The organism is Psychrobacter sp. Arc29 (genome assembly GCF_041431175.1).
Lineage (GTDB): Bacteria > Pseudomonadota > Gammaproteobacteria > Pseudomonadales > Moraxellaceae > Psychrobacter.
In genome coordinates this window covers 1-115343 of sequence record NZ_JASMRR010000008.1, presented here as the reverse complement: position 1 = coordinate 115343, position 115343 = coordinate 1, and the positions used below count along the sequence as shown (strand labels likewise).

At 42.8% G+C, this 115343-nt stretch carries 94 protein-coding genes, 3 tRNA genes and 2 pseudogenes (1 of these 99 running past the window's edge); 51 read left to right on the top strand and 48 right to left on the bottom strand.

Features of this window, described 5'->3' with window-relative positions; all coding sequences use genetic code 11:
- The 4 genes from atpE to QO189_RS11510 form a co-directional block, all read right to left on the bottom strand.
- Positions 1 to 59: the beginning of a F0F1 ATP synthase subunit C gene (atpE, locus tag QO189_RS11525; protein ID WP_010197960.1), read on the bottom strand. The gene continues 190 nt to the left of window position 1, outside the view; only the first 59 of its 249 coding nucleotides appear in the window; its start codon is at positions 57 to 59; the stop codon falls past the left edge of the window.
- A 33-nt stretch (positions 60 to 92) separates the two neighbouring features.
- Positions 93 to 959, bottom strand: a complete 867-nt coding sequence (gene atpB / locus QO189_RS11520; RefSeq protein ID WP_371532820.1) for a F0F1 ATP synthase subunit A — start codon at positions 957 to 959, stop codon at positions 93 to 95.
- Positions 960 to 1640: 681 nt separating this feature from the next.
- Positions 1641 to 2039: an ATP synthase subunit I gene (locus tag QO189_RS11515; protein ID WP_238038626.1), complete on the bottom strand. Its 399-nt coding sequence runs from the start codon at positions 2037 to 2039 to the stop codon at positions 1641 to 1643.
- A 287-nt stretch (positions 2040 to 2326) separates the two neighbouring features.
- Positions 2327 to 3208: a metal ABC transporter solute-binding protein, Zn/Mn family gene (locus tag QO189_RS11510; RefSeq protein WP_371532819.1), complete on the bottom strand. Its 882-nt coding sequence runs from the start codon at positions 3206 to 3208 to the stop codon at positions 2327 to 2329.
- 199 nt (positions 3209 to 3407) lie between these two features.
- Between QO189_RS11510 and QO189_RS11505 the strand changes: the two genes are divergently transcribed.
- From QO189_RS11505 to gluQRS, 6 genes are all read left to right on the top strand, one after another.
- Positions 3408 to 3986 carry a Fur family transcriptional regulator gene (locus QO189_RS11505; RefSeq protein WP_371532818.1) on the top strand — a complete coding sequence of 193 codons (579 nt, stop codon included), beginning with the start codon at positions 3408 to 3410 and terminating at the stop codon, positions 3984 to 3986.
- A gap of 91 nt (positions 3987 to 4077) precedes the next feature.
- Positions 4078 to 4875, top strand: a complete 798-nt coding sequence (locus QO189_RS11500; protein WP_371532817.1) for a metal ABC transporter ATP-binding protein — start codon at positions 4078 to 4080, stop codon at positions 4873 to 4875.
- Positions 4876 to 5000: 125 nt separating this feature from the next.
- A complete protein-coding gene (locus QO189_RS11495) occupies positions 5001 to 5816 on the top strand; it encodes a metal ABC transporter permease (protein WP_371532816.1) in 816 nt (271 codons plus the stop codon).
- 248 nt (positions 5817 to 6064) lie between these two features.
- Positions 6065 to 6907: a metallophosphoesterase gene (locus QO189_RS11490; protein ID WP_371532815.1), complete on the top strand. Its 843-nt coding sequence runs from the start codon at positions 6065 to 6067 to the stop codon at positions 6905 to 6907.
- 472 nt (positions 6908 to 7379) lie between these two features.
- Complete coding sequence (dksA, locus tag QO189_RS11485; RefSeq protein WP_201601517.1) at positions 7380 to 7817, top strand: RNA polymerase-binding protein DksA; 438 nt, start codon at positions 7380 to 7382, stop codon at positions 7815 to 7817.
- A 247-nt stretch (positions 7818 to 8064) separates the two neighbouring features.
- Positions 8065 to 9045 carry a tRNA glutamyl-Q(34) synthetase GluQRS gene (gene gluQRS, locus QO189_RS11480; RefSeq protein WP_371532814.1) on the top strand — a complete coding sequence of 327 codons (981 nt, stop codon included), beginning with the start codon at positions 8065 to 8067 and terminating at the stop codon, positions 9043 to 9045.
- A gap of 106 nt (positions 9046 to 9151) precedes the next feature.
- Here gluQRS and QO189_RS11475 read toward each other — a convergent pair whose 3' ends face one another.
- Positions 9152 to 10348: an FtsW/RodA/SpoVE family cell cycle protein gene (locus QO189_RS11475; protein WP_201601515.1), complete on the bottom strand. Its 1197-nt coding sequence runs from the start codon at positions 10346 to 10348 to the stop codon at positions 9152 to 9154.
- A gap of 288 nt (positions 10349 to 10636) precedes the next feature.
- On the bottom strand, positions 10637 to 12073 hold the full coding sequence (gene murD, locus QO189_RS11470) for a UDP-N-acetylmuramoyl-L-alanine--D-glutamate ligase (RefSeq protein ID WP_371532813.1): 1437 nt from the start codon (positions 12071 to 12073) through the stop codon (positions 10637 to 10639).
- A 671-nt stretch (positions 12074 to 12744) separates the two neighbouring features.
- Here murD and QO189_RS11465 point away from each other — a divergent pair.
- From QO189_RS11465 to QO189_RS11450, 4 genes are all read left to right on the top strand, one after another.
- Entirely contained in the window at positions 12745 to 14244 is a 1500-nt protein-coding gene (locus QO189_RS11465) for a SulP family inorganic anion transporter (RefSeq protein WP_201601511.1), read from the top strand.
- 177 nt (positions 14245 to 14421) lie between these two features.
- Complete coding sequence (locus QO189_RS11460) at positions 14422 to 15276, top strand: universal stress protein (protein ID WP_371532812.1); 855 nt, start codon at positions 14422 to 14424, stop codon at positions 15274 to 15276.
- Positions 15277 to 15741: 465 nt separating this feature from the next.
- Positions 15742 to 16080, top strand: coding sequence for a P-II family nitrogen regulator (locus tag QO189_RS11455; RefSeq protein WP_010197981.1), 339 nt, complete (start codon positions 15742 to 15744; stop codon positions 16078 to 16080).
- Positions 16081 to 16186: 106 nt separating this feature from the next.
- Positions 16187 to 17449 (top strand): ammonium transporter, encoded by a 1263-nt coding sequence (locus QO189_RS11450; protein WP_238038616.1) that lies wholly within the window; start codon positions 16187 to 16189, stop codon positions 17447 to 17449.
- Between the two features lie 250 nt (positions 17450 to 17699).
- On the opposite strand, the gene QO189_RS11445 is transcribed toward QO189_RS11450, so the two are convergent.
- The 3 genes from QO189_RS11445 to QO189_RS11435 all read right to left on the bottom strand — a co-directional run bounded on the left by QO189_RS11445 (position 17700) and on the right by QO189_RS11435 (position 19496).
- Positions 17700 to 18083, bottom strand: a complete 384-nt coding sequence (locus QO189_RS11445; RefSeq protein WP_371532811.1) for a DUF2147 domain-containing protein — start codon at positions 18081 to 18083, stop codon at positions 17700 to 17702.
- Between the two features lie 260 nt (positions 18084 to 18343).
- The gene (locus tag QO189_RS11440; RefSeq protein WP_371532810.1) at positions 18344 to 18607 is read right to left on the bottom strand and encodes a hypothetical protein; all 264 of its coding nucleotides are present in this window, start codon (positions 18605 to 18607) and stop codon (positions 18344 to 18346) included.
- 52 nt (positions 18608 to 18659) lie between these two features.
- Positions 18660 to 19496, bottom strand: a complete 837-nt coding sequence (locus QO189_RS11435) for a DNA/RNA non-specific endonuclease (RefSeq protein ID WP_371532809.1) — start codon at positions 19494 to 19496, stop codon at positions 18660 to 18662.
- A 186-nt stretch (positions 19497 to 19682) separates the two neighbouring features.
- Between QO189_RS11435 and QO189_RS11430 the strand changes: the two genes are divergently transcribed.
- Positions 19683 to 19773 (top strand) — tRNA-Ser (locus QO189_RS11430).
- Between the two features lie 231 nt (positions 19774 to 20004).
- Here the strand turns inward: QO189_RS11430 and QO189_RS11425 are convergent.
- Entirely contained in the window at positions 20005 to 20523 is a 519-nt protein-coding gene (locus tag QO189_RS11425) for a PepSY domain-containing protein (protein WP_371532808.1), read from the bottom strand.
- A gap of 240 nt (positions 20524 to 20763) precedes the next feature.
- Here QO189_RS11425 and QO189_RS11420 point away from each other — a divergent pair.
- Positions 20764 to 20874, top strand: a pseudogene (locus QO189_RS11420) (ketoglutarate semialdehyde dehydrogenase); the annotation flags it as partial.
- Positions 20875 to 20988: 114 nt separating this feature from the next.
- Here the strand turns inward: QO189_RS11420 and QO189_RS11415 are convergent.
- Positions 20989 to 21249 carry a hypothetical protein gene (locus tag QO189_RS11415; protein WP_371532807.1) on the bottom strand — a complete coding sequence of 87 codons (261 nt, stop codon included), beginning with the start codon at positions 21247 to 21249 and terminating at the stop codon, positions 20989 to 20991.
- Between the two features lie 341 nt (positions 21250 to 21590).
- Here QO189_RS11415 and QO189_RS11410 point away from each other — a divergent pair, with 341 nt between their 5' ends.
- A complete protein-coding gene (locus QO189_RS11410; protein ID WP_371532806.1) occupies positions 21591 to 22373 on the top strand; it encodes a YdcF family protein in 783 nt (260 codons plus the stop codon).
- 24 nt (positions 22374 to 22397) lie between these two features.
- Here QO189_RS11410 and QO189_RS11405 read toward each other — a convergent pair whose 3' ends face one another.
- From QO189_RS11405 to rsmH, 7 genes are all read right to left on the bottom strand, one after another.
- Positions 22398 to 23360, bottom strand: coding sequence for a putative RNA methyltransferase (locus QO189_RS11405; protein WP_371532850.1), 963 nt, complete (start codon positions 23358 to 23360; stop codon positions 22398 to 22400).
- A gap of 128 nt (positions 23361 to 23488) precedes the next feature.
- Complete coding sequence (mraY, locus tag QO189_RS11400) at positions 23489 to 24607, bottom strand: phospho-N-acetylmuramoyl-pentapeptide-transferase (protein ID WP_075106486.1); 1119 nt, start codon at positions 24605 to 24607, stop codon at positions 23489 to 23491.
- A 3-nt stretch (positions 24608 to 24610) separates the two neighbouring features.
- Positions 24611 to 26059, bottom strand: a complete 1449-nt coding sequence (murF, locus tag QO189_RS11395) for a UDP-N-acetylmuramoyl-tripeptide--D-alanyl-D-alanine ligase (protein ID WP_371532805.1) — start codon at positions 26057 to 26059, stop codon at positions 24611 to 24613.
- A gap of 83 nt (positions 26060 to 26142) precedes the next feature.
- Entirely contained in the window at positions 26143 to 27897 is a 1755-nt protein-coding gene (locus QO189_RS11390; protein ID WP_371532804.1) for a UDP-N-acetylmuramoyl-L-alanyl-D-glutamate--2,6-diaminopimelate ligase, read from the bottom strand.
- Between the two features lie 67 nt (positions 27898 to 27964).
- Complete coding sequence (locus tag QO189_RS11385) at positions 27965 to 30049, bottom strand: peptidoglycan D,D-transpeptidase FtsI family protein (protein WP_371532803.1); 2085 nt, start codon at positions 30047 to 30049, stop codon at positions 27965 to 27967.
- Positions 30046 to 30531, bottom strand: coding sequence for a cell division protein FtsL (locus tag QO189_RS11380; protein ID WP_371532849.1), 486 nt, complete (start codon positions 30529 to 30531; stop codon positions 30046 to 30048). Before QO189_RS11380 ends, QO189_RS11385 begins: the two co-directional genes overlap by 4 nt.
- A 415-nt stretch (positions 30532 to 30946) precedes the next feature.
- The gene (gene rsmH / locus QO189_RS11375) at positions 30947 to 31978 is read right to left on the bottom strand and encodes a 16S rRNA (cytosine(1402)-N(4))-methyltransferase RsmH (RefSeq protein WP_371532848.1); all 1032 of its coding nucleotides are present in this window, start codon (positions 31976 to 31978) and stop codon (positions 30947 to 30949) included.
- Positions 31979 to 32348: 370 nt separating this feature from the next.
- Between rsmH and gltX the strand changes: the two genes are divergently transcribed.
- From gltX to QO189_RS11345, 6 genes are all read left to right on the top strand, one after another.
- A complete protein-coding gene (gene gltX / locus QO189_RS11370) occupies positions 32349 to 33875 on the top strand; it encodes a glutamate--tRNA ligase (protein ID WP_371532847.1) in 1527 nt (508 codons plus the stop codon).
- A gap of 159 nt (positions 33876 to 34034) precedes the next feature.
- Positions 34035 to 34400, top strand: a complete 366-nt coding sequence (locus tag QO189_RS11365) for a hypothetical protein (protein WP_371532802.1) — start codon at positions 34035 to 34037, stop codon at positions 34398 to 34400.
- A 122-nt stretch (positions 34401 to 34522) separates the two neighbouring features.
- Positions 34523 to 34598, top strand: a tRNA-Ala gene (locus QO189_RS11360).
- 148 nt (positions 34599 to 34746) lie between these two features.
- A tRNA-Glu gene (locus tag QO189_RS11355) sits at positions 34747 to 34822 on the top strand.
- Between the two features lie 273 nt (positions 34823 to 35095).
- A complete protein-coding gene (locus QO189_RS11350; RefSeq protein WP_371532801.1) occupies positions 35096 to 35230 on the top strand; it encodes a hypothetical protein in 135 nt (44 codons plus the stop codon).
- 21 nt (positions 35231 to 35251) lie between these two features.
- The gene (locus QO189_RS11345) at positions 35252 to 35749 is read left to right on the top strand and encodes a LysE family translocator (protein ID WP_371532800.1); all 498 of its coding nucleotides are present in this window, start codon (positions 35252 to 35254) and stop codon (positions 35747 to 35749) included.
- Positions 35750 to 35848: 99 nt separating this feature from the next.
- Here the strand turns inward: QO189_RS11345 and acnA are convergent, their stop codons facing one another.
- A complete protein-coding gene (acnA, locus tag QO189_RS11340; RefSeq protein ID WP_371532799.1) occupies positions 35849 to 38689 on the bottom strand; it encodes an aconitate hydratase AcnA in 2841 nt (946 codons plus the stop codon).
- A 296-nt stretch (positions 38690 to 38985) separates the two neighbouring features.
- Positions 38986 to 40026, bottom strand: coding sequence for a DUF3025 domain-containing protein (locus QO189_RS11335; RefSeq protein WP_371532798.1), 1041 nt, complete (start codon positions 40024 to 40026; stop codon positions 38986 to 38988).
- A 126-nt stretch (positions 40027 to 40152) separates the two neighbouring features.
- Here QO189_RS11335 and QO189_RS11330 point away from each other — a divergent pair, with 126 nt between their 5' ends.
- Positions 40153 to 40869 carry a metal-dependent hydrolase gene (locus QO189_RS11330; protein WP_238038599.1) on the top strand — a complete coding sequence of 239 codons (717 nt, stop codon included), beginning with the start codon at positions 40153 to 40155 and terminating at the stop codon, positions 40867 to 40869.
- A 59-nt stretch (positions 40870 to 40928) separates the two neighbouring features.
- A complete protein-coding gene (locus QO189_RS11325) occupies positions 40929 to 41468 on the top strand; it encodes a YchJ family protein (RefSeq protein ID WP_371532797.1) in 540 nt (179 codons plus the stop codon).
- A 24-nt stretch (positions 41469 to 41492) separates the two neighbouring features.
- Here the strand turns inward: QO189_RS11325 and QO189_RS11320 are convergent, their stop codons facing one another.
- From QO189_RS11320 to QO189_RS11310, 3 genes are all read right to left on the bottom strand, one after another.
- Positions 41493 to 42413: a class II glutamine amidotransferase gene (locus tag QO189_RS11320; protein WP_371532795.1), complete on the bottom strand. Its 921-nt coding sequence runs from the start codon at positions 42411 to 42413 to the stop codon at positions 41493 to 41495.
- Positions 42414 to 42743 carry a hypothetical protein gene (locus QO189_RS11315; RefSeq protein ID WP_371532794.1) on the bottom strand — a complete coding sequence of 110 codons (330 nt, stop codon included), beginning with the start codon at positions 42741 to 42743 and terminating at the stop codon, positions 42414 to 42416.
- 72 nt (positions 42744 to 42815) lie between these two features.
- Positions 42816 to 43985: a homoserine kinase gene (locus tag QO189_RS11310; RefSeq protein WP_371532793.1), complete on the bottom strand. Its 1170-nt coding sequence runs from the start codon at positions 43983 to 43985 to the stop codon at positions 42816 to 42818.
- A gap of 185 nt (positions 43986 to 44170) precedes the next feature.
- Here QO189_RS11310 and hisF point away from each other — a divergent pair, with 185 nt between their 5' ends.
- The 12 genes and pseudogenes from hisF (at position 44171) to QO189_RS11250 (ending at position 59806) form a co-directional block, all read left to right on the top strand.
- Positions 44171 to 44953, top strand: coding sequence for an imidazole glycerol phosphate synthase subunit HisF (gene hisF / locus QO189_RS11305; protein WP_371532792.1), 783 nt, complete (start codon positions 44171 to 44173; stop codon positions 44951 to 44953).
- Between the two features lie 185 nt (positions 44954 to 45138).
- A complete protein-coding gene (ribE, locus tag QO189_RS11300) occupies positions 45139 to 45660 on the top strand; it encodes a 6,7-dimethyl-8-ribityllumazine synthase (RefSeq protein ID WP_058023462.1) in 522 nt (173 codons plus the stop codon).
- Between the two features lie 216 nt (positions 45661 to 45876).
- Positions 45877 to 46707, top strand: a pseudogene (gene nusB, locus QO189_RS11295) (transcription antitermination factor NusB); the annotation flags it as partial.
- A gap of 29 nt (positions 46708 to 46736) precedes the next feature.
- On the top strand, positions 46737 to 47768 hold the full coding sequence (gene thiL / locus QO189_RS11290) for a thiamine-phosphate kinase (RefSeq protein WP_371532791.1): 1032 nt from the start codon (positions 46737 to 46739) through the stop codon (positions 47766 to 47768).
- A gap of 3 nt (positions 47769 to 47771) precedes the next feature.
- On the top strand, positions 47772 to 48377 hold the full coding sequence (locus QO189_RS11285) for a phosphatidylglycerophosphatase A (RefSeq protein ID WP_371532790.1): 606 nt from the start codon (positions 47772 to 47774) through the stop codon (positions 48375 to 48377).
- 167 nt (positions 48378 to 48544) lie between these two features.
- Positions 48545 to 49921: a bifunctional UDP-N-acetylglucosamine diphosphorylase/glucosamine-1-phosphate N-acetyltransferase GlmU gene (glmU, locus tag QO189_RS11280; protein ID WP_371532789.1), complete on the top strand. Its 1377-nt coding sequence runs from the start codon at positions 48545 to 48547 to the stop codon at positions 49919 to 49921.
- A gap of 183 nt (positions 49922 to 50104) precedes the next feature.
- The gene (gene glmS, locus QO189_RS11275; RefSeq protein WP_371532788.1) at positions 50105 to 51949 is read left to right on the top strand and encodes a glutamine--fructose-6-phosphate transaminase (isomerizing); all 1845 of its coding nucleotides are present in this window, start codon (positions 50105 to 50107) and stop codon (positions 51947 to 51949) included.
- Between the two features lie 148 nt (positions 51950 to 52097).
- Positions 52098 to 52913 carry a TnsA endonuclease N-terminal domain-containing protein gene (locus QO189_RS11270; RefSeq protein WP_290178495.1) on the top strand — a complete coding sequence of 272 codons (816 nt, stop codon included), beginning with the start codon at positions 52098 to 52100 and terminating at the stop codon, positions 52911 to 52913.
- Positions 52897 to 54996: a Mu transposase C-terminal domain-containing protein gene (locus tag QO189_RS11265; protein ID WP_290178494.1), complete on the top strand. Its 2100-nt coding sequence runs from the start codon at positions 52897 to 52899 to the stop codon at positions 54994 to 54996. The genes QO189_RS11270 and QO189_RS11265 overlap by 17 nt, the downstream gene beginning before the upstream one ends.
- 22 nt (positions 54997 to 55018) lie before the next feature.
- The gene (locus tag QO189_RS11260; protein WP_290178493.1) at positions 55019 to 56692 is read left to right on the top strand and encodes an AAA family ATPase; all 1674 of its coding nucleotides are present in this window, start codon (positions 55019 to 55021) and stop codon (positions 56690 to 56692) included.
- A 1-nt stretch (position 56693) separates the two neighbouring features.
- Entirely contained in the window at positions 56694 to 58241 is a 1548-nt protein-coding gene (locus QO189_RS11255; protein ID WP_290178492.1) for a TnsD family Tn7-like transposition protein, read from the top strand.
- The gene (locus QO189_RS11250; protein ID WP_290178491.1) at positions 58238 to 59806 is read left to right on the top strand and encodes a Tn7-like element transposition protein TnsE; all 1569 of its coding nucleotides are present in this window, start codon (positions 58238 to 58240) and stop codon (positions 59804 to 59806) included. The genes QO189_RS11255 and QO189_RS11250 overlap by 4 nt, the downstream gene beginning before the upstream one ends.
- Before the next feature lie 43 nt (positions 59807 to 59849).
- On the opposite strand, the gene QO189_RS11245 is transcribed toward QO189_RS11250, so the two are convergent.
- The 3 genes from QO189_RS11245 to QO189_RS11235 all read right to left on the bottom strand — a co-directional run bounded on the left by QO189_RS11245 (position 59850) and on the right by QO189_RS11235 (position 61828).
- Positions 59850 to 60470, bottom strand: a complete 621-nt coding sequence (locus QO189_RS11245) for an AbiV family abortive infection protein (protein WP_290178490.1) — start codon at positions 60468 to 60470, stop codon at positions 59850 to 59852.
- 136 nt (positions 60471 to 60606) lie between these two features.
- A complete protein-coding gene (locus tag QO189_RS11240; protein ID WP_290178489.1) occupies positions 60607 to 61542 on the bottom strand; it encodes a nucleotide-binding protein in 936 nt (311 codons plus the stop codon).
- On the bottom strand, positions 61526 to 61828 hold the full coding sequence (locus tag QO189_RS11235; RefSeq protein ID WP_290178488.1) for a hypothetical protein: 303 nt from the start codon (positions 61826 to 61828) through the stop codon (positions 61526 to 61528). Before QO189_RS11235 ends, QO189_RS11240 begins: the two co-directional genes overlap by 17 nt.
- Positions 61829 to 62030: 202 nt before the next feature.
- Here QO189_RS11235 and QO189_RS11230 point away from each other — a divergent pair, with 202 nt between their 5' ends.
- From QO189_RS11230 to QO189_RS11215, 4 genes are all read left to right on the top strand, one after another.
- A complete protein-coding gene (locus QO189_RS11230; protein ID WP_290178487.1) occupies positions 62031 to 64004 on the top strand; it encodes a site-specific DNA-methyltransferase in 1974 nt (657 codons plus the stop codon).
- Positions 64005 to 64051: 47 nt separating this feature from the next.
- Positions 64052 to 67012 carry a type III restriction-modification system endonuclease gene (locus QO189_RS11225; protein ID WP_290178485.1) on the top strand — a complete coding sequence of 987 codons (2961 nt, stop codon included), beginning with the start codon at positions 64052 to 64054 and terminating at the stop codon, positions 67010 to 67012.
- A gap of 115 nt (positions 67013 to 67127) precedes the next feature.
- Complete coding sequence (locus tag QO189_RS11220; RefSeq protein ID WP_290178484.1) at positions 67128 to 68534, top strand: SIR2 family protein; 1407 nt, start codon at positions 67128 to 67130, stop codon at positions 68532 to 68534.
- On the top strand, positions 68534 to 70663 hold the full coding sequence (locus QO189_RS11215; protein WP_290178482.1) for an ATP-binding protein: 2130 nt from the start codon (positions 68534 to 68536) through the stop codon (positions 70661 to 70663). The genes QO189_RS11220 and QO189_RS11215 overlap by 1 nt, the downstream gene beginning before the upstream one ends.
- Before the next feature lie 15 nt (positions 70664 to 70678).
- Here QO189_RS11215 and QO189_RS11210 read toward each other — a convergent pair whose 3' ends face one another.
- Positions 70679 to 70888 carry a helix-turn-helix domain-containing protein gene (locus tag QO189_RS11210; protein ID WP_290178481.1) on the bottom strand — a complete coding sequence of 70 codons (210 nt, stop codon included), beginning with the start codon at positions 70886 to 70888 and terminating at the stop codon, positions 70679 to 70681.
- Between the two features lie 84 nt (positions 70889 to 70972).
- Here QO189_RS11210 and QO189_RS11205 point away from each other — a divergent pair, with 84 nt between their 5' ends.
- The 8 genes from QO189_RS11205 to QO189_RS11170 all read left to right on the top strand — a co-directional run bounded on the left by QO189_RS11205 (position 70973) and on the right by QO189_RS11170 (position 82250).
- Positions 70973 to 72256 carry a hypothetical protein gene (locus tag QO189_RS11205; RefSeq protein WP_290178480.1) on the top strand — a complete coding sequence of 428 codons (1284 nt, stop codon included), beginning with the start codon at positions 70973 to 70975 and terminating at the stop codon, positions 72254 to 72256.
- A 280-nt stretch (positions 72257 to 72536) separates the two neighbouring features.
- Entirely contained in the window at positions 72537 to 76427 is a 3891-nt protein-coding gene (locus QO189_RS11200) for an ATP-binding protein (protein WP_371532787.1), read from the top strand.
- Positions 76427 to 77047 carry a hypothetical protein gene (locus QO189_RS11195; RefSeq protein ID WP_290178478.1) on the top strand — a complete coding sequence of 207 codons (621 nt, stop codon included), beginning with the start codon at positions 76427 to 76429 and terminating at the stop codon, positions 77045 to 77047. The genes QO189_RS11200 and QO189_RS11195 overlap by 1 nt, the downstream gene beginning before the upstream one ends.
- On the top strand, positions 77044 to 78351 hold the full coding sequence (locus QO189_RS11190; protein ID WP_290178477.1) for a hypothetical protein: 1308 nt from the start codon (positions 77044 to 77046) through the stop codon (positions 78349 to 78351). Before QO189_RS11195 ends, QO189_RS11190 begins: the two co-directional genes overlap by 4 nt.
- Positions 78342 to 79253, top strand: a complete 912-nt coding sequence (locus QO189_RS11185; protein ID WP_290178476.1) for a DUF2399 domain-containing protein — start codon at positions 78342 to 78344, stop codon at positions 79251 to 79253. The genes QO189_RS11190 and QO189_RS11185 overlap by 10 nt, the downstream gene beginning before the upstream one ends.
- A 106-nt stretch (positions 79254 to 79359) precedes the next feature.
- On the top strand, positions 79360 to 80058 hold the full coding sequence (locus QO189_RS11180; RefSeq protein ID WP_201608394.1) for a hypothetical protein: 699 nt from the start codon (positions 79360 to 79362) through the stop codon (positions 80056 to 80058).
- 418 nt (positions 80059 to 80476) lie between these two features.
- Positions 80477 to 81235, top strand: coding sequence for a tRNA pseudouridine(65) synthase TruC (truC, locus tag QO189_RS11175; RefSeq protein WP_371532786.1), 759 nt, complete (start codon positions 80477 to 80479; stop codon positions 81233 to 81235).
- 583 nt (positions 81236 to 81818) lie between these two features.
- Positions 81819 to 82250: an immunity protein YezG family protein gene (locus QO189_RS11170; RefSeq protein WP_371532785.1), complete on the top strand. Its 432-nt coding sequence runs from the start codon at positions 81819 to 81821 to the stop codon at positions 82248 to 82250.
- A gap of 219 nt (positions 82251 to 82469) precedes the next feature.
- Here QO189_RS11170 and QO189_RS11165 read toward each other — a convergent pair whose 3' ends face one another.
- From QO189_RS11165 to QO189_RS11140, 6 genes are all read right to left on the bottom strand, one after another.
- Positions 82470 to 83309 carry a sulfite exporter TauE/SafE family protein gene (locus QO189_RS11165; RefSeq protein ID WP_371532784.1) on the bottom strand — a complete coding sequence of 280 codons (840 nt, stop codon included), beginning with the start codon at positions 83307 to 83309 and terminating at the stop codon, positions 82470 to 82472.
- Between the two features lie 38 nt (positions 83310 to 83347).
- Positions 83348 to 83860 carry a flavin reductase gene (locus QO189_RS11160; RefSeq protein WP_371532783.1) on the bottom strand — a complete coding sequence of 171 codons (513 nt, stop codon included), beginning with the start codon at positions 83858 to 83860 and terminating at the stop codon, positions 83348 to 83350.
- A 39-nt stretch (positions 83861 to 83899) separates the two neighbouring features.
- A complete protein-coding gene (locus tag QO189_RS11155; RefSeq protein WP_371532782.1) occupies positions 83900 to 84928 on the bottom strand; it encodes a methionine synthase in 1029 nt (342 codons plus the stop codon).
- 73 nt (positions 84929 to 85001) lie between these two features.
- Positions 85002 to 85994: a DUF1852 domain-containing protein gene (locus tag QO189_RS11150; RefSeq protein WP_371532781.1), complete on the bottom strand. Its 993-nt coding sequence runs from the start codon at positions 85992 to 85994 to the stop codon at positions 85002 to 85004.
- Positions 85995 to 86387: 393 nt separating this feature from the next.
- The gene (locus QO189_RS11145) at positions 86388 to 86849 is read right to left on the bottom strand and encodes a DMT family transporter (protein WP_371532846.1); all 462 of its coding nucleotides are present in this window, start codon (positions 86847 to 86849) and stop codon (positions 86388 to 86390) included.
- Positions 86850 to 86857: 8 nt separating this feature from the next.
- The gene (locus QO189_RS11140; RefSeq protein ID WP_371532780.1) at positions 86858 to 87292 is read right to left on the bottom strand and encodes a DMT family transporter; all 435 of its coding nucleotides are present in this window, start codon (positions 87290 to 87292) and stop codon (positions 86858 to 86860) included.
- Positions 87293 to 87389: 97 nt separating this feature from the next.
- Between QO189_RS11140 and QO189_RS11135 the strand changes: the two genes are divergently transcribed.
- Entirely contained in the window at positions 87390 to 88325 is a 936-nt protein-coding gene (locus tag QO189_RS11135) for a LysR substrate-binding domain-containing protein (RefSeq protein WP_371532779.1), read from the top strand.
- Between the two features lie 185 nt (positions 88326 to 88510).
- On the opposite strand, the gene QO189_RS11130 is transcribed toward QO189_RS11135, so the two are convergent.
- The 7 genes from QO189_RS11130 to recG all read right to left on the bottom strand — a co-directional run bounded on the left by QO189_RS11130 (position 88511) and on the right by recG (position 99189).
- The gene (locus QO189_RS11130) at positions 88511 to 89512 is read right to left on the bottom strand and encodes an NAD(P)-dependent alcohol dehydrogenase (RefSeq protein ID WP_371532778.1); all 1002 of its coding nucleotides are present in this window, start codon (positions 89510 to 89512) and stop codon (positions 88511 to 88513) included.
- A 245-nt stretch (positions 89513 to 89757) separates the two neighbouring features.
- Positions 89758 to 90696 (bottom strand): DMT family transporter, encoded by a 939-nt coding sequence (locus tag QO189_RS11125; RefSeq protein ID WP_371532777.1) that lies wholly within the window; start codon positions 90694 to 90696, stop codon positions 89758 to 89760.
- Positions 90697 to 90785: 89 nt separating this feature from the next.
- Positions 90786 to 91496: a helix-turn-helix domain-containing protein gene (locus QO189_RS11120; protein ID WP_371532776.1), complete on the bottom strand. Its 711-nt coding sequence runs from the start codon at positions 91494 to 91496 to the stop codon at positions 90786 to 90788.
- Positions 91497 to 91548: 52 nt separating this feature from the next.
- Positions 91549 to 94641, bottom strand: coding sequence for an efflux RND transporter permease subunit (locus QO189_RS11115; RefSeq protein WP_371532775.1), 3093 nt, complete (start codon positions 94639 to 94641; stop codon positions 91549 to 91551).
- Positions 94638 to 95978 carry an efflux RND transporter periplasmic adaptor subunit gene (locus QO189_RS11110; protein WP_371532774.1) on the bottom strand — a complete coding sequence of 447 codons (1341 nt, stop codon included), beginning with the start codon at positions 95976 to 95978 and terminating at the stop codon, positions 94638 to 94640. The genes QO189_RS11115 and QO189_RS11110 overlap by 4 nt, the downstream gene beginning before the upstream one ends.
- Positions 95979 to 96080: 102 nt before the next feature.
- Positions 96081 to 96764 (bottom strand): TetR/AcrR family transcriptional regulator, encoded by a 684-nt coding sequence (locus QO189_RS11105; RefSeq protein WP_371532773.1) that lies wholly within the window; start codon positions 96762 to 96764, stop codon positions 96081 to 96083.
- Positions 96765 to 96837: 73 nt separating this feature from the next.
- On the bottom strand, positions 96838 to 99189 hold the full coding sequence (recG, locus tag QO189_RS11100; protein WP_371532772.1) for an ATP-dependent DNA helicase RecG: 2352 nt from the start codon (positions 99187 to 99189) through the stop codon (positions 96838 to 96840).
- A 301-nt stretch (positions 99190 to 99490) separates the two neighbouring features.
- On the opposite strand from recG, the gene QO189_RS11095 reads away from it, so the two are divergent.
- The gene (locus QO189_RS11095; RefSeq protein ID WP_371532771.1) at positions 99491 to 100477 is read left to right on the top strand and encodes a patatin-like phospholipase family protein; all 987 of its coding nucleotides are present in this window, start codon (positions 99491 to 99493) and stop codon (positions 100475 to 100477) included.
- A gap of 144 nt (positions 100478 to 100621) precedes the next feature.
- Here the strand turns inward: QO189_RS11095 and QO189_RS11090 are convergent, their stop codons facing one another.
- A complete protein-coding gene (locus QO189_RS11090) occupies positions 100622 to 101209 on the bottom strand; it encodes a hypothetical protein (RefSeq protein ID WP_371532770.1) in 588 nt (195 codons plus the stop codon).
- A gap of 341 nt (positions 101210 to 101550) precedes the next feature.
- Here QO189_RS11090 and argA point away from each other — a divergent pair, with 341 nt between their 5' ends.
- Positions 101551 to 102873: an amino-acid N-acetyltransferase gene (gene argA / locus QO189_RS11085; RefSeq protein WP_371532769.1), complete on the top strand. Its 1323-nt coding sequence runs from the start codon at positions 101551 to 101553 to the stop codon at positions 102871 to 102873.
- A gap of 94 nt (positions 102874 to 102967) precedes the next feature.
- Here argA and QO189_RS11080 read toward each other — a convergent pair whose 3' ends face one another.
- Positions 102968 to 103699 (bottom strand): FKBP-type peptidyl-prolyl cis-trans isomerase, encoded by a 732-nt coding sequence (locus QO189_RS11080; protein ID WP_058025059.1) that lies wholly within the window; start codon positions 103697 to 103699, stop codon positions 102968 to 102970.
- A 462-nt stretch (positions 103700 to 104161) separates the two neighbouring features.
- Between QO189_RS11080 and QO189_RS11075 the strand changes: the two genes are divergently transcribed.
- Positions 104162 to 105832, top strand: a complete 1671-nt coding sequence (locus QO189_RS11075; protein WP_371532768.1) for a mechanosensitive ion channel — start codon at positions 104162 to 104164, stop codon at positions 105830 to 105832.
- Positions 105833 to 105969: 137 nt separating this feature from the next.
- Here the strand turns inward: QO189_RS11075 and QO189_RS11070 are convergent, their stop codons facing one another.
- Positions 105970 to 107451 (bottom strand): hypothetical protein, encoded by a 1482-nt coding sequence (locus QO189_RS11070; protein ID WP_371532767.1) that lies wholly within the window; start codon positions 107449 to 107451, stop codon positions 105970 to 105972.
- Positions 107452 to 107745: 294 nt separating this feature from the next.
- Here QO189_RS11070 and QO189_RS11065 point away from each other — a divergent pair, with 294 nt between their 5' ends.
- A complete protein-coding gene (locus QO189_RS11065) occupies positions 107746 to 108528 on the top strand; it encodes an SDR family NAD(P)-dependent oxidoreductase (RefSeq protein ID WP_371532766.1) in 783 nt (260 codons plus the stop codon).
- Between the two features lie 144 nt (positions 108529 to 108672).
- On the opposite strand, the gene QO189_RS11060 is transcribed toward QO189_RS11065, so the two are convergent.
- The 3 genes from QO189_RS11060 to QO189_RS11050 form a co-directional block, all read right to left on the bottom strand.
- Positions 108673 to 109401 carry a lysophospholipid acyltransferase family protein gene (locus QO189_RS11060; RefSeq protein ID WP_371532765.1) on the bottom strand — a complete coding sequence of 243 codons (729 nt, stop codon included), beginning with the start codon at positions 109399 to 109401 and terminating at the stop codon, positions 108673 to 108675.
- Positions 109402 to 109532: 131 nt separating this feature from the next.
- Entirely contained in the window at positions 109533 to 111419 is a 1887-nt protein-coding gene (gene parE, locus QO189_RS11055; protein ID WP_371532764.1) for a DNA topoisomerase IV subunit B, read from the bottom strand.
- A 110-nt stretch (positions 111420 to 111529) separates the two neighbouring features.
- Positions 111530 to 112183 carry a YqiA/YcfP family alpha/beta fold hydrolase gene (locus QO189_RS11050; RefSeq protein ID WP_371532763.1) on the bottom strand — a complete coding sequence of 218 codons (654 nt, stop codon included), beginning with the start codon at positions 112181 to 112183 and terminating at the stop codon, positions 111530 to 111532.
- Positions 112184 to 112371: 188 nt separating this feature from the next.
- Between QO189_RS11050 and QO189_RS11045 the strand changes: the two genes are divergently transcribed.
- On the top strand, positions 112372 to 112632 hold the full coding sequence (locus QO189_RS11045) for a DUF1289 domain-containing protein (protein WP_371532762.1): 261 nt from the start codon (positions 112372 to 112374) through the stop codon (positions 112630 to 112632).
- A gap of 54 nt (positions 112633 to 112686) precedes the next feature.
- On the opposite strand, the gene QO189_RS11040 is transcribed toward QO189_RS11045, so the two are convergent.
- Positions 112687 to 113223 carry a hypothetical protein gene (locus QO189_RS11040; RefSeq protein ID WP_371532761.1) on the bottom strand — a complete coding sequence of 179 codons (537 nt, stop codon included), beginning with the start codon at positions 113221 to 113223 and terminating at the stop codon, positions 112687 to 112689.
- Positions 113224 to 113250: 27 nt separating this feature from the next.
- Positions 113251 to 114852 (bottom strand): DUF262 domain-containing protein, encoded by a 1602-nt coding sequence (locus QO189_RS11035; protein ID WP_371532760.1) that lies wholly within the window; start codon positions 114850 to 114852, stop codon positions 113251 to 113253.
- Between the last annotated feature and the right edge of the window lie 491 nt (positions 114853 to 115343).

Below are 115343 nucleotides of genomic sequence, written 5' to 3'. Positions count from 1 at the left end.
CCAAGACCGATAAGTAGTGCTACTGCGATAACTGTGTAACCACCTAATACTGGATCCATTGATGTATCCTCATTTACCTATTGAATGTCTAATTAATGTTCAGTTGATGATGCAAGCGACATATAAACTATCGTCAGCATCATGAATACGAACGCTTGAAGTGTAATAACTAAGATGTGGAAGATAGCCCACGGTACCGATAACGCCCATTGAATCCAAAACGGCATTAGAGCAATCAGTATGAAAATCAATTCCCCAGCATACATGTTACCGAATAGACGCAAACCAAGTGATACAGGTTTTGCTATTAAAGTAACTGCTTCTAGGATGAAGTTGATCGGGATCAAAATCGCTTGTACGATTGGGTTTTTGGCGCTAAATGGATGCAGTGTTAACTCACCGATAAAGCCGCCCAAACCTTTTTCTTTAATGCTATAAAAGATAATCAGTGCAAAGACAGAGAACGACATGCCAAGCGTGATGTTAGGATCAGTCGTTGGAACAATCTTAAAGAAAACATGATGTGGATCGTGACCCATGGCGGCGCCAACTTGACCTGCAATACCTGGAATAAAATCAACAGGTATCAAATCCATCAAGTTCATCAAGAAGATCCAAACAAAAATAGTCAACGCCAATGGCGCGATCAATTTTGATGTACCACTGTACGAATCACGAACGTTATTATCAACAAACTCAACGATCATCTCAACCGCTGCCTGAGTTTTGCTTGGTACGCCTGAGGTGACTTTTTTGGAAACCATCCAAAAGATGGTACAAAATAAAATACCTAGACCAACTGACCATAGCATAGAATCAAGATGGATAGCGTTAAAGCCCATTTGCCCTGCTTCTTCAGCATCATAGGCAACTTTCCAACCTTCGCCCGGCAGATAGCCGTACGTCCAATTCGTTAAGTGGTGAGAGATATATTCTGATGATGTTTGCTCGGATGCCATAATGTAAGCTTCTTATTAATCAACGATTTAATCAACTACCAAAAATATGGTTGTCATCTGATGGGGTTTGGTATTTCTATTTGCCTTGCAACTAAGCAAACAAATAAATCATACTAAAAGCACCCATGTAACCAACAACATCCAACCCATAGTTCTATTACTAATGCTATATTTGATAACTTGACATAAATTTTAGCTATCAAAAAAGGGCTTATGATAACTCAGTAATAGCCCTTGCATGTATACGCAAAATTATTATATATGTGCTTGTCTACTGGCCGTTTTTACGACCGGCGCTTAGTGTAGCGCTCATAAACAAAATATTTAGCTGCCTATATTAATGCAGCGTTGTATTCGTGTAAAGTCAATTATGATTTTATTATCCACTGTATGAATAAGTTAGCTGACAATAACGGCTAATAATATAGTTAGTCGTCCATAACTAAACTGTAAAAATTTAATCATCAGTGAGGTTAATAGCTGGACCAGCTCTACCCTATCACTGTGTCGTTGCATACTGCGCCTGACATAGAGGCTCATACTTCGATTTTTATAATCATTGGTGCTGTCGTGGGACAGTTTTGTACTTTGACTTTCTGAACTAGTCATAGAGAAGTTGGACGGCAGGGTGACTTGCCAGTACTATGAATAAATTATCTATGTAGTGATCATTTATTAGCGCTAGCGTATATGCCACAACATCCAACTGTGACTAATTTGCATTACCATAAAACCGATAAACAGCGCAGGCGCAGATAGGGGTTGTACGGTAATAAAAATTAGTGCGAAACCAAACACAGTCAACAGCCATTTAGCCATCTGACCTCGATATAGCTGGCTAACGATATGTTGGCGCGCGCGATATCCAGTGTACCAAAAGATAAAAAAAGCAAAAACGGCTTGAGTCGTAAAACTGAGCAGTGCACCAATGGCGGCGCTCTTTGCTACAGTAAGCTCACTACGTAACCAAATCGTATCTATCATCCAAGCAATAATGATAAGGATAAACAATATCCATGCTTGCCGTTTGATATAGATGCCTATTTTATCTTTTTGCGTGCGTTTGGCAGGCTTGGTCATCGATATTCCTATAGCCTTTCAGCATTGGGATAATATAGCATACTTGCGACACTTTTATCCGTAAATGACTTACTCTACAGGCATTACCTTTAAACCAAAATAAAACGCCACTTATTATAAGGAGACAGCCACTATTAAGCAAGTAAAATATGACTTTTATCAGTCACCTAACGCAACCCACTGCTATTGCTATGTTACGTAGCCGTACCAGATACTTGAAAAACAGCTGTCTCACTCTTTTTAAAACTCTAGCTTCTTAGAACAGCCCTAACGAATGGCTTCCTATTCTAGGATATACATTGGTGGATTTGCTGAGCCATTGCTGTCCATCCTTCTACAAAGTCTTCGCTATCGCTCATGTCTTCGATTTGGACAGTGGTATTAATAGGTTGCAATTTGGCAAGCAATCCTTTGCTAGCGGTGCTTTGATTGACCAAGCACATTTGTTTGGCTGGACGATTGTCATTAAGCCAGCGCAATTGACTTGCTTTTGGGGCAAGGTGATGGTCTGGGCTTAAGCTACCTGCCAGCTTTATTTTTGTGGCATCTTCAATATATTGATAGGCATCGTGATAGGCCCAATAAGGGCGCTGTTTTTGTGTGGATTGCTGTATCTTCGCTACAGCATTGTCCATACGCTGTGCAAACTTTTTGGCGTTTGCTTGGTAGGTGCTTTTATACTCTGGATTGGCATGACTATGAATAACAGCTAAGGCACGAGTAATGGCCTTTGCATTTTCAGGATCAAGCCAGATATGTGGGTCGAATGTGCCCGCAATAGGTTTTCCTTGAATATCACGAAGAGGATGTCGAGTAAAAGCATCAAAAGCAAATAAGTCAATGGCATTAGGTGCCATCTCTAAACTGCCAGTCAGGCTGTTCTCTAATGAGGGACCAAACCAAACCACAAATTTACTGTCTTGAATGGCTTTCTTATCACTTGGACTAATACTGCCATGGTGCCCCACATCGCCAGCTTGTAAAATTTGGTTAGCAGAAGGGGTGCCTTCCGTCACGGCTTGACTGAGTAAAAACATGGGATGATTGCTGACACTGACCGTTGCTGCGTGCGCGCTTAATGTAAAAGAGCCTAAGACTACCAATCCTGTAATCAGTAAGCGCTGTAACGTAATGATTGAGCGTCGTAAATAAGTAAAAACAGAGTTCATGGTAAGCTCTTTAATCAATGAGTAACAAAATTATGAGTCACAGTGTCGTGCCGCATCATGGATAAAAAATGATCAATATATATAAGAGAGGTAAGACAACTGATTCGATTCTATGTTTATTATGTTATACTATAACAATAAAAAACGCTATCATAAAAAACGTCATGCGATTACCATGCTATTTTTGGGAGCCTGTACTATGTCTACTACCTCATCGAATTGCGAACATTTACATGATGTGCAAGATTTGACTCCGCATGACGTTATTGAACGCTTAGCAGCAGCAAAAGAGCACTGTCGTCTGAGTGGGGCACGTTTTACCCCTTTGCGCCAGCAGATATATCAGCTGGTTTTAGAGTCTGATCAACCTGTTGGTGCTTATGACTTAATCACGCAATTGCAGCAGATGCGTCTCTTTGAAATGGATGATAGTGATACGCTAAAAGCATCTGGCTTATCAAAGCAATTTGTAGAAAAACCATCAACTAAAAAGCGAGCACCAAAAAATGTTGCGCCGCCAACGGTTTACCGCAGCTTAGAGTTTTTACTAAGTGAAGGTTTGATTCATCAATTAACGTCTATCAATGCTTATGTTCCTTGCTGCCATCCCAGAGCACAGCACACGGCTGCCTTTTTAATCTGCGATCAGTGTCAGCGAGTTCAGGAATGTAGCAGCTTACCAGTACAAGAAATGATGAGTTTCGCTGAGAAAGATGTCGGTTTTACTGTTGAGCGTAGTGTTATTGAGCTTAGTGGTCGTTGCCAAGTTTGCCAATAAGATTTATTCAGGCTCTTTGGTTGCCTAAAAAGTACGTCACTGTCATTGTTTGTTTATTTGTATTATCCATTTACCTATTCGTTGTCATCCTATGAGCCTGTCTACCTCACCCTCTAAACAGTCGACTACTGCTATTGTGAATAGCAGTCCCACGAATGAAGCTGGCAAACTGCTGAGCTTGAACAACGTTAGTTATCATATCGGGCATCAACGTTTGCTCTCACATATTGATATCGATATTGCAATCAATGAAACCGTCAGTATTATTGGACCTAATGGGGCTGGTAAGTCAACGTTGATCAAGCTTATTTTGGGTCTGATCGAATCCACAAAAGGCAGTATCACAGCCCATCAACAGCTACAGCTTGGCTATGTACCGCAGCGATTTGCTGTGCCGCCCATATTGCCGCTGCGCGTCTGCGATTTGTTGGGACAAGCAGATAAGAAGCGTCTCACTTCTGAGCAGCGACAGTTTATCTTTGATAATTTGTCACTAACGCATTTATTGTCACGACAAATGCTGCACTTATCAGGTGGTGAAACACAGCGAGTACTACTGGCGAGGGCGCTATTAGATAAGCCAAATTTACTTATCTTAGATGAACCAATGCAAGGTCTTGATCCTGACACCGAGGTTTGGTTATATCAATTTATCGATGAGCTACCGGATTTCTTACGCTGTGCGATGCTGGTGGTATCGCATGATCTGCACTGGGTGATGAAAGGCAGTCGCCGAGTCATTTGTCTCAACAAGCACATTTGCTGTGAAGGACAACCAAGCGAGCTTGCTATCAGCACTGAGTTTCAAAAGCTATTTGGTCATCATTATGAGCAGCCGTATGTGCATCAGCCGCATGCTTGTGAGCATCATGCACCAAGCGAGCTATAACGATAATGACCAAAAACAATGATGATCTAAATCGAAAATAGCTAACATCAAATTCGTTAAAGCTAGCGTGACCAAACTGATAGATAGCACAAACTTTTCTTATAAAAATTTTACGGACACTTCTTATGACCGCTTGGTTAGCCATTATTGCACCTGCTTGGATCGCTGGCAGTATTTTAGCCCTACTGTCAGCGCCTTTAGGATGCTTAGTCTTGTGGCGACGCATGGCATTTTTTGCCGATGCTTTAGCACATGGCACCTTGCTTGGAGTCGCACTTGCTGCTTGGTGGCAATTACCCATGGGTATAGGTGTTGCGTTGGTTAGTGCAGCGGTGGTGCTATGCCTGGTACTGATGGATGATGACCGTCTGCCAGCTGATGCTGTGCTCGCGGTGGTAGCCGTCACGCTGTTGTGTCTGGGGCTATTGACTTTGACACAGCTGACCAATCAACAAGCCAATGTCTTGGGGTTTTTGTTTGGCAATTTACTTGAGCTGGACTGGGCAGATTTGCCACTACTCGCTGGTAGCGTACTGGCTGGGTTGGGGCTACTATTGTATATTTGGCCCGCTCAAATAAAACTGGCGACTCATGAAGCACTAGCTCGTATTCAAGGCATTAACCCGACCCGCCAGCGACTATTTTTTATGGGCGTTCTCGCAGGGTTTTGTGCGATTGCGCTACAAGCTGTTGGCAGCTTATTGATCAGTGGTTTATTGGTATTACCTGCACTGACGGCACGCTTATGGTCTTCATCACCAAAGCAAATGGTGATCACAGCATTTATCATTGCGCAGCTCGGCGTGACGCTTGGCGTGTGGGGAAGTATCTGGCTAGATATCCAGACTGGACTCTCTATCGTATTGATATTAGCGATATTATTTTTTATCGCTTTAATTGTTTCCAAGCTAGCCAAAATAAAATTTCGGTCAGCGCGCTAGCGTGCTGATACATAGGCTATAGCAGCACTATACATTCCCTTTAGTCAACTTTATTTCATTAATATTACTAGAGCTTTCATTGGCTTTATGTTATAAACTTCCTTTACCATTATTTATAACGATTCACTATATGACTCGTCATTAATTAGTGTTAATAATAGATTAATATAATTTTGAAAATAGTAGATCATTTATCCATACTCGTTCTCACAATGACCATTGTTTTGATTCGATAAGGGACTGACCCAATGCCGAACTATCCCGTCAATAAAATCAGCACGTCCGATGAACAGATAAATATTTTACAAATCACAGATTTGCATTTATCCACGCCTGTCGCTGCTGATACTGACAGTAGTCATGTCAATGAGGTGGGTGATTGTCAGCGTAATTTTGAAGCTGTACTGCAGCAAGCACTGAATGAAGATATTCGCTGTGATTTGATTATCGTGACTGGCGATCTGGTCAGTAAAGTAAAGCCCGCCACCTATGACCATATCTTTGATGTACTACAGGCAACCCAAATTCCTTTTGTATGTATCGCTGGCAATCACGATGTGACTGATGAGAATGGTGAAGATTTGCCGTTTTTTCAGCGGACACTCATTGCCCAGCCTGCTGACTCACGCTTACTCAGTCGGCACATCATTGAGAGTGATCACTGGCAGCTTCTGTTATTAGACTCGTCTATCACAGGGAAAGTGGCAGGTGAGATAACCACTACAGATATTGATTGGTTATGCAAACGGCTTGAGGCATGTGATAAGCCTGCGCTTATCGCCCTACACCATCACGTCATTCCAGTAGATTCTGACTGGATTGACACCCATATGGCGCAGAACGCTGAAACTTTTTGGGAGTATATGGCGCCTTTTGAGCATTTACAGGTGATTATTAGCGGTCATACTCACCAAGAGCAGATTCGTTATCGCCAAGGTGTGACTGTTTATAGCACGCCATCTACCTGCTATCAATTCAAACCTTATTCGCATGATTTTGCTTACGATGAAGCGTGTTCACCTGGTTACCGCTGGTTGCAATTAGCCAACAATGGAAAGGTTGCAAGCTGGATTGAAAGACTGGATACTTAATGCCCATATTTATTGGTGCATAAAATAGCTATAGCGCTTACACCTCAAGGATTTAGCACCTATTAATTGAAGTGGCGCTAGCGAGTAGATTAAGAAAAAATGAGATCAGTATAAAAAATAACTTCATTATTATTAAAAACAATGATACAACTTGTAAAATGAAGCGAAATGACCTGATATCTCATATTAGTCAGCAATATAGTAGCTAAAATCGTTTTTTACAGTCAGTAATTTACCACATGATTGCAGCCATGCTATCGAACCAAAATGTTGCATCGCAGTATACCTAAGCAATGGTGTGTCGATACCGATAGACCAACATAACGATATTATTTGATCAGCTGTGTTACTTGTGTTACCAAGTGGTAAAACGTTTGATAAAGGGACAAATTATAGCGTTTGTAAAATTGATAACGTCTTGTCTTTTGATACGTCGTTTTATTGAATTAATTTGAAAAAGTAGGATACCCATATGAGCACCGTGACCACAAATCCAAGTGAAGTCAAGTTTACTCCTTATGTGCCAGCCCCAGACGAAGAGTATATGTCTGATGCACAGTTAGAGCATTTTAAGGCGATTTTGTTGGAATGGAAAAACCAACTGATTGGCGAAGCGGATCGTACCAAAAACTACATCCAAGACGAATCAAGCGCCATGCCTGATATCAATGACCGTGCAACTCAAGAAGAAGAGTTTGCGCTAGCTTTGCGCACACGCGACCGTGAACGCAAACTTATTCGCAAAATCGACAAGTCTATGCTAGAAATCGAAAATGACGACTATGGATTTTGTGAAACTTGTGGCGTAGAGATTGGTTTGCGCCGTCTTGAAGCACGTCCAACAGCGACCCAATGTATCGACTGCAAGACTTTGTCTGAGATTAAAGAACGCCAAAACCAAGGTGCTTAAATCAGGTAGAACTAAGATGACTGTAAAACAAAGCGACCCTATGAGTGGTCGCTTTTTGCATTTTAGATGACCGTTTAGACGACCGCCTCTTCACGCAAACGCTCCCCCTACTCTGTATTGAGTATATGACTGATAAAGCATTGGTGAAATGTTGCCCTTGCTCACGAAACAATCTCATTTAATAAATATCTTTTGAACCTAATTTTTATTATTCTATCTATATTATTTTTATCGATAGCCATTTATTGTGAAAACTATTCCTACTGACGCGCCATCTCACACCAAATTATCCCAGCCTATTGGCCGCTTTGCGCCTTCACCAACGGGTGAGTTGCACCTTGGTTCTTTGACCACGGCACTTGCAAGCTTTTGCCATATCAAATCGATCGGTGGACAGTGGCTGCTGCGTATCGAAGACACCGACACCGAGCGCTGTGATAGACAGTTCACTGAACAGATTTTGATGGACTTAGAGATGCTTGGGCTGCACTGGGACGGTGATGTCATTTATCAATCTGAACGTATTGATATTTATAACGAATACTTGTCTTCATCATTACGCCCATTGACTTATGGTTGCCAGTGCTCACGCAAAGACTTAGAACAATATTGGGTGCAAGAGGAAATTAATAGACATCACAGTAATGCGAACTTAACACAACCATGCAACCAAACGCAGCCAAACAGACAACGTTACCCACGACGCTGTGTTGCATCGGGCCTTGATAGGCAACAGCATAAGTTACGTATACAGCTACCAGACTATAAAATTGGCTTTCACGATGGTATCCAAGGGCTGCAATGGGACAATCCGCAGCAGACACTAGGAGATATGGTGGCTCGTCGTCAAGACGGCATGATCAATTATATACTGGCAGCCAGCATTGATGACGGCCTACAACAGGTGACTCATATCATGCGCGGTTTGGACATTTTACCCATGACCACGGCACAGATCAGTATCATGCAGGCGGCACAACTGCCAACCATCGACCATTGGTATCATCTGCCATTAATCAACAATGCGGATGGTCAAAAGCTCTCTAAGCAGAATCTTGCACAGCCAATTGATACCTCAGATCCAAGCCAGCTGATTGCTGATGCCTTAAAACTCCTGCAGCAACCAAAGGTCGATATTGATACACCAGAAAATATGCTCAAGCAAGCAATTGCTCAATGGGACAATACGCCGCTGCAAGGGAAACAGCAGTTGAATTCGCCTTATTGAAGATAACTAAAAAGCAACTCACAAAAAACGGATAGCAAAAAGCGCCACTATTTGCGGCGCTTTTTTTAATGCTTGGTCATAGAGTATATAAACTAACTCAAAGTTTTTAATAGTAGCGGCATTGGCTCTTTTCGATCTCAGGACTTTCTTTATATATTTTCAATAATAAAGCCACCATAACCAAGCTGATCAACATTGAAGAACCGCCATAACTAAAGAATGGCATGGTGAGGCCTTTGGTAGGAATAGCACCCATGTTCATCGCCGCATTAATAATTGTCTGTGCAATAAACACCACACCGATACCGAACGCGGTATAGCTCATGCGCATTTGGCGACGTTTTAGCGCGTTGTAGCTGATACGCATCGCACTACCGATAATCAGTGCTTCGAGTATCAATACCATACTGACACCAACAAAGCCCAACTCTTCACCCGTAATCGCCAATAAAAAGTCAGTATGCGCCTCAGGCAAATGCGACAGTTTTTGCACACTTTCGCCATAGCCAACCCCAGTGAACTGTCCACGGCCAAAAGCAATCAGACTACGTGCCAGCTGATAATCGGTATCTTGCACATCATCAAACGGATCCATGAACGACATCACACGTACCAACCGGTACTCTGCCGTGGTCACCATCAACACTGCGCCACCAACGGCAGCCGCACCTAATGCTAAGAAGTGCTTGTAAGGTGCTCCAGCGATATAAAAAATCGCGAACAGCGTCCCCAAAATAACGACAAAAGAACCAAAATCTGGCTGCGACAATAGCAGTATCGTTATCAATGCCACTACTAACATAATTCGTAAAAAGCCATCTAGGCCATTACGAACCTCAAAAGAGCGGCGCACCACAAAGTCAGAGACAAACACAATCATGACCAGCTTGGCCAATTCTGCTACCTGAAAGTTAAAGCCTCCCAGCGTGAGCCAGCGCTTAGAGCCGTTAATAGGTGTACTAAACAGCGTTGCCACCAGCAATATACCGGTGATACCCAATAGCAGAAACTGAGTTTCAGTCTTATAGAGCGTCCGTAACGACACACCATAATAAGGGATAATGGCGACGATTAACCCAATCGTCATATACAGTAGCTGATTATTGAAAAAATACAGCTCTGTCATACCGCGACTGAGCGCAAAAGGAATAGAAGCAGAAGCCACCATCAGCAGACTAAGTACCATGATACAGCCGACGCTCGATAATAAAATTGCGCGCGCTGATGGCATAGAAAGGACACCGTCTGAGCCAGAGGCTTGCTTGGTTTTGGGCGAAGAACGAAAAAAAGAAGAGAGCGCCATAATTTTATATACACTAACAAACGAAAAAACACGGCGTCTATGAAACGCCACCGTTTAAAAAATCATAAAGTAAATCTTACTAGATAGACGATGATAAAAACCCTCAATCATCAAAAAATGCTTGAGCAATCATTTATCTAGTAATCAGAGCCGTTACGGTTGACAGTAGCAGCAATCTATAAGCAAAACAATCATTTATAAGAGAAATGCTGCTTTGGTTAATAAGTAACTCACGTACTACTACACCATCTATGCTGGCCTATTCGAGCCTATAGCCATCTAAAAATTTTAACTGATAATCGTGCTATTTGATTGTGCCGTATCTAACTGAGCAACCAATCGACTGAAATGCTCACCGCGAGCCGCATAACCACTGTATTGATCAAAACTGGCACAGGCAGGTGACAACAATACCGCTTGCACTTGCGATAGGCTGCTAGCAGTGACTTGCTGAATAGTGACAAAGGCGTTTTCTAATGTTTGGCATTGGTGCAATGCGACATCATCGCTTAATTTGGTTGCGCGTAAATGCTGCTCAATTTGCTTGCCATCCTCACCAATAAACAGCACTTGGCTGACGTATTGATTGATAAAAGGCGTCAACTCACCAAATTGCTGACCTTTACCTTGCCCGCCCAAAATCAATAATAGCTTACCATCTTTGGGTGCATAGACTGCACCTAGCCCTTCAATAGCGGCCATGGTCGAGCCAATATTGGTGCCTTTAGAATCATCAAAATAGTCGATATTAGCAAAGCTCCCAACGTACTGGCAGCGATGTTCAAGACCTGTGAATTGCTGTAACGTCTCGAGCATACTCTCAAGGGGCAAACCTGCAAGCTCACCAAGTGCTAAAGCTGCTTGCGCGTTTAGCAGATTATGACGCCCTTTAATCAACAGTTTGTCTGCGGACAGTAATCTTTCTGTACCGCGTGCAAGATAAGTTTGGCCTTCTGTGTCTGTAATGAGACCATACTGACCTTTATCAGGCGCATGGATACCCGTACTGATTCTTGGTAGGTTGTCTGCGACCAATGGACGGGTGAGCGCATCTTCGCGGTTAATGACCACGGACTTGGCACCTTGAAAGATACGATGCTTGGCTTGATGATAACCAAGCATATCACCGTGGCGATCTAAATGATCAGGTGACATATTGAGGACAGTCGCTACTTTTGCCCCCAAGTTAGTGACAGTTTCTAACTGAAAGCTAGACAACTCCAGCACTGCCAACTCCATGTCCGCATTATCAAGCAAAGTCAGTGCTGGCACGCCAATATTGCCACCAACACCAACATTGACGCCAGCATCTGCCGCCATTTGTCCAACTAAGGTCGTTACGGTACTTTTAGCATTAGAGCCTGTGATCGCCACTATCGGTGCAGTACAGGCTTCGCAAAATAGCTGAATATCGCTAACTACTGGAATATTTGCTTGGCGCGCGGCGGCAATTCCATCATTTTCGAGCGAAATGCCTGGGCTGATAATAATGCGTGCCGCTTGCTGTAACAGCTCTGCGTCAATTGCACCGAACTGACGAACCTCGATCTCAGCGGGCAGTTGCTCTGCCAATTTAGGCACGACTTGTGCATCTGTTACCGCTACTCGATAGCCTTGCTTGGCAAGATAGTGCGCGACCGATAACCCAGACTGTCCCAAACCGACCACGACCTGTAGACCGTTGCCTTTATGGATTAAGGTTTCTGTTGCGGTATTAGCGGTCATGTCTATTCCTTCTATTGAACGAGCAAAATGGCGTCAAGCAAACTGAGCGTACAGCGACTCTAAATGACACCGCCAAGATGACAAGCATCATAACGGTATCGTTCATATTTCGGTACTAATTTTTTATGACTTTGTGCTATTATTCGCCTGTTTTTATATTCAGTGGCTAATGCTATAATAGTTAGCTTGATTGATATGTGACATTGTTATGTGACAAGGCGTTTCGCCTGATTGTTTTAGTTTAGCATGTTGTCACATTTATCGCGCTATTGTCACGTCTCTTTAGCAACGATTCGTGTGTGATAGTGATATGTCAGATAGTAGTCATGATTTGGCAGATTATTTATCACCCTCTACTGCAGCAAGAAATTGCTGATTCTATGTCTTATGATAGATATTTTTTTATAGCCTATTTTAAGCAACCTGATTCAAACCATATTTTTAGGTCATTTTACTGTCCTTATCATCGTATTGATTATTGATGAGCGTATTCGTGATACCAAAAAAAATCAGTAGACATACTTATTATTGACCTTTCACACTCCAACACAGCAACATGATCCAGTACATGTTGACGTAAAAGAAAAATGAATAGCTATTATTAGCGACGCGATCATTTTATAAATGAGTAATGATTACTTTTTTTGCCTCTAACCCTATGTAGTTTACTTATGACATCTTTTATTGATAACTTGCGTGACGAGTGGTTTTCCAATGTTCGCGGTGACGTTTTATCGGGCTTGGTTGTCGCCTTGGCGCTTATTCCAGAAGCCATTGCCTTTTCTATTATCGCAGGTGTTGACCCAAAAGTCGGCCTATATGCCTCATTCTGTATCGCGGTCGTGATCAGTTTTGTCGGTGGTCGTCCAGGTATGATTTCGGCAGCAACGGGTGCTATGGCCTTAGTCATGGTCGATTTGGTTGCCGATCATGGTTTGCGGTATTTACTGGCTGCGACCTTGCTGTGCGGCGTCATTCAGGTCGTCATGGGCATCCTAAAGCTTGGTAATTTGATGCGCTTTGTCTCGCGCTCAGTTGTCATTGGCTTTGTCAATGCATTGGCAATATTGATATTCGCCGCCCAGTTACCAGAGCTGAATCCTATGACCGAGCGTGTCGGTATGACGGTTTATATCATGACCGCTGTAGGCTTGGGGATTATCTACCTGTTTCCACTTATCCCTAAAATCGGTCGCATCATTCCGTCACCATTGATTTGTATCGTTGGGTTGACGGCTGTTGCGATGTATATGAATCTTGATATTCGTAACGTCGGTAGCATGGGTGATTTGCCAGATTCGTTGCCTGTGTTTTTGTTGCCTGATATTCCATTAAACCTGAATACATTGCTGATTATTGCGCCTTATTCTATTGCGCTTGCCATTGTGGGTTTACTAGAGTCTATGATGACTGCAACGATTGTCGATGAGTTGACCGATACGCCAAGTGATAAGAACAAAGAGTGCCGCGGTCAAGGCATAGCCAACGTGGTGTCAGGTTTCTTCGGTGGTATGGCAGGCTGTGCGATGATTGGTCAGTCGATGATTAATGTAAAATCTGGTGGACGCACGCGCCTTTCTACCTTGATCGCAGGTGTGGTACTGCTCATCATGGTGGTATTCTTAAGTGAATGGGTCAGCCAAATCCCAATGGCAGCCCTCGTTGCTGTCATGATTATGGTATCGATTGGCACGTTTAACTGGCAATCTATTCGCGAATTCAAAACGCATCCTATGTCATTCAATATAGTGATGCTAGCGACAGTACTAACCACCGTCTTTACGCATAACTTAGCTTATGGCGTTGGTGTTGGTGTGTTGCTATCTGCCTTGGCATTTGCCAATAAGATTGGTCAGTTCTTAACCATATTCAGTGAGTACGATGACAGTAGCAATACCCGTTATTATTATGTTCAAGGACAGGTGTTCTTTGCCTCTACGACACAGTTTTTGAATAGCTTTGATACCAAAGAAGCGGTAGACAGCATTCAAATTGACGTCAGCCATGCGCATTTTTGGGACATCAGTGCTGTTGATACCTTGGACAAGCTGGTCATGCGCTTGCAACGTGAAGGTATTGATGTCAAAGTGGTAGGACTCAACAATGCGAGTCGAACACTGATTGACCGCTTCTCTGTTCACGATCGCCGAGATATTGGCTTATTAGATTAAGCAAATCTACGTCTGCCTTGTCATTGATGTATGGCAAGGTTTTGTGAATCGATGAATGATTTGTGAATCGATGGATAAATAGACAGCTACATCGGTCAAAAGAGTTAGGTATGTACGTGATGCCTTAACCCTACGCTGAGTGGCTGATTTTTATGATTAGAATGATGTGGCCGTTTTATGAGTAACTTAAAACCAGATAGTGTCATTGCCTGCTTGGACTGTCCTGATCATGTTCAAGCTGTATTAGAGGCCAGCATGTGGGCTTCTATTCGCTTGCGCGCGCCTGTAGGACTACTACATTCAGTCCCAAGCTTACAGCAAAAAGCTGCGGTCAATTATTCTGGTTGTCTCAATATCGATGATGAAAATGCCTTGCTTGAGCAGTTCACAACCAAAGAGCATTTGAGCAACTGTGAGCTAAAAGCACAGGGCAGACTATTACTGTCTCAAGCTACCACGTATTGCGAGCAAAAGCCTCATAAGCTCAAAACTTATACCTTGCATCGTCATGAAAACCTGAACCAGAGTATCGATTACGTCGATGACAAGGCACAATTGATCATCATTGGGCATCATGTCACGTGCAAATCGACATTAGGACAACTGATTAGAGTCAGCCACTGCCCCATTTTGGTGACACATGCACCATTTTTGCCCCCTACTACCGCTTTATTTGCTTTTGACAACAGTCCAACATGCCATAAGTTGCTTAATTGGTTGTGTAAGACCCCGCTCGTGCGTGCCTTGACCATTCATATTGTCATGATCGGTAAAGAAACTTCTGATAACTGTGATGCACTGCGTGAAGCATACGCGAAGCTCAAGCAAGCAGGTATCAAATCTAAAAAAACATTATTAGACTGCCGTGATGTTGCGGCGGCTTTAAATTACTACCAAAACCAGAACGATATCGGCCTACTCATAACAGGTGCGTTTGGCCAATCGCGTTTGCGTGAGTTGCTACAAGGCAGCGATACTAAGAAGTTATTGGGCAGTACCAAAACACCATACCTCCTTTTTCCTAAGGCTTAGATATCGTTTTATCTACACTCACATAGTCCTATCTATTTAAGCGCAGAGCACCAACGACTCTTTTGGTCTCTGCCGCTTACCGCGACCTCTCCTCTATTTAGCTTTAATCAGCTGTCATCAAACGTCCATTTTATTACTAAACTCAAGTTAGCAAATCGTCACATGAAATAGAGGGATAGCCTCCCCAAGCACCTAAAAAGTTGGTTATAATAAAGTTTTCATTAACCAAACGCTAAAGGTTGATTCGCTTTTACTATGTTTATAATGATGGCTCTCATCATTACATCGTCACTCATATGCTCTGTTGCAACCGCGGTTATTTTTGAATAAATAAACCCAATTCTACCTCCCCCTTGAGTAGGTTGGCACAGTTCTTGAATAACTTACCGTAAGCAAAGCAGAGATACGACGATGCACCATAATGCCTCTATCAATCTGCGGCATCACACAAATAAGGAATTTTTTATGAAGCTAATCACTGCGATCTTAAAACCGTTTAAGCTCGACGATGTGCGTGAAGCGCTTTCTGACATCGGTGTTAAAGGTGTTACCGTCACTGAAGTCAAAGGTTTCGGTCGTCAAAAAGGTCACACAGAGCTCTATCGCGGCGCAGAATACGTGGTGGACTTTTTACCTAAGGTAAAAGTCGAAGTCGCTGTGATCGACGAGATGGTCGAACCTGCTATTGAAGCGATCACTCGTATCGCTAGCACTGGCAAGATTGGTGACGGCAAAATCTTCGTCACTGCGCTTGAGCAAGTCATTCGTATCCGTACGGGCGAAACCGGACCTGATGCTATCTAGATTTGAGGCCATATCTATAAACATCGATTTATAGGAAAAGGCTCTTACTGCATTTTTATCTATCGGTCACACCGATATCTATATCGTAAATTCAAGGGGAATTTAAATGGAAAGTCAAATCTTTGAGCTCCAGTATGCGCTCGATACGTTTTACTTTTTGATCTGTGGGGCGTTGGTCATGTGGATGGCAGCCGGCTTCACTATGTTAGAGGCCGGACTGGTCCGATCAAAAAATACGGTCGAGATCTTAACTAAGAATGTCGCGCTATTTGCAACCGCCAGTATCATGTACATGATATGCGGCTACGCTATTATGTATGGTGGCGATTTGTTCTTGAGCGGAATTGCAGGCGGCGACACCTTGGTAGAAGACGCGTTAGCAGCCTCTGCCGAAAATGGCTTTGGTGGTGACTCTGTCTACTCTGCAGCCTCAGATTTTTTCTTCCAAGTAGTCTTTGTAGCGACTTGTATGTCAATCGTTTCAGGTGCTGTTGCTGAGCGTATGAAACTATGGGCTTTCTTATTATTTGCTGTCGTCATGACTGGTGTTATCTATCCATTAGAAGGCAGTTGGACTTGGGGCGGCAACGATGTCTTTGGGTTATTTAACCTAGGTGACATGGGCTTCTCTGACTTTGCAGGCTCTGGTATCGTCCATATGGCGGGTGCTGCTGCTGCTCTAGCAGGTGTATTGCTCTTAGGGTCACGTAAAGGTAAATACGGTCCTAACGGTGAGATACGTGCGATTCCTGGTGCTAACCTACCACTTGCGGCGCTTGGTACGCTAATCCTATGGATGGGTTGGTTCGGCTTCAACGGTGGTTCAGTACTGAAACTCGGCGATATCGCCAGTGCCAACTCTGTCGCCATGGTATTCTTGAACACTAATGCTGCTGCTGCTGGTGGTGCTGTGGGCGCTCTGATAATCGCTCGTATCATCTTTGGTAAAGCGGATCTAACCATGCTCCTAAACGGTGCACTAGCAGGCCTAGTCGCCATTACTGCAGAGCCATCAACCCCTTCTGCGCTACAAGCCACTCTTTTCGGTGTTGTCGCTGGTGTCATCGTCGTGTTATCAATCTTAGCGTTAGATAAAATCAAAATTGATGATCCAGTGGGTGCCATCTCAGTTCATGGCGTGGTCGGTCTGTTTGGTCTACTAATCGTACCAATTACTAACCCAGCATCTACCTTTATCGGCCAGATTGTGGGTGCTGCGACCATCTTTGCTTGGGTATTCATCGCTAGCTTGATCGTTTGGGGAATCCTCAAAGCAGTCATCGGTATCCGTATCTCTGAAGAAGATGAATATGAAGGTGCTGATATTGCAGAATGTGGTATGGAAGCTTATCCAGAATTTATCAGATAAGATTTCTCAATAGTCTAAACCCTATCATTCGATACGCTGATACTACTTACCGTAGTGTCAGCGTTTATTATTTTAGGGCGTGTCCCTGATTCAAACGTTTATCACTAAATAGGGACACGCCTTAGTCATCAAGCACTCCCCCTTTCTTAAAACGATAAAATAAGAAGTATAAAAAATCCCGCAAAACCTTTCGGTAATGCGGGATTTTTATCTATCAGGTTCAGACTTAATAGTTAGATTCTTTATGGATTTATTTCTTTTTCCATACTTGACTACGTGAGAATGGACCGATATAACCTTTTATGTTTAACGAGTTACCGTTTAGAGTTGCAGTCATACGATAATCTTTACCTTTTGCTGGATCAGTAATCGTACCACCACTATATTTACCGTTACCATCAGACTTTAGACCCTTGATGACCGTCGTACCAACATGCTTTTTGCCTTTAGCCGTATTGGCAGCAATAAGTGTACCGGTTAACACGCCGTTTGACTCAGTGATTTTTACCGTGCCTTTTGGCTCACCATCGTCGTATGTCTGCCAAGTAGTATTGGCTAATGGATCAGCGGCAAATGCCATACTAGCAACACTAATACCAGCAACTGCCAAAGTGGTTTTTGTAAATAATTTCATAGATTGACTCCCTTCATACAATGATTGCTCGAAACATTATGTTTCTGATGTCCTATGCTTATCCTTTGCTAGAATCTTTTATTACAAGCTTTACGAATCTCTACTTATAAAGCGTAGGTTATCGATATTGCTCATAACTCTTTGTCAAAGATTTTGAGCGACATAAGCGATGTCTTGACTCATTATAAGCAATTTTCCGACTTTGCCTAGTAATTTTTTTATACTTTATTATTTCTATAAAATAAAACCATATCAAAGACTTACAAGAAGGGATTGTCGATATCTTTGCCCGATTGGTCATCATTTTCTTTTGACTTATCATCATTATTACTATAAAGGTTTTTGCTTTCAAATGCGTTTATGACCCGACTCATTAGCTCATGCAATTGCTGAGCGTGTTCATATCCAGATGCATCCAAAGTCAGGTCAATATCACCATAGATGATGACCTTGTCCTTTTGGTTTTCGATAACAAGATCACCAACCTGCATGCTTTGGTGATTATTGGCGAATGGGTCAATCATGTGATCATCCTTATGGTGTATTTAAAACCCAACAAGTATTCTACGTTTTGCTCTATGCCTTTAGCTGTGCAAGTAACCAATCCAAAATAGCCCAGACAAATAGCATCCAATCCGGCTCCTGAGCGGGCGTATCAGTTGTCTCTGAACTCTCACCTGCCTTCAATGGCAAATCAAACGCTTCTCGCTTGGTTTGAGTGTCCAACATCGGCAAGACATCGATGCCAGTTTCGGCGGTCAGCTCATCGATACTAATAACATCAATGCGCTCCGACTCGTCATTTGGTGCGTAATATACCCCTGCCTGATTGGTCGCGGGTATATACACTGCTTTGAAAAAATGGCTGGGTACAAGCACACGATTGGCGAGCTGCTTGGTTTTTTTATTGGTAAATGCGACACCTGTGATGGTATAAACCTCACCGTATTGCTGCGTCAAATACCGAGTGGCAGACTCGATATTACGCCAAATATAACGATTGTTACGGGGTGACTGCGGCGCGATATTGGCCAGACTGAAGCTATCATACTGTTGGCTGCGCGTTGCCATATCGGCATTTGGTGCTAGGTGTCCGCGATCATAACCAGAGCCTGAATAGTCAGATAATGACGCGCGTGCTGATTCTGGAAGCTTGCTTTCTTCATGGAAGCTATCTTCACGGTCGATCTGTTTGGCTTGCTGCAGACGTGTGCGATCTAAATGCTCTGCTGACCACAGCGGTGTGCGTGATACACCAGAGTACATAACGGCAAAGCCATCCATGCATAATGCTTGTGTCTTATTACTTAGCTTGGTGTTGGTAAATTCAGGATAGATACCGCCATAGAAGGATTGGCTACACTGCGTGAAATCATCAGCATGCGCCTGAGTGATACCTATTGCAACTGTCATGACAGTCATTAGCATGCTGTGTTTAAGCCCATATGTGCGCTCACGGAAACTTATCATTCAACTTTCAACCATTTATACTCATCATTGCGTATCTGCTATCCTAGCAGGCAGTTAGCAATAAAGAAAGATAGCGCGCAAGTCGTGACATTTTAAATGGTATCCGCTATACTTAGGCGTTCAAAAAACGGTGAAGTGGGTGAGTGGCTGAAACCGCACGCCTGGAAAGTGTGTATACGTTCATAGCGTATCGAGGGTTCGAATCCCTCCTTCACCGCCAATCTTATAAAATCTTAGTTTTCCTATCCTGTCCCAAATACCCCTTAATCCCTTTATAAATAACGCGTCTAGCGTTTTTTTTATGCTTGTTATTTACCTATAGATGATATTTCAATTGTAGATGATTCAGCCATGTAGATGATATTGGCTCATGATGAGGAATAGTGCATAAAAAAGCCCCAAACCACTAAAAAGTTGCTTGAGGCAAAAAATCGATATGGGCTATCAATAATTAATCGTTATGATCCACATGATTGCTCAAAACCTTACCTGTCATGCTATCGACCACAATGTCATAGATTTGATTGCCTTTACCAATTTCAATCTTATAAACTGGTTTACCATAATCCATGTCAAACTCGGCTTCCAGCACCGTGCCGTTTAGCGTCTTATTAGCACTTTTTATGGCTTTCGACAGGCTGACTTTGGCCTTCTTTATGGTGTTATATTCGGCCAAGTCCTCTCTATCTAAACGCTCTATCTCATCTTTTATCACTTCACCTGTATTGGCATTGACGATGACTTCTTGCTCGTTGTTATTGTCAATAATTTTAATCTCATAATGGTTATTTTCCATACGGTCTTCTTGATCAAAGCCTGCACTAATAATATTGCCTGCTACCGTCTTATTCGCGAGAACCATCGCTTGCTCTAGGCTGATTTTACTCTGTGATGCTGCCATGATTTCATTCATTGACGTAGTGGCTTGGCTCACTGGAATAGCAGCCGCGCTAAGGGTGGCGACACTCAAGGCTACTGCTAATGATTTTTTTAACGTTAATATTTTTCCATAATAAGGCCTTCAGGTTCTTCAGATACGTTATCGGGATCGTTATTTATTGAATAATGTCGTGAAAGATGGTGACACAGTCCGCCTCATTCTGTCTAAATGATTTATGCTGATAAACGTAACTTATGTTGTGTTTACAAGGTAAAATATTTTGTAACTATGTCAAAGCGTGACCAAATTGTTTACTACTTTTTGACATATAGTGCCTATCAAAACTACCCCCAAAGCTTATTGTCAGAAGCATTAAAGGATGAAAATCCGTCCAATATTTTGAGACTGGTTAACGGTGAAATGACTCGAAATAAAATTTAATATGCGAGATTAACTAAAAAAAGAGACCAATTAATGGTCTCTTTTTTTATTATATATACTATTAAAAAATGACGCCCATTTAAGGCGTCATTTTTGGATTATCGAAGGTTAGTCTTAAGAACGATGTTCGTGAGTATTTTTACCTTGATATTTACCTTTCACCTTATATTTAGCAGCTGCCGCCTTTGATCTATCGTGAGAATCCTTCGCCTTATTTTTGACAACTTTATGCTTACTATCTGCTTTGTTACCATGTTTTTGGTGTTGTACTTGAGACGCATGATGTTGCGAATAATTTGGTGCAGCATTGGCTTGACCAACCATCGACAAACAGGCTGTAGCCGCTAGAATCGAACTTACTATTACCTTTTTCATTGTTTTTTCCTAATTTAATTCATATTAATAGATTATGATTAAAGATACCTTATGAAGTATCACGATAAAGCATCGCTCTATCGACAAAGAAAATGATAACTCGTTCTCGCATTAAGTAGCTTTATGAAACTTGAAGAAAGGTTGCGATTGTTACCACTGCTAAGCGCATTCACACATTAGGCGGTAGAAAGCTACAGAGTTGTACTACTGGCTGGTATTTATTGAAACCACCAACCTCTATATGATGATTTTGCCAACCGTACAACGAATTTATATCGATTAGCATCTGACAACTATACACAGCGCAACTCTTCTATCAGCGCTGATTGGATAACAAATTTATGTGTGGGTTATTACGTGTTTTATTAACCATGCTTGGGGCGATACTCATTATCGACTGCGTTACTTTGATGGCTGTTGATAAGATTAATTTTGGTACAGTGCTGCCTTTTTTGATAGGCGTGGTTTTTGTAGGCCATGGACTGTTTGCGCCCTTAATTACGAAAATACTTTCCAACAATCCTTTATTGCGGCGTATTTGGTACGGATTATGGCTGATGTTTGGGTTATGGCTCGTTAGCTTTTTAATCTTTGTTTATTCATTGCAGCAGCAAATTGCACAGGGTAAACAAGATTTACCACCTGTAGCGGCTATTATTGTACTCGGTTCTGGGACGGTCGATGGCAAGCCGACCCCCACCCTAGCTAGTCGCTTGGATACAGCCGCACAACTGATCGAGCAGCAACCACAGGCGCTCATTATTACAAGTGGCGGTGTGGGCTATGAACGCACGCGCAGTGAGGCGGACATCATGGCGACTTACTTGCAGCAAGTACATGACATTCCACTAGATCGTATTTATCAAGAAGGTAAAAGCACCAGTACTGAGGAGAATTTGGCGTACAGCCAGATCATACTTGAACAGCATGGTATTGACAAAGAGGCACCCGTCGCGATTGTCACTAGCGATTTTCATACTATCCGCGCGGCCGCTATAGCTCGCCATCAAGGTTATACGCAACCAATCACGCTTGCCAGTTCAACACCGCTGTCTATTCGCTACAATGCATGGTTTCGTGAGTATTTTGCCTTTGGTAGCGGTTGGCTACTACAAGAATACTGATTAATGGATACCGTAACAAAAATATTAAAAGGCGCTCAACTGGACGCCTTTTTTCTGCAAAATATAAACCACGAATTTTGCCTCTGTTTTAAATGACACTTTCTCTACTGCTGTCAATAACGCTTGTCTTTTTTCGCTACGTGCGCGATAGGCATACGGGGTCATGGTCATTAAATCAGCCAAATCATCCGCTGATAATGCCATCTCTGTACTAACATGGTCAGTCCCAATCAACGTAAAGTATGGTGCCAACTCGTGTAAAAACTTATCAGAATCATGCTCACGCACGTCATCAAATAAAGCCTCTCGCATCGTCGCTAAATGTCCGGCATCTGGTTTGGCAATGATTAAATACCCATCATCAGCCAATACCTCCGCGAACGATTCAGTCAAAATAGGACTAAAAATACTACTAATACCCATCACACTATGAGAGCGTAACGGTAGATGCGCGGCGCTGGTCACTAGCGGATAAATGGCCGTCGTCTTGGCAGCGTTACTATTCTTGCACTGATACCAAAGATGATGTGCCGCCTTACTGACTTTAGCCAATTCCACCAATGCAGGTTTGCTGATATCCGCTGCTATAAGAGTATCTATGATATCCGAGCCCAGTTGTGCCATTGCTTGCGTGTAGTAGCCTTCACCGCAGCCAATATCAAGCCAATTCACAGACTTGGTATCTTGCTCCTCTGTGGCCTCACTTTTTGACAGTAGCGCTGCCATTTTTTGGACAATCAGACTCTGTAACGGCGCATAGTGACCATGGTTCAAAAATCGCTTGCGGGCATTGATAGATTCTTGACTGTCGCCAGGTGCTTTTGATTTCTTCTGCTGTACAGGCAATAGATTGATGTAGCCTTGGCGAGCCACATCAAACGGATGCGAGGTTTGCTTGGGGTGCAAACTACCATCACAGCGCCAAGTATCTGCGGCTGGCTGTAGTGGTGACTGGCAAAGTGGACAAATAAATAAGGACACAGGTATCTCAAAGTCATAGCAATATGACCCGCATTTTAACAAATTTCGTGTACCTTAAACGATAAAAAGCCACCCCAATACTCATTGAGATGGCTTCTAAGCAGAAAATTTAGGTATATTTGAGGCTTGTCTTTCTAACGCAGCTTCAAGGTCATTAGCCCAAGAATGACGAGAATGATGGCGATAATCCAAAACCGCGTCACCACTTGTGTTTCTTTCCAGCCAATTTCTTCAAAATGATGATGCAGTGGTGCCATACGGAAGACGCGTTTTTTGCGCAATTTATAAGAGCCAACTTGCAGCATCACTGATAGCGCTTCAGCGACAAATAGACCACCCATAATGGCAAAGGCAATCTCTTGTCGTGTCATCACGGCAATCGTACCGAGCATCGCACCCAGTGCTAACGCGCCCACATCGCCCATAAATACTTGTGCAGGATGCGCATTGAACCACAAAAATCCAAGACCTGCCCCGACCATGGCACCACAAACGATAATGACTTCAGAGTTATAGGGAATGTACGGAACATGCAAATAATCAGCAAAGCGTACATCGCCCGATACATAAGCCATCGCACCCAAGCCTGCTGCAACAAGCACTACTGGTAGGATTGCCAAGCCATCCAAGCCGTCGGTTAAGTTAACCGCGTTGGACGCACCATTGATCACAAAGTAGGTAAAGATAATAAAACCAATACCAAAAGGCACTGCCGAAAATGGAATCATCCAATCTTTAAAGATCGGTATCAACAAATCCTGCATCTCGCGAGTGGTGTTGATATCCGGCTGTAGTGTGGCGATGTAGTATAAAGAAACGCCGACGAATAATGCGCCCATCGATAACCAAAAATATTTCTTTCTCGCAATCAGACCTTTGGGGTCTTTGTACTTGATTTTGAGCCAATCATCCGCCCAACCTACAGCACCAAAGATCACCATAACAACGAGCAAAATCCACACATAAGGATTGTTCAAACGTGCCCATAGCAGAGTCGATACCCCAATAGCACTGAGAATCAATACCCCGCCCATGGTTGGCGTACCGGTCTTGACCAAATGCGATTGAGGCCCATCATTGCGAATGGCCTGACCGTATTTGAGTGAACGCAGGTGCTGAATGACACGCCCGCCAAAAAACATACTAAATGCGAGGGCAGTGACCACAGCAAGCAGCGCTCGCAACGTCAACGAAGAAACCGCAGAAAACGGCGTATAATACTGGCCAAGCCAGCCAAACAACCAAACTAACACCGCCTACTCCTCTACTAGCGCATGAATAAGTGTTTCCATTGTCATGGAACGCGAGCCTTTGAACAACACAGTACAAGGCTTAGCTTGTTGCGCTTGCAAATACGGCTGTAAATACTGTAATAAACTGTCTTTGTCTGCGAATGCCTGAGCATTGATATCAGCAATCTCTTTCGCACCAGCAACGGTAGCCTTGGCATATTCGCCAACACAGAGCAGCACATCGATACCTGTGGTCGCGATAGTACGGCCGAGGCTTTGATGCTCACTAACTGCCGCCTCTCCTAGCTCGCCGATATCACCCAATACCATCACTTGCGTACCCGTTTGTGCAGCCAATACTTTGGCAGCGGCACGTACCGAGTGTGGGTTGGCATTGTAGGTATCATCAATCAGGCGGTGCTTACCCAGTATTTGACTGTTCAGACGACCTTTGGCTGGACGCGCATTTTCAAGCCCAATAACAATGTCACTGACGTCGATATTTAACGCATGCGCACAGGCTGCAGCAGCCAAAGCATTATTGACATTGTGTTCGCCTGCTAATGGCAAATTGATATCATGAATCTGATTACCGATATGTAGCTTAAACTCACTACGCTCTGGCTCTACATCTAGATGGCTCGCGCTGACATCGGTATTACCAAAGCCAATCACATGTGACGTGTGCTTTTCAGCAATGCGGCGCAATTGGTTGGTAAAATCATCTTTATCAGGAACAATCGCAAACTGCGCATCCGTTAAGGTGTGATAGATCTCTGCTTTGGTTTGGCAAATACCTTCACGGCTACCGAACTCACCCAGATGAGCCGTACCAATATTTAGGATACAGGCTACATCAGGACGCACAATCTCAGTCGTATAGGCGATCTCACCAATATGGTTGGCACCTAACTCTAAAATGGCATAACGATGATGGTCTGATAACTCAAGCAGCATCATTGGCACACCCAAATCATTATTGAGGTTACCACGGGTAATCAATGTCGGTGCCAATCGACCAAAAATACTGCCTAGCATTTCTTTGCAGGTGGTTTTACCGCTAGAGCCAGTAATCGCAATCACGGTCAGATCTTTATGCTGCTGACGACGATAGCTTGCCAACTGCCCTAACGCCAACCGGGTATCACTGACAACCAGCTGCGGAATCGCATTTGACTCAGATAAGATAGGACGAGACACAATGGCTGCAATGGCACCTTTTGATGCTGCCATATCGATATAGTCATGACCATCGAAATTCTGACCACTTAACGCCAAAAAGATATCACCAGGCTTTATCGTACGAGTGTCGGTCGCAATACGCTTACTAGCTAATGATGCTTGCTCTACATCTGCATAGTCTTGTGGCAACTGCCAGTGACTATCGAGCGATGCTGTCGCTGCGAGCATATTATCCATTTGCCAGACATAAAGCCCTTGCGACTGGATGGTGTTATCGTGGTCGGCTGTCATAATGGTTACCTTATATAATGACTACTTCATTTTTATATTTAATAATTAATTTTTTGATAATAAGCGTATTGATAGTCAATCGACTATATACGGCCCGCTTGCGCTAATGCCTGCTGTAAAATAACACTGTCATCAAAATCGTAACGGACGTTGTTAATCTCTTGATAGGTCTCGTGGCCTTTACCAGCGATGACGACAATATCGTCTATCCCTGCCTGACTCACGGCATATTCAATGGCCTTTTGGCGAGCAGGTTCTATATGCGTACGTTGATATTGCTTAGCGCTCATCCCAGCCTGCATATCCTGTAAGATGGCATTAGGGTCTTCGGTACGTGGATTGTCAGCGGTCAAGACAACTTGATCAGCACCTGTGAGGCCTGCTTGTGCCATCAATGGACGCTTGCCTGCATCACGATCGCCGCCACAACCAAATACTGTCCATAGCTTACCTTTACAGTGAGTTTTCAGGCTCGCCAGCACTTGACTTAAGGCATCTGGCGTATGCGCATAATCAACAATAAAACAGCCGTCATTGGATGGCACGCGCTGCATACGCCCAACCGCACCTTGTAGCTGCGTGACCGCAGTCGCAATGCGCCTAATATCCACATTTGATTCAGTAGCAGACTTAGTACCAGACTCAGTACTATTAACAATACCAGTCGCTACTGCTGCTGCGATAGCGGCAAGCAAATTAGCAACATTAAAGCGACCGAGTAATGGACTGATAACCTCGATAATATCTGTTTTCTCATCACCAACTGTTTTATCATTAAAGTCAGTACGCAGATTGATTTTGACACCCTGTAGACTTGGCTCGATATTAGCAGCGACAAAAGTAGCAGATGTTGCAGGCTCTAGACTATACGTCCATACCGTCAAGTCGCTAGCAGTGGCTGTATCCAACATAATCTGAGCATGTTCATCATCGACGTTGATGATGGCATGGGTCAAATCTGGGAAGTGGGCTTTATCAAACAGCTTGGCTTTGGCAGACGCGTATTCTTCCATATCAGCATGATAGTCTAAATGGTCACGACTCAGATTGGTATAAATCGCAATGCTAACTGGCACGCCTTGTAAACGCTGCTGATCCAGACCATGAGAGCTGGCCTCTAACGCCAATACTTCAGCATTCTCGATGCCCATTTGATACAAAAACTGCTGTACAGCCAAGGCGTCTCCAGTGGTATGGCTGGCTTGTACCAAAGCGCCAAGGCGACCATTACCTGCCGTACCCATCACTGCACTGCTCATGCCTGTTAATTGGGTCAGCTGTGCCACCAATTGACTGATGGTAGTTTTACCATTGGTGCCCGTGACAGCGACTACCTTTGGCAGGGTCACTGGCTGCTGATATTGCAGATATGCTTGGATTAAGCTACCTAAGAAATCACGAATGTTAGGGACGTATAAGATTGGACACGGCAGCGCTGCTAATTGCTGCTGTGCGTTAAACTCACCATTCATCTTCAGCGGAGTATTTGCTTCGCTAATCAAGGCAGCAGGATCCATCTCTGAGAGGACAAAAGCAGCCTTCTCAGCGGCTTGTAGCAGATAGTCATGACTTTTTTGAAAGTTTGGCGTATGGCTTTTTAAAAGGATGAATACGTCATTATTTGATAGTTGACGGCTGTCTAGTTGGAACTGCTGAAAAGGAATATGAGCAACAGATTGAATCTGATCCGCCCCTAACTGACTCGATGCCTGTTGAACCGATGTTGCGATCATCGCGGTTAGCTGTTGCGCCAGCAGCTTATCGCTAGTATCGATAAGCTGCTGTAGAGTGGCCGTCGTAACAGTGGCGCTATTTGACGATAAGGTAGGCATGGTCATGGGCAAATCCTAAACAGTTAATACAAATCAGCCCCTAAAGAGCTGACTACTTAAAATCATTAAACGCCTACTGTGGTTCTGTTTTGAGCGGCTTATCCAAAGGCACATTGTATAATCGTAACGCTTCTTTCATCACGTTGTGGAACACAGGTGCGACCGTTAGGCCCGCATAAATCTGACCGCGCGGATCTTCAATAAGCATGACGCCCACAAGCTTTGGATTAGACGCTGGTGCCATACCAGCAAAGACATTACGATACTGATCAGTATAGTAACCGCCTTCTGGATTGATACGGCGCGAGGTACCAGTCTTGCCTGCCACACGGTATCCGTCAATGGCAGCGGCTTTAGCTGTTCCACCTGCCTCGGTCACACTCTCAAGCATCTGTACAATAGACATCGCCTGCTCGCGCGCCATAATGCGTTTGCTTGGTTGCGGTTTGTCGTTCTTAATCAAAGTCAATGGGTGCATCACGCCACCTGCTGCGAGGGCTGAATAAGCCTGCGCTACCTGCGCTAGTGTCACTTGTAAACCATAACCATAACTGACTGTCGCACGGCGTGAGGTTTCTTTCTCTTTTGGCGTCACAATGAGACCACTGCCCTCACCTGGGAACTGTAAAGGTGTTTTTGAACCAAAGCCAAACTGTCGTTGCATATTAGTAATGGCATCAGGCGGTAGCGACAACGCAATCTTAGTCGAAGCCACGTTACTAGACTTCTGTAGTAGCGTTGCCATATTGATCATGCCCAAGTTATTATGATCGCGGATGGTATAGCCACGCACGCGAATTGAGCCTGGGTTGGTATCAATTAAAGTAGTCGGCGTATATTTACCTGAGTCTAGGGCGGCGGCAACGGTAAAGGGCTTCATCACTGAACCTGGTTCAAACACATCCAATAGCGCACGGTTACGCTGGTTTTCACCAGTCATCTCATTGAGATTGTTTGAGTTGAATGATGGCCATGTGGATAGCGCCAGCACTTCACCAGTCTGTACATCGACAATCATACCCGTCGACCAGCGCGCTTTTTGCAGACGCCCTGCTTTTTCTAGCTCTTTATAGAGCAAATATTGCAACCGCGAATCAATCGTCAGCGCCACATCTTTGCCTGGTATCTCAGGCTCAAGTTGCTTGATCTCTTTTAAGCTGTTTTGTTTGGCATCTTTTAAAACAAGCACCTTACCATCATCACCTGCTAAATCTTTTTCATACTGGCGCTCAATACCAGCACGTCCTTCATAACCACCCTCAGGGTCGTTGGCGTTTTGCCCCATAAATCCTAACAGCTGCGCGTTAGATTGCGGCTGCGGATAATAACGCTGAAAGAAGTTTTTCTCATGGACACCAGGGAAATCAAGCGAGCTAACACTTTGTGCAATCTCAGGTGTGACTTTATTGAGAAGGGGTAAATAATGCGAGCCTGCCCCAGATGGCAGTGCCGCTTTGACTGCTGCTTCATCGGTCACATCAATACTGTCATCGATTGCCGTGGCTTTTTTTAGCTCATCGACAGAGATGTTGGCAGCCGCAGCCAGCGTCGTCAGATCCATATTGTCCAAACGCTTTTGCATACGCGCCTGCAATTGTGGACTGCTAGGGTTGGTCAAGATAATACGTTTGAGCTCGTAGTATTCACTCGCGTAATCATGCGGGCTAAACGACACGGTCGCCAGCGGTGCGCTCACCGCAAGCGGTAAATCATTACGGTCGGTAATCATACCTCGATAAGATTTTTGCGTGCGCTCACTGGTAATAAGCTCATTACCTTTGTCTTGATAGAACTGCGCGTTGGCCACCTGAATATAGTAGGCACGGCCAATCAATAGCACCAATATAACCAGCGCCAAACCCCAAACGGTACGAAAACGGTTTTTGTCTTGCTCAAAGCCGCCACGAGAGGACGCGCCAGAGGCTTTACCTAAAAACCCTCTTTTACTCTTTGGGTTTCTGGCACTAGCCTGCGTCCCTTTCGTGTCACTCTTTTTTATACGATCAAATAGTTTGGCTTTACGACTGCCTGCCGCTTTATCACCCGTTTGTCCAGATTTGGCAGCGCTCGCACGGCGTAATGGTTTGGTCACCTTGCCACTGGCTGGTTTTTTGCTGGTGTTTTTTGCTGGTGTGGATTTAGGTTTTTTATCACTCATTGTCCTGCCTCCGCTACCGGTTCTTCAGGGGAGATATCGGTAGAGGCTCGTGGTCCGACCATATCTAAATCTAACTCATCGTCGTCATCATCAGAGACTACTGGTGCCAAGGCGGTGGCGACACCAGGCTGAATAATCAGCTTATCCTTCAATGTCGGTGAGTACATACCCAATTCCGCCACTGCACGACTGGCAATTTGCGGCGTGGCGCTAAAGGTTTGCTGCTCAATCAACAGACGCTGATGTTCTATTTGCAGCTTACGCTCTTGTTTTTTCATGTCTTGCAAGGTTTTATAATCCTGATGATATTGCTGAACGGCTTCGGCAGTCTTGATGCCGCTCCATACGATTGCGGCTGCCAAGAGCAGTAATACGACCACATAAATGCTCACCACATTAAACCGACGCACGAATAGCTCGCCGATATCGGTGTTATAGGGCGCGGCGGCGCGGCGGTTTGCAGGTTTGTCAGATATTGCCATGACGATCTCAAAAAGTGAACGTAAACGATAAAGTAGATAATGATCTGCAAGCAATGAACGCGTCATTGCTCAGTCATACCATTGATAAAAATAAAACCAAAGATAACCGTCTTATAGCGGCAACAGCCTACCGCTATAGCGATATGTCATATCAAAACCTGCTGTCTTACTAAACCTGCTATCTTGCAAAGTCGAATAGGTCGAATAAATAATCACGTTATTTTAGAGTAAAGAAGGACTGAGTTGCTTGATATCTCAGACACTCTCAACTAATAAATGACGGAAAATTATTTGCTGAGCCTAACAGACAATATTTACAGCTTTTTAACAGTGGCGTAGCGATTAAGACATTTATGCATCATTCAGACAAACAATAGCAATCATATGCGATTTGCTCGGTGTTTTCATCCATGATTTATGGCGCGGCCGTCTGCTGATACTCTGTGTCGGTGCGAGTTGCCATACGCAACCATGCACTGCGCGCGCGCGGGTTTTGACTCGTTTCAGCTTTGCTTGGGCCAACGCGTTTTGGCTTGCTAAAATAGCGCGGACGATTGGGCGGCATCGGTAGATTTTCATCTTCTGGATACTGCCCTTTGCTATGACGCTGCAAAAATTGCTTGATGCGGCGATCTTCTAATGAATGAAAACTAATCACTGCAAGCTGCCCGCCTGACTTTAAGATAGCAATACTTTGCTCTAAAAAGTCGTCGACATCGCCAAGCTCATTATTGATAAAAATACGCATGGCCTGAAAGCTTTGTGTGGCTGGGTGCTTGCCGCGCTGCCAATTGGGATGCGCCACTTTGATCACCTCTGCCAGCTCAAGCGTAGACTCATAGCTGTCCATCTGTTTGATAGCGCGCGCAATACGGCGACTATGACGCTCTTCACCAAACTCATAAAGAACATTGGCTAAGGTTTCGTCGTCAACCTGCTCGAGCCATTCGGCAACTGACTGGCCACGGCTGGTATCCATGCGCATGTCCACTGCCCCGTTGCGCATAAAGCTAAAGCCGCGGCTACCATCGTCAATTTGCGGTGATGAAATACCCAAATCCGCCATCAAGCCATCCACTTGCGTAATACCCATAGCAGCCAGACTGTCAGTCAAGGTCGCAAAGCTATCATGCACCACATGCACACGGCTGTCTTTACTTGCCAATTCCTGCGCCACGCTAATGGCTGTCGGATCTTTGTCAAAGACAATCAGTGTGGCGTCATCGGCAAGCTGACTTAATAGTAACCTGCTATGACCGCCACGACCAAAGGTCGCATCAACGTATATACCGCTTATATTTAAGCCATTTTGCTCGTTATTGCTTTGAGTAGCATTGCCTGTTTGCTTGGGTAGAGATTTTACACCCAGCACTGCTGCGACGGTCTCTGGCAATAGCACCGCATCGTGGATAAAATCCAGCTCATTAGACGGGGCAGAATCTTCTATCGACGATTGCAGGTTTTGAGCTGCATCATTTTCTATCGAAGAGGTGCTGATCGCAGGCTTAGGAGCAACCGCGACTGAAGAATGGTTAGCGTTAGCATTTGACTTAGATTTAGATAGGGACACAAACAACTCAATAGATGACGACCATACTGGCCAGTAATTGGATGAAAATAAACAAGTTATGACTTGCCTAGCGTTATTATCGCAAGGATACACGGGTAGTCAAGCACTAGAAGGGCTTTTCATTAAAAATATCACATGTCTCTGTTATACTAGCGCTATATTTTACGCTATTTCTTCACATCGACTTCATATCTTTCATCGCTATTTATACTAATAGCTTATATCGATAGTAAACTTTGAGACTTTTATCATGCAAACCTCTACTGACAGCAAGCGCCCTGTACGCACGCGTATCGCCCCATCACCAACCGGCTTTCCACACGTAGGCACTGCTTATATCGCCCTATTCAATTTGGCTTTCGCCAAAGCGCACGGCGGCGAATTTATCTTACGTATCGAAGATACCGACCAGACGCGCTCGACTGAGCAATCAGAGCAAATGATTTTGGATGCCTTGCACTGGGTTGGCCTAGACTGGAGCGAAGGTCCAGGTATTGGTGGTCCACATGCGCCTTATCGTCAGAGTGAGCGTAGTGATATCTACAAAAAACACGCTGAGATACTCATAGAGAAAGACCATGCGTTCCGCTGTTTTTGTACCAGCGAAGAGCTAGATGCTATGCGTGCTGAGCAAATGGCCAATGGCGAAACCCCTCGTTACGACGGTCGCTGTGCGCACCTCGCACCAGAAAAAACCGAGCAATTAGTAAGCGAGGGCAAACCACACGTCATTCGTATGCGTGTACCGACCGAAGGCACCTGTCAAGTACAAGACATGCTACGCGGTACGGTTGAGTTCCCTTGGACCCAAGTCGATATGCAAGTACTGCTAAAAACAGACGGCATGCCAACCTATCATTTAGCCAACGTCGTCGATGACCACTTGATGGAAATCACCCATGTCATGCGCGGTGAAGAGTGGCTGAACTCTGCGCCTAAGCATCAACTGCTTTATGATTATTTTGGTTGGGAAATGCCGACCCTTTGCCATATGCCGCTGTTGCGTAACCCTGACAAATCAAAACTGTCTAAGCGCAAAAACCCAACCTCTATCACTTACTATCGTGATGCAGGCGTACTACCTGAAGCGTTGCTCAACTATCTCGGTCGTATGGGTTACTCAATGCCTAATGATGCTGAGCAATTTACCTTAGAAGAAATGATTGCCAGCTTTGATATTCAGCGTGTGTCGCTTGGTGGCCCTATCTTCGATATCGAAAAGCTAAACTGGCTCAATGCAGAATGGCTACGTGCGCTTAGCCCTGAAGAGCTAAAGAATAAAATCCTTGAATGGGCCAGTAACAGTGACAAGCTCACCGCCATCGCTGCGGCAATTCAGCCACGTATCGAGCTATTGTCTGATGCGGTCAATTGGGGTGGCTTTTATTTCCAAAACCTACCTGACATCAACGCTGAGAGCTTCACCCATAAATCGCTTACCCCTGAGCAAATTATCGAGATGCTGCAATTAGCACTTTGGCAGCTTGAGACCTTACCGACTTGGTCAGAAGAAAACATCTACGCCACGCTAAAAGGCCTTGCTGCTCACCTCGACATCAAGATGCGTGACTTTATGGCGCCATTCTTTATTGCTATCGCTGGCAGCACGTCATCGACGCCCGTTATGAACTCCATGGCGATTATCGGTGCTGATATGACCTTGACTCGCCTGCGTCATGCGGTTGATGTGCTCGGCGGCCTTGGTAAAAAGAAACTCAAAAAACTTGAGAAGCAAGCGGCAGAGTTGCCAGATTTTTTGGCAGCTGCTGAGTAGTTTAGAAGCTGAATAACTTCTCTGCTAAATAGTTAATTAGCGAAACTTGTCGAGTGTAAAAGGGTCAGGCCATCTCTGGCCCTTTTTTCGTTATGAATCAGTAAAACCACCCTCGTACTATTAAACGTCTTTTATTAAATATTTTAATTGGAAACAAACATGGCCGCCAAAACCGTCACGATAGAAAGCAAAGATTATGTCTTTAACACATTAAAAGAAGCACAGAAATACTATGATGCCATCGTAAAGGAGCTGTTTGATGCAACTTTGACCCTGACCAAAGGTCAGGATTTTGAAGATTTAAAATGGATATACAGTACTTACTGTGGTTACACCAAGCATAATCTAGATAAATTAGGCGAATATGACATCATTGGCATCAAAGGTATCAGAACGATCAGAGAAAAAGGCGGTCAATATGTACCAACTGAATGCTGTGCGATTATTTTTTCTGATGGTAGCGAAACAGAATTTTATACCGATAAAGCCATCAAAGAGATCGCGCTTAAGCAAAATCCACGCTAATTTGGGTTTGTTGGGCCTTTAAAATAGGCTAAAACGCTTTTTTTTGCATATTTATGAATTATTTTTAAAATAGTGGTTGACAAGACTGCCGCTCTTACATAAAATACGCACACTCTTAGCGAGGGGCTATAGCTCAGTTGGTAGAGCACTTGCATGGCATGCAAGGGGTCAACGGTTCGACTCCGTTTAGCTCCACCATACTTATTTATAGCAACGCTCAGTATTACTGAAACGTAATCATAAATACTCGCTAGTAGGACGATATCAGCACCTAGGCAATGCTTATTTACTAAGCTATCTGATATTGTGAAGTACCGTTGTAATCACTGGTTATAACACTCTATGCGTCCCCATCGTCTAGAGGCCTAGGACACCGCCCTTTCACGGCGGTAACGGGGGTTCGAATCCCCCTGGGGACGCCACTATTCGGCGTCACTTATTAGCACTTTTGCTTAGCATTAGATCAGACTAATAAGCGAACACTAAAAAAGCCCAGTCATCATCCGGTGACTGGGCTTTTTTACATCTGTCATTTCTCCAATATGTCTTAACGCTGCTCTCACTACCTTATAGCTATCCGCGCTATTGCCAACCTATCTAATGCTCGCTACCATCTATCCCATCAGCATTTTATACAATATAAAAACACCCTACGACATATGGATTTTTGGTGCTATTACAGGAAGGGATTAGCTATGTTTGGTATTGAGAATTACATAGGGTTTGTCTTAGCCGCTATTTTGTTAAACCTCACGCCCGGCACGGATAGCATGTATATCATCACCCGCAGTGTCTCTCAAGGACAAGCGGCAGGGGTTTATTCTGTGTAAGGCATCACCACAGGTGCTTTGGTGCATACGTTATTCGCAGCGCTAGGACTGTCAGTACTGCTCGCCAACTCCCCTACGGCATTTATGCTCGTCAAATATATTGGTGCGGCTTACTTGTGTTATTTAGGCTTTAAAATGCTAACGAGCAAAAACTCGAACTCAATCGCAAACAGTTTGTCTAAAGCTCAGAATGTGACTAACCAAAAGGCTGTAGACGGCTGGAAAATCTATCAGCAAGGCGTGTTGACCAATGTATTTAATCCAAAGGTAGCCTTATTCTTCTTGGCGTTCTTCCCTCAGTTTATCGACGCTAGTTATGATTATGGCATGCTGTCATTTTTGATGTTAGGGCTGACTTTTGCCACCACAGGCTTTATATGGTGCTTATGTTTGGCGCTATTGGCTGCGCGGTTTAGTACACGCTTGCGGGAAAATCCCTTTATTGAAACAATGTTAAATAGAATCAGCGGTATGGTGTTTATTGGGCTGGGAATTAAGTTATTGACTGAAAAGGCTTAAAGAGTAAAGTAACAAGAAGAAAAAAGTCTTCCATAAAAAAGCCCAATCACCTACTTTGACGGAGATTGGGCTTTTTGTCATATAAAGCTTAACTAACTACTAGCCAGCTTCTTTACTCTCAGCAGCCAATTGACGTAGTACATAGTGCAACACACCGCCATGACGTACGTATTCGCGCTCTTTTGGCGTTTGTAGACCGACATTGACCTCAAAGGTTTCTGCCGAACCATCAGCACGCGTAGCTGTAACCGTGGCGACTTTGCTCTCGCCATTGTCAAGGCCTGTGATGCTCAGCACTTCAGAACCATCAAGGTTGTAAGTCTCCGCATCTTCATCGCCTTTAAAGGTCAATGGTAAGACGCCCATACCCACAAGGTTGGAGCGGTGAATACGCTCAAACGAGTTGGTCAACACCGCTTTCACACCCAGCAAAATCGTGCCTTTGGCTGCCCAGTCACGGCTTGAGCCTGAGCCATATTGCGCGCCGCCAAGTACCACGAGTGGACGCTTATCTTCTTTATACTTCATCGCCGCATTATAGATAGGCATTTCTTCGCCATCTTGTAGCGTAGCGCTATCACCTTTGAAGTAATAGGTATAGCCGCCCTCTTTGCCACCCATCATGGTGTTTTTGATACGAATATTGGCAAAGGTACCACGGGTCATGACTGCATCATTACCACGGCGTGAGCCATAGCTGTTGAAATCTGCTTCCATCACACCGCGCTCTTGCAAGTACTTGCCGGCTGGTGAGTCTGGATCAATGTTACCTGCTGGTGAGATATGATCGGTGGTGATTGAGTCACCAAATAGACCCAAAATACGTGCGCCTTCGATGTCAGGGATACCTTCTGGCTCCATAGTCATACCATCAAAGAACGGCGGGTTTTTGATATACGTCGATCCTTCATCCCATGGATATAATTGGCTATCCGCTGAACTAATTGCGTTCCATGCGGCACTACCGTCGAACACTTCGCCGTAGTTTTTGCGGAACATATCAGCGTCGATATTATTGGCAATTAGCTCGTTAATTTCTTCTGAAGTTGGCCAGATATCTTTTAAGAATACATCATTACCGTCTTGGTCTTGGCCTAGTGGATGGGTCGTCAGATCGATATCGACTGTACCTGCGAGCGCGTAGGCAACAACTAGCGGTGGTGATGCCAAGTAACTGGCCTTCACGTGCGAGTGAATACGACCCTCAAAGTTACGGTTACCAGATAGCACCGCTGCCGCTACCAAATCGTTCTCTTCAATGCCTTTTTCGATCTCCTCTGATAATGGGCCTGAGTTACCGATACACGTGGTACAACCATAACCGACGAGGTAAAAGCCTGTTTTTTCTAGCTCATCCATCAGATGGGTTTTTTCTAAATAGTCAGTAACGACTTTAGAACCCGGTGCGAGTGACGTTTTGACCCATGGCTTAGCTTTTAAGCCTTTAGCAGCGGCTTTTTTGGCAACCAGACCAGCACCAATCATAACGGCTGGATTTGAGGTGTTGGTACAAGACGTAATAGCAGCGATCACTACTGAACCATCACGCAATTTATGCTCTTTGTCGTCAATATTAACGCTTGAGAACACGTTATTAGCTGGCTGATAGCCTTTGCTATCGTCAGTTTCGGTATCAACATCGATGTTGGGTTCGGCTGCCAAGTGTTCTGCCTGCTCTTGCTCGCCGCCTTCTTGGTCAAAGCGTACTTTGCCTTCGACTTCTGACTTGCGATCTTTGGTCATTTTTTCTAACGTTTCGCCAAACTTCTCATGCATATCAGACAAATTGATACGCTGCTGTGGCAAGTTCGGCCCTGCTAATGCTGGCTGTACTGACGACAGATCGAGCTCTAGCTTGCTCGAATAAGTCGCCGCTGGCGTATCGGCATCGTGCCATAGACCTTGCGCTTTGGCATATTTTTCGACCAGTTCAATCTGCGCTTCTTCGCGACCTGATAGACGTAAGTAATCAATCGCCATTTGGTCAATCGGGAAAATACCACAAGTCGCGCCATATTCTGGTGACATATTGGCAATGGTGGCACGATCTGCAAGCGGCATACTGTGTAAGCCTTCGCCATAAAACTCGACGAACTTGCCAACCACACCATGCGCACGTAGCATTTCAACGACACGTAATACCAAATCAGTTGCAGTAACACCTTCGGTTAGCTTGCCTTTTAGCTCAAAACCGACTACTTGCGGAATCAGCATCGAGGACGGTTGACCGAGCATCGCCGCTTCGGCTTCGATACCGCCCACACCCCAACCAAGTACGCCAATACCATTAATCATGGTGGTATGGCTATCTGTACCAAATACCGTATCTGGATATGCCATCAGCTCGCCGTCAACATCCGCTGCCATTACGACGCGCGCTAGATACTCAAGGTTGACCTGATGCACAATACCCGTCGCTGGTGGCACGACCACGAAGTTTTCGAAGGCTTGCTTGCCCCAATGTAAAAACTCATAGCGCTCGTTGTTGCGTTTAAACTCAATCTTTTCGTTCAAATCGAGCGCGTCTTCTCGGCCATAGGCATCGACCTGTACAGAGTGATCGACGACCAGCTCACTAGGGATAAATGGGTTAATCTGTTCCGCTTTGCCGCCAAGCTCGACCACTGCATCACGCATCGCAGCCAAATCAACGACTGAAGGCACACCAGTGAAATCCTGCAATACCACGCGCGCTGGCATAAAGGCGATTTCTTTTGACGCCTCAGCACCTGCATCCCAATTGGCAACGGCTTCGATATGGTTTTTGCCGACTGATTGACCACCGTCTTCGTTACGTAATAGGTTCTCTAACACCACCTTCATACAAAAGGGTAGCGTTTTGATATGCTCGTAGGTTTCGGTCAGTTTGGGCAGGCTGTAGTAGGCATGTTCCTTGCCAGCAACTGAAAGGGTGTCTTTTACATTAAAAATATCACTCATGATAGCTTCCTTATCGTTGTTATAGATCCTAGACATAAATTATTATAAGTTTATGTATAACTGGTGGCTCAATAGATGGTCGATATATCTTTAATCAGCAGAGCAGTTTAATAAAACTGTCTAATGTGACTGTGTGTTAACAAAAGAGATAACCATCTCTTTCCTGTTTAACAGAAACGTCCTTTTACCATAACAAACATATGAGGCTTTGTTAACGTCTGGACGTTGTCAAATCGTGGCACAATCGTAAACGTAACAAAGGTTTGGCTAACCAATCTTGAGTGACTCATTCCTATTTATTTTTTATTTTTCTGACGGCGTCCACTGCGAAATACATAACTGTCTTCATAAAAGTCAGTATCGGTATTTTCTACCCAGAAATGCGGCACGCCTAAAATAGGAAGCGGCGCAAGTTGGCGCGGTGTCACGTCATCTTTTGATAATAATGTGTCCATGTATTCGGCAACTTTGTCATCCAAAAAACGTATACGCTCAGCTAATGGTAGGGTAAAGAAACTTTGCGTCACATGGATGACAATGCTGTGAGCGCATAACGATTTACGCGGACATAGCAACTGCTCTAGTAAGGCATGCCCGAAGATATAGACTGCGGCCTGAGCACTGCTATTAGATTGTATTGGGCTATCCCATTTAGCACGGGGCGTCACCAAACTTGCCTGCCAGTCGAAATCAACCAATGCCTCACCGATATTAGGGTCTGCCGTGACCAGCACCGCCCCATTTTCATCAAACACCGTAATAGTGTCGCGCACACGCCCTCGGCGCTCACTAATGCCTTGTTTGTCGATTTCCAGCATATGGTAATAATTCAGCACCGCTTTTGTTTTTGGAAAGGTCAGCCAAATACTACCGTTAAATAAGTCATGCAAGTTATCACGCGTCGGAATGTTGCCAGTTGTACCGATGAAATGCTCATAAGCCTCCCCGTCGGGCAAAGCGTTTTGAGAGACAAATTGTAGCGTTTGAGGCGTTCGGTTATGGGTAGGTTTGGTCTGGGGTAATGACTGCTCTAAATGACTGGCCTGCTGCGTCATCGCCGTTTTTAAGACGTTGGCAATTGTGTCAGGCGTATTGATATCAGAAGCATTTACATACTGCTCATCTAAACTATCCGATTCACTTAAGCTATTCTGCTGACTTGGCCTACTGAGATGCTCAATGCTGTTGCTGAGGTAATTTAGTTGAACAATGTGTGACAACCATGGTGCTTGCCAATCAATCTCAGCAAAACTGTTATCAAGCTTGCCTTCTATGACAGGCGAATGGTCAGTATAGGTATCAGAATCAAGTTTGGCAGGTAAATCGTTGGCAGGCATAGAAGCTCTCTCTTACGGGCTATCTCTATTAGACGTATGGACGGTCTATGGTATCATGGTGCGCTTTTTTACGGCTAGATACACCGCTCGAAAGGTCTTTTTGAGCGCTATGGATGAATGAGTTTTATGGCAAATTTTAATACCCACTTAAATGTCGCTTTTATGGTGAGCGGCACCCTGAGTTTGACGGTTTATAAAGCAGGATTGATTGATGATTCAGGGTTTTTAGTATGCGTGGCGCTTGGTACCATCGGTGGATTGCTGCCAGATTTGGATTCGGATAACTCAACGCCGATTAAGCTGGGTTTTAATATTACCTCGTTTGTCTTTGCCTTTGGCTTGGTCATGCACTGGCGCAGTGATTTGAGCTTGCTGGCATTGATCGCATTATGGCTGGCGGGTTATGGTTTTATGCGTTATGTGATCTTTCATATTTTTACCACTATGACCGTACATCGCGGCGTTATCCACTCTGTGCCGTATATGGCGATACTTGGACTGGGGTTGACCTGTTTAAGCTACTATGGCCTACATCTACCGCTGACGACCAGCTGGTTTTATGGTCTGTTTTTATTCGGTGGCGCGATGGTGCATTTGTCATTGGACGAGCTGTATAGCGTCAATTTGTCCAATATGAAAATGAAACGTTCATCGGGCACGGCAATGAAGTTTTATCAGCCAAAAGACAAATGGTGGTATCTGCTCTTATATACTATCCTTGCACTACTGGTATATGTCGCCCCGCCCTTCGAGATGTTTTGGTCACGACTGAGCGACCCTTCTGCATGGGCGCAGCTCAAAGTCGGTATCTTGCCAGAGTTAATAAAAAGTATGCTGCAATAAAGTTATCATAAGACCATTAAGCATAAACGAATAAACCCAGACGAATATTAGAGTCAAATATGCAACCTTCCCTACATACTTGCCCTTGCCAAATCAATCCATCAGCAGAGACGGTAAACACGGCTCTATCCTACCAAGACTGCTGCCAGCCGTACCACGAATCGCTTACCGCTCCTGATGCTGAGCGGTTAATGCGGTCGCGCTATAGTGCCTTTGTATTGATTAAGCCAGAGTATCTCGTCAAGACCACAGTGCCTGCGCAGCAAGGCTTACTTGACGTTCAGGCAATTAAGAGCTGGGCAAAAGAGACAGATTGGGCAGGACTAGAAATCGTAGAGCACACGCCAAAGCTTGGTAAACGTCATGCACAGGTTGAGTTTAAGGCATATTTTAATACCAAAGATAATGCAGGTAATTTAGCAGGAAAAATACAGGCGCATCATGAGTTGTCTATTTTCGTGAATGTAAAAGACAAAAATAGTGACGATGCGCATTGGTATTTTTTAGATCCAACGGTTGCGATGACGGTGACGCAAAAGCAACCGTGCATTTGCGGATCTGGAGAAAAGTTTAAGCGGTGTTGTGGGGCTTATATTTAAACAACATTAGATATCTATTAACCGCTAAACACTCGCCCCAACTTCCCTTGCAATCGCAATGCCTTCGTCCACTGTTAAAAACTTGCGCTGACTTGGGCTGTCTTTATAAATGACATCACCATCTTGAAAAATTAAGCATTCATTGACGGCCAACTGTTGCCATTTTTCATTTTCAGTCAATGGCACAGTGACTAGAATAGTAACTTTATCTGTGTCTGTGGTCACATCACCAAAGTTAATCGCCATATCATCATCAGCGAGTTTCGCTTCACCAAATGGCGCTTTACGTGTGAGATAAAATAGCAAGCTACCTGCATAAGCCAGTTGCCACCTGCCGTTGGATATTAAGCAATTAAATAGACCATTGGCAGATAGATAACGACATTGCGTAGTCAAAAAATTAAACAGCGTCTTGTCATCAGGACGCGATTTAAAGCTACTCTTTAGACGATTGACCAAATAACAAAACGCCATTTCAGAGTCAGTATTGCCTACTGGCTGGCAATGCGCGGCATTGCCATTGTCTTGCAGGCGCTGACAGCGTTTGATAAATTCGCTATTCATCTGTCCATTGTGCGCAAATACCCACTGCTCACCCCATACTTCGCGGACAAACGGATGGGTGTTTGCCAAACAGTTCTGCCCTTGCGTCGCTTTACGAATATGCGCAATGACGTTCATGGCTTTGATTGGATAGTTATTGACCAAATCGGCGACTGGTGACAGATGGCTTGGACGATTGTCATGAAACAGACGCAAGCCCGTTGAGTCATTTGCCGTCTCATCGTTCGTTTTGTCACTATTGCTGCATTCGCTGCGCTCAAAAAAGGCAATGCCAAAGCCATCTTCATGACTGTCCGTCATCCCGCCGCGCTTGCGAAATCCTGCAAAGCTAAAGCCAATATCCGTTGGGGTATTACAGTTCATTCCTAAGAGTTGACACATTTATAAAGTACCGCCGTTATTGTCGTCTATTATTGCATTGCCTTGAGTAGCATTGCTTTGATTGGCAGATAGCGCATCAAAATCAGCGTCACTCATCTCATCAAGCAAAGCGGCACCATCAGTTAGGATGGTATCCAAAATGCGCTGAGCTTCTGCCAAGTCGGTGTCTTCTACCCAGAGAACGATACCAGAGTTCATACCAGGGATCGCACTGAGCGGCTGCAAGGACACGGTTATGCCGTTATTACGTAAAAGGTTGGCATGCAGCTCGCCTTGCATATTGGTATCAAAGCGCGCCAGTTTGTGCCAGTTATCAACTTGATCGGTCATGGGGTCGCCTCTAAGGTTTCGGTACTAAAATTAGTACTAGCATTGGTACTAGAATAAATGAATAAGCAATGCTTACGATAATTGATCGAGCGTATACTCTTTGATTGCAAACCCACTACTATTTAATGTTTCCTGCGCTTGCTCAGCTTGGGTGATACTGCTAAACACGCCGACTATTTGATTGTCTGGTTTGTTTAATAGTACAAATACGGTATTTTTCGACTTTTCAACATGCGCCCAATGGTAAGCGGCCAGACGTTTCATCAAGTCAGGGTTTTTGACCATGATGTTATCACCCGTACGGCCTTCGGTACGGTTGTAGTGAATCACGTTTAGGCGTAATAACCAGAAAATCACCGCTGCCTTTGCCAGCATAACAGGTAGTGCACGGTTTTCGTCGTTATTTAACGGGCGGATCGATTCATAACCTTGTAAGAATGCTGCCATTTTACTGCGGTCAAAGTTAACGGATTCGCCTTGCTCTGCAACGCCCCACGTGGTACAAAAATCATTGATAGTAATGGCTATATCCATCACGTAATGCTCGACACTGACTTCGGTAAAGTCCAACAGGCCTGTCAGACGCGCTTCGCCTTTTTGTAGATTCCATAAGGTATTGTCGGCAAACATATCTAAATGGCATAGACCTTTTGGTAAGGTTGCCAGTGGCAATTCTGAATAAGAGCGCCAGATATCGCTCATCAGCTTGGCTTCGTCACCTGGCATGAACTGCATTTCACGGTCACGCACGTCGCTCCATGGATACAAAGGCACGCCGTACTGCTCGCTGGGTTGCAGTGCTTGGAGTGTCTCATGCAGCATCGCTAATGCCGCGCCAATATCATGACACATTGCTTGCGTGGTTTGCTCGGGATGTGAGCCTGCTAGGCATGGCACTAGCGTAATCGCTTTGTCTTCATAATGGATGACATAGCGTTTATCATCGATGTCGCCATCCGCCTGAGCACTATTTGATTCAATAACGGCTAGCGGCGCGGCGACTGGTAGCTTGCCATTTAATTGATTGAGGATAACGGCCATTTTTTCGATATCAGCGGGCGGACGCTCTTCAAATAACGTAAACACGTAAGAGTAGGTACCATCTACATCGTCAGTCGTTTGAATAAACCAGTTTGAGTTTTTAATACCCTGAGTGATCGGAATCGCGCGGGCAAACGACACGCCAAAGCTTTGGCAAAAGGCGGCAAACTGATCATCGGTTAACTGGGTATAGACGGACATGACATCTCACTTATAGCAATTGAATAAGAAGTTAAATAGGATAAATTTCTGCGGTAATGACAGTAATTGTACCGCGCATGATAAAACGATGGTAAAAAGCGTAATAATCTTGCGAAAACCTGCCTGAAATAGCAGTGATTTTGCTAGACTAGCGCCTATGAATTGATTATAAGGTGAAAGACCCTATGTTAGCAAAGCGTATCATTCCTTGCTTGGACGTTGACAATGGCCGCGTGGTCAAAGGCGTGCAGTTTGTCGATATCAAAGATGCAGGCGATCCTGTCGAAGTCGCCCGCCGCTACAATGAACAAGGCGCTGATGAGATTACTTTTTTAGATATTACTGCGACCAATGACGAGCGCGATACCACTTATCATACGGTTGAGCGCATGGCTGAGACGGTATTCGTTCCGCTGACTGTTGGCGGCGGCGTGCGTAAAATCGCTGATATCCGCAATTTACTCAATGCGGGCGCGGATAAAGTGGCGATTAACTCAGCAGCCGTATTTACGCCGGAGTTCGTTGGTGAAGCCGCGCAGAAATTTGGTAATCAATGCATCGTCGTTGCCATCGATGCCAAACGTGTCGCTGATATCAACGTCGATGGTATCGTCGTGCCACGTTGGGAGATTTTCACTCACGGTGGCCGTAAGCCAACGGGTATCGATGCCGTTGCTTGGGCGAGCAAAATGGCTGAACTGGGCGCTGGTGAATTACTAGTCACTTCGATGGACGGTGATGGCACCAAAAAAGGCTATGATTTGGCGCTGATGAAGCAAATTACGAGCCGCGTCAATGTACCCGTTATCGCCTCAGGCGGCGTTGGTAATTTGCAACATTTAGCCGAAGGTGTATTAGAAGGCGGCGTCGATGCCGTACTTGCCGCCAGTATTTTTCACTTTGGTGAGTATACGGTACAAGAGGCCAAAGAATATATGGCAGCGCAGGGAATACAGATGCGTCTTTAGTACGCTCGTAATATACAAATAAAACCCAAAAAAATGCTATCATAGCGCTAACCATTTATTTTCGTTCAATTAACTCGGGCAACGCCAAAATAATAGGCGACCAAGTCAATTGAACGCATCAGATTATTTAGCTATTTATTGACGCCTATATTTCAATTGAACGCTTACTAAGCAAAGGATTTTTTATGTCGAATTTACAACAGCAGCGCAACGACGTGACTCATATCGATGGTAACTTGCATCAGAACGCTGACGCTCGCATTGGTATCGTTGTTGGTCGTTTTAATGGTTTTGTCGTTGAGTCATTGGTCGATGGTGCCATCGATGCCCTACTCCGTCACGGCGTATTGGGTAGCAACATTACTGTTATCCGCGTTCCTGGTGCATTCGAGCTACCACTTGTCGCTCAACGCGCTGCTGAGTCAGATCGTTTTGACGCGATTGTGGCATTGGGTGCAATCATCCGTGGCAGCACCCCGCACTTTGATATTGTAGCCAGCGAGTCGGCCAAAGGTTTGAGTGCTGTGGCAATGGATTATAATATTCCTGTTGCTAACGGTATCATTACTACTGACAGCATCGAGCAAGCTATCGAGCGCTCTGGTACAAAAGCAGGTAATAAAGGCTCTGAAGCTGCGATGGTTGTGCTAGAGATGATCGCTGTTTTGTCACAGCTAGACATCGACGACGATATCGATGAAGCATAAGCTTTAAAGCTCAAATTTATTAGTTTAACTGGTGCTGCTATTGAGCAATAGCAGCACTCCATAGCCCAAGCCAGCTATCAAAATAATTGGCTATTTTTTGAATTTTCGCCGTATTTCTATACCCTTTAAAATTTTGAATAAACAAAGCTAAAAAGTTACTTTGTTAATTTATATTTTGACTGGGTATCATCTCAAAAATTTAGGTACAGACCCCCTATGACTGACCAACTCAAGCGCGCTATCAGCGCTGCGAAAACCGCACAAGCCAATCAAGCTGAAGCTACCCGTATAGCGAGCAGTAGTGCAGGTGATCAAACCTTCGATATGAGTGAGTCTTCTTATAAGACCAGTCACACTGCTATCCGTAAGGCGCGCCGCTTTGCCATGCAAGGTCTATACGAGTGGCTCGTCACCGACCGCCGCTTTGATGTAGATGGCAAGCTTGGCTGGAAAGACAATGCTCCGCACGATATTGCTGCTCGCACGCGTGCAACCAATGCCATGCATACCGTCCATATCGGTTATTATCATGAAATGATGCGCGACATCCCAGAGCAGATTGAAGCACTCGATGCGCTTATCAGTCAGCATCTCGATCGTGAAGTTGATAAATTAGATACGGTTGAACATGCTATTTTGCTGATTGGTGCCTATGAGCTACAAAACCGTATGGAGATTCCATATAAGGTTGTGCTTGATGAAGCGATGAAGCTAAATAATCACTTTGGCGCGACTGACGCTCACAAACTGATCAATGCGGTACTGGATAAAATGGCTGGTGAGCTGCGTGCTTTAGAGGTACAAGCAGACACCAATGCCAATCTACGTACGTCACAAAAAGCGGCGGCTAAACAATCTGAAGCGAATTCGGCTGAAGTCACGGTAGCTGACAATATCGAAACGGCTACTGAAACAGAAAGCGCGATCGATAATGCGCCGACTGCATCAAACAAGCCACGTATCAGCGCCAACAAAGCTAACGTTAAACGCAGTAGTGCCAGTAAAGCCAGTGCCAATATCAGTGATTTCAAGGCGAGCAAGAAAAACGCTAACGATACCAAAGACTAAGACTAGTTATGAACGAGTTTGAGCTGATTGAGCGTATATTCTCACAGATGCAGGCCAAACATGCGCCATTAGCTGGTATCGAAAAAGGTATCGGTGATGACGCGGCTGTGATGGCATTGCCAGTAGGATCACGCTTGGTTAGCTGCATTGATACACTGGTTCAAGGGCGTCACTTTCATGCTGACTTTGCACAAGTAGATAAGCTTGCGTTTGAAATTGGTTATAAAGCTGTCGTGGTTAATGTTTCAGACATTGCAGCGATGGGCGCGACCCCACATAGTATTTTGCTAGCGTTGGCATTGCCTGAGCGTCTAGCGAATCATGAATGGCTCACGACATTTGCCAAAGGATTGTTTCATGCCTGCCAGTTGTTTGGCGTCACGCTGATTGGTGGTGATACGACGCGCAGTGAGCGCCTAGTGCTGAGTGTCAGCGCACAAGGGTTACTTGCCGCAGATACGCCAGCCGTCTATCGTTCGGGCGCGCGGGTGGGCGATAAAGTCTATGTCTCAGGTACATTGGGTGGTGCCGCCTATGCGCTACAGCATCCTGACAGTGCACAAGGCATAGAACTGGCGCATCGCTTGCACATGCCGACGCCGCGCATCGCTTTGGGTGCAGCATTAGCAGGAGCTGGTGCCACATCGATGATCGATATCTCTGACGGTCTTTATCAAGATCTTGGACATATCTGTCAGCAAAGCTCAGTTAGTCTGCGTATTCATTTAGATCAGTTACCGAGTAGCGAGTCACTAGCCACAGTAGAGTTATCTGAGCGTTTGTTATGTCAATTAGCGGGCGGCGATGACTACGAATTGGCGTTTACCTTGCCTGCACATATTGAACCACCTGTTACCAATACGCCTGTCACTTGTATTGGAGAAGTCGTTGCGCTCGCAGATTTTATTGCGACAGATGCCAAATCGCCTAATCACCCACATCTTGAACTGTTTTATCAAAATCAGCCAGTCACACCGACTCAATCTGCACCCTTCTCTACGTGGCCCAATCTCACCGGTTATCAACATTTCACAGGCTAATCCATGACTGATCAACACCTATCTAAGCCTGATATCCGACAAGCAAATGACTGCCCACCGCTACCAGTCGGTGCCAGTATGCTTGACCGCATGGTTTATTGGCTCGGACTAGGTTTGGGCAGCGGTCTACCTCGACGCGCGCCCGGTACGTGGGGCACGGTTGGTGGTCTGATTGTGGGTGTGCCGCTCATGAGCTTGGGTTTTATCCCTTTTTTAGTGCTAACGATTTTATCGTGTTTGGTTGGTGTTTGGATTTGCGGGCGTACGTCTGAGTTGATGCAGGTACACGATGATCCGCATATTGTGTGGGATGAATGGGCTGGCATGTGGATTACCCTATTGCCATTATCTTACATTCTGTCCTATGTATTTCCTACTTCTGAAAGCACCTTGTCGATAATGATGATGCCGATGTTTTGGGGCTGGCTACCGACTGCTTTTATCCTGTTTCGCGTATTTGATATTTTAAAGCCGCCACCGATTGGCTGGGCAGACAAAAAGGTTGCGGGCGGCCTTGGGGTAATGTTGGATGACATTATTGCAGGGATTATGGCAGCAGTGATTTGGCTGATTATTTACATCATTGTGATGATGTTTATGTCTTTTTGATATTGCTCCGCAAAAATAATTACTTCGATTTAGCCTTCTTGCTCATTTGATTTTGCTTGCTTAGGTTTTGGTTATTCAAGTTACAAAGCTTGCACGTCATAATTTTTTTTGTGCAAGTTTTTACGCTATAATTCAACATTATATTTTGTTACATTTGTAGGCTTATTATGACATCTCCTCTTTCTGTGATTATTTTAGCTGCTGGTAAAGGCACACGTATGCAGTCGGCAAAGCCAAAGGTTTTGCAGACCCTAGCTGGTAAGTCATTATTGGCTCACGTATTAGATACTTGTCATCAGCTCACTGTTGATGAAACCATCATTGTCCATGGTTTTGGCGGTGATCAGGTAAAATCAGAAATTACCAATCAATATACACAGTCGTCGTTTACTTGGGTTGCTCAAACTGAGCAGTTAGGAACGGGTCATGCGGTCAAAGTGACACTGTCTGATTTACCCAAGTCAGGACAAAGTCTCATTCTGTATGGTGATGTGCCATTGGTCAGCTGCCAGACATTAGCTGCTTTAAAAGCTGCCAATACTGATGGTATGTCGATGCTGACGCTGACTGTCGATAATCCGTTCGGGTTGGGTCGTATCAAACGTGACCAAAACGGTAACATTGAAGCCATCGTTGAGCAAAAAGATGCTAATGCTGACGAGCAAAATATTAGAGAAATCAACAGTGGCATCTACTGCGTAGACAACGCCCTACTGCATAAGTATTTGCCAGAGCTCTCTAACAATAACGCGCAACAAGAATACTACCTCACTGACATCGTCAAAATGGCCGTCGCTGATGGTATTACGATTGCGGCGATTGAGCCTGAACATACGTTTGAGATTGAAGGGGTTAATAACCGCCAACAACTCGCAAGCCTAGAGCGCACATGGCAACGCAAGATAGTCGCCGACTTACAAGAAGCGGGCGTTCAATTTGCCGATCCCACGCGCGTGGACATTCGCGGGTCGTTGAGTGCCGGACAAGATGTATTTATTGACGTCAACGTGGTCTTTGAAGGCGACTGCACTTTAGGCGACAATGTCTATATTGAAGCAGGCTGCGTCATCAAAAATGCCCAGATAGGCAATGCTTGTTATATTAAGCCTTACTGTGTGGTTGATCGCGCTGATATCGGAGCTGGTGTCGACATAGGACCTTTTGCACACCTGCGTCCTGATACGGTATTGTCTGACAACAGCAAAGTCGGTAACTTTGTCGAAATTAAAAAATCAACAATCGGTCAAGGCAGTAAAGTAAATCACCTAAGCTACATCGGTGATGCAACTGTCGGCACAAGCGTCAATGTCGGTGCAGGTGTCATTACTTGTAATTACGATGGTGTCAACAAGTCGCAGACTATCATTGGAGACAATGCCTTTATTGGTTCCAATGCAAGCCTAGTCGCGCCAGTAACCATCGGAGATACGGCTACCATCGCTGCAGGTTCTGTCATTACCAAAGACGTTGATAGTAGTGCTTTAGCATTTGGCCGAGCTCGTCAGGTACAGAAAAATGACTTTCAACGACCGACTAAAAAATAACTGATTTATCGAAAGTTTGATCAATCGCCGTCATTCTTGAGTAAACCTAAGCAGTACGGCAATCGTGGTAGTACTGCTTCATCATACTTTTGAGCTAATAACTGAGCATTGGTAGCTAACGAAATTTACTAGTCTTGTACCATCATATATTGAATTATTAAAAAACAAATTTAAGGAAAAGTCATGTGTGGAATCGTTGGCGCAGTTGCTGAACGCAATATTGCGAATATATTGCTTGAAGGTCTTAAGCGTCTAGAATACCGAGGTTATGACTCAGCGGGTCTTAGCATCATTCACAATGGTGAGCTACATCGTGAGCGTCAAGTGGGCAAGGTTCAAGCCTTGGTCAATGCGGTTGAAGCCAGCACTGATTTTTTTGATGGGCATATTGGTATCGCTCATACTCGCTGGGCCACGCATGGCGAACCTGCACAGCGCAATGCACATCCGCACGTATCTGGTAAGATTGCCGTTGTTCACAATGGTATCGTCGAAAACTACGCTGAACTCAAAAAAGAGCTCATCGCTAAAGGCTACGAGTTTACCTCACAAACCGACACCGAAGTGGTGGCGCATCTGATTCATGACATTTATGAGCAAACCAATGATTTGCTAGAAGCGGTACGCGCAGTGATTCCTAAGCTGCATGGTGCATTTGCTTTAGGCATCATTCACGTGGACACACCAGACGAGCTGGTCACGGTACGCTTAGGCTCGCCTTTGGTCATCGGTGTCGGTATTGGTGAAAACTTTATCGCCTCAGATCAGCTGGCACTACTGCCAGTCACCAACCGCTTTATGTACCTAGAAGAAGGCGATGTTGCCAAATTGACCCGTGACAGTATTAAAGTCTATGTCGATGGCGAGGAAGTCAGCCGCGAAGTGCATGAAATCGATGCCAAGCAGCATAATGCTGACAAAGGCGAGTTTAAGCACTATATGCTCAAAGAAATCTATGAGCAGCCAGATGCAGTCGCTCGTACGCTTGAAATGGCCATTGATAATCGCCAAGCGTCAACCTTACGTGATGACTTTTTAGCACGCAATGAAGCGCAGTTATCAGGCGTACAGCATGTACAAATCATCGCTTGTGGCACCAGTTATCATGCAGGGATGGTTGCTAAATATTGGTTTGAGAGCTTGATGCGCCTATCCTGCTCTGTTGAGGTGGCCAGTGAATTCCGCTATCGCAATCCTGTGGTACTCGACAACTCGCTGGTGATTTGTATCTCTCAGTCTGGTGAAACAGCCGATACCTTATCAGCCCTACGCGATATCAAAAAGCAAAACCCAGCAGGCTTGGTGAGTCTAGCGCTATGTAATGTGCCTACCTCATCATTGGTACGCGAGACAGACATATTCTTGCCGACCCTTGCAGGCCCTGAGATTGGTGTAGCATCGACCAAAGCCTTTACCACCCAGCTGGTCGCACTCATGCTATTGATCTTAAAAACAGGCGCAGTACAGCAGCGCATCGACAGCGCAAACCTAAGTACTTTACTTGGCGAGCTACAAAAGCTGCCCGGTCAACTCTATGCCAGCTTGCACCTTGATGCTCCGATCAAAGCGATGGCGGAGCACTTCGAAGATAAGAAAAGCTGCTTATTTTTAGGGCGCGGTCTACAGTTCCCTATTGCTCTAGAAGGCGCATTGAAGCTCAAAGAAATCTCTTATATCCACGCTGAAGGCTACGCCGCAGGTGAGCTCAAACACGGTCCGCTAGCGCTTGTTGACAAGGACATGCCAATCGTAGTGCTGGCACCCAAAGACAGCATGCTCGATAAGCTCAAAGCCAACATGCAAGAAGTACATGCCCGTCACGGCGAGCTGTTCGTCTTTGCTAGTGAAGATAGCCAAATCGTTGCTGAAGACCGCCTACATGTAGTATATGTTAAAGCAGTTTGCGAGACGCTTGCCCCTATCGTCTACAGCGTACCCGTACAGCTACTGTCTTACCATGTGGCCGTGATGCGCGGTACCGATGTCGATCAGCCGCGTAACCTTGCCAAGTCGGTGACGGTGGAATAATATAAGTTATTGATTTTATTGTAATTGTACGCGAGTAATAAAGTGTCATACTGAGTAATAAAGATTCATACTGAGTAATAAAGTATCATACTGTTGACTCCGCTATTACCCCCTGCTAAAGTTTATATAACTTTAGCAGGGGTTTTTTATGCTTTCAAAAAAACAAGAAAAGTGGCTTAAAGAAGGTAGAGGTCAGGGGGAGTTTGCCGATTACAAACCTTGGATAAAAATATCTGATATATCGTCGTCAGGTCGATCCCATAGGGTTTTCGGTCACAAAACAAGACGTACTCACCATTTAATGTCTGATTTAGAGCTAGCAACATTTCTATTTCTTGAATGGAGTCAAGAAATAATAGATATTCGAGAGCAATTTCCTCTTAAATTTGATGAAACCCTTCGGATTGCAGAGAATATGCAAGTAAAGCATCCTGCTATTAGAGGCAATACTCATGTTATGACATCAGACTTTTATGTTGTGAGCTCTGATAAAGAGCTTAGCCAATTTGTTTTGCAGGCAAAATATTCAAAAGATCTAATGAAGCCCAGAACTCTAGAGAAACTAGAGATAGAGCGTCGATACTGGCACTCTAAAGGAATTTCGTGGCAGATAATCACTGAAAAAGACATACCTATAGCCGTTCAAAATAACATTAAATGGCTATATCCAGAAACTACTCTAAATAGGTCAGTTGATACTCAAGACAGTCTGTATTTTTACGCTAAGGAATTTACCAAATATCCTGAAAAAAGCATTATCGCTGTGTGCAAAGATATTGATACTGCATATTTCAGTGAGGTAGGCAGTTCGCTTAATGAGTTGAGAACGCTATTAGGGCTGAGGTTCTTCACATTCGACCTTCGCATAGACTTCAGAAAGCTAAAGTGTAGCGACATTCAAATAAGTAACTCTCATTATTGGGACTTGATGACTGAGGAGCTTGGATATGTTGCGAATCAATGATGTCTATAGTAATCAAGGTTCAACGTATAGAATACTAAGCCTTTTACCAGAGCAAGTTGTTTGGATTGAGATTGATCGTACATCCTCATTGCCTGAACTTGTACTTATTAAGGATTTAGTAAGTCTGATTGAAGAGGGTGTGTGTTATATCACTGACGACCCTCATCAGAGTTTACTGTTACAAACTCCAAAAGATGGCAGTAAAGCTCAGTTAAAAAGAGATGAGAATTATGAGCTTATTAAGCCTATCGTAAGTCACCCTTTATATTACCTTCCAGAGGAACGTGCAAATTTCATTAATGAGATTGTTGACTCTAAAAGAAGTACAAAGCAAACGCTATATCGATTACTTCGTAGGTATTGGCAAAAAGGCCAAGTACCTAATGCTCTACTTCCGAACTATAAGAATTCTGGAGCGAAAGGAAAAAAGCGTATTGCTAAAGATAAAGAGCTAGGTAGGCCTAGGCTCTATAAGGAAGGGGTTACTGCCGTTATTAATGAAGATGTAGAAAGGCTCTTCTCAATTACTATAAATAAGTACTTATTAAACGATAGCAAGCATACAGTCGTCTATGCTTACCGAAAATTTAAAACAATGTATCGCTCTTTAAATCCAGATGTTAAAGAAGAGGACTTTCCTAGTATCTGGCAGTTTAAATACTTTTATGACAAGAACTTTACTTCCGTTCAAAAACTCAAAGCTAGATATAATAAAATCAGTTATAACAAAGATGTGAGACAGTTAAGCTCGACTGTTAACACTCAAGTTCTTGGTCCTGGTTCACGCTATGAGATCGACGCTACTATTGCAGATATTTATCTAGTATCTGATTCAGATAGGCAGAGTATTGTAGGTCGTCCAGTTATTTACTTCGTTACAGATGTGTTTAGCCGCATGGTAGCAGGTTTTTATATTGGATTTGAAAACCCTTCCTATGCCACGAGTATTCAAGCCTTAGAGATGGCAGTAGCGGATAAACAAAGTTACTGTAAAAATAATGGTATTAATATCACAGCTGACGATTGGCCATGTATAGGCTTGCCAGATGCAATTCTCGCAGATCGTGGAGAGTTACTAGGTCATCAAATTGAGACCTTGGAAAAAAGCTTTTCAGTTCGAGTAGAGAATACCCCTCCTTATCGTGGCGACTTAAAACCTATTGTGGAGCGTTACTTTAAAACCATGCAGGCAAAGTTCAAACCATTTGCGCCAGGAGTAGTCACAGGGGTTAAAGAGAAGAAAAAAGGTGGCAACGACTACCGATTAGATGCTGCTTTGACAATTTCAGATTTAAAAAAAATTCTTATTAATTCAATTTTGATGCATAACAATGCTCATCAATTAAGTCACTATGATAGAGATAGTGATATGCCATCTGACTTACCTCTAGTTCCTATTGAATTATGGAAGTGGGGGTTACAACATCGAACAGGTAGGCTTCGTGCTGTCTCAGCGGATGCTTTATACATAGCGCTATTACCTCAAAAAAAAGCCAGCATTTCAGATTTAGGTATCAAGCTCTTTGGTAATTACTATATTTGTGCTGAAATAAGAGAAAAAGGCTGGCTTCATCGGAAAAACACAATCAATAGACCTAAATCGATTAAAGTTGCTTACGATCCTTTAGATGCAAATACAATTTTTATCTTTTATGAACAAGGTAGCCTCAATTATTGGAAAGCCCATTTATCCGATAGATCAAGAGAGTTTAAGGGCTGTAGTTTTTGGGAGGTGTGGCAAATACAAGAAGAGCAGAAAAAAACAGCTGCCAATCAAGAGCTTAAAAGTAGTTTCGCATTAGAAACCCTTGAACGAGAAAATGAAAAAATCATAAAAGAAGCTATGAAGGCTAAACCAACGGCATTTAAAAGCAAGTCAGCTCAGTTAGCTAATATCAATGATAACAAAAGGTTAGCTAAAGATGAGGAGCGACAGAACAGGCAGAAAAGCAAGTTTAAAAAAGGTGAGTTAATTCAACTGCCTACGACCAAAAAAAGCACGAGAAGTCAAAGTGAACTGGATGATGAAGAGCTAGCGCTTAAGTTCCCAGTTTATCATGATATTTTATCTGAAGATGACTGATTACAGAATGTTGGAGACAGTAATGATTAATGCAGTTTATAAAGAAAGCTTTGGTTCTTACAAAGGGAACCCCTTTATTGAGGCACTGCCTGACATTCTAGAACCAGAACAAGTGGTCAAAAAACTTAAAGGTAGTATAAAGCTCAATCATTCTGACTGTCAGGCTTCCTCTTCTATTAGAGCACATTTGATATCTCAAATGATGGGTCTGTTTTTTCAGCCTATCAACCGTCATATTGATCTTGAGAAGAAGTTATCAATAATGATTCGTGAAGGGTATGTTGGACGCAATCCTAAAGACGGCTCTTTAAATACTCATCTTCAAAATGGCTATGAGCGTTTAATGTCTGGTGAGGACGATGTGATTAGGTTTCCTACAGCGACTTCTACAGCTCGTAGCTTGGCATTTATAGGCTGCTCAGGTAGTGGTAAAACGACTACCCTTAATAAAATCCTATCGACCTACCCTCAAGTCATTTATCATTCAGACTTGAACTTTACTCAAATTGTCTACCTAAGAGTAGATTGTCCACATGATGGTTCACTTAAAAGCCTATGTCTTCATTTTTTTAGAGCAATCGACCAAGCTTTAGACTCTAATTATGAAAAAAAGTATGCGCTAAAACGACATAGTATTGAAACTTTATTGAATTTGATGCGTCAGATTTCTAATCACCATGCTATCGGACTGTTAGTAATAGACGAAATACAACATCTCAGTGTTAATAAGTCTGGCGGTGCTGAGAAAATGTTGAATTTTTTTGTGACGCTAGTAAATACGGTAGGTCTTCCTGTCGTTATGGTTGGAACACCAAAAGCTAGATTTATATTTGAAGGAGACTTAAGATCAGCTCGACGTGGAGCAGGTTTTGGCTCAGTTTTTTGGGAGCAGATGGCACAAGAACCAAATATAGTTTTAGCAGATGGCAAAATATATAAATCTGAATGGAACAGGTTTACGGATAATTTGTGGAAGTATCAATGGTTGAGAAAAGCAGATATTATCTTATCTGACGATGTAAGAAGTCGTTGGTATGATCTGTCACAAGGCATTTTAGATATCGTAGTTAAGCTTTTTGTACTAGCTCAGCTCAGAGCTATAGATTCAGGGATAGAGCGTATTACGGTTAAACTACTGCAGACCACTTACGATGAAGATCTAAGACCTATACATCCTATGATAGAAGCCTTGCAATCTGGTAGATCAGATAAAATTGCCGAGTTTTCAGATCTAGTAATACCCGACATCGATAAAAAGTTACTGCAGCTCCAAAGTAAGCTACATCAAAAGAAGTCTGAGTTCGATGAGGTATCAGAATATCAGGGGTGCGAACTAAGCATTAGATTACATCGTATGTTAGTCGATATGGGGAAAGACTCCCCTGTACTAGTTCCTACAGTTAAAAAGGCAGTTTCTGAGCTACCTGAAGCCTCTATGCCCGAGTTGATGTCTATTATTTTAGAATGGTCGAAAGAGGTTAAAGTTGGAAACAGCAATTTAAAAGATGACTCTCAAACGATTATTCGTACAAAGAAATCGAATTATATCAAACCAAAGGATTGGCATACGCTTGACTCTGAAGATTTACGCTATCAGTTCACTCAAAAGGAAAGGGATGATTCATTTTATGAACACTTAAAAGATTCTACATCGCTAATATTTGATATCAATGATTGGCTACCTAAGGTAAGTTGATGTGATAAACCTCCCTATCCCGTATGCCGAAGAGCTAATTTACAGCACAGTTGCTAGGTACAAAATTAGAGCTGGATTGATTAGTCCAAAGCAGTTATTAGATGATGTTTTTGAAGATAGAGGAGTAGTTGCAACTGTTGATTTGCCATGCCATTTATCTAAAATAGCGAATCACTATCCTCATAACCGTTTTAATCTGAATTATATTGCATACCAGCATACGCTTTTTCCTTTGTATGCTCCTTTTATCCCTGAGTCTAGGCGACAAGAATGTTTGAGATGGATGGCTAATCATTCGCAAGGCGCTATTCACTTAGCAATAGGGAGTAATGCATCAAGACTGCCCTCAGTAAAATATATCCGTTACTGCCCACAATGTTTTAATGAGCAGTTTAAAGATTATGGTGAATGGTATTGGTCACGTATGTGGCAAATTCCAGGCATAACTTGTTGTAGCAAGCATGGATCATTAGCGGATTCTTCAGTTGAATATCGTCCTAACTCCCGTCATGATTTTATTGCCCCTACTCCACATAACTGTAATATAAATCCACAAGGAAGTGTCAATGAAGATAATAGGTTCCTCATTTCTAAAATATCTGAGCTTTTATCCTTAGCTGAACAATCTTCTCCGACTTTTGAGCAGTGGACTGCTTTTTACCACGGTTTAGCTCGATCTAGTAACTGTATAAGAGGGTCTAAACATATCGATCATCTTCGTATACTAGAAAAGGTGGAAAATAGATGGTCATTAGAGTTTTTAGAAACGAACAATCTTCATAGACTTAACAGTGAAACAGGTTGGCTTCGCGGTATTTTTCGTAAACATCGTAAATCGTTCAGTTATCTTGAACATATTATCGCTATTAGTTCAATATTGGAGCAAGAATGGACTTTTGAAGAAATAATAATGCAGGTGAAAAGCCAGAAAACCACCCTATCTGGTAAAATTACAAAAGCGAAAAATACCATAAAGCCTGACAGTGAATTGGTAAAGTCAAATCGAAACCTATGGTTAGACTTGATTAAAGAACACCAATCGATTAAAGAAGCTAGAAAAGTCAATAAAGCTCTTTATGCATGGCTATATCGTAACGATAAGACATGGTTTATTAATACAAACAAAAACTACCATCAACGTCACATACCTAAAGGATTCACTGTAGATTGGCAAAAGCGAGATAGCGAGTTTGTGAGGTCTTTGATCAAAATAAACGATCACACATGTTTCGACTTAACATTACCTCGTAAATCAAAAAAGTGGTGGATGAATCAAACTGATTCAGTCTCAATGATTGAGAAGAATCAAGATAAGCTACCTTTAGTCTCAGCATTTTTGGACAGATATAGTGAAGAAGTTAGTAACTATCAAATAAGACGGTTAAGCCAGGTATTAATTGATAGTATATCGAACAATCAAACTTTACAGCGCTGGGAGATATTACGACTGGCTAAATTGAGTGATGAGCGAATTACTCCTGAGTCTAGTAGGTTTCTAGAGCATGCATACAGTATTACAAATATGCGAATAAACAAGGTGAGTATATGATCGCTAAAGGTTTTCCTGAAGACTCGAAAATAATGTACGTTGCTAATATTTTCAAGTTTAAACACTTGAAGACATGGAATCTTGAGCTATACGTAACAAGCACTAGGCAAAATCAAATATTACATACTAGACTATCAAATCTACCAGCTCTCGCGAAAAGAAGAGTCATAAACCCTTCAGATGGGCAGTCTCGTAAAGGTGGCTACCCATTTTTTTTGAGTAATGTCTCTACTGCTAATTGGCAAGTAGGCATTGATTCAGAAAGCGGCGGTAATACCTTTGTGTTTGACTATATCAGACCAGATGAGTCAACAGTAACGGTCCATATACCTCAGATTGAGTTTGCACGAGTGTTATTTTTTCATAATGCCTATCTTGCTCGAAACTGTATTGATCACGGATTACTCAATAGAGAGTTTTGGATTCAAGACATGCCAGATGATTCAGTATTGGTAAATGTTTTGCCTATAAGCTCTCTACCTTTAAAAACTTTTGATCACGAAGGACAGAGACGCTTACTGGCTTGGATACTAATAGATGGAAATGCGCGTTCTTCCTATGAAAGTATTGCCAAAAATTTTATTGAAGAAGTTCAGGAAACTGAAGACAAGAAAACATGGTGCTTTAAATTTAGTCCGCCACGGCTTGATAACCTCTCACTAGACACTAGAGGTTGGATGCACAAGGATACTGGCAATTACTATGTTCATGAAATTATAGGGATCAGTAATATTCTCTCCTCTTTGCCCAAAAAAGTGCCATTTTATAGTGAGAAATTCAAAGCTGGTACGAGAGGCGGCGGTACAAGTAACGTAGCTAAGCCAAATGGTTCAGTAAGTAGTGATACTATTGATGATCAGCAAGAAGCAGATATTGACACTAAACCGAAAACGATAGAGGTGCCAACAACCTCCTTTAGCTTTGCAACTCCAATAGAAACTCGAAAAGTTGTCAAAAAAAGAGTTTCAGGCGCACAAGGAGCAGAGACTGAAGATTATGAAGAGTTAGTAGAACTAGATCTTGGTACAGATGAGGCCACGATTGACGGCACAGCATGCCAAGCGGACTTCTCTGGGCTTGATGATGACAGCGATGTTTTAGAACTGTATATGCAACGATTTGAAGCCTTTAAGCTACTAATCAAGAGGCTATCAGAACGACCTAAGACTGACTGTACTGAAAAACTACATTTTTTACCTGCTGTTGGGCGCTCTAGGCTACATAGAACGATGGACGGCAATAGACGGTCTTTACTTGAAGTAAGAGTCAAAACTGACACTTCTCAGTTCGTCATTTTAGAGATAGATACTACTGACAACTTTAAGCCAATATCGACCTTAATAATAAAAATCAATGATTTAGATTACTGGGACGATCATATGGATGAGTTTCTGAGCTTAGTTGTTAAGAGATCACTGCGTTGGCCTAAGAGCAGTTATTTAAAAAAATTTGACGATGTGTACACCTTGAACCATCCTAAAAGTATGTTCGAACTTACTGAAAGTAGTGACGATTTTATACGATGGCAAAAGCGATTGGATACAGTTCTAGGTTTGGCTGAATGATTGCGGATGCTTAGTATAAAAAACGAGCATAATTATATAATTTTCATTGAATGAGTATTTTTGTCACTCTTAAAAAAATCTCATCAGTTTCATCACTTGCTATAGAAGCAACAGCCGTCATACCCCAAAATAATTCACCAAATAGCTCAATAGCTATCAGTAGGTGTTCAGCTGATAAATTAATGCTTATGAATTTAGAGGGTATATGCAAACCTTCATTAGTTCGACTAAAATACAACGACTTTTCTCTAAGAGCTGAGTATTTCCCTGTTTCATAGTTCATTATTATCTCTTCAACTCTCTCTTTACCAATACTGTTATATAAGCGTTCAGAAGATAAAAATAAAGGGTCGATAGAGATCCTATGCTTTTTGCCATGATTAAAGAGAGGGTCTTTCGATCGCTTTACTCTTTGCTTCGTTTCTAGCCCTCCTCTTGAGCGCATGTGCCCAGCGTGAACTTTAGCAATTTCTTCGAATACAGTAATAGATAAAAATAGCGAAGGTGCTGCACTGTCAGTCATTAATAAGGTATATGAAGCTTTTATCAAATCAAAGATATGCATAATAGCAGCGTTATACTCATCTCTACTCTGTAATCCTGTATAACCATCAGAAATTGATAGAGATGCTTCGTATGCTATATGGTGACCTGTACTTTTCACTACGTGACTCTCCGTTAATGAGTATCAATGACAACTGAGAAGACTTCAATAGCCTTCGGTATTCAGCTGTAGCAAACTGTTTAAGCTACCCGTGCCAGAAAATGGATCTAGACGGCTTATTTTTGATGTGAATGACTTACCCTAAAGACTTTATAAACTTGTTACTATCTAGATCATAGCCTGCTTCACTCAGCTCTTTCGATAGTATATGTTTCCAAGCGCCAGCATTATCTAACTGGTTCCAAATAACACCGCTAAAATCTGTTGGAATTTCTAAATCACCTGATTTAAATGCACATACCTTGTTCCGACCGAGTTTGCCCATGAAATAACCCAACTCTAAAATCACATTTTGACGGGCCCGAGGGTGGTAATTATCTGCATTTTTCGATTTACCTACATCATCTGGAGTCAGTAATATAATTGCAAACCCTACATCAGAATAATGCTCAATTTTTTCAATAATCGTCTTATTACCACTTGCCTGTTCATGAAGAACAATAGCTTCAAAATCATTTTTTTCTAGAAAACGTGCCATCATTTCTTTTGCATGATCGTCATGCCCATGAACGACAAATACTTTTCTATTAGATTGAGCTACAGCGTTAGCATCATATGTCTTAAGCTCAGGCTCAATTTTGCTATTTGAAGCAACATATTCTTTGTAGTCGCGCACAAATGGAATGATTAATCCTCTAACTAAATTATGAATACAAGAGATTATTTTATTATCGCGGCTACTAAAAAACTCGTATGCAAAATTTGACGCATAACTTGTATCATTACCTAGTTTTTGAACTAATGCATACTTTAGTCCCAGGTCTTGTTCATCACTACCAGTCCACTGTAGTTTGCTAGTGCCAAACATCCCTTGCTGAGTGGCATAGCTCGCCTCTAGAAATTGTTCTAAATCAATATTTTGAGTAAGTGTTTCATTGAAAGGCTGTAAGTCTTCATGGCTTAACAACTGAGCTAGATTTTCAAGCAACCCTTCATAGGTTTGGCTTTGTGAGGCTTGGAGATCTAACACGGTATTATCAATTTTTTTGAATAGATCAACGGCCATTTTCATTCCCCTCACTATCAGCCTGTATTCTTGCTTCACTTGCTTTATCTACAATCATCTGCCTATAGGCTGCCTTTATACCGTTAGCCATGTCGATAGCCACAGGATTTGAAGCGTAATTTTCGAACTTTTTATCAATCATATTTTCCATTTCAACGATAGCTAACTCAATGCTTTCAGCACTTTCAGCATCGAACTGTATGGTTCCTAATTCACCTTCAAGCTCATCGGTCACTTTGCCCAACTCACTTAATGTCTTGTTCAGTTGATCCAGCCCTTTTATCTCAAACATCTTATCTACTCCTATTTCATGACTATCGAATTTTATAAAGTTATAATAGCAGGTTAGCTGATTAACAATTCACATTAGCCGAGCATATGCGACAATATGTGTCGTTTGAAATATTTGGCTCATTGTTTGGATAGAATGACTTTGTCATAATGCCAAAGCAGTTTTATAAGTGCTCCTTTTACCTTACACCTTAGGAAGTATCATGACCAACCTGTCTACCGAAACCCTCTTTGATGAAACTGAAACGGCAAATAGCAAACAAATTGCTATTTTGAAAAAGCATTTTCCTCAATGTTTTGACAAGGATGGTCACTTTCAGCCTGAAAAGATGATGGAGGTCGTAAAAGCCAACGAAGTAGATATGGTCAAGGAATCATATAGCTTAAATTGGCTTGGTAAAGCCTATGCTAGGCTGTTAACCAACTTACCGCCACAAAAGCTACTAAAGCCTGATACAGCCCATAACGAGAGCTCAGAGAACAGTGATAGCGGTAATGTACTGATTAAAGGCGATAATCTTGAAGTATTGAAGCATTTGGTCAATGGCTACCGTGAAAAAATTAAAATGATATATATTGATCCTCCTTACAATACGGGATCAGATGGGTTTGTGTACCAAGATAGCTTTAAATTTTCAGTGGATGATTTAAGTCGCTTAGCTGGTATTGATAAGGCTGAGGCGGAGCGTATTTTAAGCTTTAATGCTAAGGGTTCGAATAGTCACAGTGCTTGGTTAACCTTTATGTATCCTAGGTTGTATATTGCTAGAGAACTTCTTCAAGAAGATGGTGTGATTGCTATATCAATAGATGAAAACGAGTTTTTCACTCTTAGAACAGTGATGAATGAAATTTTTGGTGAGAGCAATTATTGCGGAGAGATCGTCTGGAAGAACACATCAAAGAATGATCAAAAATATATATCTTTCCAGCACGAGTACATTCTTATTTTTACAAAAAGTAAAGGCACAAATGAAGGAGACTGGACTGAAAAAAAAGGTGGTTTAGATGAAATTTATAAAGCCTTTGATAAATTCCATAAACAATATGGCGATAATTGGAACCAGATTCATAAAGAAGCGTTAGCTTGGTATAAAGGATTTCCACAGTCCAGCCCAGTTTTTTCGAGTAAACACTATAACTGGATGGACAATAGAGGAGTTTACTTTGCCTCTGATATATCTGGTCCTAATGATGGTCAATACGTATATGATGTAATGCACCCTACTACTCAACAACCTTGCAAGCAGCCATCAAGAGGTTGGTTTTGTCCTGAATCAAAAATGCTAGAGCTTATAGAGCAAGACAGAATCCATTTTGGGGAAGATCACACGAAAGTACCGAACAATAAGACTTACCTGAAAGAAACAGAAAATCAAAGTTTAACTAGCTTGAGATTTACAGATAGTCGTGCTTCTTCGAAGAGGCTAAGTAGATTGATGGGCGGGAAAGTATTTACTAACCCTAAAGATGAGCTACTTCTAGCTGAATTAATGAAAGCTTTTGGAGTTACGAATGAAGATATAGTTTTAGATTTCTTTGCTGGTTCAGGGACAACTGCTCACTCAATTTGGCACTTGAATGCGAAAGAGTCATCTAACTTAAAGTTTATTCTTGTTCAAATAGATGAAAAATCAAAGCAAAAATCAGAAGCATACAAAGCTGGATATCTAAGTATCTTTGATATAACTAAAGAACGGTTAAGTAGAACTGCTAAGATCTTTAAAGAAGAAATATCTAACAATTTTTTGGATTTAGGCTTCAAAATATTTGAAACCACTAATGATTTCCGTCCCAAGATAGATGATGACTTTGAAGTTAGTAATGAGAGCCTATTTGACGACATGGTGCTCAGTGATGAACAGTACCAAGCACTGCTGACGACATGGATGTTATATGACAATAACCATCTAACACAGCAAATTGAAGATATAGACTTGCAGGGCTATAACGCTGAGCTGGTGAATAAGAACCTATATCTAATCGCCTCTGACTTTGGCACTCAAAACTTGAAGTGCTTGTTAGACAAGTTAGATGAAGATAAAGATTTTGCGCCAGATAGAATCATAGTTAACGGCTACAACTTCGATACCGCCATGCAAATGGAGTTAAACGAAGCCATCAGAAGCTATCAAAACAAAAAGAAAATCACTATCAATATTATTGTTAGATACTAAATTTTTGATAGCTATTTTCTTTTTCAACTTCATAGACGAGAGTGACCATGGCAGGCTTTAACTTTGAACCAAATCTACCTCACCAAGAAAAGGCGATTACTGCGTTAATAAAGTCATTTTTGAACGTAGAATTTCATCCTTCCAGTGACTATATCATCAGCCAGTATATCAATCCTAAGATTAGCTTTAACGCTAGCGTACTAGCTAGTGATATCAAGCAAACTCAACAAGAGAACGGTATATTTGGCACAGACAAGCACAGTGATGACCTTGTGTTTGATATCTCAATGGAGACAGGGACAGGTAAGACTTATACCTATACCAAAACCATGTATGAGCTTAACAAAATCTATGAGCTGTTTAAGTTTATCGTCGTCGTGCCTACTCTTTCTATTAAAGCTGGTACGGTAAACTTCCTAAAGAGTGATGCTTTGCGTGAGCACTTTCGTCATGATTTTCAAGGTGAATATCATGATAAGCAAATTGTCACTTACGTGGTTGAAAGCAAAAAAAGTAAGAAAGGCAAAAGATCCTATATGCCAGAGTCTGTGACTCAGTTTGTGAATGCCAGTCACGGTGATAAGAGCAAAATTCACGTTTTGGTGATTAATCAAGGCATGATTAATTCGCCTACTATTCAAGAAGAAAGGTTTGATCGAGCACTGCTTGGAGAGAAGTATGATAGAGCAATCGATGCTTTAGCAGGTATTAACCCTGTCGTTATCATAGACGAACCACATAAATTTCCACAGACGGGTAAAACGTGGAAAAGCATATCAAACTTAGAAGCACAGTTCACGCTACGCTATGGTGCAACTTTCAATAATGAATATAAAAACCTCATTTACCATCTAACTGCTGTTGATGCCTTTAACCAAGACCTAGTCAAAGGAGTTACCGCCTATGTTGAAACCTTATCAGGTAATGACAACGCTAAACTCACTTTAAAGTCATTAGATGGTAAAGAAGCTGAGTTTGAGCTTAGCGAGAATGGTACCAAGACTCGCCATATACTTGGCAATAATGACTCACTTTCAAGTATCCATTCAGCGATACATAGTTTAAATATCGAAAAACTAAACAAAACTACTTTGGTTCTTAGTAACGGTATTGAGCTTAAAAAGGACGAGAGTATTAATCCTTACTCTTATCATGAGTCGCTTCAAGACAGTATGATTCAAAAGGCTATCAAAGAGCACTTTAAACTGGAGCGGGAGCTGCTTACTCGTAGTCCTCGTATTAAACCATTAACTTTGTTCTTTATTGATGATATTGAGGGTTATAGAGACGGTAATGAGCTCGCTGGCAGTTTAAAAACACAATTTGAGACTTGGGTACTGGCAATAGCTAAGTCCTCTCTTACCAAAGAAACAGATCCATTTTATAAACAGTATTTACAGCGTACTATTGAAGACATCAGTCTAACCCATGGAGGCTATTTTTCAAAAGATAACACGGGTAACGACGAGAAAATTGAAGCTGAGATTAACGAAATTTTGCATGACAAAGAAAGTTTATTGTCACTGGATAATCCAAGACGCTTTATTTTCTCTAAATGGACACTACGCGAAGGGTGGGATAATCCAAACGTCTTTCAAATTTGTAAGCTCCGTTCAAGTGGTAGTACGACCTCTAAATTACAGGAAGTTGGTCGAGGGCTACGTCTCCCTGTCAATGAACACATGGCGAGAGAGAAGACTGATGATTTTCGCTTAAACTATTATGTCGACTTTACGGAAAAGGATTTTGTAGAGGAGCTGACCCGAGAGATTAATCAGACCTCTGCTTCAGAAGTAGTGCCAGAGGAGCTAAGCAATGAGTTAGTTGAGCAAATCAAAAATCATTATGAAGTGAGTAAAAGAGAGCTCAGTAATCAACTTTATGACCAAAATTTAATTGATGATGATGAGAAATTCTTGGAGGGTGGTTATCAAGCCCTTAAAGACCTCTATCCTGATGCCTTTGGTAAAGCACTTAAAAAAGGCAAAATTGAGAATAAGTCTAAAGAGGACACTAAATCTAAAACCAAAGTTAGACTCGGTAAGTATGAAGAACTTAAGGAGCTATGGGAGCTGATTAACCAGCGCGCTATTTTAGAATATCAGTTTGAAGATGAGGGTAATTTTTATGAAAAGCTACTTATGGACTATCTCAAGCAAGAAATTACCGCTAATAACTTCAGTAAGACTGGACTCGTAACAAAGGTATCGAAGCTTCATATCTACAATAACCAAGCTGGTTATCAGAGTATATATGACGATGAGGAAGACTTCGCAAAAATCAGCACAATGAGTTACGGCAGTTTCTTACGTCAGTTATCTGAAAAGACGTATATAAAACTGCCCACCTTACATAAAGCGTTCGTTACTCTCAGACATCTAAAAGACAAAGGTGAACAGGGTCTAGATATTAATGACTACTTGAACATCCAAACTATCCGTAAGTTTACTGACGGGATAAAACTCTATTTGTTCCAAAATGCTATGCAGAAGTTTGAAATAGGCTATAACATCATATCTAATCAAGTTCATCCTACCAGCTATACAGATTCAACTGGCTCACCTTTACTCGAGTTAAAATCAGGTCAGCTAGGTATTCATTATGATAATGGTAAGCCCGATGATGCTTATCTTTTCGAAGATGTCTTCTATGATTCGCCTTTAGAAAAGCAGAATATAAAAGAGGAAATAAAGCATGTGACGGTATTTAGTAAGATTCCCCGAAATTCAATCAGAATACCAATAGCTGGGGGCGGCACTTACTCACCTGACTTTGCTTATGTTGTTGAGACTGATAAAGGTCAAACGCTAAATTTAATTATTGAGACTAAAGATACCAGCTCATCTGATAATCTGAGAGCAGAGGAAAGCCGTAAGATAAAGCATGCTGAGAAGTTGTTTAATCAGATGGAAGCAGACGGGCTTAGTGTGAGTTTTAGTACCCAGTTTCAAGATGACCTGGTAAAAGATATTGTTAATAAGGCGTTAGAGAATGATAGGTCTTCATAGCATAACAATAGCATTTAAGGATATTGTAGCTTGAATCGCTCTTTATGGATAATGGCATTAGATATTATGTGATTTCATATCTTCAGTGTTACCAATTTAAGCAAAAAGGATTTTTATGTCTAATTACCCAAATATAATTAAAGTAAGAGATGATCATGAACCTACGTTTTTTGGAGTAACTAGTATTACGGAAGATGATCCCGATATTAAAAATAATAAAGAAATGAAGTTCACGTCTGACCCAAATTCAAACCCTGCTTGGTTAAACGGCTCTGAAAGCTTTAGTCATCGAGACCTAAGATCTCGTATAGAACCTTGGCTTACTGCTTTATTTCAATCTGAACATCTTTCATTGCTTGCAGGTGCAGGTATTACTCATGCTATTCACTATATTGCAGCTGATGAACCTGCGGCAGGAATGGTTAAATTAGATTTAAATACGCATGGTAAAGAAATTGATGAAACGGCTAGTGAGTCATCTAAAGCTGCTGGGCGTAGAGAAGGTAATATTGAAGACCAGTTACGTGTGGCTAATGAGTTACTTAGAGGTTTAGAAATACTTAACAAACCCGAAGCTTCATTGTTAAGAAGTGAGCTTGAGTCTGGGTTAAAAGAATTTGCTGAAGCAATATTAACCAGCGAACGAAATATAGCCAAGTCTAGTGAAAAAAATCGGGAATTAGCATTTAATACTCTTGTCACTTTCTTAATGAGTTTTGCGAGTAGAACTGGGGTTCGCGACCGTTTAAATATATTTACCACTAATTATGACCGATTGATTGAGACTGGAGCAGAAATTGCTGGTATTCATTTAATCGATCGTTTTATTGGCAATATATCTCCTATATTTAGATCATCTAGATTAGATATAGATTTACATTATAATCCGCCTGGAATACGTGGTGAACCGAGATATTTAGAAGGAGTAGTGAGATTTTCAAAGCTACATGGTTCTATTGACTGGCTACAATATGGTGATGATATCAGAAGAGTGGGGCTTCCGTTTGGAGCCTCGTCTTTAACGCCGTATCTTGATGTAGCTGGGTATCCCGATACAACAGCGCATAAAATGATGGTCTTTCCTAATGCAGCAAAAGATCAGGAAACTGCAAATTATCCATATATTGAACTATTTCGTGATTTAGCATCAGCCGTTTGTCGTCCGAATAGCACATTAGTGACATATGGTTATAGCTTTGGGGACGAACATATAAATCGTGTAATGAGAGATATGTTAACTATACCATCCACTCATCTCGTTATTATTTCATTTAATGATCCTTTAGGCCGAATCATGAAGCTATATGATGAATGGGGTCGTCACTCACAAATTAGTTTGCTAATAGGTCCCGAACTAGCTGATATAACAAATTTAACTCAGTATTATCTACCAAAAGCAGCCATTGATAAAACTACTTCTCGCATGACAGAACTTCTTAAACAACGGTTGCCAAATGTAAAAGAAGAAAAGCCTTCAGACATTGAGTTAGATTCAATTGGACCAGTTATAGGGATTTCGTAATGTCAATATCTCCAGTTGCTTACGCAGAGTCATTAAGGGTTGGTACTGTTGATTTTGTATCTCCAGATCAAATCAAGGTACTTATTGATATTGACGCTCCAGATGGAACAGCTTTGAATACTGGTACGCCTCGCCCATTTCCAAGAGTTAACGGGTATCTGCTTATTCCAAGTGATTCAGGCTATCTTGTAGGTCAAGTAGAATGGATAACAATTGAACGCTCACAATACCCCAAGAGACGGGGGCTGCAGGATTTTGGTCTTATAGACTTACCTTATCCTCTAAGAAAAATGAGTTTAAACCCTTTAGGATGTTTGATTTTTGACGAAACAGATAGTTGTGGTAATGAACATTATAAATTCGTACGTGGTGTAAAAGGTTATCCAAGTGTTGGTGTGCCTGTACTGCTGCCTACCAAAAGCCAGCTCAGAGACATCATTGAATCAGGAGCAAATAGACGAGTTTTGATAGGTACAAGCCCTCTAGCTAATGATGCGAAAGTAATGATTGATCCTGATAGATTGTTTGGTAGACATTTAGCGGTGTTAGGTAATACAGGCAGTGGTAAGTCTTGTTCTGTAGCTGGTTTAATTCGCTGGTCACTTGATGCTGCTAAAAAGGCTAGGACTGACGGTGGTGAACCTAATGCAAGGTTTATTGTATTAGATCCTAATGGTGAGTATGCAAAAACCTTCGAGGACTTGACCACAGCTAAGATTTTTAAAGTTGACGCTTCTATATCAGACTCTACTGAAAGCAGCATAGAAGAAAATACGTCAGAGGCTTTAGAAGTACCATTGTGGTTCTGGAATAGTGCCGAATGGTGTGCATTTACTCAAGCGAGTGCAAAGACACAGCGTCCAACTTTAATACAATCCCTACGAAATGTCCGAGAGGGTGTTTTCCAAGAAGGTTTAACTACTAGTCAGGAAATGCGTAGACATTTAAAGATTTTGTTAAATATCACACATATAGAGATGCACTCTAGTGGACCTTATACAAAGTTTCCATATCCAAAGAATTTTCTTGAGATGATCAAGAAATGGAGGGACGGCTTAAGCCCTCTTAATGAATTTAGTGAAGAGCAAAGTGAGTCTTTAAATGAAGTAATTATTAAAATTAATAGTTTTGAGCAATCTAGAAGTGGAAATTATCCAATATGGCAGTTTACTAGACCCGAAATAATTGAGTTTTATGGGTTTCTAAAAAAAGCACATTCAAGCTTTGGAGGACAAGATACTGACGTTTTACCAATAGATGCGGATATCCCTAGAAAGTTTGAGGGTAATCAGCTTATCAAAAGTCTTGAGGCAAATGCTGAGCTTTTGAAAGTAACAGATCATGTTGAGACTCTACTAATGAGAGTACGTTCAATTCTTTCGGATACTCGAATGAAGTCTATTTCGAGCGATTCGAATATAGAACTGCATGAATGGCTAGAGAAATACATCGGAGATAACAAAGCCTCAAACGGTTCAGTGACGGTTATAGACTTATCCTTAGTGCCTGCTGATATTATTCATGTTTTAACGGCTGTTATTGCTCGGATAACGTTAGAGTCTTTACAGAGATATCGCAAACTAAATGACGGAAAAACACTACCGACAGTGTTAGTCATGGAAGAGGCGCATACATTCGTCAAACGTTACAAAGATGATAATGAGTATCATGGCTCTGCGGAAGTATGTTGCAAGGTGTTTGAAAAGATCGCTCGTGAGGGACGAAAGTTTGGGCTAGGCATGGTTTTGTCATCACAGAGACCAAGCGAACTATCCCCTACTGTATTATCTCAATGTAATAGTTTTCTCTTACACCGAATAAGTAATGAAAGAGATCAAGAATTGGTACACAAGCTTGTTCCTGATAACTTAAGAGGTTTGTTGCGAGATTTACCAGGGTTGCCTTCAAGAAATGCGTTTTTGCTAGGATGGGCTTCTGAGCTACCAGTTTTAGTTGAAATGAATCATTTACCAGAAGGTCATCGCCCAAAATCAAATGATCCAGATTATTGGGACGTATGGACAGGTAAAAATTCTAAAGGTGAAGACATACAAAGAGATGTTGATTGGAAGCAAATTACCGATGATTGGCAGCAGTTAGTAAATAATGTTGAAAATGACGATAACTAGGATGATCTCGGACTATTAAACTAGATCATTTATGTCAACTCCTAAAGCCTCACAGATCTCATAGACCTTTTTGAGCGTGATGTTCTTCTCACCACGCTCAATATTTCCCATATAGCTTCTATCGATTCCTGCTAGTTCAGCCAGTTTTTCCTGAGATATTCCTTTATTTCTTCGTACCTCACGAACACGCTTTCCAAAAGCTATCATGCGCTCATCTGTCGTCATCTCATTAACCACTGCTAAAAATAGCAATACTCACAGTGGTCAGCTATAATATCCACGGGATATAGTCGGTATTGAGAGATAAGTATGAAAACTAAATTAGAGTATCAGTCAGATATTACAGAAACTAATAAGCTTATCTGTGAGAGGTACTGGCTAAGAGAAGGCGGTAAAAGAAGTGGTTTTATATATACCTGTAGAGAGATAGGTCAAGAGTTTGGCTCTAAGCATCAAGATATACCTAATATCGTTAAGGCAAATGCTCACCTAATCGTACTAGATTGCCAGTGTGTAGACTGCGGTAAACCTAAGGTTTGCCATACTCGTTCACAGCTGGTTCACTTAAAACCTGATAGTTGGCAATGTGACGAGTGTTGGAACGTTTTTCTAGAAAGAAGAGAGCAAGAACATCTAAAGTACTGTCTTGAGCAAGAGCGTTTAAAAGAAGAGCAAAGACAAGCAACTCTCGAACATATTAATAACTATAGAGGCATTCAATTAGCTGAGGTCCCGTCAGTAACTGATCTTAATGAAGTAGATAGGCTTTTACTTGCTGCCACTATAGACAGCCTAGGAACAGAAAATCTAAAAACAACGATCTCTCTACGTAATAATCTATCATTAGCTTTGTCACCATTCTTTGGGTTGGATGAACATATACTCCATCATCTTTTCAAATTGAACCTACTCCTATTAGCTCCTGAAGAGAGCTATGACTACGTTAATGTTAATAGTAAACGAGCACTAGAAATTGATTATCATCAGGTAAATTTTGAGTTTGCTTATGGTAATGACGATCTCACTAAAGCAATGTTGGATGCTAAATCTAAGAAGAATATCAGTTCCTTAGTAGCTAATCCTCAGTTTGAAAGTTGGTGCCAGCAAATACAGCTAGGAGAATGTTTGAGCTACTTAATTACTAGGTCAAAGATAAATGACTTGGCACCGTCTATTGGTGACAAGCTCGTAAGCTTACTTAGAGTTTGTTTAGCTGAATGTTCTGTATCTGTTATGCACTATATAATCTATAAAGCGGTTGAAAGTGCTGCTGCCTTCGTGCAAAAACCGAATATTACTAGAAAGCATGCATCAAACTCTATTTCAGGTAATATCGAACGGGTTTTCAGTAAGATATCTAGTGGTAGTTGGTATCCTAACAAGTCTTATCGTGACGCTAGTCACCCCCAGTCTGCTATGGCAAAGGTATTTTTTGATTACGTGTTTGGGATAGAGGATTGCGGTTTTCATTACACTCTCGATGAGCTGTTTAACCCTTACAAACCGCAGCAGGCTATTGAACAAGTGGGTTATGCCACTCTAGGAAGCGCTCAAAGTACTAACTACTCAATCACAATCAATGATTTGAAGTAGTGTAAAACACAAAGAACCAAATCTAGTATGAGGAACTTATACTAAGGCCAAATACTAAGTGTATTTGGCTTTTTTAATAACTCTAATAATAAACTAGAAAGTAAGGCGACAACAGTTGTCGTATATTGTTGAGTTATTAATAAGAGCTGATGCCTAAAGCACTTAATAATACGATAATATTGATATGATTATGGTCACTCATAATAAAAGTGAAATGAAGTAGACTGAAATAACTCAAGAATTTAAAACTTGGTTTTATATATCATAGAAAGGATTAAAGATGCTGAAAACGGATGAAGCCTTAGGCATAGCAAACGAAGACAATACGAAACCAGTTATAAAAGATATCAATAAGCTTCTACGTGTCGCATTAATCAACAGTTACCCTAAAGGTCAAAGCCACCTCATTGAAGTTGGTGATAACACAATCATTACGGGGCGCAATAGCGCAGGCAAAACCACCCTGATGGGAGCAGTCATTCCTTTTTTTGGCACTAGATTGAGTGAGGTTTCTAAAAAGAATGAAGCGGTTAAAAGCTTTATTGACTTTTATATTCCTTATGATGACAGCTACTTGGTTTATGAATACAGAAGACAGGGCGAAAAAAAATGCGTGATCCTCAGGCGGAGCAGTGAGGGGCAACAAATTTTCAACTTTATCAATGCTGGATACAATGAAACCTGGTTTGTCACAAAAGATGCTACCAATCAGCGAAGGTTTAGGCAGTTTGAAGAAGTTAAAAGCACAATCGAATCTCAAGGTTTTAACGTCTCAAATAATATCAAGCAACTGGCTTACGAGGCCATCATATCTAATTGTCCTAATAGGCGCTTAAAAGCCTCTATTCGTTCATCCAAGGCTCTACAAACCATCAATGAGCTTCGTCCTGATTACTCACTGGCTGTCGGTAGAGGTAGTTTCTACGGGTTTTCCTTAATCGCTAGCAATATTCTAAAAAGTAAAATTGAGTTTGATCAAATATGTGAGTTTTTGGTTGAAGCAATGAAGACAGAAAATAAAGTTCAGAATAATGAGATTTCTATAGACTCACAAGGGGTTGATACCAATAAGTGGCTTTCAGATCGTAACTCATGGAATGAGGTTGAGCAACTTAGAAGTAAGTTTAACGAACTAGGCCAATATGTTGAGCAAAATGCTTCTAATCAAAATACCCTATCGATAACAGTTAAGACGCTCAGAGGCTTAGTCAAAGCCTTTGATATAAAGATTGTAGAAAATAAAACCATTGAAGATGATCTCAAATTAAAAGTTGAAGCTATAGAGCAAGCAATTACCCAGATTAAAATTGCTTGGGATAAAGAAAAAGGCCAATTGCAGAATGAAGTAGATGATCTGAGCTCTAAGATAATAAAGCTTAAAAGAGCGAAACGAGATTTTGAAGAGGGTGTACCTGGGCATCATCAACCATTGGCCATATTACAAAATATGATTAGAGAGATCCCGTCACTTGAAGAGCAAATAAAGCACGAGAATGAGCGACTCAAAACTCTACGCAAAGACGAGATGGATGCTACTAAAATCATCGAAAACATCAAAGAGCAACTTGCTAAAGACTTAAAGCAAATAGAGTCTAAAAAAAATGGTTTAGTTTCTCAACAAGCGTTAATGCTACAGCAGATTAAAACGGGTTACTACGAGTCTCTTTCAAACCTAGGTGATGATAAGGTTGCTAAGCTTAGCCTTATTAAAAAAGAGTACGAAATCAAGTCTAGTGCCATCAAGGAAAAACATACCCAGCTTATTATCGATAAGAATAACCTGGAATCAGAGTTAAAAAATATTAAATGTAGCCTCGAGCTTGCCAAGGAAATGGAGAGCTTAAAGCTCAATTTAGACAATGCTAAAACTCAACTTAATCAGGACATAAAAAATCAAAGAACAGCTGAAAAATATCTAGATGAGACCAGTAAGGAGTATGAAAAACTACAAAGAGAGCATGAACGCTTATTAAACGATATCGCTGATAAGACCTCTGATATTGATGACCTATATGCTTTGCTCAAAGATGACACATTACTCAGTTTCCTATTGAGAAATGAAGCCGATGAAGTACTTTCGCCTTTGATAAATCAGATACGAAAAAGTATCGACCCATCCCTATTCAACCGCTCTGACCTATCACCACAGTGGCTTGCACCTAAAGAATTAGACAACGAGACTCTGTATGGGCTGTATCTTGATACATCAAAAATAGACACTACTAATAATCCTAAAAAACTACTTACCCTTGAAAGTATTACTGAGCACAGACTTGTGTTAGAGGATGAGATATTAGAACGTAGAACTAATATCTCATCACTCGAAAAAACAATTCATCAAGCCAAGATTACTAAGAAAAAAGCCAATGAGGATGTCTATAAGGCAAATACCAATGTGGTTAACACTGAAAAAGATATCGAAAATAAACAAGCGACGCAAAAACAGCTAGAAATAAGAGCTGAAAACGAAATTGAAGAAGCTAAGAGTAAGATTGAGAACCAATTAAACGAAATTAATAACCAAATTAATAACCAAATATCAGCTTCCGAAACTGTTGATACCCAGATGAACATCTCTGAGCAGGAGATAGTAAGCCGTCACAAATTGGCTATTGAACAACTAGAAGAAGATAAGAAAAAAAGAGAACAGGTGGTAGAGCAACAATACGTTGAAGAAATTGAAGGCTTGAAGCTTGAAGCTGATCAGTCTCAAGAGCGTCATGATAGGGCTATTGATGAAAATGGCTACGATGATAACGTTATAGCCCAAACTATAGCCAAAGTGCAGCACCTATCCACAAAGTTAGATGTTGCTGAAAAAGCCAAAATACGCGTTAAGCACTATTACGAGTTTATTGATGAAGAATATCGAGATTTACCTATGCTGTTTGAAAAACGCAATGGTCTATCAATTGAGCTAGTAGATAAACAAGCGGCTTTTGATAAAGCTCTGATATCTAAGCAGGAAGATGTCAAATCCCTTGATGAGAGAGCCAAGGATATTAATGGTCGAATTGATAGAGCACAAATCGACCTAATAAGCATTAAAGAAAGTCTAGGCAATGCCAATAACGCTTTTGATAAAGCTTTGGTTGTGGATCATACCTTGCAGCCTAAATATACGGGACATTCTTTGCAAGACTTGCATAATGCAAGCTTAGCAGTCTTGAACGATGCCAAATCTTTGGTTCGCGACACTAAAAAGAATATGGAAAAAGGTATTTATGCACTAAAGGCCATAAGAAAGCCCTTTACCGCCAATGGGTCTATGTTTGAGAGCTTAATGTCTGACAGTATCTTACTCAGTATACCTGATCAGGAAAACTGGTACATACAAGCTAAAAAGTTTAGCGACTACCTACACAATGAGCATGAAATTAAAAAAGATACACTCATTGGCCAGTATCGAGTCACCGCTCACCAAGTTAGAGAATTTAAATCAAAGCTAGATGATGCTCATAATAGCTTGAGTAATTTTTCGAAGCGTATTAATACTAAATGCAAAGAGGTTTGTGAAAAACTAGAAGCTTTAGCCATTGAGGAGCTTCATATAGCTATAAGTTCGGGAATCAAAGAAAATAGATGGTATTCCACCTTGGCTGACTTCACTGATGCACATCAAAGATGGGCTAATGAGGACATCCATGACACAACGCGTATGCCTAATCAGGAACTGCTGTCCAAATTACAACTCGTGCAAGACTATATTGGTCAAAACCAGATGAACATCAAACTGTCAGAGCAGTTTAGTTTCAGTCTAAGAATCAAACAGGTCGGCGGTGAAATCAAGGAAACCAAAAGAGCAAAGGTATTTAAAGATATGGGGTCAAACGGCACCATGCGTATTGCTCAGCTAATCATTTATATCTCTTTGCTCTCAGTTATATCAACCACATCGAGCGATGAGGTCGAGCTGAAATTCTTTATTGATGAAATTGGCGTGTTAGATCCGCAAAATACTCGTGAGTTATTAAACTTGCTACAAAAACTTGGTATATCAGCAATGTGCGCTGCTCCTGAGAATCCAGATGACGAGGTTGTCCCATTATTCGCTAATAATATTGCCTGCCATCACAATAAAACCAGAAATATGTACTCAATCTCTCAAACGGATGATATGTATATGTTGACTCAGGATTCAGAACTTGAGGAATTTGGAGTGTTTTCCTAATGAAAGAGCATGAAATACTCAGATTGTTAATGAACAATAAATTTATATGCTCTGTGAGTTATCCAGAGGCGTATAGGCATCTAAGAGATAATAAAGTAGCCTATGATCGTATGGTGTCTCAGCTACAACCATTTGGGGTCAGTCTAGTCACCTTCAGTGATGGAGAGGTTTATGCTGGTTTAAATAATATACCTAGTGACTCTGACAGAAGAGCCGTGGTTAAACAGTTTAATGAAATTTATCATGACATAGCGCCTATAGTAGAAATGATTGCTTGCCTATCAACAGCCGATGAGGGCAATGTATTAACTGTTGGTGAAAATCTAAACCAAACAGAGCTGGTTTTAGAAGCAAATAATAACAAGCATTTTGCAAGTATGCTAAACGAGGTTTCTGAGATCACAGGCGCTTCTAAAAAGCCCAATGACGAAAAGGTAGCCGCTCTTTTAGAAAGACTCCAGAAGCACGAAATACTGAAGTTGGTTGAGCCCAATAAAAAGATTTATCGAGCAACAGGAAAAATCGGCTATATATATGATGTATTTGATTATATTGCTGACAATATATTAGATGAGCCCACTGAAGAGATTTTTGCTGAGCAGCAAGGGCTTAAGTTATGAGTAAAGTCAGCCTCAGGTTATCGGAAGAAATAATCAGAACACTTGGTAGGGCTATAACTGATAAAGCTGATTTGATTTATCAAGCCTACTCCCCTAATGGCTGCTATGAGTTGGTCAACGATAAACATAAACAGTATCAGATACTACAAGACAGTGGTGTTATCAGTATCAATCCTAATAACATTACCCTAGGCTCAAACTTTACAGCAATCTTAAAGAATCTGGATAGAAAGTCTCGTAATGCAAATATTGCTCCTGATATTGAACTGTCTAAACATCAGATCAGTAATGAGGTTGCCTTAGCACAAATACAGTCAGATTCGTTTGAAGATGAAAGTGAAGAAATGCTGCATTTGGCTAATATACGAGATATCTGCATCTCCATCGCTGAATATCTTGGGCGTGAGATGGCTGATATTGAGTATGTCATCAACTCTGATCTAAACAACACATCAAACGTTAAGGTAAAGAGACAGATTCTCGAGGGTTTAAATAAAAAGATCAAACTTCAACTCGAAAAAATAGAGATATTAAGTCGCGATGAACTCCGCAAACTACACGGCGAGTATACGCCAGCGGCAGCTATACTTAATGAGTATTTAGCAGACTCTATTTCTAGATTCAATATTGAAATGGGCGTTCACTTACAAAAAATACTGATATTAATTGATAAGTTAAAAAAAGAGCAAGATAAGAAAGGCAGGAGGCTTTGGCTATTACGCAAGGCTTTAAGAAACAATCAACTTGTTCCTGAAAAGATAGATATTGAGTATAACGATATTGTGGATAAAGGCTTAGCTTTTGGTGGTATGACTTTGGCTGGTACTTTGCACAATATTGAAACTTTAGATGACAGCGAATTTCTTTTCTCTGTGGTAAGTAAAATTAGCGCTAGAAAGCCCAAACGCAAGAGTGATAATTTATACAAGGGTGAGTATGAGGAGTTTGACCGAGAACATAAGAAACCACTACCCTCCCCTGAAAAATTGCTTGTTATGCAGTATATGGCAGATAATTGCGACATGCCTTTTACTAAGGCCTTATCTGTCAGGGAGTACTGGGATTTGGCAGGTTTGAAGCGCAAGATACGTTACAAAGCCTTTTTAGCCTTGTTCTTAAAAGTAGCAAAGAGTGATTTTATCAACGACAAGATTATCAAATCTAAAGGTCAATTTAACTATAAAGTTTATTTAAAATCACTAAACCTTTCTTATACTTGTGACACACGCTATGTCATCGATGCTAAATATATAAAGTTTAATAGAAACGAAGAATCGCCATCAAAGGACCAGATATGGAAGTAGACCTAGAAAAATCCTTGAATAAAGCGGGTAAACTTGATTACTTGAAGGAGAAGATGATACTGGGGGTGAAATTCGCTACCTATCGAAGCCCTGATAATATCCTTGTATTATTGGTATCTTTTGACCCCAGTATTGGCTACACAGAAAATGGAAAAGTGATCATTAATATGGGTGGCTGGGGCCGTATTAGAGAGATCGTAAAAGCTCAAACAGGGATAGACCTACTCAGACACAATTTAAATGAGCTAAAAAGTAAAGACCGTGTAGATAACACAGCCATCACAACTAACGATAAATTATTAAGTAAAGCACCTACCAAAGGCTTTCTTGAGTGTCGTCTACTAGGTAGTGAAGAACATATTATTAATGTATCAAACAACTACACGCATAAGCAAACTCAAGAGAATGCCTATTTAGGTGTGGAAATTAACGACCTCATTGATTGGAATATCGATAACATTATAATCATAGAGAATTTTAACGCATTTTGTAGATTTAATGAGCAGCATGCCAAGCTAGTAAAAGGGTTGACTGGCGCAGTAACTGTGCTTGCCTATCGAGGTCATAACAATAAAAATATAACTTCTATATTGAAAGCTTTAGCTCAAAAAGACTGTAAACGCTATATCTTCGCTGACTATGACTTGGCTGGTCTGAAAATAGCTGAATCGATGTCAAAAACCCTCAAAGCTCACGGATATATACTACCTAACAAACCTTGGATGCAGACTGAAAAATATATCGAGATGAGCGTTAAAGAGAATCGTAAGAAACAGTCGTCTATTCAAACAAGTTTACCCAGCTTGACACCCTACTTTGAGCATATTCGTGATAAATATTTAGCTGTACCTCAAGAGACGCTTATGGCAAGAAAAATTCCATTGAAGATTATCGACATTTAAGCTAATTCATATGAATATGTAGAAATGATTTTCTACTGAGGTCTAAGTTAGTCCTAGTATAATTCTTAATTTTTCCATTCAACTAATAATATATAAGGTAGAGATAATGCTAGAAGTTGATTTTTTTGAGCAAAGTGGTGTTTACTTCCGAATAATTGGTAACTACTTCCTACTAGGCGATGGGTCAAGTGGTCATATTAGATATCTAAAAGAATCAGTAGAAGAGCTTTGCGAAGTAGTTCATCTTAAAACTGAAATAGATTGGGTGCCTATAGATAAATACTTGGAAGATAACAAAGAAAGTTACGGAGAGTTTGAAAACTGGAACAAAATAGCATCTGAGCTACCTGAGGACGTCTGGAGTGCTGTGCATTGGGCATTAGTATTAATTGAACAGCGAAAAGGGACGGTTGAGTTGTCTAAATCCTCAAAAGCTGAAGTTCGGCGAATGGTAGCTCATGCGGGTTATCGATTAAGTTATCTCGCTAATGATAAAGATGATAGTGTGCGTAGAGAAGTTGCTGAACAAGGGTATAATTTATCAGGCTTTATAAAAGACAGCTCTTGTTATGTGAGAGAAGCTGTTGCTGAACAGGGTCATGGTCTAGATGTATTATATAAAGACAAAATAACTGCTGTTAGAGTAGCTGTAGCAAGGCAAGGTTATAGGCCAGATGTAATGATCGATGACAAGTCGCCTTATGTTAGAGCGGAAGTAGCTAAGCAGGGATATAGAATTGATAAGTTATCGAATGATAATAGTAAAATTGTTCAACGAGCGATTAAAGAATATGAGATGAATTAAGATAGAACCCATATAGACATAGGTGATATAAAACCCCAAAAAGTGCTTAAAACATTAGTTATTCAGCTAAGATAAATGATTTGAATATAGTATATATTAGTACTTTCTCAGTATGATACTTTATTACTCCAAAATGCAACTTAAAGTTCTGATTATTATCATCCAGTATGATACTTTATTATTTTTAGTGTTAATTTATAAGTAGCAAAATCAATACTTTACGAAAATATCAGTATGATACTTTATTACTCGCTGACAGTAATTTTCATTAATAAATTACCCATCAAACTATTGTTTGACGATTCATCCTTTGCTATCTTGTATCAACGAGATGGCAAAGGATTTTTTTTGAATAATGAAATAAGAAACTATCCATCATTTATATGGTTATAGTCTCTACAGTATAGGCACTGAACACATGGATATTGAAAACGACACCGCGAACCAAATAGACATCATCTATGAAGATGAACATCTGGTAGCGATTAATAAAGAAGCTGGTCTATTGGTACATCGCAGTTGGCTTGATAAAGGCGAGACGCGCTTTGCCATGCAGCTCACCCGTGATGCGATCGGTTGTCATGTGTTTCCCGTGCATCGGTTAGACAAGCCGACATCGGGTGTGTTGTTGTTTGCCAAAAGCTCAGGCGTGGCTCGCACCTTGACCGAGGCATTTACTGGACGTAAGGTTACCAAGCAGTATTTGGCCGTGGTGCGCGGCTTTATGCCAGAGCAAGGGACGGTTGATTATGCGCTTAGCTTTAAGCCCGACGCCATCGCTGATAAGTTTGCCAACTTGGACAAACCCGCTCAAGAGGCGGTGACTCACTGGCAAAGTTTGGCTCAGATTGAGCTGCCATTTGCAGTGTCAAAAAAGCACGCCACTAGCCGTTATAGCCTTGTACGTTTGACACCTGAGACGGGACGCAAGCATCAGCTGCGTCGGCACATGAGACATGTATTCCATCATATCATCGGTGATACCAGCCACGGTGATATACGGCACACGCGATTTTTTCGCACTCATTATGATTGTACGCGCATGCTCTTACATGCTCAGACGTTGGCGCTCAGCCATCCGGTCACTGGTGAGCCATTATTGCTAAAAGCAGGATTGGACGATCAATGGATGCACATCTTAGAGGAGTTTGCTTGGGTCAGTAATGCTGAAGCTTAAACTTGTCTAAAATAATCAGTAAAAAAAGCCAAAATACCGCTATTAACAGTTCGGTAACCTAGTGAGGACTTGAACACAGAACCTAAGTTATTGATATTAAATTTTTTATATATTGATGATCGCTGTCAATGTACTTGTGAGTATAATTATTGTGATTAACTCGAAGGTTTTTTGACTTGATTCATTCTTTTATTATCCTTAAAGCTACTTACTAGACAGAATGTAAAATCACTAGATAGCCTTGATAAAGAACATATAGCCCAACACCAAGAACTAAAAATAGCACAGCTATCAAGGACAATAGAACTATCTTGCTACTTTTTTTCATTTTCATCTCTCAAAACCTAGCTAAAGCCTTTTATGTCTGTTTTGACGTTCAATATCATGGCGAGGGTTTGCCGTTCTTAACGTTTAACTTTGGGTAGTGGATAGATTCGCTCAATCTTGCGCTTATCTCATAAGATCGTGTTTGATGCGCTATACAGGAATCGAACTACTAATATTAAATAATCAGTGTCCGTCTTAATAGAAAATGTTCTATCATTTACCGAAGTGTTAAAAAATACTACTACAAGAAAATAATATGAAAACAGATGATCAAGTTATTTATCAAAGACTAGGTGAATTGTTATGGTCAGTAATGCCTCCAGAAGATAGCAATATTATTTTTAGAGGTCAGGTATATCCTGATTATCAATACTCTCAGCTATTGAGTGATACAAACCAGATTCCTAGATATATAGAAATACCAACTAATCTTTTTTTCGATTTACGTGAGTTAATGGAGCATTTGAAGAAATGTTCAGTTTCTAGTAAAGATACTTGGACCCATTTTAAAGTTTTTCTAAATGAAGAGGGCAGTTTCAAAATTGAGTTTGCTTATATTCCTGAAGAGAATAGTTGGGTCGGTTTATATATGAAGTCAGTTAGCGACTTAGATCAAAGTGAGCTTGATGAATATAATGTTCCGTTGCAGGAATGGAAAAGGTGCGTGAGCGCTAACGCTAAAGAATAAAAAGGCAGCCCAAGCTCTCTATAACTACAATCTCGTTTCATAAAGTATACCCCAGTAAAACCAGTTGTTTCAGCCGTCACACTTATTAATAAACCACCCAAAATAGACCAGATCAATAAAACCACTTATACCAGACTACTAAACTAGGCGTGATTTTCAATATTAAGCAATATCATATGGTTCTTAGTCTTCATGTTTCAGACACAGTAATCCAAATTTTCAAAACAACCCTTTATACAAAAAGAAGCAGCTCACCGTCATGAGTAGCACCGCGAAGCATTTTTTTAATAATGTTGGTGATAATTGGTGCGCGACTTTTGCACCCACTTTTGCGGTAAAAAAGCTCATGGCACCGATACCCACAAAAGCATAAATATGTACAAAGCCAATCGCGTTGGGAATATTGACGTGCTCCTGCATCCCAAACACCATAAAGCCAAGCGCGCCAGCAATCGCAATCGGCAGACCGCAAGCCGCGGACGTGCCCACGGCCTTTTGCATCACTACATTGTAGCGGGTGAGATATGGCACCGTTAAACTGCCGCCACCAATACCAAAAATCGCTGAAGCAACACCAATACCCGCGCCTGCTGCCAGTTGCTTAGACCTTGACGGTAGTACACCATTAGTAGTACTCATATGAGTAGTGCCGCTACCAGCCTCTTTGCCTACTACCCGTTTTTTGCCACCCGTAAACATGTTAAAAGCGACCCACAGCAAAAAGGTACCCACGATGATTTGTAGATGACCGCCTGAGATCGCGCCTGCAATTCCTGCCCCAAAAAAACAGCCGATCGCCATACCTGGTATGAGATTTTTAAAAACAGGCCACATGACCGCGCCTTTTTTATTGTGCGCCATGAGCGAGCTGATGGAGGTGACGATGATGGTGGCAAGCGAGGTGCCTAGCGCCAGATGCATAACGTTATCGGGACTATAATCCATCTGAGTAAAAACGATAAATAATAGCGGTACGATGATAGTGCCACCGCCCACCCCAAACAGACCGGCTGCAAACCCTGCCAGCGCTCCAATGATTAAAAAAATGATAAGTTCCACAGAATCGTTACTTTTGGTTGGATGATGGAAGGATGAGGTTAAGCCATATCAATTTGACAGACTTGACCAACCGAATGATAGCGACGATTAAAATAGACCAAACTCTCGTCTGGCTCACCCGCTCGCTCAGAATGCTTGATGGCAACCACACGGCACATGAATACACTATGCGTACCCACGGCTTGCACTTGCTCAATCTCACAATCGAAGCTGACGAGTGCATCGTCTAGCACAGGCGCTCCCGTTGCCAAGGTATGCCACGCGCCATGGGTAAAGCGCTCATCTGACTCAAGCTTTGAGGCAAAGACATTAGATAGGTGCTCATGGTGTGCGCCAAGTACGTTGACGGTCAAGACTTTATTGTCCACAAAAGGCGTGTGCGAGCGCGAGGCTTGATTCATACACACCAGCAAGGTCGGTGGATTGTCGCTGACACTGCACACCGCCGAGGCAGTGAACCCGTGTATGCCCGCATCGCCTGCAGTCGTGACCACATTGACCGCCGTCGTCAGTAATGACATGGCGTCTCTAAAACTGCTTGCTTCACTCATCACTCACACCTCAAATTTGGATTACTACTAATCGTCCGCTTAACCTGCCAGCTCTTGACGAACGATATCTGCGCCTGCACTCAGTGCTTGCAATTTACCTTTTGCCACTTGGCGCGACAACGGTGCCATGCCACAGTTGGTCGAGGGATATAGTTTGTCGGCATCGACGAACTGCAATGCTTTACGCAACGTATCAGCAACTGCTTCAGGCGTCTCAATGTCATTGGTCGCCACATCAATCGCACCGACCATCACTTTTTTACCACGAATCAGTTCAATCAAGTCCATCGGTACGCGCGAGTTCTGACACTCAAGCGACACAATATCAACTTTTGACTGCTGTAGTTTAGGGAAGGCTTTTTCATACTGACGCCATTCTGAACCCAGCGTCTTTTTCCAATCGTTATTGGCTTTGATGCCATAGCCGTAGCAAATATGTACCGCCGTTTCGCACTTTAATCCCTCGATCGCGCGCTCTAACGTAGCGATACCCCAGTCGTTGACATCATCGAAGAACACATTGAATGCAGGTTCATCGAACTGAATAATATCCACACCCGCTGCTTCCAATTCTTTGGCTTCTTGGTTAAGAATGGTGGCAAACTCCCACGCCAGCTTTTCGCGGCTCTTATAATGATCGTCATACAGCGTATCAATCATAGTCATCGGCCCAGGCAGTGCCCACTTGATTGGCTTGTCGGTGTGCTGACGTAAAAACTTAGCATCTTCGACGAACACAGGCTTTTGGCGACTCACGGCACCGACTACGGATGGTACGCTGGCATCGTAGCGGTTGCGGATACGCACGGTTTCGCGCTGGTTAAAATCCACGCCGTCCAAATGCTCAATAAAGGTAGTGACAAAGTGCTGACGGGTTTGCTCGCCATCACTGACAATATCCACGCCTGCTCGCACTTGCTCTTGTAGCGATACCAGCAGCGCATCTTGTTTTGCCTGAAGCAATTCTTCACCATCGAGCTGCCACGGCGACCAAATTTTCTCAGGTTCTGCCAGCCAAGAGGGTTTTGGTAAGCTGCCAGCGGTCGATGTTGGTAATAATAAAGTCATGTCGTATTGTCTTCTCTATTTCAGGTGTTCTCTATTTTAGGTGTTGTAGCGTGCGCTTTTATATTTGGATTTTTTAAGCGACGTTCTTGTTTACAGCGTAATTGGCCGCCCATGCATCAAGAATATCTTGGTAAGGCTTGATAAAATGCGTTTCGGTAAATTTACCTTGCTTGACCGCCATTTGGCTGCGCTCGACACGATCATAGACCACTTGCGTCAATGAATAGTCTTGGTAGTTCAAGCTGGGCTGATAAACCTGACCCGCGCTTGAGTTGGCGTTGTAAATCTCAGGACGGTAGATTTTTTGAAAGGTCTCCATGGTGCTGATTGCACTGATGAGCTCAAGATCGGTATAGTCACTGGTCAAATCACCCGCAAAATAAAACGCTAGAGGCGCGGCGCTACCCTCAGGCTTAAAGTAGCGTACGGTTAAGCCCATTTTGTGAAAATAGTCGTCGGTTAACGAGTACTCGTCTTGCTGGTACTCAATACCCAATACCGGATGCTGATTGGTAGTACGGTAATAGGTCTTGCTGGTTGAGACACTCAAGCAGATGACTGGTTTTTTATCAAAATTGGCTTTATAAGCTTCTGAATTCAGTAAGTATTGAAACAGTTTGCCATGTAGCTCGCCAAAATTTGCGGGCGTGAGCGAGTCTGACTGCTGGTCGCGGTGCTCAGGAAGTACGACACTAAAATCATAATCACGCACGTAAGATGAGAAGCTATTGCCAATCATGCCATCGATGCGTTTGTTTTCTTTGTGATCGATGATCGTCGTTTTTAGCGTTTCGATAACAGGGAAAGCATCGCCATTGCCCGCAATATCCATGTCTACAGAGATGATGTCGACTTCGACAGAATAACGGTCGGCATTTGGATTGTCCCAATGCGCCAGCGCGTTGAAGCGATTGTTGATCATCGTCAATGTTTTGCGTAGATTATCCTCACGCTGCTCGCCGCGTGCCAGATTGGCAAAGTTCGTCGTCAGACGCGTGCTGTCAGCAGGCTGATAGTTTTCATCGAAACGAATGCTCTTAATGGAACAGCTAAATTCTTTAGTCATGGCGATTCACTACCTTAATATCAAATAGAACAAAATGTCGGTATGGATGAATCATACTCAAATGATAACGTGAATAAAAACGATACTATTTTAATATAAGATGAATGAAATTCATCATATTGACAGTTTGAAAGGCAAAGTAGCTGAGTAGCCACAGTTCTGACTACTGGACGAAAGAGGATTTGAGTATATAAAGGAGTAAGAAATAAGTAGTGAGAAATGAGGGCTTTGGTCATTAAATAGGACAGATAATTGACGTATAACTAGACTTTGTAGACGAGTGATAAAGTATTGTCCTAGTTATTAAAATACATAACCCCTACTACACTGAATTGAGTAGCAGGGGTTTTGGGCTTTCAAATCTTTATGCTTCTAAGAGCGTGTAAAACGAACTTAACTGATCACTTTAGGCTTAGGCTTATTACTCGAATAAATAAAGTACAGCGCAATCGCCAAGCACACCAACGCACTGATGCGACTGCCCGACAGGCTTATCGCTTCATTACCGAGCCAACCAAAGTTATCAATGAGCACACTCATGCTCAGCTGACCAAAGATAACCGCCACCGTAGCCACAGCTGTACCAATACGCTGTACCGCAACTACCATGATGACGATATAAGGCACGCCACACAATGCGCCAAGCAGCTGCCATTTTGGTACATCCATCAACGTAACCGCGTGATTTGGCTCGAAGAAGAAAATAAGCAACGCTGTCACCACAGCACCAACAGAGAACGTCAAAAACGCACTTTTGAACACGCCAACATTGCTACCCAACCGACCATTCAATGCCGCTTGTACGCTCAAGGTCGCACCACCAATTATCGCTAGTACAATCATTAAAATAAGCATCATGTGGTCTACCCCTTTGCCATAAAAATAAGTGCTGCAATGATGAAACCTAACGCAATTACTCTTTTAATATCTATTTTGCGCTCCTCGGTTTCAAACAGCCCATAGTGGTCAATGATCAAGCTCTGAAAGACCTGACCTGCAAGTATGCCAATCATCGTCAGTGCAATACCAATAACTGGTGTGACCACCGTTAACACTACCACATAGACAGGTCCCAAAACGCCACCAATCAGTAGCAACGGAGGCTGTGAGAAAAATGACGGGCTCTCTCGCGGACTAAAAAACAGCATCAAAAAAAACGTCAAGGCCGCCCCAACGCCAAAAATACTGAGCGTCGCCCATAACTCACCCACTTGACTGCCCAGCGGCCCAAGCAGTCCGGCCTCGACCGACAAACCCATACCGCCTAAAACCACCACCAGTATTAATAAAATCTGCATAAAACAATCCTCAATGAGCAATGCCGCGTAGTTTACCGCAGCCTATACCCACGAAAAACGCTATAATGTAGAAATGACTTTTGCATAAGTTGCACAGATGAATAACGTCGACAACATCAGCATAAAAACCCTACTGTTTTTTATCAGCGTCTTTAATGCCCAGAGTTTCTCTGTCGTGGCACGAAAAGAAGGAGTGTCTGCCTCAAAAGTGTCTCGTATTATCAAGCAGCTAGAGGACTCGCTAGGGCAGCAGCTTTTTTATCGTAATACACGCGCCGTTATTCCTACTGAGGCGGGACGCGTGTTTATGAGCTACGCGCATGCGATGACCGAGAGCATGAATGCGGCGCAGAAGGAGTTGCAAGACAGGACATTAGAACCGGGTGGGTTATTAAGAATTAACGCCCCAGTGTTTTTTGGTCAACGGCACATCGCACCTTGGATACCAGCATTCAGTAATCGCTATCCCAAATTACAAATAGACTTAACGCTCACCGATGATTTTGTGGATCCTCATCATTATGCAACTGACGTTATTTTTCGGATTGGCACATTGAATGATTCGTCCTTTCATGCGCGTATTTTCGGTGAGCAAACCTATCACCTTGCGGCCGCTCCAGAATATATAAATAAGCACGTCACCCTACAAGCGCCATCCGACTTGGCTCATCATAAATGCTTGGTTTATAAGGGCTCTTCAGGACCCAATCGCTGGTTTTTCAAGAAAAATGATGAAAACTGGACACCATTTGCCGCCCCTGCATTGCTTATGTCAAACAATGCAGAGTCGTTGCTCGTATCAGCGCTCAAAGGAATGGGAATTGTGCTGTTTCCTGATTGGTTAATCGGTGATCATTTAAAGAGTGGTAAATTGATGAAGCTGCTGCCTGACTACGAGGCCGCTATCAAGACGACGCCTCAGCATATCGCGGCTATCTATCCGAATACGCGTCACATCTCGTTGAATGTGAGAGCCTTGATTGATTATTTCGCTGAGGTTTATGGCGAGCCGCTATATTGGCAGGTCAACTAAGAAACGATGAATGAAACGCCATAACCTGCCGCAAGCTTTATAAAAAATTAAGATAGAACAAGAAAAATAGCCTCAAAAATTTATATCAGACAAAAAAATAGTAGCGATACGCCATCTATAAAATGACCTGTCGCTACTATAATAAAAACTAGCTACCTTTGGAGGTTAGTAGCTTTTAGCAATTTTTATTCTCTTTCTAACACCACTCTATAGCGAGCATTGCCGCTTTCTAAGCGCTCAAACGCTTCGTTAATCTCAGACATTTTATAGGTTTCAGTTACTGGCTGGATATTATGTCGCGCCGCAAAATCTAACATTTTTCGCAGCGTAGACGGTGAGCCAACGGGTGAGCCTGATAGACTTTTTTGCGCCATAATCATGGGTGCGGCCGATATCTCTAGCGGTGCTTCTAGTATACCAACAAAGTGTAGTTTGCCCTTTGGCTTCAACGTCTGGACGACCAGATCCCAATTCATATCGACGTTCACGGTTGAGATGATTAAATCAAAAGAACCTGCGGCTTTTTCGATTTCGCTGTCTTCTCTTGAATTCAGCGAATGATGAGCACCCATCTTTTTTGCTTCTTCCAATTTCGACTCACTAGTAAACGCTGTCACTTCACAGCCCCATGCATTGGCAAACTGTAACGCAAGATGACCTAAGCCGCCGATACCAATCACGGCTACTCTAGAGGTTGGTGTGATATCGTATTGTATCAGTGGGTTAAACACCGTGACGCCGCCACACAGCAGTGGTCCTACCGCATTAAAATCTAGGCCTTCAGGGACTTTTATAACACTGGTGTCTTTTGCACGTACTTTATCTGCAAAGCCGCCGTGGTTGCCAATGATGGTTCCTTCTTGCTCAGGACACAGATTATGATCGCCATCGATACATAAATCGCAAACGTTGCAATACCCTTTATGCCAACCAAGTCCAACTTTATCGCCTAGCTCCAGATGCTTGACGTGTTTGCCCTTTGCTAGGACTTTGCCAGCAACTTCATGACCACCCACAAACGGATACTCGGTCATACCCCATTCGTTTTGCCACATTGACAGATCACTGTGGCAGATACCGCAGCTATGCACTTCGATTTCTACTTCGTGATCGCCTAATGTGCCTGGATCGTACTCATAAGGTTCAAACTTGCCACCTTTCTCTTTTGCTGCATATGCATTAATCATAGTCATTCCTTATTTTTGCTATATTGGGTGTGGTCTATATCTGAATCATTATTGAGTTATTGATATAGTGAGTTCATTCAATTGATAGAAATTTTCTTTGTTGTATTCAACTAAAGCGACTATAGCAAAGAGTCGTTTGAGCGCACCACCCTATGTAACAAATTAGGACTAGGCTAATACAAAGACCCATACTTAATCGCTGATGTATCCTCAGTGTCAACGCTTATCAAGCCCAATCTGCCTATTTAGCTAATAGGTAGCCTGTGATTGTCTGGATATACTTTTTGCTTTGGCACTTTAATGACTTGCAATGACAGACAGATCACCATCAGTCCCATCCCGAGCCAACCGATGGGAGAGAATGTCTCGCCGATGATAAGGATGGCGAGTATGGTCGCCACGATAGGCTCTAGTAATGTAATAAGTGTCGCTCGGCTCGCTTCAATCACTTTTAATGCTTGACCAAAAAGTAGATAACCCAAAAACATGGGGGCAATGGCCATATATAGCGCAACACTGATGTGTTTAACGTCTAAAAATAAGTTGTCACCCGTCAATAGTAATGATGGCAACAATAGTATGGCTGACAAACCAAACATGCTTGCCATGGCTGATTTGGCATTGACGCCATTTTCTATCATTTGGCGCGCTGACCACGAGTAGGTAGCGTAGGTCAGACCAGCAACCAACCCAAGCAATACGCCCAGTACCCGATTGCTCGACGCTACAGTTATGTCCACATATTGCGTTTTGCCCAAGGTTAGCAAGATGACGCCAATCACTCCAAAGGCAAAGCTGACCTGCCAGCGTTTAGTGATATGTTTATTGCTAATCAGACGCTCCATCATGACCGTAAAGAATGGTGCACTCGCAATGGAAATAACAGTGCCGATAGCAACACCCGCGAGCCGCATGGAGGAATAAAAAGCCAGAGGATAGATGGCAACACAGAGACTGCCGATGAGTAAAACTTTAGGCTGAGACAGTAGTTTTGCTTTATCGCTGAGCAGGTGTTTTTTGGCATTTAACACGAGTAAAATACCGCCTACGCCCATTGCGAACGCCCCGATACCTAACGGACTCACATCAGGTATAAAAGCAGAAGCAGTCCCTGTCGTTCCCCAAAGGATACTGGCGACTACCACACATAATACTGCGCTCAAACCAGATTGAATCTGCAACATAACGGTCATCTCAAAAGTTATCGTGAATGATACTATTATAGAGCGCTGGTTATGATAGACTTTGCAGATTGGACGGTTTTGTTGACTGGTTAGACGTGTTTTAGTGTGGAGGGTGCAACCCCGAAATACTGTGAGAACCGGCGGCTAAACGCACTGACATCGGTATAACCGACCAGCTCAGCGACGATAGCGATGGGAGAATCTGTATGTAGTAGTAGGGCCTGCGCCTTTTGCATTCTGAGTTTGGTGATGTACTCGGTCAAGGTCTGCTCGGTTTGCGCCTTAAAATTCTTTTTGAGCTGCGTAGGACTCAAGCAAGCGATATTGGCTAACACATCTATGGTGAGCGTTTTTGAGAGGTTATGAGTGATATAAAACACGACCTCTCTGATTCTGTGATCGTATTGAAAAAACAGCTTTTGTTCTGCTAACAGTTTATAGAAGGTAGCAAACATCAACGCTTCAATCTCAGGATTTATCTGGTGCTTTAATTGACTCTCCGAAAACGCCAAAAATGATAACAATGGCGCGCTTATCGAAAAAACAATGTGTTCTGAATGCAAAATATGAGATGGCAAACTGTCTGTGTCCACAACGATAAACTTGGCATTCTCTTCGGCATTAAAATAGTGTGTTTCATTGGCTTTGACGATGACACATTCGCTTGGCGTTACTTTACCGCGATAGCTTGCCACTTCAATATTTATCACGCCTCGTAGTGGCAAAACAATCTGATGAAAGTCATGAGAATGGCCGCGGGTTTGGCGAGTATACGACCTAATAGAGAGTGTATTGATCATTGATCGTATCCCGCATACATTGCCCTTTATATTGATACTGCTATTTGACTCTCTACTTTGTATCACGCTGTTTACCATGTGGGACTAGCCATTTGGCAAACCATCCTGACACATCATCCATCAGTGTATAAACCACTGGGATGACCACCAGACTAAGTAGCGTTGAGGTGACCAAACCACCCAATACGGCGGACGCCATAGGACGCCTAAACGTAGGATCAGCATCTCCCCAGCCAAAGACCAGTGGCAACATCCCTGCACCCATCGCAATGGTGGTCATGATGATAGGCCGCGCACGCTTGCGACAGGCATCCATAATGGCCTCAAAACGCGCCAGCCCTCGGCGCTGAGCAATCAGCGCGTAATCGACGAGTAGGATTGAGTTTTTGGTTGCGATACCCATGAGCATAATAAAGCCAATCATCGACGGCATCGACAGACTGCTATTGGTAATCACCAAACCCACAAACGCACCGCCTATCGACAACGGCAATGCCATCAAAATAGTAAATGGCTGCAATAAACGACCGAATAGTAAGATCAGCACGCCTAAGATACAGACCACACCCACCGACATCGCAATGATAAACCCACTAAACAGATCCGCCATATTCTCGGCTTGACCTTGATCAATGATGGTAATCGCAGGCGGTAATTGCTGCATCGTTGGCACGGATTTGACCGCTTGCACCAAATCACCTAGCTCACCATCCGCTGGTTGCACTGTGATGCTAATCGCACGCTCTCGATCTAGCCTGCTGATCTGCGCAGGCCCTGTACCAAAATCAAGCGCTGCCACTTCGCCCACACGCACTCCTTGCCCTGCAGGCATAGTACTCGGCACGTACAGTCCTTCTAACTGACTGACGTTTTGCTTGGCAACATCTGGTAGACGCACTACGATAGGAATCTGCCGCGTATCAAGATTGAGCTTAGACAAGCGCTGCTCATAGTCGCCAACGGTCGCCACACGTAACGTGGTCGCAATGTCTTGAGTCGTCACCCCTTTGTCAGCCATTGCTAGTCTATCAGGCGTCACGGTGAGCTCTTGACGTGGCAGACTGCGATCACTGGTCACCGCGCCTGCACTAGGCAAACCTCGTATCTCAGTCATGATTTTTTGCGCAGTCTGTTCGAGCAATTGAGGATTGGTACTGGTCAATGAAAAGTTATAACCACTCTCTCCGCCGCTCGATAGTCCAACCGTAAAGCGAGCACCTGGCACTTCGGTCATGAGCTGGCTAATTTTGCGTTCGATCTCTTGCTTAGTGCCTCGTTCTGCACGTGGGGCTAGTACAATATCCAAGCCCGCAATATTTTCAGCTTTACCGCCACCACCGTCCGACGCACCCATCGACGCCTGTGCCTCTCCCACTGAGGTAAAGATATTCGTCACCTCAGGCATGGCCAAAATACGCTCACTGGCAAGCGCAGCCACCCGCTCTGTATCTGCTAATGCCACATCGGGCGTCAGCTCAATCGCCACTCGCGTTTGATCGATATCGTTATCAGGGATAAAGGCGGTTGGCAGCAGCTTGACCAGACCAAGCGATGCCACAAACAATACCAGCGTTGCACCCATGGTGAGCCAGCGGTGACGCAATGTCCACGAGACTATTTTGAGATAATACCCCATCATCGCGCTTTGTTTTTCGACATGGTTTTTTTCAGGTCGAAGAACGTATGCCGCCATCATCGGTGTGATCAAACGCGCCACCATGAGTGAGGCAAAAATGGATAATGCTGCCGTCCAACCAAACTGTCGGAAAAACTGTCCAACGATACCGCCCATAAAGGCTGTCGGCAAAAACACCGCAATCAAAGTAAAGGTCGTGGCTACCACCGCCAGACCAATCTCATCAGCCGCTTCCATCGCCGCTTCATAAGGGGTCTTGCCCATACGCAAATGTCGTATGATGTTTTCGACCTCAACGATCGCATCATCGACTAGTACACCAATGACCAGTGACAGTGCCAATAGCGAGATGATATTGAGGCTAAAGCCAAAGAGATACATGCCCAAAAAGGTAGGAATCACGGATAAAGGTAAAGCGACAGCGGCAACGATCGTCGCTCGAATATTGCGCAAGAATAAAAATACGACGACGACCGCTAAAATGCCACCTTCGATTAACATCCGTAGAGAGGCTTCATAATCCTCAGCAATGGGTGTCGCTCGATCATAGACTTTTTCGATACTGATATTGCCAGTATCAGCGGTCAGCTTGGCAAGCTCATCATCAACCAGCGCCATGACATCGACTTCACTGGCACCGCGCGAGCGAGTGATGTTAAATGCCACTACTGTTTTACCGTCAAGCTTAGCAATAGAGCTTGGGTCGGCAGCGCCATCGGTGATCTTTGCCATCCGTCCGAGCGCTTGCGTCCCGCCATTAGGCACCGCCACCTGCAAATTATTCAGCTCATTGGCCCGCTCCACCGCGCCAAGCACACGGATCGTCTGAGTCGTATTTCCGACTTCTGCCTCACCGCCAGAGCTGTCTTGCTGGATGCCTGCGATTTGTTGCGAGAGCTGAGAGATAGAGAGCTTAAGACCACTTAACGCAATCGGATCAGCGGCAACGGTAATCTCACGCTGAAGCCCGCCAACACGGCTGACGGTACTAACGCCGGGGATGTCAGAGAGCCGTTTTGTGATGGTGTCATCTACAAACCATGACAGATCCTCCACGCTCATATTGTCAGAGGCCACAGAGTACGTGACCACTGGGAATCCCGCCGTAGATACTTTGGTAATAATAGGATCGTTAGCAGCAGCCGGCAGGTCGCCGCGTACTTCACCCACCGCCGAGCGTACATCGTCGACGGCTTCTTGAATGTCTTTTTCTAACACAAACTCGGTCGCCATTGTCGCCGCACCAGTCTGCAACGTGGTGCGAATATGACTTACGCCTTCGATACTGGTCAGTTTGTTTTCAATTTTCTTGGCGATATCGTTTTCAAGCTGCGAGGGCGCAGCACCCGGTAGCGTCACCGTCACCACTACAGCGGGCAAATCGATATCCGGAAACTGCTGTACCTTCATTTTCATAAAGCCATAGATGCCGCCCAATGTCAGGAGCACAAATAGCAAAATTGCGACGAGCGGGTTTTTGATCGAGTAAGCGGAGACGTTTAGACTCATGACTGTGCCTGCGCTGCTGTATTGACAGCGGTACTGGTTTGGCTCACACCATTAACGATACGCACCAAATCTCCATCATTTAAGAAACTACCGCCTTGCTTCACAATATGGCTGTCACTTGGCAATGGTTCTAGTACGGCGACGTTTTCGCCAAGTCGCTCACCCAATGTCACTCGTTGTTGCTTGATACGTCCCATCGACTTAGCGTCTGTCGTGGTCAGATCAGTCACTAGCATCACATAGTCATAGCCATCGTTACTGACGATAGCGCTATTAGGTATCGTTTGGGTGCTGGCACTGCCGAGCAGGAACTCACCAGTCTGATACATGCCAGCGCGGATTTTTGAATTAGTAGCGAGGCTCGCATAAATCGTGATTTGGCGATTATTATCTGCCGTCGGTGCGATACGGCTCACTTGCCCCATCACATTATCATCACCCGGCAGGCTTACTCGTACGGGTGTGCCAATATTGATATCGCCAATCAGCTTCGGATCTAACTCTGCTCGCCATTCCAATATGCCACCTTTGATAATCGTAAATAATGGATCACCACCTGCGACCTGCCCAACTTCGATCATTTTTTCACTGATGATGCCACTGACAGGCGCGACTACTGTGGCATTGTCGAGCGTCAAGCGCTGATTGCTTAAACGGGCTTTGGACGCTTGCAATGCTGCGCGGGCACGCACCTCAGAAGTACGGTAGCGATCGGCTTCTTGTTTACTGATGGCATCGATATCGATGAGTGGTAATACGCGGGCCGCATCAGCACTGGCGTTGGCAAGTGTGGCTTCTGCCTCTGCCACATCTGCCTCAGCTTGCAGCACTTGCTGCTCCATCGCATCAGTATCAAACATGGCGAGCACCTGCCCCGCTCTCACGCGGTCGCCCTCTTCGACCAATACACGCTCGATGGCCACACCACTGACTTTTGCACTGACATTAGCGATATCTTTGGCGTTGATGGTGCCATCAGCGCTGAGTGTGCGACCGATATCATCTTGGCTTGGGCTAACGGTTTCTACTGACAAGACAGACTGCTCCGTACTCGCAGCGCTATCAGCTTCATTGCCACCTGCCACACCACTAGAGGCTACCGACTCCTCTTGTAACTCGTCTGTACTACTGCCCCAATACTTACCCAGCACAACTCCAATCACAAGCACCGCAACCAATGCTGGCAACAACCATAGTGGCATTTTTGCGAGAGAATTTTTAGATGAGGCATCAGATTGACGATACGGTGGTAGCTCAGCGTGTTGAGGTGTCTCAATATTGGTTTGCTGTCCGCTAGTCGGTTCTTGCTTATTATCAGGGTCTTTAAAGTCACTCATAGTCGGTCTCTATAAATACGGATAATAATAAAAGCAGCGCTTAAACGTTCACTTAAACCATTACTCAAAAACAATCACTGGACAGCCACTAGTCAGAACAGCCTATGAATTAGTGGTTAGTGCGCTATCCTTTTGTAGCAAGCTCATTGCGAGATTTTTTGCAAACGATTTAAGCTGTTGTTGTAACTCTGGTTGTTCATAAACCGACCCGCCAAGCGTGGCTTGTTGTAGTGACGAGTCAGTAAACATACCGATGGTAAAATAAAGCAAGGTGAACAGACGCAATGGCTTAGTGTGATCGTCAGTGGGACCAAGAAATGTGGACAGATAGCCTTGAAACCTTGCCAATACTTGAATGTCATGTTCAAACAAAGTCACCATTTCTGGGTTATTTTGTACTGAGATATTCTGTGACGCTAGCTTAGCAATCGCTGGATTCTCAATCAGTAAATCCAAAGTTTTATCGATCCACTGCTCTAGCGCTTGGGCGGGCTCAAGTGTGCTATCTGCAATCGCGGCTTCCGTTTGAGATACAAAAGCCAACAGCTGACGAGCATGCATTCTACATACCGCTTCATACAGCGACCGTTTGCTTTGCCAGTGAAAGTGAATGGTGGAGATATTCTTGCCAGATGCTTTTGCGATATCTCGAGTAGTAACCGCTTTAAAGCCTTTAGCCGAAAATAGCGCTTCGGCGCATCGTAAAATGGAGGCGGCGCTACTATTAGGTTCAGATTCGACTCGATCAAGCGAGGTTTCAAAGTCAATTTCAGATAATTTTGTCATGGCTCATTATTAATCAATCAATTGATTGAGTCAAACGTTTTAGATATCCAAACGGTATATAATAATAGCCCTTTTAAGCATTGGTATAACGACTCGCCTCAGGCATCCAGCGGTGAATCAGTTGGCTGACATCTGCTTTTCTCGCAGGATCTGCAATCAAATGCTTCGCCAAACGCTGCGCAATGGCAAATAACTGCTCATCACGGATAAGATCGGCCAAATAGTAGCCAATATTACCTGTCTGGCGTTTACCGAGCAGTTCACCCGGCCCACGCAGCTCTAAGTCTTTTTGAGCGATGACAAAACCATCGGTGCTATCACGCAGGACATTGAGACGCTCTGTCCCCGTCTCTGATAATGGCTTTTGGTACAACAGTACACAGTAACTTTTGGTGGAGCCGCGACCCACGCGACCGCGCAATTGATGCAACTGCGACAGACCTAGACGCTCCGCATTTTCGATGACCATGAGCGACGCATTGGGCACATCAACCCCCACCTCGATAACGGTTGTGGCAATCAGTAAATCTAAATCACCCGCCTTGAATGCTTGCATGATGGCTTGTTTTTCCGCAGATTTCATTTTGCCATGTACCAAGCCAATACGAATGTCTAAGCGCTCATTCAAATCCTCATACGTGGCTTCAGCCGCTTGTGCATCGAGTACGCTAGATGCCTCGACTAACGAGCACACCCAGTATGCTTGCCTGCCTGCTTCGCAATTCACGGCAATGCGTTCGATTACCTCATCGCGTCGATTACGATCAATGGTCACCGTAGTAATGGGAGTACGTCCAGGTGGCAACTCGTCAATGATAGAGGTATCCATATCACCATAGACACTCATGGCAAGTGTCCTTGGAATTGGCGTTGCCGTCATAATCAGCTGATGCGGTGTACTATTGGCCACGCCTTTATTGGTCAGTGCCATGCGCTGCTCGACGCCAAATCGATGCTGCTCATCAATGATCACGAGGCCTAATTTGGCAAACTGCACTTGCTCTTGAAACAATGCATGCGTACCGACCACGATTTGGACCGTGTTTTCCGCAACCGCGTGCAATGCTTCGCGGCGCTGTTTGGCAGTTTGCTTACCCGCGAGCCAACCAACACCGATACCTAGCGGCTCAAACCATTGTTTAAAGTTCACGAGGTGCTGCTCTGCCAAAATCTCAGTCGGTGCCATGACTGCTACCTGCCAACCACTATCGAGCGCATAACCCGCCGCTCCTGCTGCAACCAAAGTCTTGCCAGCGCCCACATCGCCTTGTACCAGTCGCAGCATCGGAATAGAGGTTGCCATATCAGTCGTGATATCTTTCATCACTCGTTTTTGTGCACCTGTTAGATCAAACGGCAAGGCACCAAATAGCTTATCAGCCAGCGAACTGTGGGTCGTACATTTAGGCGCTTTATGCTGATGCAGCTGCTGACGACGGTACAGTAAGCTAAGCTGATGGGCGGTCAACTCTTCGATAATCAAGCGCTGACAGGCAGCATGAGTACGCGCAGTCAGTTGGGTCAACAGTTTATATTGCTGGCTTGCGTTGGTGTAGGTGGGCGGTGTATGTAGCAGTACTAGCGCTTCAAATATCGTTAAGTTGTAGACATTGCTATAAGCGATGCGAGCAGCCGCGCTATGAACATCATTATTGACGCTGTAAACGGACGCAGTAGGCCTATTCACACTATTACCAATCACATGATCAGGCACACTTCGCGCCAATGTCGAAAAAATATCTTCTGGAAATTCTGTCTCTAGCAGTACAGATTTGGCTGGCTCAAAAGGTACTAATGGTAAGTCAGCCACGACTGCGAAGTCTTCAGTCGTAAACAGCGTCATCGGTAGACCCTGACTACGAACCGTTTGCAATGCCAATTTTATCAAAGTGCGTAGCTTATTTTGGTGCAAGCCTTTCACACTAGGATAAATGGGCTGTAGACCCGTATCAGTCGTGGCTATATGATCTGTGATAATTTGATATTCAGGATGGTGTATTTGTTTGCCGTAACGACTGACTTTGACTTCACCAAACAGCTGTAATCGCGTCCCCAAATTCATGGTCTGCGCAAGACCACGATAGACTTTAAAAAACCGCAAAGCTATGGTGCCTGTATCATCGTCCACAGTGACGGTCATGCCGCTGCGTTTAGTATCGACATGGACCACGCGTCCGGTAATCATAGCCGACTGTCCGTGCGCCACTTCTGCGATTGATACCAGTCGACTGCGATCTTCATAATCACGCGGCAAATGCAATAGCAAATCAAATATCCGTTTGATATTCAATTGTGCCAACTGCTCAGCTACCTTTGTCCCAACACCTGCCAGCGCCGTCACTGGCATATCTAACGCCGAGAGTGGCAAGTCAGGCCTTATATGGTCTACTGAATTGGCTGAAGAAACATTCACCGATACTGGCATCAAAGATCCTAACAAGGTTATTTATTATTTTTATCTATGTCATCAACTGTTTTAAATATAACTCACCTAAGGAAGATTGTCATAAAATTACCCGTAAAAACAGCAAAATATAAACATCGATTCATCTCATTATAGCTGAACAGTCAATGACTTATGCTAAGCTATTCCGTCATGACTGCAAAACCCCTCAAGACAACTTGTTTACATCTATCATATGAATAGTAGCTGTCTTATTTTCTACAACATGGTTTTTCTGCATCATGGTTTTTATAAATTACGGTCATTTTATAAGGTGTTTTTTATGTCAGACTCTGCTCTGTATCGACCGTCTTATCAAGGTTTAAGTATATTACGTCTTAGTATGCTTGCCATAGTTGGGTTATGCGTCAGTGCTTGCAGTACCCTAACACCCACTGCTCAAATACCCCAAACGCCAGAGCCTATCGTGGAGTTACCCAGTGTCGCCTTGGTATTGGGTGGCGGCGGTGCCAAAGGGTTTGCTCACGTGGGTGTGATAAAGGCACTGGAAGAGAATGGCATCAAACCAACACTGATCGTCGGCACGAGTGTCGGCAGCTTAATCGGTAGCCTGTATGCTAGTGGGTACACGCCGGTACAGCTTGAGCAATTGGCATTGACCACCACCGATAGCCAGTTGACAGACTTTACGTTGTCCAATCAAGGCTTTGTCGAAGGCATCAAACTCAAAAACTTTATAAATGAAAAAGTTCGCGGACAAGTTATAGAAGACTTTCCAATTGCCTTTGCCGCTATTGCAGCAGAAAAAAACACCTTAAAAAAAGCCGTGCTGACCACTGGCGATGCTGGGCTTGCTGTCCAAGCATCCTGTAGCGTGCCTAATATTTTTATTGCGCCACGTATTCCAGAAAAAGTGGGTAAAAAATATATTGACGGTGGCGTGGTCAGCCTCGTACCCGTTAATAGTGCACGCGACTTGGGCGCTGATATTGTTATCGCTGTTGATGTGACTGCTACTCAAAACAATAACGCCACTGATAATAGAGCACTAACCATCAGCTCATTAAGCGACTTTTGGGGATTTCTCGAAACCAATATCGTATCCCCTACCAATCGCTCCTCATCAATACGCCGCGAACGAGATCGCGCGGATATTGTCATTACGCCAAATGTCGGTCGTAACAGCTCAATAGATACAAGGCAACGTCGTGCGCTCATAGAAGCAGGCGCACAAGCCACAACGCCACAAATCAACGCCATCAAACAGCTGATTCGAGAGAAATCTACTAGCAAATATACGACGCTTTAAATAACTCTATCTGAATACTAATGAATACGGATTTCAATCAACGTCGAACACAACACATAAAAAAGCACCACCGTTGTAAACGGTGGTGCTTTTTTAACAATAAACATCAATATCTGGCGAACTTTTAATATAAAGGTCTCAGCGTTATTTAACGCGCGCGCGATATTTTACTGCAACGGTGTCATTGAGACCGACGCCTTCAAGATCCCAACGAACCGCTTTATAATATTTTAGTGCGACATCTTGTAGCTGGTTGTCTACCTTGGTACGTAGTGGCATACGGGCGAAGTTATTGCCATCGACGCTACCATATGGGAATTCAGGGGCGACTGTATTTAACAGCTCTACTTGATCTGGGATACTCATGGTAACCGTCATCTTACGGACGCGATCGGCATTAGTGTTGGTAAAGTATCCTTGATACTCTAATACGTTACCTGATTGCAAACGAGTATTTGTATCGACAGGGACGAGTACTTCTTGACCATTGGCATCAACACTGACCAACGATGCTGTGATTTTGCTATTGACTGCTTGAGCACTTGAATTGCTGCTCGCATTTGTATTGGCCTGAACTGCCATTGAGCTATCAACTGCTTGCTCTGGTGTTGGCAGCATGGCAGATGCCTGCGTGACTACCATCGCACCGATGAGCGTACCGGCAACAACGTGAAATAGGCGGTGACCGCTCCAAGCACTAAATGGGCTAGCAAATTGGTTACTTTTTTTCATAATTCTCATTATCCCTGATTGATATATCGGTAAAGCACAGATGGCAAAAACTGAGTTGTCTTAATACATAGTCAATAATTAAAAGAATCAGATTCATTATTTTTATTGATTATCTTCGTTCATTGACAGTAAAGCAATAGCGCTTAGCATAGCAAAAAGCATTTGTGTGTACATTAACCCCGTGTTGAGGTTGTGTATATCACCAATGGGCAATAAAAAGACCTCAACACAGCTGAAATAAAAGATAGCTCATAACCGCGTTTTTTGCTATGGTAAATCTTTAGCGTTAGGCATTTTTTTGCTACGCCCTTTTTCTTATTCTAACGACTACTGCTCCCATTATGACTACTAGTTCCATGCCACAGATTAACCCTGAATACGTTCATTGGTTCCGTAACTCTGCCCCATACATTAATACGCATCGCGGTAAGACTTTCGTGATTATGTTTGGCGGTGAAGCGGTCAATCATCCTAACTTCAGCACGCTGATTCATGACTTTGCCTTGCTCCATAGTTTGGGTATCAAGCTGGTACTAGTACACGGCGCGCGACCGCAGATCGAAAAAAACCTAAAAGACGATAATATTGAGTCTCCGCTACATCAAGACATTCGTATCACGCCGCGTGCCGCCATGCCCGCTATCCTGCAAGCGGTTGGCGCGATTCGCTTACAGATCGAAGCACAGCTGTCGATGGGACTGGCCAATTCGCCCATGTACGGCTCACGTATTGATGCCATCTCAGGCAACTTTGTCACGGCGCGCCCTTATGGCATTCGTGAAGGCATTGACTATCAGATGACGGGCGAAGTGCGCTCTATTGACGTTGAGGCCATCAAAAACAATCTATTGCATGACCATATCGTGATATTAGGCTCGATGGGCTATTCTGCGACGGGTGAAGTATTCAATTTGCTGGCTGAAGACGTTGCGCTTAGCGCCGCGGTAGAATTGGGTGCTGATAAGCTGATATTCTTGGGCGAAGAAGCAGGTATCAATGATGGTGATCGCTTGCTACATGAGATGATTCCAAACGAAGTCGATCGCTTCTTGCGTGACCGCGATTTGAACTGTGAAATCAATTATTTCTTGAACTGCGCAAGCTTGGCCTGCCGTCAAGGTGTCCATCGCACGCATATCATTTCCTATGCCAAAAACGGTGCCCTATTAGAAGAGCTATTCACTCGTGACGGATCTGGTACGCTAATCAGCCACGACCCGTACGAAGAAATTCGCCGTGCTAATGTCGATGATGTGGTTGGCCTTCTTGAGCTGTTATCACCGCTAGAAGAACAAGGTATTTTGGTCAGTCGCTCACGTGAGCGCTTAGAGCAAGAAATTGATAATTATAGTGTCATCGAACGCGATGGGATGATTTTGGGTTGTGCAGCGCTGCATACGTTAGATGCAGAATCTGCAGAAATCGCTTGCGTTGCCGTACGTCCTGAATATCGCAATGGTAGCCGCGGCGCTGACTTGCTGGCATTTTTAGAGCAGCAAGCGCGCAGCCATGGTTTATACAAGCTGTTTGTATTGACGACTCGTACCGCGCATTGGTTCGTGGAGCAAGGCTTTGCGGAAGTTGAGGCAAGTGTCTTGCCAGCAGCACGTCTGGAGAAGTACCACAATGGTCGCAACTCTAAAGTCTTTCAAAAAAACCTATAATTTATAGTTAAACTGATATAAAAACCTTTGCTCACAAAAAAGCCTTCATAATGTCTATGAAGGCTTTTTTGTATACTAATGCTTCAACCGCGCATTACTTTACTTTTAATAGCTCAACCGTAAAGATAAGCGTGCTGTTTGGCTCGATACCAGCGTTACCCGCTTCGCCATAGGCGATGTCTGATGGGATATAGAACTCGTACTTGCCGCCTTCTTTCATCAACTGTAGACCTTCCGTCCAGCCAGCGATTACTTGGTTCAGTGGAAACTCAATTGGCTCACCACGCTCATAAGAGCTGTCAAATACGGTACCATCGATCAATTTACCTTCGTAGTTCACTTCCACCACGTCAGTTGCTTTTGGCGATTTACCTGTACCTTCTTTCAATACTTTATATTGTAGGCCAGAATCCGTTTGTTTCACGCCCTCTTTTTTCGCATTTTCTGCTAGGAATGCTGTGCCAGCGGTTTTATTTTCTGTCGCTTTGGTTTGCATGTCTTTTGCGAACTGTTCTTCTTGCTCTTTTTGATACGTCATCAATACTTCTTGCATTTGCTCTTGGGTCAATGCTGAATCATTGCCTTCGTAACCATCACGGAAACCTTTTTCAAAAGTATCCAAGTTCAAATCTTTGACAGCTTCTTTATTGCCTTCTGCCATCATAAATCCTAAGCTATAGCCCACTTTTTCACTTGCTGAGCTCTGTTCAGTGATAGAAACGCTTTGAGCAGCTGTTTCTTGACTGCCGTTATTGGTGCTACAGCCTGTCATTAACAACATAGCACTAGCAAGGGCGCTAATGCTTAAAGTAGTGATTTTTTTCATAGATTACTCTCTGATTGTAAGAATAGTGGCGAGATGTCACATTTCTCTATAATAACAAATCTTAGTTTTGGGAACCACGCTTTACATGAAATTATCGGGCGAATGTACAGTCTGTGTTAATATTTCCTATTATAATAACAAGTTATCACACAAATATAGTGGCAGGTAAAGCTTTCTATCTTTAAATCCATCAATACATAGGCTAAGCTAAATTGGTTAAGGAGATAAGTAATCGAATGTTGGTATTTATCGTTGATATATGAGTGTCAATAGCAAAGCGATAACTAAAAACCAGACTGATACTTTTGATAATCCTCTTTATTCGAAAATTATAATATCTTCACATAACTCAATTTAAAGACACTATTTATAATAAACCATCTATATATTTGTCTCGTTCAACAGTGATTGTACTAACAATACTTTTGAGTGTTACCTATAGGATGATTCAAGGAGGATAAGATGAACCCAATGTACACATCTTTTAACGGTTATCTTGGTGGGCCTATCGGTTCTATCATTGGCGCTATTTTGATATTTATCATTGGTTGGCTGGTCGCACTCGGTATCGCAGCACTTGTCCGCGGTGTGCTCTCTAAAGTCAATCTTAATCAACGCATGAACTCTTCAACCGGTAAAACTTACGATCTTGAGGGAATTATCTCTAAGATTGTTTTTTGGTTTATCTTTATCATTGCTATTTCAGGGGCGCTTAGCCAACTAAACTTAAACTCAATTTCGGCACCATTTGCAAATATGGTTAATCAAGTATTGGCATTTATCCCTAACCTCATCGGTGCGATTGCACTTGGTGTGATTGGTTGGGTCATCGCCACGGTAGCACGCACTGCAATCAATGCCGCGCTTTCTAAAACAACAATGGACGAGCGTCTAAGCGCACAAGCCGGCGTAAAACCGATGAGCAGCACCATCGCTGATATGGTTTACTGGTTCATCTTATTGGTTGTTTTGACCATGGTACTCGGTCAGCTAGAGCTTGATGGTTTGTTTGCGCCATTGACCAATATGGTCGACAAAATCTTCAGCTTTATCCCTAACATTCTAATCGCTGGTGTGGTCTTTGTCGTTGGTTATATCATTGCCAAAGTCGTACGCGGCATTGTAACCAACCTTGTTTCTACTTTTAATGTTCAAGAGTTAGCGACGAAAGCTGGCTTAAGTGAACAAAACAGCCTACCTAATATTGCCGGTTCGTTAGCATTTTTAGTGGTTATTATCCCAACGATTATTGCTGCTTTGAACGCATTAAAAATCGACGTTATTGCTCGCCCTGCGACCAATATGCTAAACAAAATCATGGAAGCATTGCCAAACATCTTCATGGCAGTGGCTATCTTGTTTGTGACTTTTTATGTTGTACGTATGGTTGCAAATATCGTCAAAGGATTGCTTGAAAATACTCAAATCAATCAAATGCCTGCCAAAGTTGGCTTGCAAGAGACTATGGGTGACAAGAGAATCTCTGACTTAGTTGCTTATGCGATTATCTTCTTTGCTATGCTATTTGCTGCTATTGCAGCTGCTGATTTACTAGGTTTCGAGCCTATCTCAGCTATTATTACGATGTTTATCGCATTTGGCGCTAACATCATCTTAGGTGCAATTATCCTGTTTATCGGATTCTGGCTTGCGAATATTATTGCGGGTGTTGTTGAGCGTTCTGAGCAAGGTTCACAATTCTTAGCAAACATTGTCCGTGTATTGATTATGGGCCTTGTACTTGCTATGGGTCTAAAAGCAATGGGTATTGCAGATTCAATCGTGAATCTAGCATTTGGCCTGACGCTAGGTGCCGTCGCCGTCGCCTTTGCCCTATCATTTGGTCTTGGTGGTCAAGAAGCAGCCGCACGTTTCCTACGTAAAATGCAAGATAAAATGGATCGTGAGCGCGACGAAGCAAAAGCAAAATCTACGCTGCAGCCAAGCTCATCAACGCAAGAAAAAGTTGCTGATTCAGTTCGTGACAACACACCTTCAGCTGCTAGCACGTCAACGACTGATTTGCGCACTGATGTGATTGACACTCCTCGCGTAGATACTGATACCAATGATATCTATAACAGTGATCAAATCCTTCCTGGTAATGATCTTAACGATGACATCAATAAATAAGTATCAATAATTACCTACTCTTAGATAAGAAAAAGACAGCCTAGGCTGTCTTTTTTTGTGAGTGTCAGTATAAATTAGTCTTACAGCAGCTTCTAGTAGAATACCCAGCTCAATTCTAAAAGTATGTTACATGCTCATTATTTCTTTCGCGCCGGTATAGTAAGACTTAGACGTACTTGAGGCAACTTGTCAGCTTGAGGATGACTTTCAGAGTTTTGAGCGGTTTTCTTGTCTGTCTCTTGCGTATTCTTGTCTGCCTCTTGCGTATTCTTGTCTGCCTCTTGCGTATTTGGATGCGATTTTTTACTCTTTAGTTGTTGTATTTGCTTGGTTAGCTGCCGCTCTCTTTGCGTCATCGCGTCCACTGACTGAATCCACACATCAATATCGATGAACGTTTCATTTGCCTCAGTAATAAAGTCGATACCGAGTACAACGATATGATGCAGCTCTGCTATTGGCAATCGAGTCGCAACATCCTGTGCAATCTTGGCTAGATTCGGTTGAATAGCATTTTTGCTATTCTGTGCTTGAGCATCTTGTCCATAAAATATCAGTACATAATGCCGCCCCAAGCTTTCGTAGGAATGCTGATGTACGATATAACCATCTTGTTGCAGCGCCTTACTTTGCTTAGGATGTCTATATAATGTACGGATCAGCTCATGACGCGAGAATAGAGACTCATCTAATAGTTGCTGCTGCCAACGAAACCCTAGCGGCTCAGATGGTGATTCTTGATCATTACTAGATGTCTGCTTATCAGCATATGCTGCTATCATTTGTGTACTGAGCTGTGACCATAGCGTGGCTGCCTGCTGCATATGCTGTTGATACATCTGCGCAGTTGTGCTCTGATTCTTATATGCAAGCGCCATGGCCACCAATGCTGGATTGGGTTTATCCTGAATGTCGTACTTGATAAGTGCATTGTCTACTGTGATCGCAGGTGTGAATAAAGAGGCGCTTTGCAAAAATTGAGCGACTAGCACTTGTTCTGATACAAAACTTGGGACATGGCTGATAGCCGAATATTGTAGTTGCTCTAAGTGATGACTCAAAAACCGCCATAACTCACAGGGTGTTTGTACCGCGATCAGTATTGAGTGCCAGTCGTGCCAGCTGAAGACTTGCAATTGCCGCCTGCCCTCACTCATGTCTACAACCAAATCCTCCAAAAAATAACGAGCACCAAAAGCATGTTGCAAGTGATTTGAGTGCTTGCTGTCCTGACTATCAGCATCTTTCTTATGACCATTCACTACATCATCAGTCAGCTGAATATCAAAAACCAAAACATCATGAGTCTCTGCAACCTGTTCATTTTGAGACAATGATGATTTATGCCATGCCAGCGCAGCCTTTATAGCAGCCATACGTGCTCGCTCCATATCAGCTGAGCTTGTACTCATGGGCAAGTATAATGTCAGTGCCAGCAGTTGCAGCTTGCCCGCCGAGAGCTGGTAATGATAGTGGCGGGTGCTATAGCGAGCATCATATTGCTGTTCAATAGTCTGCATACCAGCCAAAGCGATGTCTACCGCTGCTGCCTGTAAGTAACAGGCCAGCTCACTAGCAAGATAGCCCCCATCGGATATTGTAGTAGACGAATGAGACACAGATTCTAGCCCTTTATAATCTTATGATATGTGATGAATGACATTTTGGCTGATTAAAATGACGGCATATTTATAAATATAGTTATCAGCGTTTCAACATTTTTACGAATGTAAAATTACGCTACATAAGCACTATCAGACACAGTCGCTTTCAACGTAATGACTTGTTATGATGATATCAAAGCAGCAATGCTTGTGCGTGGATCTTATAGTTATAAGCTGCGCTCACGTATCAATGTCAGGTACGTTTATCGAATTTTAATAAGTACTATATAATAACAAGGATTGAACATTATGAAGCGTTTTAAAGAAAAAACCGTCATCGTTACTGGAGCAGGTTCAGGCATTGGCCGGGCAACTGCTATTCGCTTCGCCGAGGAAGGCGCGAGAGTCGTTTTGGTAGGACGTACAGCTGAAACATTAGAGCAGACAGCAGCAGAGTTCCCAGAAGATCATACTTGGATTCATACCGACAACTACCTATGTGTCACTTGTGATATCAGCGTACAAAGCCAAGTACAAGGGATGATTAGCAGCGCGATTGATAAGTTCGAGAAGATTGATATTTTGGTAAATAACGCAGGAAAAGCGATTCAAGGTAAAATAACAAACCTATCCTCTGACGATTGGCACTCGGCTATCAATATCAATTTAAATGGTACATTCTATGTCTGCCAAGCCGCCATGCCTCATCTAATCGCCACCAAGGGCAATATCGTCAATGTCTCATCTCTCTCAGGTATGGGCGGTGATTGGAACATGGCCGCCTATAACGCTGCCAAAGCGGGCGTCACCAACTTGACGCGTACGCTAGCGATGGATCACGGCCCTGATGGTGTGCGTGTCAATGCCGTCAACCCAAGCGTGACCAAAACCAATATGACGACTGCTATTCAAGACAATGATAGTAAAATAGATAAATTTCTAGCCCGTTGTCCACTTGGACGTTTGGCAGCACCAGAAGATATTGCCGCCGCCATTACGTTTTTAGCGAGTAATGATGCTTCTATGATTACTGGGGTAAATCTACCAGTTGACGGTGGTGTCAGCGCGTCTAATGGGCAGCCACAGTTTTAGTATTTCGTACTTTTTGAGCTTGTAACTATTGAAGTGATTTTATTTAAAAAAGCCCCTGATAATTTAATATCAGGGGCTTTTTTATTTTTGGAGCTAAATTATAGAAATTTATTAAGGTCAGTACCAATAATGCTGCCACAAGCTTTATTCAGCTGCGTTATTAACATCCTGTAGCGGCTGCGATAAACGCTCAGGGTGGCGCGGCATCACGCCTTGATACTGAGCATAGATTTTTGGTAAATCTGCTTCGATATCGCCAGTTGGATGAACCAGAGACAAAAAACGCACTTCCTTAGTATTATAATCCAATGCAACTGGCAAGATAGGAACGCCAGCACCAACGGCCAAATAATAAAACCCCGTCTTCCAGCTCTCGGTATATTCTCGTGTACCCTCGGGTGCTAATCCCAAAAACAGCGGCTTGCCCGTTTTGAATTTATCGATACTTGATTGTAGTACTGAGCCCTTATCACTACGATTGATAGGAATGACCCCTATCCAATTCAATAATTGCGCAAATACAGGCACCTTAAATAGTGTGTGCTTACCCATGATACTAATTTTCAAATCCAGCGCAAATAAGCTAGGAATCGCGTAAACCCCATCGACATTGGAGGTATGCGGTAGTGCCAATACCACGGCCTGAGAGATATTAGGTATCTCACCGACTGTCCGCCACCCTGCTGTTTTCATCAACCAAGAGCCAATGATGGGCGATACTTTATTGCCACGCCTAGGCACGTTTTCACCCACCTGCTCTCTACTAAGAATCGGCAGTATTTTTGAGCGCGCAGACGGAGCAGCATCAGACTTAGAGCGTTTAAAAATCTTTGGTATCATGACAGTATAATATAATGAAGTTACTGACATCATAACATTAAGCCTATAAGGCGAGGCTGATTTTTGCGTGCTTTTACTATGTACAAGAGCGCTTAGTCATAAATATAAGTAATACCCTATATTGTTCACTCTTGTACATACTTCTCAAGACTCACTGATATCGATTAAGAAATATCAGCCAAGTCCCCTTTACTCTCAAGCCAAGACTTACGATCAGCGGCACGTTTCTTTGCTAGTAGCATATCCATAATACCATTGGTCAGTATCATGTCATCCATATCTAGCTGCACTAACCGGCGTGTATCTCGGCTCATCGTTGTCTCACGCAGTTGCTCAGCGCTCATTTCACCTAGACCCTTAAAACGGGTGATTTGCGCTTTCTTATTACCTGGTACATTGGACAAAATATGCGCAAGCTCTGGCTCATCCAATGCATAGTGGACTTCTTTACCCACATCCACGCGGTAGAGCGGCGGCATGGCAACGAACAAATGACCCGCATCGACCAGCGCAGGGAAATGCTTCACAAATAACGCGCAGATCAGCGTCGCAATATGCAGTCCGTCAGAGTCCGCATCTGCCAAGATACATATTTTGTCATAGCGCAGCTCGGACAGATCATCAGAAGCCGGATCCACACCGATCGCAATAGCAATATCATGAATCTCTTGACTTGATAGTACCGTATCTGAGGATACTTCCCATGTATTCAAAATCTTACCGCGCAGAGGTAATATCGCCTGATAATGACGATCGCGTGCTTGCTTAGCACTACCGCCTGCCGAGTCACCCTCTACCAAGAACAGTTCCGCGCCATCACGCAGATCACCGCGACAATCTGCCAATTTACCTGGCAATGCAGGCCCTTGTGTGATTTTCTTACGAGCGACTTTTTTGGCTGATTTTAGGCGACGTCCAGCTTTGTTAATCGCTAATTCCGCAATCTGCGTACCCATATCAGCATGTTGGTTTAACCACAAACTAAAGGCATCTTTTGCCAATGTCTGTACGGCGCCAGCAGCCTCGCGGCTAGATAGGCGCTCTTTGGTCTGACCAGAGAACTGCGGCTCAGAGAACTTCAAGGATAAGATATAGTTCACGCCATCCCACACATCTTCTGCGGTCAGTTTTACACTGCGCGGTAGCAAGTTATGAATATCACAAAACTCACGCAACGCTTCTAGGATACCCGTGCGCAGTCCATTGACGTGGGTACCGCCCTGCGCTGTCGGGATCAGGTTCACATAGCTTTCCTGAATCGGTGTACCACCATCAGGCAACCAAGACAATGCAAAGGTAATAGCAGCACGTTCACCCGCTTTCGCATCGTAATTATAATAAAATGGTGCTTCTGGCAATGTTTCAAGGCCGTCTAGCTGCTCGCTTAGATACTCAACTACCCCATCCGTAAACTGCCAAACGACCTTTTCATCGTTGATATCATCAGTGAATTCAATCGTCAGTCCCGCTGCCAAAACTGCTTTGGCTTTTAGATTGTGCTTGAGCTGCTTCACATTAAATTTAGGCGTATCAAAAAAGCTGCCATCGGCCCAAAAGTGTACTCTAGTACCACGTTTGCGTTTATTGGAGCTGACCGCTTCCGTCAACGGCGTCACGGGTGCGCCATTCTCAAACGCCATATCAAACTGCGTACTATCACGCCATACTGTCACTTCAACGCGCGTGGATAACGCATTGACGACAGAGATACCCACCCCATGCAAGCCGCCCGAAACTTCATAATTAGAGGTCGAAAACTTGCCACCCGCATGCAAACGGGTCAAAATCAGCTCAATACCGGATTGACCAAACTCAGGGTGAATATCAGTCGGCATACCGCGCCCATCATCCTCGACAGACAGCGACCCATCACTGTGTAGCTGCACTTTAATGGTTTTGGCATAACCCGCCAACGCTTCATCCACCGAGTTATCAATGACCTCTTGCGCCAAATGGTTTGGTCGCGTGGTATCGGTATACATACCTGGGCGACGACGGACGGGTTCAAGCCCTTCTAAAACTTCTAACGATTGCGCATTATATTGACTCACAAATGCATCCTTAACTATTCATGTGCGTTTAACTCTATAAAACCATTATAACGAAAAATAGCGACGTTAAGATCAATAGTCCATCGTTCACGTCATATAATGTCGTCTATCTAATATTTTACTAAATCCTGTATCACTTCTATTACCATCGGTAGCTGCTCACCGAAGTCACTAAAGCGATGATCGCCGCCTGCTTGTACGGTTACCGATGTGCCCTGCCCTTCATAAAAAGCTTGAGACAATTCAGAATTTAACAGCTCATCTCCTTCTTTCAGTAGTACCGCAACTTTATTGGGATAAATAACTTGAGATATCCGATGATCTGCAAACCACTGTAAATCTGACGGCGTGATACGCCAGCCACCAGCCGTCGTATGCAGAACTTGATTATCTGATGACTCATCACTACTATCTTGATTTGATACTGAGTTATCAGAAAAACGCTGTAGGGTAATATGAGGCTGCGTGCTAGGATTTAGCAGCAATGCAGGACAACCTATTTGATTGCTTATTAAAGTAGAAAAATACCCACCCAACGAGCTACCGACCAATACCGTGTTGGACGATCCCGTCTGTTGGTCTTGGCTATTGTTTAACCCTTCTATCAATGACAACAATTGCTCACGCACTTGCGCAGGCGATTTATTCAAATCAGGACGCAGCACCGTGATATCAGGATGATGATGCTGGCAGTATTTTTCTAACAGCAGCCCTTTAGTCGAGTTCGCATCGCTGTCCAATCCATGGATATAAATCAGGTTCACGTATCATCTCACTTATTAATTTTGTTATGATTGTCTTATATAGGCCAGTGACGCTAAGCATAGCACCCGATGCGCAAAAATAATAACAATAAAACGGCACACTATTAGTCGGTATTTGCGACATAATAATATAGTCACAATCGTTTTGTGCCAGTCAAAGGAATGACGGTAATCGCAATGGAGTCGCCATGAATCAACAGTTTGAGCTGTTCGACATTGACAACCCTTGTATTGGTGTCTGTCAAAGCAATAAAAAAGGCTATTGCTTTGGTTGCCTGCGCAGTCGAGCCGAGCGCCAACGATGGCATCATATGACAACAGAGCAGCAACGCGAGGTGCTAAGGCTTATCGCAGGACGTAAGCTGCGTATCGAGCTCATGCGACTGCGTAAAAACGAGCAGTTAGGCTTTGATTTTGAGGAAGACGTTGAGATGGGTGAGTTGTTTTGAGGAATACGGATCAAATAATAATTTCTATTATCCTTATCCTAATTTAATGATTTTTTATATCACATTTGCACCCTTTAATGCCCAAACAATTACATCCTCCTTCTCTAGTTGAGGTTGACGACCTAATTCAAAATTAGGGCACATAAAAAACACAAACTTCAATTTGGCATCAGTTGCTAGTACTTTATTTATATCTTTCTTAAGCTTTTGATTGCTCGTTGGAGTCACTGCGGCAAAAACCTCAGCAGCCAATTCGCCACATTCTGATTCAATATCAGAACCTGGAGCAGTTCCAAGATTAAGCTTAAATGGAGCTAGTTCTGCGTATTCAGTAAATAGAATTTCTAATGCGTAAAAAGATGCTAGATAAGTAAAAGACTGATTAATCTGCTCGATAATATTAAGCACACGCTTAGAATCTAAAGGATCAAAACCTACACCACCAAACTTCATTTTCGAAAAAAGCGTTTGTGAAGAGGTTAAACTAACGTCAGAGCTAATCTGAAGTAAGGTCTTATCCATAGACTCATACAATTTTCGCTCAAGTTGTTCAAGCTCTTTAATATCATTTACTGTGAAAGACTTAAGCATACAGATCCTTTAGTCTGCTTAGTGTAATTAGTAAGTCAGGCCATCCTTGAGCTTATCAATATCTTTTAACATTAGCTCTGCTCTTAAGTCGATAAATTCAGGATATTCAAGTGTTGAATAATCTATCGAACTTGGGCTAGGTAAATAATTAGAAGCAAATATATCTTCAGCTTCTAAGCCTAATTCACTTATCAAGCGTGGTAAATATTTATTAGGATGATCGTCACTTATTGCATTATTTTCTGATGCTGCTAACATGCAAAAGTTTGCCAGGCTATTATGCTCTCCAGATGACTCAACCCTCTTCAGATGAGCTTTAGGATAAATATGATGAAACTGTTTACTATTGTAATTTGATAATGCTATTTCAGGATCAATCAGAGCTCCATTCGTAAGATTCCTAGGTCTTTTTAAAGCAAGCAATATTATGAGCGCTCGAGATCTAGAATTGTTACTTCTGAATGCTAAATTTTTAAAAGTCTCTTTGGAAGGGATATTTCCAAATGACTTCTTGGGATCTTCACCATTTACAACGTATAAGTCTATCGCTTCAAGATCTTGAGAAACAAATGACTCTGATGCTCCTCTATATCTTTCAGATAAAGCACTCAACCAGAACCATTGCCTAACACGTCTGACATCTTCGAGGGAAAGCGTTTTTCGTTTTGAAAAAACGTATGCAAGTACAATCGCAATTGCCTCATATGGAAGAAAATCCCAACTGTATATTTTAAATTCTGTCTTTAGTAAATCTACAGTCTTAAGTAGAGCGATTTTTGCTACTTCTACTAAGGCATCCATGTCATCTTTAGATAAGTTTCTAAGTGATAAAACCTGATCTTTCTTTATACCTTGATGCTTTATAGCAGATAGACATTTAAGAACGGTATTACCATCAATATCGTCAAACCCCTTAGGTCTCAAAGACTGTGCAATTTTTTCGGCCTCTTCATTTAAGTCAAATGTCTCAGTCCAAGTTGCAGCAACCATCAAATCATATGTCGAAAGTCTAGTCCCTGAGCTATTTATTCTTTCAAAAATTGGACATACTTCTTCGACTGTAAGTTCTTTTAGAGTGACAACTGGAATTCTATAATTTGTAATGACATCAATTAGACCATCCAATCTACTCTGCAAATCATTCGAATTTGGATAACTTACAAGCCCAGAGCGAAAATTAAGAAGTTTAGTAGTGTTATATAGGATGCGAAGAGGAAATTGAGTTTGACTAAATTTTTCTGGTGACTCCATAAAACACTCGTCTATGAGATCATAAACGACATCAAAACCATCTTGACCTTCTAAAGCTCCAAGCGCTGAAAAAATTACAGTCAATCTTTGCTGTCCGTCAAGAACGTAGTCAGTAGGAGACATATCATCGGTTGCTGGTAATTTAAAGGCTCCAATATTTCTCTCTACGGCCAACGAATTTTTTGTACGCCACAGTAGCAAACTACCCACTGGATAATTACTTGCAATTGAATCAAGAAGTTTCAATGCTTGTTCTTCTTTCCAAACAAACTTACGCTGAAATTGAGGAACTTTGATTTGTCCAGAATTTATATCTGCGATTAAATCTTTTAAGAAAGGAGTTCCTGTCTCTAGTCTAGTTGCAATATTTGCTGCCATGAAGTCCCTTAACTTAAATTTATTTAATCTTGAGATTTATCTTATTGAAAGGTTTATAAAGATACTGCGATTGAAATTTTATCAATCAGATTAAATTTATTTATTATTGCACAATTGTTTTTTATTATAAAGTAAATATTGTCCGATAATAATTTTAAGAATTATATAGCTGAAAATAATGTTGAATTCTATAATTATTTTAAGAAACTCCAAACAAAGAAAAGCCCCCTCTGCTTTCGCAAAGGGGGCTTTTACTTAGAATAGAGAGCTGACGATGACCTGAGCGCCGTAAAAATTGCATGCCAATCTTAGGCAGCGCAAGAGCAAATCCTTTAAATAGGATTTGCTGCGTAGGTCACTAGGAATAAAAGATAAAAAAAAGAGCCACCCAATTAAGGATGACTCTTTTTAAGTATAGAGAGCTGACGATGACCTACTCTCACATGGGCGAACCACACTACCATTGGCGCAACGATGTTTCACTTCTGAGT

Excerpts from the sequence above, each read along its gene's own strand:
- atpB (WP_371532820.1), bottom strand. The coding sequence starts at position 959 with ATGGCATCCGAGCAAACATCATCAGAATATATCTCTCACCACTTAACG.
- QO189_RS11515 (WP_238038626.1), bottom strand. The coding sequence starts at position 2,039 with ATGACCAAGCCTGCCAAACGCACGCAAAAAGATAAAATAGGCATCTAT.
- QO189_RS11510 (WP_371532819.1), bottom strand. The coding sequence starts at position 3,208 with ATGAACTCTGTTTTTACTTATTTACGACGCTCAATCATTACGTTACAG.
- QO189_RS11505 (WP_371532818.1), top strand. The coding sequence starts at position 3,408 with ATGTCTACTACCTCATCGAATTGCGAACATTTACATGATGTGCAAGAT.
- QO189_RS11500 (WP_371532817.1), top strand. The coding sequence starts at position 4,078 with ATGAGCCTGTCTACCTCACCCTCTAAACAGTCGACTACTGCTATTGTG.
- QO189_RS11495 (WP_371532816.1), top strand. The coding sequence starts at position 5,001 with ATGACCGCTTGGTTAGCCATTATTGCACCTGCTTGGATCGCTGGCAGT.
- QO189_RS11490 (WP_371532815.1), top strand. The coding sequence starts at position 6,065 with ATGCCGAACTATCCCGTCAATAAAATCAGCACGTCCGATGAACAGATA.
- dksA (WP_201601517.1), top strand. The coding sequence starts at position 7,380 with ATGAGCACCGTGACCACAAATCCAAGTGAAGTCAAGTTTACTCCTTAT.
- QO189_RS11475 (WP_201601515.1), bottom strand. The coding sequence starts at position 10,348 with ATGGCGCTCTCTTCTTTTTTTCGTTCTTCGCCCAAAACCAAGCAAGCC.
- murD (WP_371532813.1), bottom strand. The coding sequence starts at position 12,073 with ATGACCGCTAATACCGCAACAGAAACCTTAATCCATAAAGGCAACGGT.
- QO189_RS11465 (WP_201601511.1), top strand. The coding sequence starts at position 12,745 with ATGACATCTTTTATTGATAACTTGCGTGACGAGTGGTTTTCCAATGTT.
- QO189_RS11460 (WP_371532812.1), top strand. The coding sequence starts at position 14,422 with ATGAGTAACTTAAAACCAGATAGTGTCATTGCCTGCTTGGACTGTCCT.
- QO189_RS11455 (WP_010197981.1), top strand. The coding sequence starts at position 15,742 with ATGAAGCTAATCACTGCGATCTTAAAACCGTTTAAGCTCGACGATGTG.
- QO189_RS11450 (WP_238038616.1), top strand. The coding sequence starts at position 16,187 with ATGGAAAGTCAAATCTTTGAGCTCCAGTATGCGCTCGATACGTTTTAC.
- QO189_RS11445 (WP_371532811.1), bottom strand. The coding sequence starts at position 18,083 with ATGAAATTATTTACAAAAACCACTTTGGCAGTTGCTGGTATTAGTGTT.
- QO189_RS11440 (WP_371532810.1), bottom strand. The coding sequence starts at position 18,607 with ATGATTGACCCATTCGCCAATAATCACCAAAGCATGCAGGTTGGTGAT.
- QO189_RS11435 (WP_371532809.1), bottom strand. The coding sequence starts at position 19,496 with ATGACAGTTGCAATAGGTATCACTCAGGCGCATGCTGATGATTTCACG.
- QO189_RS11415 (WP_371532807.1), bottom strand. The coding sequence starts at position 21,249 with ATGAAAAAGGTAATAGTAAGTTCGATTCTAGCGGCTACAGCCTGTTTG.
- QO189_RS11410 (WP_371532806.1), top strand. The coding sequence starts at position 21,591 with ATGTGTGGGTTATTACGTGTTTTATTAACCATGCTTGGGGCGATACTC.
- murF (WP_371532805.1), bottom strand. The coding sequence starts at position 26,059 with ATGACAGCCGACCACGATAACACCATCCAGTCGCAAGGGCTTTATGTC.
- QO189_RS11390 (WP_371532804.1), bottom strand. The coding sequence starts at position 27,897 with ATGACCATGCCTACCTTATCGTCAAATAGCGCCACTGTTACGACGGCC.
- QO189_RS11385 (WP_371532803.1), bottom strand. The coding sequence starts at position 30,049 with ATGAGTGATAAAAAACCTAAATCCACACCAGCAAAAAACACCAGCAAA.
- QO189_RS11380 (WP_371532849.1), bottom strand. The coding sequence starts at position 30,531 with ATGGCAATATCTGACAAACCTGCAAACCGCCGCGCCGCCGCGCCCTAT.
- QO189_RS11365 (WP_371532802.1), top strand. The coding sequence starts at position 34,035 with ATGGCCGCCAAAACCGTCACGATAGAAAGCAAAGATTATGTCTTTAAC.
- QO189_RS11350 (WP_371532801.1), top strand. The coding sequence starts at position 35,096 with ATGTTTGGTATTGAGAATTACATAGGGTTTGTCTTAGCCGCTATTTTG.
- acnA (WP_371532799.1), bottom strand. The coding sequence starts at position 38,689 with ATGAGTGATATTTTTAATGTAAAAGACACCCTTTCAGTTGCTGGCAAG.
- QO189_RS11335 (WP_371532798.1), bottom strand. The coding sequence starts at position 40,026 with ATGCCTGCCAACGATTTACCTGCCAAACTTGATTCTGATACCTATACT.
- QO189_RS11330 (WP_238038599.1), top strand. The coding sequence starts at position 40,153 with ATGGCAAATTTTAATACCCACTTAAATGTCGCTTTTATGGTGAGCGGC.
- QO189_RS11325 (WP_371532797.1), top strand. The coding sequence starts at position 40,929 with ATGCAACCTTCCCTACATACTTGCCCTTGCCAAATCAATCCATCAGCA.
- QO189_RS11320 (WP_371532795.1), bottom strand. The coding sequence starts at position 42,413 with ATGTGTCAACTCTTAGGAATGAACTGTAATACCCCAACGGATATTGGC.
- QO189_RS11315 (WP_371532794.1), bottom strand. The coding sequence starts at position 42,743 with ATGACCGATCAAGTTGATAACTGGCACAAACTGGCGCGCTTTGATACC.
- QO189_RS11310 (WP_371532793.1), bottom strand. The coding sequence starts at position 43,985 with ATGTCCGTCTATACCCAGTTAACCGATGATCAGTTTGCCGCCTTTTGC.
- hisF (WP_371532792.1), top strand. The coding sequence starts at position 44,171 with ATGTTAGCAAAGCGTATCATTCCTTGCTTGGACGTTGACAATGGCCGC.
- ribE (WP_058023462.1), top strand. The coding sequence starts at position 45,139 with ATGTCGAATTTACAACAGCAGCGCAACGACGTGACTCATATCGATGGT.
- thiL (WP_371532791.1), top strand. The coding sequence starts at position 46,737 with ATGAACGAGTTTGAGCTGATTGAGCGTATATTCTCACAGATGCAGGCC.
- QO189_RS11285 (WP_371532790.1), top strand. The coding sequence starts at position 47,772 with ATGACTGATCAACACCTATCTAAGCCTGATATCCGACAAGCAAATGAC.
- glmU (WP_371532789.1), top strand. The coding sequence starts at position 48,545 with ATGACATCTCCTCTTTCTGTGATTATTTTAGCTGCTGGTAAAGGCACA.
- glmS (WP_371532788.1), top strand. The coding sequence starts at position 50,105 with ATGTGTGGAATCGTTGGCGCAGTTGCTGAACGCAATATTGCGAATATA.
- QO189_RS11270 (WP_290178495.1), top strand. The coding sequence starts at position 52,098 with ATGCTTTCAAAAAAACAAGAAAAGTGGCTTAAAGAAGGTAGAGGTCAG.
- QO189_RS11265 (WP_290178494.1), top strand. The coding sequence starts at position 52,897 with ATGTTGCGAATCAATGATGTCTATAGTAATCAAGGTTCAACGTATAGA.
- QO189_RS11260 (WP_290178493.1), top strand. The coding sequence starts at position 55,019 with ATGATTAATGCAGTTTATAAAGAAAGCTTTGGTTCTTACAAAGGGAAC.
- QO189_RS11250 (WP_290178491.1), top strand. The coding sequence starts at position 58,238 with ATGATCGCTAAAGGTTTTCCTGAAGACTCGAAAATAATGTACGTTGCT.
- QO189_RS11240 (WP_290178489.1), bottom strand. The coding sequence starts at position 61,542 with ATGAAAATGGCCGTTGATCTATTCAAAAAAATTGATAATACCGTGTTA.
- QO189_RS11235 (WP_290178488.1), bottom strand. The coding sequence starts at position 61,828 with ATGTTTGAGATAAAAGGGCTGGATCAACTGAACAAGACATTAAGTGAG.
- QO189_RS11230 (WP_290178487.1), top strand. The coding sequence starts at position 62,031 with ATGACCAACCTGTCTACCGAAACCCTCTTTGATGAAACTGAAACGGCA.
- QO189_RS11225 (WP_290178485.1), top strand. The coding sequence starts at position 64,052 with ATGGCAGGCTTTAACTTTGAACCAAATCTACCTCACCAAGAAAAGGCG.
- QO189_RS11220 (WP_290178484.1), top strand. The coding sequence starts at position 67,128 with ATGTCTAATTACCCAAATATAATTAAAGTAAGAGATGATCATGAACCT.
- QO189_RS11215 (WP_290178482.1), top strand. The coding sequence starts at position 68,534 with ATGTCAATATCTCCAGTTGCTTACGCAGAGTCATTAAGGGTTGGTACT.
- QO189_RS11210 (WP_290178481.1), bottom strand. The coding sequence starts at position 70,888 with ATGACGACAGATGAGCGCATGATAGCTTTTGGAAAGCGTGTTCGTGAG.
- QO189_RS11205 (WP_290178480.1), top strand. The coding sequence starts at position 70,973 with ATGAAAACTAAATTAGAGTATCAGTCAGATATTACAGAAACTAATAAG.
- QO189_RS11200 (WP_371532787.1), top strand. The coding sequence starts at position 72,537 with ATGCTGAAAACGGATGAAGCCTTAGGCATAGCAAACGAAGACAATACG.
- QO189_RS11195 (WP_290178478.1), top strand. The coding sequence starts at position 76,427 with ATGAAAGAGCATGAAATACTCAGATTGTTAATGAACAATAAATTTATA.
- QO189_RS11190 (WP_290178477.1), top strand. The coding sequence starts at position 77,044 with ATGAGTAAAGTCAGCCTCAGGTTATCGGAAGAAATAATCAGAACACTT.
- QO189_RS11185 (WP_290178476.1), top strand. The coding sequence starts at position 78,342 with ATGGAAGTAGACCTAGAAAAATCCTTGAATAAAGCGGGTAAACTTGAT.
- QO189_RS11180 (WP_201608394.1), top strand. The coding sequence starts at position 79,360 with ATGCTAGAAGTTGATTTTTTTGAGCAAAGTGGTGTTTACTTCCGAATA.
- truC (WP_371532786.1), top strand. The coding sequence starts at position 80,477 with ATGGATATTGAAAACGACACCGCGAACCAAATAGACATCATCTATGAA.
- QO189_RS11170 (WP_371532785.1), top strand. The coding sequence starts at position 81,819 with ATGAAAACAGATGATCAAGTTATTTATCAAAGACTAGGTGAATTGTTA.
- QO189_RS11160 (WP_371532783.1), bottom strand. The coding sequence starts at position 83,860 with ATGAGTGAAGCAAGCAGTTTTAGAGACGCCATGTCATTACTGACGACG.
- QO189_RS11155 (WP_371532782.1), bottom strand. The coding sequence starts at position 84,928 with ATGACTTTATTATTACCAACATCGACCGCTGGCAGCTTACCAAAACCC.
- QO189_RS11150 (WP_371532781.1), bottom strand. The coding sequence starts at position 85,994 with ATGACTAAAGAATTTAGCTGTTCCATTAAGAGCATTCGTTTCGATGAA.
- QO189_RS11145 (WP_371532846.1), bottom strand. The coding sequence starts at position 86,849 with ATGCTTATTTTAATGATTGTACTAGCGATAATTGGTGGTGCGACCTTG.
- QO189_RS11140 (WP_371532780.1), bottom strand. The coding sequence starts at position 87,292 with ATGCAGATTTTATTAATACTGGTGGTGGTTTTAGGCGGTATGGGTTTG.
- QO189_RS11135 (WP_371532779.1), top strand. The coding sequence starts at position 87,390 with ATGAATAACGTCGACAACATCAGCATAAAAACCCTACTGTTTTTTATC.
- QO189_RS11130 (WP_371532778.1), bottom strand. The coding sequence starts at position 89,512 with ATGATTAATGCATATGCAGCAAAAGAGAAAGGTGGCAAGTTTGAACCT.
- QO189_RS11125 (WP_371532777.1), bottom strand. The coding sequence starts at position 90,696 with ATGTTGCAGATTCAATCTGGTTTGAGCGCAGTATTATGTGTGGTAGTC.
- QO189_RS11120 (WP_371532776.1), bottom strand. The coding sequence starts at position 91,496 with ATGATCAATACACTCTCTATTAGGTCGTATACTCGCCAAACCCGCGGC.
- QO189_RS11115 (WP_371532775.1), bottom strand. The coding sequence starts at position 94,641 with ATGAGTCTAAACGTCTCCGCTTACTCGATCAAAAACCCGCTCGTCGCA.
- QO189_RS11110 (WP_371532774.1), bottom strand. The coding sequence starts at position 95,978 with ATGAGTGACTTTAAAGACCCTGATAATAAGCAAGAACCGACTAGCGGA.
- QO189_RS11105 (WP_371532773.1), bottom strand. The coding sequence starts at position 96,764 with ATGACAAAATTATCTGAAATTGACTTTGAAACCTCGCTTGATCGAGTC.
- recG (WP_371532772.1), bottom strand. The coding sequence starts at position 99,189 with ATGCCAGTATCGGTGAATGTTTCTTCAGCCAATTCAGTAGACCATATA.
- QO189_RS11095 (WP_371532771.1), top strand. The coding sequence starts at position 99,491 with ATGTCAGACTCTGCTCTGTATCGACCGTCTTATCAAGGTTTAAGTATA.
- QO189_RS11090 (WP_371532770.1), bottom strand. The coding sequence starts at position 101,209 with ATGAAAAAAAGTAACCAATTTGCTAGCCCATTTAGTGCTTGGAGCGGT.
- argA (WP_371532769.1), top strand. The coding sequence starts at position 101,551 with ATGACTACTAGTTCCATGCCACAGATTAACCCTGAATACGTTCATTGG.
- QO189_RS11080 (WP_058025059.1), bottom strand. The coding sequence starts at position 103,699 with ATGAAAAAAATCACTACTTTAAGCATTAGCGCCCTTGCTAGTGCTATG.
- QO189_RS11075 (WP_371532768.1), top strand. The coding sequence starts at position 104,162 with ATGAACCCAATGTACACATCTTTTAACGGTTATCTTGGTGGGCCTATC.
- QO189_RS11065 (WP_371532766.1), top strand. The coding sequence starts at position 107,746 with ATGAAGCGTTTTAAAGAAAAAACCGTCATCGTTACTGGAGCAGGTTCA.
- QO189_RS11060 (WP_371532765.1), bottom strand. The coding sequence starts at position 109,401 with ATGATGTCAGTAACTTCATTATATTATACTGTCATGATACCAAAGATT.
- QO189_RS11045 (WP_371532762.1), top strand. The coding sequence starts at position 112,372 with ATGAATCAACAGTTTGAGCTGTTCGACATTGACAACCCTTGTATTGGT.
- QO189_RS11040 (WP_371532761.1), bottom strand. The coding sequence starts at position 113,223 with ATGCTTAAGTCTTTCACAGTAAATGATATTAAAGAGCTTGAACAACTT.
- QO189_RS11035 (WP_371532760.1), bottom strand. The coding sequence starts at position 114,852 with ATGGCAGCAAATATTGCAACTAGACTAGAGACAGGAACTCCTTTCTTA.